We start from the raw sequence: 115,343 nt of genomic DNA on the forward strand, positions 1-115,343 counted from the left end.
ATTGATGGTCAGGTGCAGCAATGTATTCGAAGTAAAGGCAGCTGCAGGAATTACCTGTGCAGCGGCCCCGTTTAATTCTATGGTACCGGCAGTAGCCGTGAAGGTGCCGCTGTTAGCGATAACGCCTCCTATCTGGAGTGTGGCGCCGCTTACGGTTACCGAGGCGCCGGTTTGTATCGTTACGTTATTGGCTACGGCTACACCGGAGTTGATAAGCGGGTAGTTCACCAGGCCGGTTGGGATAGTAACATTGGTAGTGCTCACCGGTATGGCGGCGGAGGACCAGTTGCCGGTAATATACCAGTTGGTGCTCACTGCGCCGGTCCATATAGCGCCGGTGGCCAACTCCCCTACTACCAGATCACCCAGTGCGGTTAACCCGGTTGCCTGTATGGAAGCAGGTTGCGGGGAACTCACGGCGGCCAGCGACCAGGTAGTTCCGTTATATCTTGCTACTTTAAAATTGGTGGTAACAGCACCCGCGTCTACATCGGCGGCTACCCAGTTAAGTGTTACGGAAACGGTGGTAAAGGTGGCGCCGCTGTTGGTAAAAGCCCAATACCTGTTTACTTTCCGGCTTACATTTAAGCCGGAGGTCAGCAGGTTTGGATGGCTGGCAGCGAATACACCCGCCAGCACATCGCCGGCGGCGCTTACATTGGCGTATAGTGTTGTCGCCGGTGTATAGTTAAGGCTGTCGCCCAGTTCATAAGTGCGGGTAACATTGGTACCGGCAGCAACATTTTTTTGCAGGCGGCCGTATACCCATCCTGTATTTTGTGCGGCGCCGCTGACCGTTCCGGTAGCAGTAATAATTACGGTGTTGGTGGCGCCGGTACGGATCTTTCCTGCCATAAATGTAAGCGTACCATTTATGGTAGCATTTGTGGACAGGGTCACCAGCCCGGTGGCTTTATTTACTTTAACATGATTAAAAGCGCCGGTAGAAGAAATGTTCTGGTTGGCGGCGCCGTTAAAATAAATGGTAGAACCGGTGTTGGTAAATGTTCCGCCGGTCATGCTCCAGTTTCCCCTGAGTGTATCCGTAAAACTTCCCGGCACAAATGTGCCATTGCTGAGTGTAAAATTATTCAGGATGGTTAATGGTGCGGTGGCGGTTTTAGTACCTGTGGCCGAGATGGTGAGGTTACCATATGGCGTAACCGCAGCAACAGTTTGCGTGCTGCCTGCATATTCCACGGTGCTGAGTGTATCCAGCTGGTAAATATCAAAAGCAGGGAGGCTGTAAATGCCTCTTACGATGAGGCGTGCGCTGTCATCGATCGACATTTTGCCGCCGTTGGTGGCATCCTGGGTAATGGTGGAGTCGCCGGTATCGAGGGTGCCGCCGGTGATGTCGAGCGTGGTCATATTCCTGAGACTTCTGGCAAGTGTGGTGGTGGCGGCAGCATCTTTATGTACCTGCAGCTGTGCGAGGTCAAAGGGGCTGCCGGTACCGCCGATAACAGACGGTCCGGTGCCGGTCATGGCGGGCATACCTGTAGCTGCATCCAGCGATCCGTTGATGGTAAAGTTGTGTTCTATATTAAAATCGGCGTCCGAGGTAATGGCGCCATTGATCACGAGGTTATAAAAGGTAGTTCCTTCGCTGCCGGTTAACACGCCGGCGGGGGAAGTCATGGTAAAAGTGGAAGTGCCCCCATTCAAAGTACCATTACTTTCGAGATCGCCTGCAACGGTGAAGTTGTTACTGCCCGCATTAAAAATGGCGTTGCCATTAATGTGAAGATCCCCGCTGATATTCCAGCTGGTAGCAGGCGTAACACCGGCTGTATTGGCGATGGTCACATCTGTAAGTGTGGTGGGCGAGCCGGAAACGGTAAGCGCTGCACTGCCACCGAATATTACGGAGCCGGTACTGGAAAATGCGGTACCTCTGAGGGTAATGTTCTGCGCTGCAAAAGGATTAAAATAAAGCGTACCGGTGCTGGTTACGGTACCGTTGTTGGTAAAGCTGCCACGGATCGTATGCGTGGAAAGTCCGCCGTTGAAAGTGGCGCCATTGCTGATATTAAAGGCCACCAGTACGGTCCATCCCACGCTTGGATTGATGCCGGCGGTGTTGTTCACATTCAGGGTGGCGAAGGTAGGGGCACTGGTAGAATTTAATACCGGTGAAACGTTACCATTGAAGTTGATGACGCCGCTTGAATTGGAAACAATGGCATTTAAGAAACGGATGGTTTGCAGGGAGGTACCTGTAAACGTGGTCACGCCGTTGCTGATCAGTGATCCGCTGTTGGTGAGGTCGCCGTTTATGGTGGCAGAGCCGCTACCACCGTCGTACGAGCCGCCGGCAATTATCTGCAATAAATCATTATAAGTAATATCGCTGCCGGCTACTGCATAGCTGCCATAAACAGTGAGCCTGCTGAACGTAGTATTTCCGGTAATTGTTTTGCCGCTGCCGTTAAGGGTTACGGTACCTGTACCGCCATTAAAAGTGCCGCTGTTGGTCCAGTTGCCATAGAGGTTGACAGTAAATGTGCCGGCGCTGAAGGTGGCGCCGCTGCCGATCAGCAAATCGCCGTTTACGGTAGTATTGGCGGCGAGGGTTTTAGTGCCGCTGCCGCTGAGGGTAAGATGTCCGTAGGCAATATTTCCTGACACGGTTTGCGCTCCTGCCCTGTAATAGTTAACAGTGCTGGTGCTGCCGGGCAGGTACTGGGAATAGTTTGCCGGGAAATTACCTGCGCCGCCGACATTCACGGTGGCGCCGTTTGCAATGGTAAGTGATCCTCCCGGAGAACTACGGTTAGCCGTGAACGTTGCCAGGTCCAGTGTACCGCCGGTCACCGACAGGTTACCGTTGGTAGTTACATTACCGGTGAGCGTGGCAGTTCCTCCTGATTTATTAATTACAAAATTATTAAAGGCCGTAGCAGAAATATTTTGTGCGTTGCCACCGGTGAAATTAACGGTGCCGGTTCCGGGGGTAAACGTGCCGCTGTTACTCCAGTTGCCGTTTAAGGTGACGGTGGCGGCTCCTCCGTTCATAGTAGCGCCGGCACTGATGGCCACATTTCCTGTGATGGTGGTGGCGGCATTGATGCTCAGATCGCCGCTGGTGACAGTGAGGTTGCCGTTTACCGTGGCGGCGCTGTTGATTTGCGCACTACCGGCCGTTTTGGCTATGCTAAGGTGATTGTAGGTTAGTCCGGCTACCGACTGAATGGAGGAGCCATTATAAACTACAGTACCGCTGCCGGCAGTAAACGTGCCGCTGCTGTAGTTAAAGCTGTTGCCTATATTCAATACGCCAGTACCGGAGAAGGCAATGCCTGCGCCACCGGATTGGGTAACAGATCCGGTAGTGGTGACGTTACCATTCCCGATGTTTAACTGTATGTTATGACCGGCAGTGCCATCGCTCAGGATAATGTTCCCATTTACCGTGAGATTTTGATCATTCACATTAATAGTGTGGGTAGCATTGGCCGACCATAAGCCAGTGATATTACCCTGTGTTACCAGCGATCCACCGGCGGCCAATGTAAGTGTGGCTGCCTGTGCGCTGCCGAAGGAAATACTTTTCACGCTGGCGCTGTTGCTGATCACAGGTTGATTAGTGAAAGCGATGGTGCCTATTTCAGCGATATCATTCACGCCGGGTGGCCGGGAAGGGCTCCCCTGTGCAATGGTCCAGTTGGCGGCAGTGTTCCAGTCGCTGCTTACCGACCCATTCCATCTCACCACATTAGACGCCGCCGCCAACGTGTAGCGGCCCGTAAATGCAGCCAGCAGGCCTGTTTGCTCCACATAATTGCTGGTGGTATTGCTGCCTGAATTTCCATATAGAGACCAGCCCGAGCCAGTGTTGCGCCAGATGCTGAGACTCGCTTCCGCGTTACCGTTCAGTTCTGCATCTTCATAATGAAAACGCAGGAGCGTAGCTGCCAGCGTGATACCGCTGGCAGCTACGTTATACTCCCGGTTTATGGCCGCGCCGGAAGGGAAGTCGGCTACTCCCTGCGGGGTGACGGTCATCGTAATAGACGCGGATGTAGTAAGACCTGTAAGTGTGAATGTATTATTAGGGCTTTCAAAAGCATAAGCGGTACCCAATACAAAAAGGTGGGAATGCTGGATGCTGCCCAGTATGATACCGTTGCCTGTTCTGTTACCTGTAATAGTAACTGTATTGGCGCCGGTGATCATTGTTCCGCTGGTCATGTTCAGCGTGGTTACTGAAATATTATTTAACAGGGTTACCTGGTTAACAGCGTTGGTTTTATTGAGGGTAAGGATATTAAAAGTAGTGGCGCCGCTCACGGAAGTATTGGCAGCGCCGCTCAGCGTTACGGTACTGGTGGCAGGCGTGAAAGTACCGTTGTTGATCCAGTTTCCCAGGACAGTAATAGATTGACTGGAAGCGTTGAAGGTAGTAGCCGATGCGATGGTAAAATCGCTGTTGACCACCACAGCACCACCCAGCGTTTTGGTGTTGCCATTGCTTACGATGAGCTTATTATAAGTACCGGCAGCCAGTGTTTGGGCGCCGGTTCCATTAAAGTTTACCGTATTGGGAACAGTGGAGGTTACGTTGAGCGTTCCTGCCGTAATGGTGTATACGTTGGCTATTCCCAGCACTGCGTTGGCCGATAGCTGCAACGATGTTCCATTGAGGGTAACGTTGAAGAGGTTGGCGGTACCATTCAGGGAACTGCTACCTGTAAAAGTAGCGGTGCCGGCGCTGGCGGTGAAAGTGCCGGATACATCCAGGACGTTGCCAATGGAAAAACTGGTAGTGGAGGTGATACTTCCTGTTATTGCCAATGTTCCCAAAGTGATGGTACCTGCGCCTGACAATGTTTTTCCCGCACCACTCATGGTTACGCTGCCCGCGGTATTATTCAGGCTGCCGCCCACAGACAGGTTACCGGTGATAGTGATCGCATCTGCTGAGCTTACGGAACCGGAGATGGTGAGGTTTTCAAACGTAAGGCCGGTACCGCTGATTGTTTTGGTGGCGCCGGTCATTGTAACGGTACCACCTGCAAGATGCGTGAAGGTGCCCGGGGCCGTGCTGCTAAAATTTCCGGAGACTGTAATGGCAGTACCGGCAGCTGCGGTAATATTGGTGGCAGCGACGGTGAGGTTATTAAAATTATGTGTGCCTGTTCCGCTGATGGAAGCACCTCCTCCCGCCAATATCACCGTTCCTGCACTGCCGCTGAAAACGCCATTATTTACCCAATTGGAAGAGGTAGTGATGGTGAAGCTTCCGCCGTTGAAGGTAGTAGCTGCGCCAATATTTACATTACCGCTCACCGTAATGTTAGCAGCGGCGGTGTAGCTGACGGAGGTACCGCTGCCGATGGATGAGGTAAGGTTTCCTGATATCGCAAGCGCAGTAGCAGGCATGGTTTTAATGGCGGCGCCACTGCTGGAAGACAAGGTAAGATTCCCATAAGGCTGTACGGCTACCGCCTGGTTGGTGCCATTATACTCCACAGTGCTGGTAAGGCCAAGTGAAACGGTAGCGTAGTTTACCGGGAAGGTGTTCACACCGCCGATCTTCAGGGTAGCATTGTTGGCTACAGTTAAACCGCCACCGGCCACGGTAGTGCCTCTGTTGGCGGTAAAGGTGGACAGGTCCAGTGTGCCGGCGAGCACTTCTATTTTCCCGGCTGTTGCCGTAGTCGCATTCAGTGGGTTCAGGTTTCCTCCCAGTGTTTTTATGCCGGTGCCGCTGATGCGGAGGGTGGAATAGGTAAGGTTGTTTCTGACGGTTTGATTTACCAGCGTACCGCTATAATCTACAATACTGCCGGCGGCAAGGGTTACTGTACCTGTGAGGCCATAGTTACCTCCGAAAGCTGACGCTTTTACGTGTAAGATGCCACCGGCGGCTACAGAGGTGGTGGCGGCCCCGGAGATAAGCACAGGAGTGGCTATATCTGCCGGAACAAATGTGCCGTTCACCCCAAAGGTACCGGAAACGGTCATGTTCACATTTTGCGTAGTGGTACTACCCACACCGATGGTGAGTTTCCTGAAAGTGGTAACCGAGGCGCCGCCTATAGACTGGGTGGTTCCTGCAAAGGTTACTTTGGCATTGGTACTCGAAGTGGTGTAAGTGCCTGAGTTGGTCCAGTTACCTTTTAAAGTAAGGGTAACGCCGCGTTGGGAAATAGTGCTGCCGGAACTAATCAACAGGTCGCCCGACACGGTGAGGCTTTGGGAAATGGTTAATACCGCATTAGTGCCGGCACCTACCGTAAGTGATTTACAACTGGCGCTGTAGCTGATCACCGGGTAAAATATCCCGGTAAAAGCGGCATCGCCAATGATAGCGTCCACATTGGCATTGGGTACACCGGCGGTCCAGTTGGCGCTGTTAGACCAGGAACTGCTGAATGTTCCTTTCCATCTTGTTTGCGCCGATAGCATAACCGGGAGGAGCAGTAACAGCATCAGTAAACTTTTGCCGCAGGCGGACATGGGTATACGGGGGATACCGGAAAGGAAAGCCCTGATTATCCTGATGTAAAACTGATGAACGAACCAATGTACAATCACTTCCATAGGAGCGTTATTTGATGGAGACTTCCTCCCGGCTACCGTAACTGCAACTCGGCCTGGGCCAGTTGTTCTGTTGAAGCTTTTGATTTGGTGATATATGCTACCCGTAATTTGCCGGTATGGTAATTAATACCGGGTTTGTTTTCAAGTGGAAGATGAATATAACGCTGTGTGTTTGGTGTGTATACAGCCAGTCCCCTGGCGATTCCTACCTGTGTTGTTTTTCCCTGTGGCGACACATAATCCACTGTGAGATCACCGTACACGGAAGAGTTACCCAGCCGGTTGAATAATACATTCAGGCCCGGGTCTTTTGCGAGGTCAACAGAGAGGTCTGACAGCTGCACGCTGGCGGCGGTTTCCCCTACCCGTATAATTACCGGGATGGTGATACCAAAAACAGGTGTAAGCTTTACATTGATGCCGGCGCTGTCTTTAGGTGTATCCTCTTCCCCGATGGGTTTTTCATCCGGCACTGCGCGGAAATAAAGATGCGAACGGTATTCGCCGGGTTCCAGCTGACTGGCCCCGGTTAACTGCAGTTTTATTACCTGTGCTTCGTTAGGGCCCAGTACCACACTCCGGGGAAAGAAGCGCAGGTATTTACTGGCGAACTGTTGTCCTGAATCAGGCTCATTGATCTGTTGAAAGGTGCCATTCTTATTCATCCTGATCTCAACAAATGAAACAAGATACCTGGCGGTATCTTTTCCTGAGTTCGCAAGATTCAGTTCTTCCGCCCGTTTCGTGCCTTCAAAAACGACACGTACAGGAGTTACTAGCAGGTTGCCCTGCGCGCATGTTTCCTGTATTGCCATGCAAAAACATATCATACATGTGATTACAAAACAGAATGGATATCTAACGGCGGAATTATTCGGTGGTACCGATGCATTCATGGGTTCATGCTTTGGAATAAGCGTGTAGCTGCGCGCTTCGCAGCTACACAGGATATGATTAAGGTTGTTGTAAATCGTGGGGGTTATGTGTTATAACCGGTTGATCAGTTGTAATTAACAGTTACATCAAAGGGGGTAGCTGAAACATATGTTCCGGCAGCCTGTGCAGCGCTTACATTCAGGGTAGCGCCCACATTAAGTGTTTGTGTACCGGCAGTAAGTGTACCAACACCTGAAGGGTCGCTGGTGAAATTTGTAACCGTCATCGTATTGGATCCGCTGGTGATAGTAAGCGCGGTAGATGGCAATGTAATGCTGTAGGAATAACTGCCGGTACCTGTTACGGTGAAGGAAGCGGCTGTAATAGTTCCTGTAGCAGTGGTAGGCAATGTAACACCGCCCGTAGCGCTGCGAACGCCTGCGGGAGTAAGCACAACCGTTCCTCCGGTGGTGGACTGTACTGCCACGTTACCAAAATTCATATCCACATCTTTCACAATGCTGATGGGGGTTACAATAGTAGCGGTAGCAGTAGCGGAAGCGGTTTCCTGCGCAAATACATTGTTTGTAAAGGCTGTAAATACCAGCATAACGGCGGAAATAAGACTAATTCTTTTCATTCTCGGCAGTTTTAATGATGAGGGAATGTATTTGAAGATTGTTTCAGGATACAGAATAATTAATAAAATGGCCAACGTTACCGATCACAAGCTACAGATATCAAACAGGGCTAAGGATTTCATAATCCAGTCATTATAATCACGACAATTTCTTCTATGAAGATAATACAAAATATTAAGAACTGCCTATTCTAAGTTGATTCTTTATCCGGCATTTACGTATTAATTTTTCATGTTGTTTGCTCAGTCCGTCAATCAGCAACTTCCTTATTACGATTTTCATACAACGCCGATCTGTATCTCTTCGCCAGCAAACCTGTAGCCAGCGCCGGATCGATGGTTGCTACTATTACACCCGGTTTACCATATTCCCCGTGTGCTATGCAGGTACCATCGGGACCAATAATGGAGCTGGCTGAATCGGGATAGGTAAATGCATAATTAGCGCTGGCGAAGTAAATGGTATTTTCCAATGCGCGCATCATCATGGCTTTCTCGTAATAGGGGTTATTGATGTGGCCCCATTCGGTGAGTAGTTCACCGGTAGTATTGCTGCCGGTGCAATGCGGGTGAAATACTATTTTAGCATCGTGTCGCGCAGCCCACCGGACGGATTCGGGATAACGGAATCCTTCATGACAGATCGTGATACCAAACTTTACACCATTCACTTCAAAGATACTGCGTGCGGTACCGGGTATCCAGATATTATCTTCTGTGGGATCTAACTGGTTTTTACTCTGGTATCCCAACACTTCACCGGTGGCTGCAATCACAAAGGCCACATTCAGCAATGCCTCTCCCTGATGCCAGTCCATGGGCATAATAACGGTGATGGAATTTTCAGCGGCGAGTTTGCCCACTTTTTCCAGCGCCTCCTGCAGGTTCCGGGGAGAACGTTCTTCTTCCGGAAAACCCATACCCGGATAACCGGGAATATAGGACTCCGGGAAACAGATAATTTCCGCCTGTTGTTTTGCTGCCTCTCCTATCAGTTTTTCAGCCCATAACAAACCGTCGCTGATAGATGTTGGAGGTGGTGGAGCAGCCAGTGCTATTTTCATAAGATGCAGATTATGAAAACAAAGTTATTCAGAATTATTAAAGAACAGGCTGACTTTAGATGACCGGTACCCGATAAAATTCCGGATTTGTAAAAAGTAATTCCGGATTCCGTAAACGAGAATTAAGGGAAGCGCTCAACTTTGGGGTTGAATTATACCTGTTAAGTAATGAATATAAGAACCGCAAAGCGTTGGTTTCTGTGGCATAAATGGACCAGCCTCATTTGCACTGTTTTTTTACTGATGCTGTGTTTAACCGGTCTCCCGCTGATTTTTCATGAGGAGCTGGATGGACTGCTGGAGAAACAGGTCGCCGCTGAAATACCGGAGGGCACGCGTAAACTCAGCCTGGACTCCCTCGCCGTACTTGCCGGCCAGCAATACCCCGCAGAAAAAATACGGTATATTTTCTGGGACGAGAAAGATGAAAACAAGATCTTATTTGACCTCGCTGCCAAACCCGATGCTCCTCCTGAAGGAAGCAGGTATGTAGCGCTCAACATGTATACCGGCGCCGTGCTGGGCAAGCCAACTACCGATGGACTAATGGACGTTATATTGAAGATCCACATCAATATGTTTCTTGGTATTGGTGGGAAATTATTTCTGGGCCTGATGGGCATCTTATTCATTATTGCCATTGTTTCCGGCGTAGTACTTTATGGGCGTATCATGAAAAAATACGATTTCGGGATGGTGCGGAAATATAAATCGAACCGCCTGAAATGGCTGGATACCCATAACCTGATTGGAATTGTTACGCTCACCTGGGCCAGCGTGGTAGGACTCACTGGTGTCATCAACACGTTGTCGGATGTAATCCTTGGTCTGTGGCAACAGGGGCAGTTAAAAGAGATGGTGGCGCCCTACGCCCAACAGCAACCGCTTACCGGCAAGCTGAGTTCACTGGACGGTGCAATGACGGTAGCGCGAAAAGCAGCGCCGCATATGGAGCCGCGCATAGTCACTTATCCCGGTACCTTGTTTTCCAGCAAACATCACTACGCTGTATTTATGCGGGGCAACACCGCCCTCACCTCGAGGTTACTGATGCCTGCACTGATAGATGCCAAAACCGGCGCGCTTACCGATGCCCGGCGCATGCCCTGGTTTGTAAACACGCTGTTTTTATCGGAACCCCTGCATTTCGGCGATTATGGCGGGATGCCTCTAAAAGTCATCTGGGCATTATTTGACCTGGCTACCATCATTGTATTAATTACGGGCCTTTACCTGTGGTTTGCACGCAGAAAGGCTGCCAACCTGCAATGGAGTAGGTTAACCGAAAAAACTGTATACCAGGATGAAGAATAATGCTTTTTTGAGATTATGGGGAAAACCGCTGCTGATGGCATTGCTGTCGATAGCCGGATTAATTACAGCACTGATGGGCGATGGTTACTGGGATGTATTTTCCTGGATAGCGCTGGCCGTTCCTGTTATTATGATTGTGCGAAACTATTATTTTACAGGGAAGCAGGGATAAGCAATTATGAAAAAACGGCGGACCAGATTGGCTGGTCCGCCGTTTTTTTCAATGCTATTTTTGATAATTATTTCAATGTGATAGTGCTTACGGTAGATACTTCCCCTGTTTTTACTGCTATGGCAGCAACGGTAGTATCTTTTAAGATACCATTACCGGCAATAGCCACATTATAGGTACCTGCGCTTAAACCTGAAATTACATAGGCGCCGGTTAATGCGTCTGGTAATGCGGAAGCCACGGTATCAGTGTTCTGAATAGCATATACGCCTTTCACCTGCAGTAATGGTAACGCAATTCCTTTGATAGTACCGCTGGTTGCTGCTGTATAGGTACGGATCACTGGCTTCAGGATGTACTTATTGCTTCCGGTGGTAACGATAGAGCGACCGGCATCAAAATCGATCCAGAGGCGGTATTCGATGTCGGCTACCAGATCAGCATGCACATTCAGCTTTAAACCTGATTGTTGCGCAGAAGGCGTTTCCAGCGGGTGGGAAACCCCATTCAATACTACGCTGTTGTTGGTGCCCAATACCAACCGGATCTGTGAAATTTTACCGGCGGGTAATTCTTTTGACGCCAGTAATGTGTCTAATCCATTTCTGAAATCGAGCAGGTTATACACACCGGGACGTGCCAGGGGAACAGATACCCAACCTGCACCCGTTTCTGCTGCATCAGCTGATGCATTTACCTGGATATCCTGGATATCGATGTTCACTTCATCGTAAATAGCCGGATCATCTGTCAGGTACACGGTGAGCTTCGACTTTCCGCTGTTGGAAGTAGATTCGTCTTTACTGCACGCACTAAAGAATAGCATGGATGCGGAAACCACCATTAACGTGGCGAAGAATTGGTTTTTCATGATTCAAGAATTGAATAACAGTTTTCGGTTAAAATTTGAATTTGAGTTGATAAAGTTGACAACAGATAGTGACAGATTTCGCGTTTGAGTTGTAAGTATAATCCCAGGAAGACAAAAACTATACCGGAAAACGGCCACAGCGGCGGATGAGCGTTTTCCTATCAAGAGGGCGGCCAGGCAAATTGCCTGGCCGCCCTCTTGATATATGACTAAACGATATCTCTTATCCTTTCTTTCTCACCAGCTTTGCTTCTTTGGTATCCATTCCATAGAGATCATTGAACAACAATTTGAAGGTGCCTAACGACTGGGCGCGGAAAGTAATTTCAGGGCCAAAGGCATAAAACATGCCGGCGCCTACGGGCGCAGAAAATGCGGCTACGCCGTCTTTCAGGTATGCTTGTCCCCATGCCCAGCCGCTATGCAGCGGTTTATCTGTAGAAAACCAGGCAATGGGTTTAATTCCTTTATCAGCGGCATCTGTATCCAGGCGGAACACGGGGCTGTTATCGAAGTTCACATCTCCAACAGCGGAAAGGCCCCATGCGGCGGGATGCGTGCTATCGAAAGACACCTGCAGGATACTTCCGGGTACAAAATACTTTGTACCGGGTAATGGTTTTTCCTTGCCGGCGTTATCTGTTTCCACCAAGGCATTGTGCACCGGCAGGCCGAGGTGATAGGCCAGGTTAGTGCTGCTGCCGATTGTGATCACGGTGCCGCCTTCTTCCAGGAAAGTTTTTATCTGCGGGATAGATTTCTCTTTCGTGATCTTCCCTAACAAATGCCGGTATTGTTCCGGGATATCGGCGGGCGAAGGATCTTTGGGGGCATATCCATACCTGTTGGGTTCTGCTCCTGATACCGGCGGAATAGCGCGGGTAGCGAAGATGATGGCATCGTATTTACTGCGGAGATTACCGGTATCGATATCCTGCGGGTATATTACCTCAAAAGGGAAATGATACTGCTCCATGATCCACCGCATCCAGCCGGAGGGCATAGAGCCGCCGTAGGTATCCCATAATGCAATGCGCATGGGCGCCATACTCACCATTCCGGCCGGGCGTTTGCTGATACCGGTGGTTTTAAGTCCGAGCGTATTGGCGGATTGTTGCAGGATCTCTTTTGCTTTGCCATCTGCAGGCACATAAAAGCTACCTGGAACGGCGTTATCGTTGCCGGCCACTCCTTTAGTAAGACGGTATACTTTCACGCCTGCTTTCATAAGGTCATTTACCGCGATGAAGGCGTTGTTTTCCCGCGCACTCAGGAGGTACCCGCCGGCAGTGGTCAGCGCTGCTTTGGGAGGCGATTGCAAAGCGCCATAGGGCAACTTTGTAAAGGGCCCGTCGAAGCTATCCAGGATCCTGTCGAACTGCACGCCCATTTGAAACGCCAGTGTCCATCCGGCGGCATCATAAGGCCGGATGGGAGGACCACCGGGATACTGAAAATCGTTTGGATGATCCTGTGGTTCAAACATATCCAATACATGCGGGCGGAAGGCCTGGTTTGTTTTCACAATGTAGGAGCCGGCAGGGTATTGTTTACCAGCTACTGTGAACGGTGCATCTGCCTTCTGCACCTGTATGCCGGCTTTAATGAGGGCATTGATAAATTTCACGGCGGTGGGGAAATCGGCCTGGTTGGCGGGGAGGATATATCCGCGGGGATCTCTTCCGGCAGGATCTTTAAACACCGCATCATAATACTTCATCGGGATATTGCTTCCCCTGCGCATCCATCCATACGGATCGCTGCCATCGTTTTTGTCGGTGGAGTCTATATTATCCTTTTTAAAAGCAGCGGTAATGGCTTCGGAGCGTTTGGGTGATAATGTCCACGAATCCTGGTTGCCTTTATCGATGGCATTCTTCCCCATCTTATAAATATTGAAAAGCACTTCATCGCGTTGTCTTGCTGCATAGTCGAGCACCGCATAGTTGAGCGATACCGAGTAATCAATAGAGCGTTTGAAGCGCCAGTCGTTTTGCGGTGTTACGGGGTTGGGCGTTGCGCCGTTAGGGATCAGGCGTTGCGGCACTACCGGAATTTTTTCCGGTGTTGGGTTGCCGATAATTTCCGTGAGCAGCCCGATCATGTTATGATACTGCGTGGTTGTGCGTAAGCCGCCGTTGTACCAGGTAGAAAAGCTGGAGCCATTGAGGCGGGTGTAGCCGGGTTTATCTTCCGCATTGAGGCGGTTATACATCGCTGCGCCGAGTGCATCGATGCCGGTGATCATCAGCGGATCGAAGAAATAATTGAAAGGGTCGCGATAAGGAGGGCCTGCGAGTACAGATCCTTCCGGCCCGCGCTGGTGGTGATTGTACATGATTTGCGGCATCCATTCCAGGAACAGCTGGCGTCCCATGTTCACGCTTTCCTTCATATTCATGATGTAAAAGTCGCGGTTATTATCGTGCCCGATGTATTTCTGGTATAGTACAGGCAGTTGATCAACCGTGCGTTTCAGTGTATCGGGATTCCGCATGTACCAGTTGGACACCAGCTCCTGCCCGTCGGGGTTGGCATGTGTCATGAGGATGATCACATTGTCGAGAATGCGCATGGTTTCCGGGTCTTTCCGGCTACTCAGTTCCCAGGCGGTTTCAATGAGCTGGTGAGTACCTACAACTTCCGTGGCGTGCAAACCGCCATCTATCCATACCACTGCTTTTCCTTCTGCGGCCAGTTCCCGTGCCTGTTCAGTGGAGATGCCTTCTGCACGTGCCAGCTGTTGTGATATCTTTTTATATTTTTCCAGCAGTTTAAGGTTTGCGGGAGAAGAGATGATCAGCATGTACTGATCGCGGCCTTCTTCTGTTTTACCGATATCCACCAGCTGCACGCGGTTCGACGTGGCAGCCAGTTTCTTAAAGTACGCTGCTGTTTGCGTGTAGTTGGCCAGTTGATAATCGTCTCCGATGTTAAAACCAAAATGATCTTTCGGGGAAGGAATATTTTGCGCCATCGCAGTTGTACAGTATAATCCAACAGCGGTGAGCGTGACAAGCAGTTTATTTCTCATAGCGTTTACTGATTGAGTTATTTACGATAATCCAGTGCGGGTTTTCTGTCGCCCAGCATTGCTTCATATTTGAACCCGGTTCCCTGTCTTTTATCCAGTTCTTCTTTTGCCACTTTCAGGGTTTCCGGGCTTTTGAATAAATCGTATGCGGTGAGCGCCATTGTTTTAGCGGCCACCATCATGCCTTTTATGCCGATGCTGCTGCCGGCGGCGGCTACGTTCTGCCAGCTGTGACCCGAAGATCCGGGTACAAAGGTGGCCGTTACGATGCCGGCTGTAGGAGCCACCCAGCTTACATCCGCCACATCGGAAGAGGCGCTGCCGCCTTCGCGGATCATCGCAAAAGGACTCACGCGGGAAGTGACTGTATCAGGATCGGGAGTATTATCTTTTTCCACGAAGCTGGCCTGGATCTTTTTTGCGAATTCCTTTTCTTCCGGGGTGTAGCTGAAACCGCCTACCTGGTGAAGATTCTTATCCATTATTTGCGACAGGGTAATATTAGGCAACATGTTATACACCCCTCCTATTACCTCGTAATCCATGCGGGTACCGGTTCCCAGCGCAGCGCCTTCCGCGCACTTTACCAGCCGTTCCCATACGCTTTTCACCACTTTCATTTCCGGGTGCCTTACATAGTAATATACTTCTGCAAATGCAGGTACTACGTTGGGCGCGTCGCCACCTTTGGTGATCACGTAGTGAATGCGGGTGGTAGAAGGGATATGCTCCCGCATCATGTTCACCATATAATCCATGGCCTCTACGCCATCGAGGGCGGAACGGCCTTTTTCAGGGGAGGCCGCCGCATGTGCTGCGGTGCCATAAAACCTGAACTTCGCATTCTTATTGGCCAGCCAGGGCGACACTGCCGCAGAATTCTGGTTGCCGGGATGCCAGTGCAGCACTGCATTTACATCTTTAAATAACCCTTCCCTTACCATGTATACTTTACCGGAGCCGCCTTCTTCCGCAGGACAACCATATAACCGGATAGTTCCTTTTGCGCCGCTGGATTGCAGCCAGTTTTTTACACTAATAGCAGCCGCCACGGAGGCGGTTCCAAAAAGATTATGACCGCAGCCATGTCCGGGGCTGCCGTCTTTCACCGGGTGTTTTTCAGGAACGGCTTCCTGTGACAGACCGGGTAACGCGTCGTATTCCGCCAGTATGGCGATTATTGGTTCGCCGCTACCATAGCTGGCTTCAAAAGCGGTGGGAATACCGGCGATACCGGCTTTTACGGTGAAGCCCTGTTGCTGTAAAGTTGTTTGCAGCAGCGCCGCACTTTTTTCTTCCAGGTAGCCCGGCTCCGCATAGCTCCAGATCTTTTTTGCAATGGAATCGTAACTGGCGGTATGCTGATCAAGATATGTGATCATGGCTGCTTTATCTTTCTGTTGTTGCGCTGCCGCGGACAAAGCGAAACCGCACATTATACTGCTCAAAATGATTTGCTGCCTCATAAATTATTTATACAATTGGTTAAACAGTAATTTGAAGGTACTGTGAGATTGGCCCCGGAACGTGATTTCCGGACCAAAGGCGTACAGTTTGCCTTTGCCTACCGGCGCTACAAATGCCGCAATGCCATTTTTGAGGTACTGCTGGCCCCAGGCCCATCCGCTGTGTAATGGTTTATCGTCGGAGAACCACATCAGTTTTTTAATGCTGGCGGTATCACCGGTGGCATCCAGTTTAAAAACGGGGCTGCGCTCAAAATACACATCATTTCTTGCCGCCATGCCGAAGGTTTCCGCAACGGTAGTATCAATATCCGCCACCAGGAGGCTACCCGGAATATAGTATTTGGTACCGCTGAGTGGTTTCCATTCATTTTTGCTGTTCTTTTCCACCAGTGCATTCTGTACCGGCAGTTGCAGGTGATAGGCCAGGTTGGTGCTGCTTCCAATGGTAACAATACGGCCGCCGTCTTCCAGGAATTTCTTCAGTTGGGGAATGGAGGTATCCGCCGTAATTTTTCCAAGCCAGCCGCGGTATTGTGCCGGCAGTTCGACAGGTTTGGGTGGTTTGGTTTCAAATCCGTTGCGTGCCTTTTTGGGTTTGCCGGTATCGGGTATGGCGCCGGTGGCAAAAATGATCATGTCGTATTTGCTGCGGAGCTTTCCACTGTCGATAGCCGAGGTGTAAACGAATTCATAAGAGAAGTGATACTGTTCCATCAGCCAGCTGATCCAGCCGGCGGGGATAGATCCGCCGTAGTTGTTCCAGATGCCGATACGCATGGGTGCTACTGCTTTCAAGCCGGCAGGTTTGCTTTCACTAACGGTAACGGGTATACCGAATGATGCGGCATCTTTTGTGAGCAGTTCATGCGCTTTGGCGGAGGAAGGGATGTAGAAGCTACCTGCCTCTTTAACGCCAACGGGCACACGAAATACTTTCACGCCTGCTTTCAGCAGATCGTTCACTACGATGAAAGCATTGTTGATGCGGGCATCAATGAGGTAACCTTTGCCCGTGGCCACTTCCTGCTTTGGCGGGGATTGCAGGCTGCCGTATGGCAGTTTTTCAAACGGACCACTGAAGGCTTCGGGAATACGATCGAACTGTACACCCATCTGGAAGGCCAGCGTCCATCCGGCGGCATCGTAGGGCCGGATAGGCGGACCTCCTTCATATTGAAAATCATTGGGATGGTCCTGTGGTTCGAACATGTCTATTACATGCGGGCGAAAAGCCTGGCTGGTTTTTACAATGTATGAGCCGGCAGGATATTGTTTGCCTGCCACTGTAAAAGCAGCTGTGGCTTTCTGCACCGCTATGCCTGATTGAATGAGGGCGTTGATAAACTTCACGGCGGTGGGGAAATCCGGCTGATCTGCCGGGATGATGTAGCCGCGGGCATCCCGGCGTCCGGGGTCTTTCAGCACAGCATCGTAGTATTTCACCGCCACAGTATCCTCCCGGCCGAAGGAGAATTCGCCACCACCTTCTCCTTCTGTACCGGGTTCGGATTTTTTATTGTTCTTATTGGCAATTTTTATGCTGTCGATATAGCTCGGGTAGAACGTCCAGTTGTCGCGGTTTCCTCTCGCAATAGCGTTGGCGCCCATACGGTAGATATTGAACAGCAGTTCGCTGCGATAGCGGGAGGCGTAGTCGAGTACGGCGTAATTGAGCGATACGGAATAATCGATCGATTGCCGGAAGTGCCACCGCTGCGGCGTTACCGGGTTGGGGGTAGCGCCGTTGGGGATGAGCCGTTCCGGTACTAAAGGTACATTTTCCGGTGTGGGACTACCGATTATTTCCGTCAGGATTCCTACCATATTATGAAAATAGGGCGTAGTGCGCAAGCCGCCGTTCCACCAGGTGGAGAATTGTGAACCGGCGCGCTGGGTATAGCCGGGTTTTCCTTCCACGTTGAGCCGGTTGTTCATAGCAGCGCCTACGGCGTCTATACTGGTAACTATCAGCGGATCAAACACGTGATTGAAGGGATCGCGGTATGGCGGGCCGGCCAGCACGGAGCCTGCGGGGCCTCGCTGGTGGTGGTTGTACATGATTTGCGGGAGCCATTCCACAAACAGCTGGCGGCTGATGTTCTGGCTCTCTTTCATGTTCATCATGTAGAAGTCGCGGTTATTATCGTGTCCTACGTACTTTTCGTATAGCCGTGGTATGTTAGTAGCCCTTTTGCTGGTATCGGGTTCGCGCATGTACCAGTTAGACACCAGTTCCTGCCCGTCGGGGTTGGCATGTGTTAAGAGGATGATATCGTTGTCCAGGATATTCATCGTTTCCGGATCTGTGCGGCTTACCAGCTGCCACATGGTTTCTATGAGCTGGTGGGTGCCTACTACTTCGGTGGCATGCAATCCGCCGTCGATCCAGATAATGGACTTCCCTTCTGCAGCCAGTTCGCGGGCCTGCTGGTCGGTAAGACCTTCCGCGTGTGCCAGTTGCTGTGAGATGGTTTTATACCGTTCCAGCCGTTTTATATTTTCCGGGGAAGAAACGATGAGCATATACTGATGACGACCTTCTTCTGTAAGCCCTATATCCACCAGTTTTGTACGGGGAGAAGCCGACAGCTTTTTAAAGTAGGCGGCCGTTTGTGTATAGTTAGCCAGTTTATAATCATCTCCTATATTAAAACCAAAATGTTCTTTGGGAGATGGCACCTGCTGTGCCCATGCGCCGGCTGCGGCAGTCAGCAACAGGAGTAGCAGGCCGTTAAATTTCCTATTCATACGGGTTATCAGTTTCAGTTGATCAAAACGGGTTTTCTATTGTTTTTTAAACCTCACACCTACGCGGCAGTCGCCGGGCTCGCCTCTTGCTTCATCGCAGATATTGTTGAAGAAGGTGACGATCCTGCGGCCATCGGCCAGGTTGAGGATAAATTTGAACAAAAAGTAATCGTTTACGCCCACATTTGAAAGACTTACATGATTCAGTGTTGCCAATTGCGCTGCTGTAAAGGAATACGTTTTCGGGAAGGTGGTCACGGTTTCATATAAATGATCGTTGGTGCCTACTATGCTGGGCAGCGGAAACTGTGCGATGTTCGTATATTGGTTACCGGGAGAAGATATCACTAACGGGTAAGCGGGTACGCTGGTTTCTGCTTTATTATAGCTGGTATACACTTCGATAGAAGTAACCGTTTCTTTCCCGAATCCTTCCCAGCTGAGGGCAAAGGCAAACTGCTGACTCGCCACCTCCGGATCTTTCAGGTTAAAGAAAGCTACTTTGCCTGCCTGCCGCGTAGGCAGGGCTGTTTTGGTAGTATCTATTGTAACTACCGGCACGGCGGTATAGGTATATCCCTCCCATTCGTACTTCACCTTTTTACAGGAAAATGCAACCGATGAAATAAGCAGTATGGCAACTATAAAATGTTTCATAATTATAATTTTAGTCCCGTAAATTTTTTACTTATTTATCCCAGAAAACCGGTGTTGTTTGTTGTGCTACCTGCAAGCGGCCGGCGTCATCCCCTAAACTGGTATTGGCGGTAAGCTCTGTTTCGGAGTAATACAGGCGCAGCGGGAAGGTGTTGAGCGGCGACAGCGGTGTGCGCAGCGCTGGCAAACCGGTACGGCGATAATCGTTATACGCTTCCATGCCATTGCCGTATTCCGCGATGTATTTCTGTGTCATCACCAGTTCCAGTTTACCGGCATTGCTGGCGGCGTCATATTTCACCAGCTGGCCCGCGGCAAAGTCGGCGATAGTGGCGGCGGTTAATGCAACGCCACCGTTGGCGGCGGCGTAGGTGCTCACGCTGTTGAGATGTGCAGTGATACCGTCTTTAAACGCCTGCCGGGCATCGTCGCCGGTGTTAAGCGTAAGCGCTGCTTCTGCACGGATGAACTTCACCATGGCGTTGGTGATCATGGGCATGATGCCTGCGCCGGTACCATCTGTAGGGCCTACTACTTTGAGGGCACCGGTGGCATTGGTATTGGTGAGGAATTGATTGGTGACGGGCATATTATTTACCGGTGCATTGTCGTACAAACCGCCGGCGGGATAGATGCCGAAGGTAGAGCGCCGGTTCAGATCGGCCGGCGCGGCGGTACCATCGCCGGGATTGCGGCCGTAGTAGCCGTTGCTGTTGGCCGAATTATTTAATCCTGCCGTAGCGTTCTGGCGGATAATGTAATAGCGCAACCGGGGATCATCGTTGTTAAACAGCAGGTCGATCAGCGACTGGCTCATATAAAACGTTTTGCTGCCCTGGTATTCCGACCGGTGCCAGGGATGCCGGTTGTTGGGATTTTGCCCGGGCCCGAAGCGGAAGGTAAAGTCCGATGCGTTGGTATTGGTGGCGCCGCCAATCAGCGTGGCCGGATCGGCGATCAGCGCCTGTATGGCGGTAGCGGATCTTGCAGGATTCACCAGGCGGATCTGGTTATACAGTTTTAGCTTCAGCGAGTTGGCCATCATGAGCCAGGAGCTTTTAAGCCCGCTGTACAGGAGATCGGATGTAGCGGGAACCAGCGTGGTGGCGGAAATTTTCCCGGCATCAACAGCTGCTTCGTCGATCATCTTCAAAAGATCTTCATAAATATCCGCACCTTTTTCAAACGGCGGGCTCACCGTTTCCTGGCCTTTCTGTGATTGCGAATAAGGGATATCTCCCCACATGTCCACCATCAGGCTTACGAGGTATGCTTTCTCCAGTTTGGCGATGGCCACGTAGCCCCATTGTTCCTGGGCGGTTCCCGTTTTTATAATAGCCTCCAGGTCGTTCAGTGTTTGCGTATAAAACCCGTCCCATGAATCGTTGAAGCTGGTACCCTGCTGCTGCAGCCTGCTCAGGCCGGAGGAGAAAACGGTGTACTGCATAAAAGTGGCGGTGCCGCTGTTCAGCTGGTACATGTTGGCTGCCATTGATACTTCTGTAGCCGGCAGCAATAACGATAACTGGGCAGTGGTGGGATTGTTTGGATCTGTATTGATATCTACAAATTTTTTACAACCGGTAACTGTGAAAACACCTGCCAGTGCTATTGTATATGCAATATATTTAAGTGCCATCATCATATCAGGTTTTATGATCAGAAAGAACATTTCAGGTTTACACCAAAGCGGCGCGTGGTGGGTACTGCCAGGTTATCGTATCCCTGCGAGTTACCAACGCCGAGCGAACTGACTTCCGGGTCGAAGTTGGTATACTTCGGGAAGTTGGGAGCGCTGTACCAGAGGTTTCTGCCGGTAACCGAAATGAAGGCAGACCCGAAAGGTGTTTTACCTAAAAAGCTTTTGGGAAGTTCATATCCCAGTGCCACTTCCCGCAGGCGGAATACGGTAGCATCGAATACTGATCCTTCATTAATACCGCCGTTGCCGGGGCCCATACTGCTGCTGAAGAAATGATCTTCAAAAGACAGCGCCACGTTATTCGGGATCTTATTGCCTTTGTCGTCCAGCAGCGGCGTTTGTGTATTGATATCGCCCAGCACGCCCGGCGATACAATGGTAAACTCGCGGTTTTCCATATCACGGGTAACGCCGCGCGACAGCATCTCCGCTACAGTGCGGGAGTACAGTTGTCCGCCTTGTTTCCAATCGAACAGGATATTCAGTGAGAAGCTGCGGAAGCGGAAAGTATTGGTAATGCCTACCATGAAATCGGGATTGGGATTACCGATTGCTTTGAGTGCGCCGGAGATCAGTGGTTTACCTGTATTGGGATCTATGAGCACATTGCCTTCCTCGTCGCGTGCATAGGCTGTTCCCTGGATAAGGCCGTATGGTTGGCCTACAACGTGTACACTGCTGGTGCCGTTGGTGCCGCCATAGCTGAAGCGTTCATATCCTCCGAGGTCGCGGATGATGTTCCTGTTGCGGGTGAAGTTGGCCGAGATATCCCAGTTGAGGCCATTATTGGATTGCAAGGGCACTACCGTTAAACCTAGCTCCACGCCTTTGTTGGTGGCTTCACCCAGGTTAAGGATCTGGGTAGTATAGCCGGAAGAGGGTGCAGCAGTAACCTCGAAGATCTGCGAGGTACTTTTCTTATTGTACCAGGTAAAGTCAATGCCTATACGATTATGAAAGAACTGCAGTTCTGTTCCCAGTTCCAGTTCCGTGATAAATTCCGGTTTCAGGTTAGCGTTGGTGAGCAGGTTGGCCTGAGTAACCACGTTATATACGCTGCCACCTGCCGGCGTAAAGGGCAGTCCTACGTTTGCGGGCGTAGTGCTGGCACCCAGGATGGGGTTGATCTGGTAAAAGTTTTGTGTTTGATAAGGAGAGGCTTCGTTACCTACTTTGGTGTAGCCTGCTCTTATTTTACCAAAGTTCAGCACTCCTTTGGGCAGGTGCAGCGCTTCTGTGAATACCAGTGATCCGTTTACACCGCCATAGAAATAGCTTTTGTTATTGGCGGGCAGTGTAGAGGAAATATCGTTGCGTCCTACAAAGTTGAGGGAGGCAAAGTTCTTATAATCAAAGGTGATGTCTGTAAAGAAGGCGTAGTAGCGTTGTTTCAGGATGTTCCTGTTATTGATCAGCTGTATCGGTGTTACCGAGCTGGTGTTGTTCATGTCTATCAGGTCGGCCACGATAATATTATCCCCGTAAAATGCTTTCCTGTCTGTTAACCGCTGGTTCACGTTGTTACCAACGATTGCCCGCAGTGATATATCTGATGTAAGAGGTTTGGTGGCGGTTACCAGCAGGGTGTTATCCAGTTCCTGGCGGTAAATATTATCTGATGTGATGCTTCCGTTGGGATAGGAAGAGCTGCCTTTACCGCGTACGCTCATTCGCCTGTCGGTGTACGCGTTGAAGCCGATGGTGTTCTGCACGTTCAGCCAGGGCAGCGGATCGAAGCCCAGTACGAGGTTACCGTAGTACCTGTCCACGTCGCTGGTAGAAGGACTGTGCTTTACTGACCAGTAGGGATTATCCACTCCCGTATAGTCATATACGTTACTACCATCCAGCGGGTTCTCGTAAGGATAGTTAGTGAGATCATAGCTGGTTGGTACGTACATGAGGGTAGACATGATAGAGCCGGTGAGGCCGCCTACCGGTGGTGTTTTTTGCCGGGTGGTGACGTAGTTGATAGCGCCGCTGGCATAGAATTTATTTTCCAGCCGGATGTTTCCGCCGATGTTGACAGAGGTGCGGGTTATTTCATTGCCGGGTACTACGCCTTTATTTTTCGTGTTGGAGAAGCCTGCGTTGAAGTTTCCTTTTTCGTTGCCGGAAGAGATGGTGATGGCATTTTCGTAAACACTACCCTGCCGGAAGAAATTCTTTGCATTGTCTTTTGCATACGATTTGTAAGGCACCTGGATGGGCGTTACGCCATCTGCTTCATAGAACTGCGGGAACACGGCGGAAGAGAACTGCCGCGTGAGCTGATGTGGGACGGTGGCGCGTGTAGGCAGGATGCTTTCCACTCCTTCAAAGGGCTGCCCCCAGGAAGCGTATACCCCTTGCCGGTAGTCGTTGTTGGTACCTTGTCCGTATTTGGTTTGATAATCGGGCAGGCCGGACACCTGTTCCACGGAATAGCCGGTGTTGTAAGTAATTTCCGTGCCTTTTCTGCTTTTCTTTTTACCTGCCTTTGTGGTGATGATGATAGCGCCGTTAGCGGCTCTTGATCCATACAATGCAGCGGCAGCGGCGCCTTTCAGCACCGTCATGGTCTGGATGTTATTCGGATCGAGGTCGAATGCGCGGTTGGTAACGCCTGCGCCGCCTACGGTGGTTGCGCCTACGTTGGCGAAGCTGGAGTTATCGAAGGGAACACCGTCTACCACAAACAGCGGCTGGTTGTTGCCATTGAGTGAGGAGTTACCGCGGATGGTGATATTGGTACCACCTCCGGCCACGCCGCCGGCAGATTGTACATTCACGCCGGCTACTTTCCCGGTGAGGGCCCTTACGGGGTCTGGTTCTGATTTCTGTGCCAGTTTATCCGAGGTGATGGTGCTTACGGAGTAGCCTAGACTGTTTTTCTGGCGGGCAATTCCGGCGGCTGTAACCACGAAGTCCTGCAATTGTTTTACGGCGGCTTTCAGTCGTACGATACCGGCGTCAGCGGCTTTTACTTCGGTGATGCTGTATCCGATGGCGGTAACTACGAGGGTGGCGCCTTCTTTGACTTTCAGGGTGAAGGTGCCGTCGCCCGCCGAGGTAACGCCGTTGCCGGTACCTTTTTCCATAACGGTAGCACCGGGGAAGGGATCGCCTGTTTCATTCAGTATTTTTCCTTTCACTACAATATCCGCCAGTGCGATGGAAGTCATCATATCCGGGCTGGCGGTGCGTTTGGCGGTGGCGTCATTATCTGTAAGAATGATATAATCATCGTTCACTACAAAACCTATTTCGAGGCGGCCGAGGAGGCGATTGAGCACCTTACCGAGTGCTTCCTGGTCGGCCCTTGCGGATACTTTCCTGTCGAGCGCGATATGGCTGGAGCTGTATACAAATTTCACTTCTGCTTTGCTGTGGATCTGGTTCAGCACACCTTTCAGGCTCATATCATCTGCCTGCAGCGATATTTTCCTGTCGAGGACTCCCTGGGCGTGTGCCGCAGCGGGGTGCGTAATACCATAGAGTAATACGCCAGCAACCAGGTTGGTCGCCGTTACTTTCTTGCATTTGGACAGGAAGGCATTTCTTTTTAGATTTATGAGCATAGACCTTGTACTTTGTTAGATTTCGGAAAGAATTTGACAAAGGAATTCCCTTACCGCGCTGTCACGCGGTGATAAACAGGGCTATTTATCATAAGCTGGCGGGGCTGTCACCCCTCCGGCTTTTTTAGTTGGAAATGATGTTAGCCATGATGTTAGATTTTTGTGTGTGACTCGGTTTGATTGTGGTTGATAACAGGTTCATTTTTCACTTTTTTTGTTTGAGTAAAATAGTTTTGCCATTGATCCCGAAGTCCAGGTTGAGTGCCTGGCTGATCATCTCCATTGTGTGTTGTAAAGACTGGTCAGTAAAATCTGCCGTGATTAGATTTGTGTTGATCACTGCGTCCTGCAGTTGTATGTTTATCTCAAATTTATTTTCTATCCGTTGTAAAACCTGTTGCATGGTGGCATCGTTGAATGCCATGTTATATTCTGTGCCTTTTGTGATATCGCTGATGGGCGGCGTTCCTTCTTCCTCTTTCCGTATAGCCGTTCCTGTTGTGGCGTATATTGCCTGTTGTTCCGGGTACAACACTACGGGGGCCGATTGCGGCGCGCTGAGTGCAATTTTTCCCGTGAGCAGGGTTACCTGTGTTTCCTTGCCTGTTTCCCGGATATTGAAGCTGGTACCCAGCACCGTGGTGGTGAGTGTGCCGCACTTTACCAGGAACGGATGCCGCGGGTCTTTTGCTATTTCAAAGAGGGCCTCGCCCTGCAGTGTTACTTCGCGGTTACCGGCGCCAAAACCTGCCGGGTAAATTAATTTACTGTTGCCTTTGAGCCAAACGATAGAGCCATCGGACAGGATATGTTTTTTAGTTTTGCCGGGGGTGCTTTGCAGCGACACCAGGCGATGCGGCGCTACTATGTTTAACATTTCCTTTCTGAATATAGCGCCGGCGATTATGATACAGGCCACGCATGCAGCGGCTTTCCAGTAGCGGAAGAGCGGTGTTATTATACCACGTTGCCGGTGTTGATTGATGCGTTTTACCAGGTGATGGTATCCTGCTATTCTGGCTGCTTCTTTTTCTGCTTCGGGCATCGCTTCAAATGCGTGTTCGTCGCCTGTTGCATCCAGCCACTGCTCCAGTTGTTGCGCTTCCGCAGCTTCCAGCGTGCCATTTAGATATTTCTCGATTAAATTTTTAAGATCCTGGTTGTTCATCAGTTTTTCACACTTGTATTTAATCAGGCAGTTAATAGTGTCACCTATAGATAAGTACACTGTGAAAAGCGTAACACCTACGTCTTTTAAAAAAAATTAAAAAATAAAAAGACCGGGTAGGCCATATTACTGTTGCAGGGCTGTATTCAGTACCAGGATAATGAGGCACAGGTGATGCCCCAGCACCATTCTAAGTTGCCGGAGGGCTTTGGTGAGATGGTTTTCCACTGTTTTATGGGAGATGTTCAATGTGTTGGCGATGTCGGTAACAGAAAGATGTTGATGGCGGCTCATCCTGAATACCTGCTGGCATTTTTCCGGAAGCCGTGATACTTCTTTCTCCATGGTATTTTTCAGATCGGTAGCCGCGATATTTTCCTCGTTGGAATTATCGGATCGCTGTTCAGGTAATTGTGCAAACTGGTGAATATAGGTTTTGCGGATACGGTCTGATTTGAGATAGTTGAGTAGCTGGTACTTTACCGCAGTAAATAAATACGCGGAGAGCGAGTGTGTAAGTTGCAGTTCTTCATGTTTTTTCCAGAGGGAGAAAAATACTTCCTGGATAATTTCTTCTGCTACTTCTTTACTTTTCAGCCTGTTGTAAACGTATCCGTATAAACGGGGCCAGTATTCGTTGTAGATGGCCTCATATGCACCCATATCGCCTTCTTTCAGTAAGGCTAATATGTGAGATTCATCTGATTGATTATATTTTTTAATAATATTCAATATTTTCTTTTATTCAGATGTTATAAACATAAACAAACGAAAAAAATACCAATTATCATAATAATAGGATGATAATTTATGTTGGAACACTTAAATAAATTGATTTTTTATAGGTAACGTGTTAAGTAACATGATAAAATGGCCTGGAATAAAAAAGAAAAGGCCGCCTTGTTACGGGACGACCTTTCCTGCCTGTGAGTGGTTGGTTAAATATTATCTTCTCTTCCTGTAAAGCAGTAGTGTGGTAGCAAAAATCAGGAGTGATACGGGTATTACGCCAAAGAAAAATATCCGCATGGTCAGGATCCCCTGATCATCGCTGTCGATCACATCTTTTGATCTGATGGCGCCGGTATTTACGGGAAAATCGCCGTAGGTAAACCAGCGGAATAATTCTGTGATCAGCGACTGGTTCCATACGGAAGGTTTGCGCCGCGCCAGCTCGCCGGTGCTCATAAAATCGGCATCGCCGGTAACAATGATGCGCTGGGTTTTGCCCGCCACTTCTCTTTCAGCGGCAATGGCCAGTGCGTGGTTATTTTTTGCCAGCAGCAATGGTACCGTGCGGAAACCCTGCTGTTGTGCATATTGAAGATTCACAGCGCCCGGCATGGATACTACCGCACTATCACCTTTGAATGCAGCGAGCTTTGGTGAGATTTTCCCGGCATCGTCTGAAAAACGGGCGAGGATAAAGTCGGGTGCATAGTCCCTGCTTTCTTCCTGTACCGGTACTTCACCGGGTTGTATGCCCAGTTGTTGCAGTAAGGGTTGCAGTATTTCCTGTGATCCTGGTTCTGTGATCACGAACAGGTTTCTGCCGCTGGCAATATATTGGTCCAGTTTTGCCTGTGCTGCCGCCGGGAGGGCTGTTTTCGGATCAGCAATTACCAGCACCGAAGTGGCGGCAGGAATTTCTTCACTGGTAAGATTTACGGTATCTACATTAAATCCCTGGTTAATCAACGCCCCCCTGAAGGTGAGTTCATTTACAAACATCCTGAATGCGGCATCACCCGCTTTTGTAATGCTTCTTTCGCCGTTGCCCGCAACAAACGTAACCACGGGTATTTCAGCAGGCGTTACGATACGTTTCAGCGCGGCGGTGAATTCCTGTTCACCGGGATATATCATGATATCGTTGTAATACCGGAGAAAAGTTTTCTTATCGCCATATTGCAGGAGCCTTACCAGCCGGTTTTCTTCGGGCCCCAGATCTACCATTTTCCGGATCTGTGCAGGTGGAATTACTTTTTTGTAATCCAGGTCCTGGATATCTGCTACTTTTTTTGCGATGGCCGCATCGCTTTCTCCGGGGTAATTTTTATAGAGATTTTTGTTGTTGGCGAAGTCGTAGTAATACACATATTCCATTTGCAGGTTGGGCATAAACCGGCGGTAGGGCGTGAGTATCCTTTCGTCCGCGCTTTTCTTCTCCGGTGCGCCGAGGTAGTAATTATCGTCGAGGATATTCACATAGGTGGTAATTTTCAGCGGCTTGTCCATCGCCTTTACCAGTTCGCGGCTTTGCAGGCCGAGTGTATGGGTTTTGGTAGCGGTCATATCCACATACCCTGTAAAGGACGGACGAGAGCTGATATACCCGGTAAGGAAGCAAAGCGCTATCAGTCCGAGGTACCTTGCGGTACGTATCCACGGCGACTTTGCCTCGCGCTGGTCTTGCAACCGCATGCCTGTAATGGCCAGGAAAAAGCCGATTACAAGGAAGAAGTAAAAGGCGTCTTCTGTGCTGATCAGTCCATAAATAAATTGTTCTGTTCTGCCTGCAATAGACATAAAATAGGTGATATGCCGCACCGCATCATTACCCTGGAACAGGCCGCCGATAAAGTTGAGGCCGGCCAGCACTGCCAATGTGCTGATAGCTGCTACCACCTGGTAGGTAGTAAGCGACGACATGAACAGCCCGATAGCTGCATAGGCGCAGATCAGCAGGTACAATCCCAGTGCGCCGGAGGCCAGCAGTTTCCAGTCGATATGCTCAATAAAAAACGAACCGGAAATTCCATAGAGGCAAATGATGACCAGCAATAGTGCGCCGTATCCCATCATGGCTACATACTTTCCCAGTACGATGTCCCTTACTTTAATGGGAGACGACAATAATAATTTAATGGAACCGCTGTGTGTTTCCCGGCTGATGAGGCCCATCGTTAACAGTGGAATATAGAAGTACAGGGTACTTTTCACACCGGGGTAAAATCCTTCCTGCTGGCCGGTGAAGATCATGGAAGTAACATCGGTGAAGTGATGTCCCATACGTTGTGCGCGTCCTATCATCTGGATATAGTGAAGGAAGTCGATGCCTATTTGTACCGGGAATACAATTAAGATAAGCCAGGCTACCGGCGAATGGAACAGGAGGCTCAGCTCCTGGCGGGCTATTCTGATAATTATTTTCATTACTGTATGGCAGGTTTAGATTTTTTATTGGATAACTGTGCGAAAATGGCGTCCAGGGAGCTTTTCTCCAGTGTTATTTCTTTGAGGCGCCATTTTTTCTGCACGCTCATTTCCACGATATTTTCAGCGATATCGGTGGCGGGCTCAAATCTTACGCGGATCGTTTTTTCTGTCAGGAACTCCACGTTTTTAATGCCTTTGATGGCTCTCAGTTCCTTTTCTTCCGGTGGATTTTCGAGGGTGGTGATGAGGCTGTCCGGTTCTATATAATTGTTGAAAGATTCCATGGTGTCTTTAAACACCATTCTGCCGCCTTCTATCATAATAATATCCTGGCAGGTAGCCTGTATTTCGGAGAGAATATGTGAAGAGAAGATCACTGCGCGATCTGTGGCAATTTCTTTGATCAGCTGGCGTACTTCCAGGATCTGGTTGGGATCCAGGCCATTGGTGGGTTCATCCAGCACTACCAGCAGGGGCGTGTGAATGAGGGCCTGTGCGATACCTACCCGCTGGCGGTAGCCACCGGAGAGGTTGCCGATAAGCCTTTTACTGAAATGCGCCACACCGCATCTTTCCTTCACGGTATCTACCGCTGCTTTTATACGGCGCTTATCTATCAGGCGGAGGTGGGCGCAAAAGGTAAGGTATTCATCCACTGTTTGTTCGAGGTAGAGCGGTGCATTTTGCGGCAGGAAGCCAATCCTTTTCTTTGCTTCTTCCGGGTCAGCCCTCATATCGATGCCTTCAATGAGTACCTGGCCGCGGGTTTGACTTAACACTCCGCAAAGAATGTTCATAGTAGTGGATTTGCCGGCGCCATTGGAGCCAAGCAAACCTACAATGCCTTTCTTGTTGATTTCGAAACTGACATCTTTCACTGCCCAGTCTTTACTGTAACGGTGTGATAGTCCTTCAATTTTAACGATGTTGTCTTGCATGTGTGATTTAATTAGTCAATAGGAGGTTAATGACGCCGGCAGGTTACCGGCGTCACAAATGGAACAGGGAGGACAGGAATAATTTATGGATTCAGCGGCCAGTCCGGGTTGAATACCGTAGCATTGGGCCACAGCTGGCGCAGGTAATTATTGCTGCCGGGCAGCAACTCATACGTTTTGCCTTCTGCGGTATGCTTTATTATTTTCTGAAAACGGGTTTCTTTGTTCAGGCGTTTCAGGTCGATGACCCGCATCCCGGTGAATGCCATTTCCCTTCTTCTTTCTTCCAACACAAACCGTAATACTTTCTCACCATCATTACTGAAGTCCGCCGGCGTAAAGGCTTTATAGGCAGCGGGTGTAATCCGGTTGAGTCTTAATTTATTGATATCTGCGAGGGCAGCTGTTAAATTGTTTTCACGGGCAAAGCATTCTGCGCGGGTCAGGTACATTTCCGGTACATTGAGATAGTTGCTATAGAAATCTCCGCGGAGGAAGATCTTTACCTGGTACCTGGACATATAATTAAATGGTGGCGCGGGTGGCCAGCCATCGGCATAATATAATGTCCAGCGTTTATCGTCGTTGGTAAAGAGTGCGCTTAATTCCGGGGAGGCGCAAACATCCATGCCCAATCCGAATGGCCGCAGGAAGTGCCGTGCCACGATGGTTTCCGGGTTAAGCTGCGCGTCGGGGATGTTGGTCCAGCCGAGCGGCGCACCGGGAACATTTGGAAACGGCCCGGGGATCGTGATCTTATAATCATTCATGTTGGCCAGCTCACTTTGCAGCGACAACGCCAGGTCTGCATTTTTACGGGCATTGGCGTAATCGCCCATAAAGAGATAGGTTCTGGCCAGTAAGGCGTATCCGCCTGCTTTACCTGCCCTGAACTTTGTGAGCTTATGATTTAGCGGCAGGTCTGCGATGGCGGCGTTGGCATCACTGAGTACCTGGTCGTATACTTCTTTTACCGTGTTCCTTTTAAATTTTGCGTTGATGTCTGCAATCAGTGCAATGGGAATACCGTTCTGCGTGGCGGCGGTGGCTGCATCATAATGCTGTGCGTATACATTTACCAGTTGCAGGTGCTCCATTGCGCGGCCCAGCAAAGCTTCCGCGCGAACGCTTTTTTTGTTGGCGTCTGTACCTTCCGTTGCATCGATGATATTGTTGATGATGCTGTTGTAGTAGAAGATCCTTTTATAGCCTTCACTCCACATGAAATCGTTGGCGCCTTGTTCAAATGGAGCTGGGTTGAATGTATAAATTTTCCGGCCATGTAGCTGTTGCTTCGTGAACAGGTTGCCAGGTTCTCCTTCCGGCAGGAAGGCATCGTCTGAGAGCAGGTCCCAGAAGTAATCACCGAAGTTCACTACGGTGCCGGAGTTCAGCATATTTTCGTAATCGGCTACTGTTACCGGGATAAATTTATCCTTTGGTTTTATATCCAGGAACTTTGTGCAACCGGATAAGATCAGTATGCCGGAGATGATATAAAGATGTAATTTTTTCATGTTTCCTGGTTTTAAAAGGTGATATCTATTCCTGCCATGTAAGTGGACATTACCGGTAATGTTCTGTTTGCGTACTGGCTGGCGATTTCATAAGCTTCAGGATCAATTCCAACGGAGTTGTTGTACCAGTGGAAAGGATTTTGTACCTGCAGTGTTAATTTGGCGGAAGATAATTTTTTGACACGGGACAACGCGGACGCAAAATTATAAGAGAGGGCGATATCCCTTACTTTGATATAATCTGCCTTGAGCACATTTTGATCAGAGGCATACCAGATGAGCGTATAATAGTTGCCGCCATTACCTTTGAGATCGGGCGCCGGTAACATGCCGGGTTTATTTTCATCGCCGGGTTTGCGCCAGAAGTTCATCACCCTGCTGTCTACGTTGCTGCGGGGGAAACCATAGTCGATAACAGGCACCACATCTCTCATCACATTTCCTCCGTTGGCAATGATCATGATACTTAGTGTGAGTTGCTGATATGTGAAGGTGTTGGTAAAACCAGTCGTGTATTTCGGTCTTAATGTGCCGCTGTATACAAGGCCGTTTACATCCGTCATGTTGGCCACAATGGTGCCGGACTGGTCATAATTCTTTACCACTTTTCCGGCGGCATCGTATACCATCATGGAACCGTTGGCGGGATCAAGACCTGCCGATCTGAAACTGAAAACGGCATCCATCGGGTAGCCAATGCGATTTACACCGTAGCCACCGGTAAGGCCGTATACATTTTCATCCCTGGTATTTATTTCTGTCATCTTGTTTTTGTTGAAACTCAGTGCCAGGGTGCTGCTCCAGGTGAAATGTTTCTTGTTTATATTGAGGGTGTTGAGTGCCAGCTCAATACCTTTATTATTTAAGCTGCCGTAGTTAATCAATGCGCTGGGAAATGCGTTGGTGGGATCGATGGCCTTTTCTCCCAGCAGGTCGGTGGTTTTACGGATGTAGTAATCTATTGATCCTGACACCCGGTTATTTAATACGGCGAAGTCGACACCGATATTGGTAGTAGCTGTTTTTTCCCATCTTAATGATTTATTTGGCGGATAGATGATATCCGTTGCGGTGGCATTGGCTTCAGAAAAGAAGGTAGATCTTGCCTGGAGGTAGGGTCCTACCGTTCTGGCCACGTTTCCGCCGAGGCCGTAAGTAGAGCGGATGCTCAGGCTGTTTAACCAGCTGATATCTTTCATGAAATCTTCTTCAGACATTCTCCAGCTGGCGCCGACAGACCAGAGCGGCAGGTAGCGGTAGCGGGGGTCGGTACCAAAGAGGTTGGAGTTATCTACCCGTACGCTTCCGGTAACGTTATACTTCCCGTTATACGTATAGCCGGCATTACCATAGGCCGAGATGTACCTGTCTTCTCCATAATAAAAGTTATTATTTTCGTTATACTTCATGGAGAAGGTGCTGCCCAGGGATTCTGTTCCTTTCAGGTTACCGAGGGCAATTTCATTTACCGGCAGGTATTGCAGGTTATTATCGTTATAGCCCATTTTAAACACGGAGGTCGACGTTTGTGATACTGCCCTGCGTTCCACACCGGCTAAAGCCGACACGTGATGTTTTGTGCTGATATTTTTGTCGAAGTTCAGTTGCGCGCGGGCGGTATAGGATTTTGAATTGCCACGTGTTTCGTATAGTTGTCCGCCGTCAGGTACATTCTTCACCAACTCCCCGTCGATGACCTGCGCTGCGTCGTTGATCATATTTTTGGTGTAGTAGGAGTTGGGAGAATAATATGATTTATTGTAGCTGCTGCCGCGTTCTGTCTGGTATTTCAGATCCAGTGTAAGGCCGCTGATAATTTTAACGGTGAATCCGCCCTGCAGCCTGAAGTAATTTGACCAATAGGAAAGATCTGATTTATACAGTTCATCCAGCGGATTAAATGTTTCATCATACAGCCCGAGGTTTTTCAGGCGGTCTATTTCATAGGGTGACTTTAATTTAGTGAACGGGGCGGAGCTGCCATCGGGATTTTTCAGTACTTCATAAGGCATATTCCGGTAAAAGGATTCGGGGTTTTCGCGGAGATACTTCCCGTTGCGGATATTGGTATTGGCGCCTACTTCTGCGTCCAGCCATTTAAACACTTTCACTTTATCTTTCATGCCCACGTTAATATCTTCATTGCCGGTACGGAAACCGTAGTCCCTGTTACCTGTATAATTCATCATGATATTATACTGGTGGATTTCGTTTCCGCCGCTGGCGGAGAAGCTGTGGCGTTGTTTGACACGGTTACGCATGAACAGGTTTTCCAGCTGACTTTGCCCGTTAGCGTTCCTTAAATTATTGAGGGTATTGTCGAGATCAGTTTTGCTGATGAGATTTTGCTCATAATTATAAAGTGCTTCCATTGCTTTTGGCTGGCCTGCACGTTTGATGACATCGTTATAACCTGGATGCCAGCTATTGAACAGTTCCTGTTGCAGATCCACCATCTGGGAGGAATTGAGCAGGTGCATGTAACCTGCGTTGGGGATGCCTGTTATAAACGCGGTGCTGTTGAAGTTGACCGTGAGTTTCCTGTTGCTGCCATACCTGGTGGTAATGGAGATCACACCGTTGGCTGCCCGGGTTCCGTAGATGGAAGCGGCGGCGGCATCTTTCATTACTGTTACGTTCACTACATCAGCGGGGTTGATATAGTTAAGGTCTCCTTCGAAGGGAAAACCGTCCACCACATATAGCGGGTTCTGGTTGCCGTATAAGGTTGAAAGTCCGCGGATATTAACGGCGCCATTCTGCATAAAGAGGCCGGGCACGGTGCCTTCCAGGCGGTCCATAATATTGGTTTCCATCCTGGCGCCGAGCGTTTTTTCTGTAATCACGCTGAATGATCCGGTGGCGCGTTCTTTTGGAATTGATTGATAGCCGGTGTTGGCCGTAACATTTAATGCTGATAAGGTAGCCGAGATGACAGACAAAACAATGTTACCGATATTCCCGGTTCGCAGCATACCGGGAGTTACTGTCACCTCTTTGGTTTTATATCCTATAAAGCTGATGCGAAGTACATCCCCGGCAGATACCGGCAAGGTGAAGTTGCCTTCTGAGTTGGTAATAGCGGGTTGACTGGCGCCAGGTACCTGCACCGTAGCCCCGATGAGGGGAATGCCGGTGCTGTCGGTAACATGCCCTGTTACCGGTGATTCTTTCTCCGGTGTGGCGTTATTCGCGGCAGCAGGAGGCTTGCTGTACAGCATGATGGTGTTGCCTGCTATTTTATAGTTGAATGGCTGGTCCTTCATCACCAGTTCCAGGAAGCTGATCAGGGGCATATTCTGCACTGATACTGATACGGCGCCGGCCTGTTTCAGCAGTTCAGATTTACCCCACACCACGAAACCCGTTTGCTTTTTAATGGCGGCAAAAAGTTTTTCCATTGGGACGGCCCGTCCGGAAAAAGTGACAGATTGCGAAAATGTGTTGGCTGATACATGTAAGCAAATGGTAAGAAGGAGAACACTGGTAAATCTCATAATCCGGAGCATTTTGGTTGGGAGCCGGCACGGCAAGTCCCAACGGCTCCAATAAGCAGTTTTTTGCATAGATTTGCAACGTTTGGTTGTTAAAAATGGAGGTCTCGAAACCTGATTTAAGTCAGCCAGCAACTTTCCGGAAGTGTTGGTCGCACTTCCGGTTTTTTTTGCCGGTCAAATTGTACTAGTTGATATTCATTACTGGCATAGTGTTTCAGTTTTACGGTATCCGGGATAAATAATATACGTTAAGGCATTACGATCAGCCGGCGGCCCTCTTCCAGCCGGAAATGCACATCCGACCGTTCCAGCCCCGTGAGCACATCAGAGAGTTGCAGGCTTCTGCTCATCTCACCGAAAAAGTGAACATCGGGCACATTTCCTTCATACACTACTTCCAGGTTGTACCAGCGTTCCAGCTGGCGCATCATTTCCCGCAGGCCTACTCCTTCAAGATTAAACAGGCCGTTTTTCCATGCGATGGCCTTTTCCACATTTGCGTTCCGCGTTACTTTTATGCCGGCATCGCCTGCCTGTAGCTGATCTCCTGGTTTCAATACCACACTGTTGCCGGTTTGATTGGCAAGGGATATACTGACCGCTCCTTCTATCAATGTAGTATAGCTATTCTTTTCATTCGTATATGCATTTACGTTAAAACCGGTACCGAGTACCAGGATGTCCATTTTCCGGAGCACGTTCACCCTGAAGGGTTGTGCTGCGTTGCCGGCGACTTCAAAATAGGCTTCCCCGGAGAGTTCCACTCTCCTTTCCTTTCCATTGAAGGTTACAGGAAACTGCAGGGAGCTGGCGGCATTGAGCCATACTTTGGTGCCATCCGGCAGTACCACCTGGAATTGCCGTCCTTTGGGTGTGGTGATGGTATTGTATTCCATTTTGCCTGCACCTGCAGCTTCCTGCGTGTATTGGAGACCGTTATTTTTTAGGACTACGGTAGTTCCGTTCTGATGGGTGATGATACCGTTTCCCATACTGTCGAGCACCATCTGTGAGCCATCCGCCAGCGTAAGGATGGCACCATTTTTCCCGGGAGCTATGTCCGGCAGTGTGTTTCCGGCGATAACGGCAACCGGTTGCCGGCGATGATAGTGGCTGATAAACCAGGCAGCGGCCCCAAACAGTAACACTACAGCGGCCGCCCATCCCCATTTGTGGAGGAAATGTACACGGTGAAGCGGTTTGGTAACCGGGTCGTTTGATAGTTTATCCGATGATAGGATCTGGTCAGCCACCTGCATCCAGTGTTGCCGGTTGTAGGCCGGCAAGGCGGTTGAATGATGTTCCTGCAGCCAGCCTTCCACGTCGTCGATGGAAGCGCCGGCTTCGTCCCGGTCAACCCAACCGGTTAGTTCGTCCAATTCTTCCTCTGTGGCAGTGTGTGTTGCCAGACGATCGAGTAAATATGCCAGTCGGTGGTGGTGTTCCATTTATGAAGGTGATACAGGTAAATGAAAGTGATGTATGTCCCCTTATCTATACCAGACAATTGAGCGGGGAATTGGTACCGAAAAAAAGTGAAGTTTTTTTCAGAGGGACTGTTTATTCAGATGAGTATATCTATCAATATGGCCAGGAGCAGCGGGTAGCCGGCCTTTTGCAGGGAGGAGCGGATATTTTTCAATGCCATTACCAGCAGGTTTTTCACCGTGCTGATGGCAAGATCCATATGTTGTGCGATTTCACTGCTGGAGAGTCCCTGCTCACGGCTAAGGCGGTAGATTTGTTGCTGCTTCTCCGGTAATTGCTGCACGGCCTTGTTCACCAGGCCCAGCAACTGCCGGAATTCAATCAGGTCTGCCACCGGCAAGTCCTTACCTGCGCTGTCTTTTTCATAACCAACGGTATGCATCACTTTATCGCGGATGGTTTGGCGACGGACATAGTTCACGGCCAGGAAAAAACAGATTTTTTTAATCCAGGCGCCTGGTTGTGCCACTTCCGCGAGTTGGTCGCGGGCTACCCATATTTTAAGAAAAGTATCCTGTACCAGGTCGTCTGCCACTGTCACTGATCCGGTAATACGTGCTGCCATCGCCTGCAGGCGTGGTGCATAAATTTCAAAAAGACTCCTGAACGCAGATTCGTCGCCGGCCGCTATCCGCTTATAAAGGTCAGGAGCATCAATAGAATGGCCCTCGCTCATTGACAACCTTGCTTGCGTGAAATAAGAAATGTGACGGCAAGGTAGAATAATAATATAAAATTCCATAGCACTCGGGGAAATGTGCTGATGGAGGCATTTTATTAACGGGAAAGCATGTAAGCTACCAGCGCCATGGCAGTGATACCTGCTACGTCATTCCAACGGAAAGGGGCTGTCTGGCGATTGTTGTTTAAATGATGGTGAGATGGATACGCCTCGTATATAAAGCTCCTGCAGTTGCTGCTATCCTTTACAGCGGGCAGGTACTGCTGCCATTGCCACTGTTTATTGTTAATAGTATGGCCAAAGGAATTGGTTTTCGGGGCCGGCAGCAGCAATATTTCTTTTTTGCCGCTGATAGCGCTGCTGTCCTGCGCAGGTGCAGTGAAAGTAACGCCTACGGCCAAACCGGCGGTGAGCATGATTGCCTGGAAATAACTTTTCAATTGATCTGGTAGTAGCATGGTAATAGTCCTCCTATATTCAGGACGCATGGAATTCACCGTTCCCCTATGCGCGGGGTATTTTTTTCTTTTATAATAAAAAGCCTTTGTACTGCAGGTAGTACAAAGGCTTTGTTTTTTTTATAGAGATGAATTACGCCTGGCTGTTTTGCACCGGGAAAAGCGTGCGCAGCGCGGGAATACGTAAAAAGAGGCTTACCCATACCAGGATACCGAACACCACCGGGAAATAATAGGGTTCGTTGATCCTGGACATGATGGCTACAGCGCCGCCGAGGTAAGCGGTGACCAGTATCGCGCCCAGTATAGCCGTACGGGGAATGGCATACAAAATAGTAGCAATGAGCAATATAATGCCGATACCCTGTACCTGTTCTGCCGGCCAGCCCAGCTTTACGCTGCCTTCCATGGAAGTGATGTTCTTAATTACTTTCATGATGGCGTCTACCAGGAGAAAGAGTACACAAAGAACGGTGATTACCCAACCGGTAACATTAGCCGCTTTAGAAGGAGCTTTCTTATTCAGATAAATTGTTTGCGCTTCCATATAAGTTGTTTTTTTGTTTTTGTTTGATTTGATTGACAATACAAACTTACCCGCATTTGTGCGCATTCCTGCTGGGGAAATACGACATTCTTACAGGTTGATTGCGACAATTCAGGAACATCTTACCTTTGCGTCATGGATTATTTCAAAAAGCAGCTTGATTTATTAAAAACAGAGCGGGAAGAAGACAGGAAATCATACAAACAAATGACGGAATCCACGTCTGTAGCAGATCGCAGGGCAAACGGACTTACCTGGTACCCCATTGCTATCAGGGGATCGGAGATGAGCCGGGGAGATTATCTGACCGTGGAAGTGGAGCGTACCACTCACCAGGACCTGCCGCATCAGCTGCGTTTTGGCGCTTCTGCCGTATTATTTTCCAATCATGATCCAAAGCAGGATCATCTTGAAGGCACGATCACTTACCAGGGCGGGAACCGGCTGAAGATCACCCTGCGCACCGACGAACTGCCGGAATGGGCCAGTGATGGCAAACTGGGCATCGACGTACTTTTTGATGATAACAGTTATGACGAAATGCAAAACGCACTGAAACAGGCGGACGCATTGCAGGATAAAGTACCCGAAGGACGGCTGATAAAAATACTGACCGGGGAAAAGCAACCCGTATTTCACCCGGATATTACTCCTTATGTAAACCCCGCGCTGAATGCCTCCCAGCAATCGGCCGTTAATAAAATACTTTCCGCCGGCGACCTGGCCATTGTACATGGTCCGCCGGGCACCGGCAAAACCACTACCCTGGTACAGGCCATTAAAGCACTGATCAAACAGGAGCAGCAACAGATACTTGTAGTGGCGCCTAGTAACACCGCCGTGGATCTGCTCAGCGAAAAGCTATCGGATGAAGGACTGAATGTGTTGCGGGTAGGCAATCCGGCGCGCGTATCAGAACGACTGATGTCGCTCACGCTCGACAGCAAAATATCTGAGCATGCCAGTATCAAGGAAATCAAGCGCCTGAAAAAGCAGGCGAATGAGTTCCGCGACATGGCCCACAAATACAAGCGCAATTTTGGCAAAGCAGAAAGGGATCAGCGGAAAGCCTTGTTTGACGAGGCCCGCAAGATCATGAAAGAAGTAGGCAATACAGAGCAATATATTATTGACGACCTGATCTCAAAAGCGCAGGTGATTACGGCCACCCTGGTGGGCGCCAATCATTATACCGTGAAAAATTTAAAGTACCATACGGTTGTAATAGATGAAGCCGGGCAGGCACTGGAGCCCGCCTGCTGGATTCCTATCCTGAAAGCGCAGAAGGTGATCCTTGCCGGAGACCATTGCCAGCTGTCGCCCACCGTAAAATCGGAGGAAGCCGCCCGCAAAGGTCTTAGTACTACCCTGCTGGAAAAATGCACCGCCCTGCACCCCGAAAGCGTAACGCTGCTGGAAGAACAGTACCGTATGCACGCCACTATCATGGGATATTCTTCCAGTATCTTTTATGAAGATAAATTAAGGGCCCATGCCTCTGTTGCCGGGCACCTGCTGTTTTCCGAAGATAATCCGCTCAGCTTTGTAGACACTGCCGGTTGCGGTTTTGATGAAAAACTGGATGGCACCAGTACCACCAACCCGGAAGAAGCTGTTTTTTTATTTAAACATCTTACCCGGCTGGTAACTGCGCTGGGGGAACATTACCAGCCGAAAGACTTTCCCACGGTGGCGGTTATATCTCCCTATAAACAACAAATACAATTATTAAAAGAGCAGCTGCATCACTCCCCGCTGTTGCAGCCCTATGCGGACAAAATATCGGTGAACACCATTGATAGTTTCCAGGGACAGGAGCGCGATATTGTGTATATCAGCATGACGCGCAGCAACACCGAAAATAAAATAGGCTTCTTATCAGACATCCGGCGGATGAATGTAGCGATGACCAGGGCCCGCAAGAAGCTGGTGGTGATAGGCGACAGCGGCACCCTTTCCCAGCTTGGGTTTTATGCAGACTTCATTACTTATGCAGAGCATAAAAACGCCTACCAGAGCGCCTGGGAGTTTATGGATGTGTAACGCTGGTTGTCATTACCTTTTCCAATACCTCGAAAAAAGCGGGTTGCTGTTCAAACATCGGGAAGTGCCCCGAAGCCTGGATCCAATGCAGTACTATATCCGGGCGGATGATCTTCAGTTCGTAGGTATAGAAAGCCAGGGGATCCTGGCGGCTGCCGATCACGGTTACCGGCCCTTTATATTGCGGCAGGTTTTTACTGAGATCAAAATGGGTCCGTTGCAGGTCTGATACCATTAATCCCTGCATACGGACATTGGGTTTTGCCACATAAATCTTCGCCATGAGGCTATCGATGTCCGCTTTGTTGTAAATGTATGCCAACCGTATGGTGCGGTTATACAGCGCACTGTCTGCGCCAGTTGCCCTTCCTCCTTCTATCTTTTTGCCCAGGGAATCCATCAGCGCCAGGTCGGACACACCGAGGCGTGCCCGCAGGTTGTTCATATGCGTGGTCATAAAATCGGTGGAGAACTTATAGTAGCCTGGATTTGCCAGCACCAGGGCGCGTACCTTTTCCGGGTGGGCAGCTGCGTAACTCATGGCCAGCATAGCGCCCCAGGAGTGGCCGTAAATAACGGTTTTGCTGATCCCTTCTTTCTGCAGCAGCCGCTGAATGTCTTCCACGGCGGCTTTGAGGTTAATAGTAGTGGAATCGAACGGTATGGGGATGGATAAGCCGGTGCCCCGCTGTTCCAGTAAGATGGCTCTGTAATGCTTCCCCAGCTCAATCGCCACTTCTTCCTGCTGCAAACAGGAGTTGCCTGGGCCGCCAGACAGCACTATCACCGGGTTACCTTTCCCATATATGTGATAATAAAGCCAGCCGTTGGGGTATTTCAGTGAGTCCAGTTGCTGTGCATGGATGGGCAGGCAATACAGCAACGTGGTTAACAATAACAACAGTTTCATAAGACGGTTTTTCCCTATTAAAATAGGTGATTTCGGGCATATAAAGCGCCTGTTCCCCTGAAAGCCGCTGCTGTAAAGGGCAAATAAATCCTTGCCGGGAGCCTGAAAAAGCGTAACTTTGCCCGTTTTTCGGGATAAGATAAATGGTAGCCTGCTCATAATGATCAGCCTGTTTATTTTTTGAATAAATACATTATGAGTAAAATAGTTGATTACAGGAAGTTACTGGGTGTTACCAAAACTACTGAAGTAAAAGAATTGAAAACGATCTACAGGAATTTAATGAAGGAGTGGCATCCCGATAAATTTGAAGGCCTGGCAGAAGAACAGAAACTGGAAGCAGAAGCAAAGAGTAAAGAATTGATTGAGGCTTATCACTTTTTAGTAAGTATAGCTCCTGAAACAATTGCGGCTGCTTTACCACAGTATACCGCCACCATTTCTGCTTCTACCCTGGTGGATTTCTCCTACCAGAAACAAACGCTTCAGCTTCACTTTGAAGATGGCAGCAGTTATGAATACCTCGACGTTCCGAAAACATTATATATAAAGCTGATTAACTCTGATACGCCGGGCAGGTTCTGCCGCAGGCATATTTACCACGAATTTGTATATCGTAAAGTGAGCAAGGCGGTTGAAGCATAGCATACCTGTTAGTATGCTTTGTTTTAAAGAATAAACTATATTTGCGCCATGCGTTCATGGATCACAAAGATATCGTTGATGCTGGCAGTAATGGTTATTACTGCGCACAACGTTATGTTTCATGACCATCAGCACATCATTTCATCGTCCGGACATGCCGTCCACGATGATGATGACTACGATCATGATATGCAGCATTCGCTGGCGCTGAACCTGATTGATCACAGCTTCACCTCTCCATCTTCCAGCCACCTGGAACACGAAGTGCCCGTTTTAACGCTGGCGCCTGCACCTGACCTGGTTTCTCTTCCGGAGGTTATCTGCTTTCTGATATCGAAAACAAGCTATCAGCAAAAGCAGGAGTTTCCACCTCCGCTGCAAAGCCTTTCATTTTCGGCATTAAGAGCGCCCCCCACCATCCTTGCATAACCTCACCGGAATTTTTGTTTATAAAGACGGCTGTATGAATGCTATTGCGTTTGATACCTGCATTCAGTTCTGATAAATCTGTCTCATAGGAATACCAGCACCGGTGGCTGCTTTCCAACCTTCCCTGCATTTTATTCTTAGTACTTATGCCCGCTCAACGGGGCGGAATGAGTATGCCAATTATTCGATATGCTGAATAAGATCATTGAATTTTCAATCCGGAACAAATTGATTGTAGGCTTATTTATACTCGGTCTTATCGGCTATGGTATTTATGAAGTCACCCGGTTACCGATAGATGCGGTACCTGATATTACAGACAACCAGGTACAGGTAATAACCGTTACGCCTTCATTAGGTGCGCCGGACGTTGAACGGCTGATATCGTTTCCTATAGAACAGGCAAACCGCAGTATACCCGGACTGGCAAAGATCAGGAGTTTTTCCAGGTTTGGGTTATCTGTAGTGACCCTTGTTTTTAATGAGGGCGTGGATGTTTACTGGGCAAGACAACAGGTTACCGAGCGGCTCCAGGAAGTGCAAAGCCAGATACCCGGCGGAATAGGTATTCCCAAGCTGGCACCGGTTACAACTGGTTTAGGGGAGATCTACCAGTATACGGTGCGGCCTAAAAAGGGCTATGAAGACCGGTACACGGCGATGGAGCTTCGCACTATCCAGGACTGGATCGTTCGCCGGCAACTGTTAGGCGTTACCGGCGTTGCGGATGTGAGCAGTTTTGGCGGTTACCTGAAACAATACGAAATAGCGGTAGAACCGGCCAAGTTGAAGTCTTACGGGCTTTCCATCAATGATGTATTCAAAGCACTCGAAACAAATAACCAGAACACTGGTGGTGCCTACATTGAAAAAGAGCCAACGGTACTTTTTATTCGCAGTGAAGGCCTGGTAGGCTCTGAAGAAGATATCAGGAAAATTGTCGTTAAAAATACCGGTAACGGCACGCCGTTGCTGGTAAGGGATATCGGTGAGGTGCGGTTGGGTTATGCCACCCGGTACGGCGCTTTGACCTATAACGGTGAACGTGAGGTATCAGGTGCGGTGGTGATGATGCTGAAAGGAGCCAACAGTAATGAGGTGATCAAAAAGATTAAAGCCCGCGTAGCGCAGATCCAGCAAACACTTCCCGAAGGAGTGATGATCGACCCCTTCCTGGATAGAACAAAGATGGTCAATAATGCCATTGGCACGGTTGAGAAAAATCTCCTGGAAGGTGCATTGATCGTAGTATTTGTGCTGGTGTTGTTCCTGGGTAACTTCAGGGCCGGCTTACTTGTAGCTTCTGTTATCCCGCTGGCGATGCTGATAGCGGTAATTATGATGAACACCTTTGGCGTAAGCGGTAACCTGATGAGCCTCGGTGCGCTGGATTTCGGGTTGATTGTAGATGGCACCCTGATTATAGTAGAAGCCTGTATGTTCAGGCTGCACCACTACAACAAACCCTTTGTCACCCAAACGGAAATGGATGACCTGGTGCTGGAAACATCAGGCAGGATGCGAAATGCAGCGGTTTTCGGAGAGCTGATCATCCTGATCGTATATCTTCCCATATTTGCCCTCGCCGGTGTGGAGGGTAAGATGTTTAAGCCAATGGCCCAGACAGTAGCCTTCGCGTTGTTTGGCGCGTTCCTGCTTTCCCTGACCTATGTACCCATGATGAGCGCACTGGTTTTAAGTAAAAAAATCCCTGCTAAACTCTCCTGGTCCGACAGGATGATGGAAAAACTGGAAGTCCGCTACCAGCGCCTGTTAAACAAGGTACTGAACATACCCAAAACCGTAATTGGAACCGCGGCAGGTTTGTTGATCATTGCTTTATTTGTTCTTTCGCAGCTGGGAGGCGAATTTATACCCCGGTTGGAAGAAGGGGATTTTGCGGTAGAAACCCGCGTGCTTACCGGCAGTAGCCTGAAAACCTCTACTACTGCGGTATCGCAGGGTGCGAAAATCCTGCTGGAGAAATTTCCCGAAGTGGAGAAGGTGGTGGGGAAAACCGGTAGCAGCGAGATTCCTACTGACCCTATGCCGATTGATGCCAGCGACCTGATGGTAATTTTGAAAGATAAAAAGGAATGGACTTCTGCAAAAACCTTCGATGAATTAACAGAGAAAATGTCAAAGGAACTGGAAGCCATACCTGGCGTTACTTTCGGATTCCAATACCCTGTACAAATGCGCTTTAATGAATTAATGACAGGCGCCCGTCAGGATGTTGTCTGTAAAATTTATGGGGAAGACCTGGACAGCCTGGCTCAATATGCCACCCGCCTCGGGGCAGTGGTCCATACCGTGAAAGGTGCTACCGATCTATATGTGGAAGCCATCACCGGGATGCCGCAGATTGTTATTAAATATAACAGGGATGCCATTGCGCAATATGGCCTCAACATCAATGATATAAACAGAATAGTAAATACCGCCTTCGCGGGGCAAAGCAGTGGTCTTGTGTATGAAGGCGAAAAGCGTTTCGACCTGGTAGTCAGGCTGAGTGGTCAGCAGCGGCAAGATCTTACTGATGTCCAGCATTTACTAATTCCCACCCAGCAGGGCTCACAGATACCTTTATACCTGGTGGCAAAAGTAGATATAGCCGAAGGGCCCAATCAGATACAGCGGGAAGATGCCCAGCGCCGGATCATTGTAGGATTCAATGTGCGTGGCCGTGATGTGCAGACTGTAGTAGAAGAACTGCAGCAAAAGGTATCCGGTAAAATAAAATTACCACCGGGTTACTACGTTACCTATGGTGGCGCATTTGAAAACCTGGAAGCTGCGAAAAAGCGTTTAGGCATTGCCGTACCCGTTTCCCTGCTGCTTATCCTGCTGATGTTATATTTTGCTTTCAACAGTATCAGGCAAGGGTTGCTGATTTATTCGGCTATTCCTTTATCTGCCATAGGAGGCATTTTTGCCCTTGCATTGCGGGGAATGCCGTTCAGTATTTCTGCAGGCATTGGTTTCATTGCATTATTTGGTGTGGCCGTATTAAATGGTATTGTGCTCATTGCAGAATTTAACCGGTTACATAAAGAAGGACTGAACGATGTCCGGGAAGTTGTGTTAAAAGGAACGAGGGTACGTTTACGCCCGGTGTTGATGACTGCATCCGTGGCTTCCTTAGGCTTCCTGCCGATGGCACTGAGCAATGGCGCCGGCGCCGAGGTGCAGCGGCCATTGGCTACCGTGGTTATCGGGGGACTGATCCTGGCAACACTCCTGACCCTGTTTGTACTTCCAATTCTTTACATCATTTTTGAGAAGAAGCATCTGATGAAGCAACCCAAGCATTTACCGGGCGCTGCACTTTTATTATTACCATTCCTCTTGCTGGCAGCACCTAACGCACAGGCACAACAACCGATCTCTCTTAACGCAGCGCTGGATACGGCTATGAAGAATAACCTGTCTGTCCGGAACCAACAGCTCAATGCGGACTATCTGAAAAAATTAAAGGGAGCCGGATGGGATGCCAATCAGACGGTTATTACCGGCGAATATGGTAAGATCAACAGCGCTTACAATGATAACCGGTTTACCATTTCACAGACCATTAAATTCCCCACCATATACAGCAGGCAGAAACTGCTGCTGAATGAAGAATGGAAAGAAGGACTGCTGAATGTTTCCGTCAAACAATCTGAATTAAAAAAGCAGGTCACTTCGGTGTACTACCAGCTGCTGTTCCTCCGCAATAAGAAAGAACTGCTTCAGTATACCGACAGCATTTATGCGCTTTTCCTGGAAAAGGCGGCAATACGTTTTAAAACGGGGGAAAGTAATATTCTGGAAAAAACGACGGCCGAAACCCAACGTGGACAAATCGCTCTGCAGGCAGGCCAGTTACAGCAGGATTACGCCATCCTGCAAGCCCGGCTGAAAGTGCTGCTCAACACGACTACTGATGTAGAACCTGATGATACGCCGCTTAAAATGCCGCTTCCCGGTGGTATTGATAGCACGGAGCTTAAAAAGCATCCCTACCTCCAACTGCTGGAGCAACAGGAGCAAACAAGTCTTTCCAGGTACAAACTGGAAAAATCCAGGCTGTTACCCGACTTACTGCTGGGATACAATAATATGACGATGCGTGGTATGGGAGCGGATGATAAAGAATATTCGGGAGACACGCGGTTCCAGTCTGCCCAGATAGGCGTTGGTATTCCGCTATTCTTTGGTGCGCAGAAAGCAAAGATCGGCGCTCAGAAAATAAACCAGGAACTGGCAAAAAGCACTTACCAGGCAGGATTACAGGAATTACAATTAAGATATACCGAAGCTGAAAAGCAATATAGTAAAATGATGCAGGCGGTTTCCTACTATGAACAAAGTGGGTTAAAGAATGCGGATACCATTATTGCTACCGCCAATCTGCAATTCGTAAACGGGGAAATCAATTACCTGGAATGGGTGATGCTGAACAACCAGGCTTTCAGTCTCCGGAATGAGTACCTCGATGCTGTAAATAACCTTAACCAGTCTATCATTGAATCCAATTCTCTATTGAACAGGTAAATATAAAATTCATGAAACAATACATCATCATATTAGCTACATCCTGTTTACTGGCAGCATGTAACAGCAAACCGAAAGAGGAAGAAAAAGCACCGGCCGGCGATAAAGGAAATCTCATTGAACTGACGGATGCCCAGCAAAAGAATGCGGGCATTGAAACCGGGCACCTGGAGAAAAGGCGTATTGCTGCTGCAATCCGGGTAAACGGGCAGATTGACGTACCTCCGCAGAATATGGTCAGCATCAGTTTCCCGTTAGGAGGCTTTTTAAAATCCACCACCTTGCTTCCCGGTATGCATGTTACCAAAGGAGAAGTAATCGGCGTTATGGAGGATCAACAATTTATTCAACTGCAGCAGGATTATCTCACTTCAAAAGCGAAATTGGCATACCTGGAAAAAGAGTATGCCCGTCAGCGTGAACTGAACCAGAGCAAAGCTACCAGCGATAAATTATTTGAACAAACCGAAGCGGAGTATAAAAGCCAGCGTGTATTGAACAGGTCTGTTGCAGAAAAATTGCAACTGATTGGGATCAATGCTTCCAGGCTTGATGAGAACGGCATTTCCAGAAGTGTTAATATTCATTCTCCCATCAATGGTTTTGTGTCGAAGGTAAATGTGAACATAGGCAAGTATGTAAATCCCTCTGATGTTTTGTTTGAAATAGTGAATCCGGCGGATATCCACCTTGCGTTAACCGTTTTTGAGAAGGACATCAATAAACTGGCTATTGGTCAAACGGTGGTGGCTTTTACCAACAGCAATCCCGAAAAAAAGTATGATTGTAAGATCATATTAATAGGCCAGGATCTTACGGCAGACAGGAGTGTACAGGTACATTGCCATTTTGAGCAATACGACAAATCATTGATCCCGGGAACTTTTATGAATGCTGATATTGAGTCCGCCAACGATAGCAGCTGGTCGCTGCCGGCGGATGCGGTGGTGCGTTTTGAAAACAAAGAATATGTTTTTTGCCGGAAGGATAAAAATATATTTGAGATGATACCTGTGAAAACGGGCAACAGCGAGAACGGATATGTGGAAATAATATCGGACAGTAATACACGCACAGCCAACAGTGAATATGTAGTAAAAGGCGCTTATTCTCTTTTAATGAAAATGAAGAATACGGCAGATGAGTAAGTTGCTGAAGATTAATGATGTTTACTTTTTCAACAAGCTTTTTTTATAGACAGAAGGACTTTTCCCGGTATGTACTTTAAAAACCCGCGTGAAATGGCTCTGGTCCGAAAACCCGGTTAGATATGCTATTTCCGTAAGTGAATGCGACGTGGTGGAAAGCAGCTGTATCGCTTTATCTATCCGGAGCTTTCTGATGTAATCACCAAAAGAAAGGTCATCAAAGTATTTTGAAAATTCCCGTGATAAATAGGCGGGATGTACCTGTAAAGTTTCTGAAATTCCCTTCAGACTCAGGTTAAGGTTGGTATCTATCTGGTCCTGGATGATTTCTTTCAGCTCCTTTGCCCAGTGAGGTACTTTTTTACTGTCTTTTTCATGTTGCAGGAAATTTTTAAAGATTTCCAGCAGCTGACTTTCAAATGGTTGCTGCGTGTGCTTTACATGTTGCAGGTATTTTGCCCAGCTGTACAGCGAATCGTATAACAGCATTCCTTTTGCCAGCAGCCGATAGTCATCCGGTTCATCATGCGCCATACCTGCAGAGATAGCCCATAAACCGGCAGCTTGCGGAGCCAGGTTGTGACGGTCGGTATCAGCACCGCGAACAATTGGCGCCAGGGCGTGAATGGCCGGATCGTCAAGGTGGTGTTTTTTTATAATGTAGTCAAATGTACATAAGTCGTCATAGTGCGTGTATTCCACACCGGCTATATCAAAAGGAATGGCGTTCAGCTCAGCGGCCTTTGACAATACTTCATTGAACGGCACGTATATAAATTCAGCCGTCTGGTCCACAAATCTTTTTATAAGCCAGGGACAAGCCAGTCTGTCAATTTTAGGTCGCTCGCGGGTGATCCATTTCATACCTGATAATTAATTATGATAGTTACGTGCAGAACAATTTAGCTCCCTGTTGGCCGGAAGCTGGGGGTGCTTACATTACTTTCTATAAATGCCTTACGGTATTCCCTGGGGGATTTTCCCTGGTAAATTTTAAACTGCCTGTTAAAGTAAGAGATATTATCAAAACCGCAGGCATAGCATATTTCAGATATGCCATTTCCGGTGCCTATCAGCAGCTTTGTAGCATGACTGATCCTTATTTCGTTTACAAACTGTGAGAATGTTTTCGTGGTTCTTTTTTTAAAGTAGCGGCAAAATGCGGCCTCATTCATACAGGCAAGAGAGGCGGCAGATTTGCTATCTACATGATCCGCATAATTTTCCAGCACATATTTAAATATCGGTTCCAGCTTTTTTGAATCTGCATCCTTATAGCGTGTCTTTCCCGGATCATCTGTTAATAATTGAACACTTTCCCTGCCCTGTAATGATAATTCGTCCAGGATCTGTAAAAGGATGATCAGGTTTTTCATCTGCTGATTTGCCTGAAACTGGAAAAACAGGGTATTCACAACAGGCGATATCTTATTAAATTTTATGCCGTATTCAGATAACTGCATCAGTTCTTTTATCTTTCTTAATTCCAGTTTTTCAAAAAAATCCTTTCCTATAAAATCTTCTGTGAACTGCACTATAATAGCATGCGCTATTTCGTCGGCACCAACAGGCGAGCTATTATTGCAAAAGCAATGGACCAAACCCGGACCAAACATATAAATTTCTCCTTCATTGTAATTCATCACCTTGTTTCCCGCATACATTCTGCCCGCGCTTTTTACAATCAGGATCAGCTCATGCCCATGATGAAAATGAAATGTATTGGTGAACCGGGGCTGACAGAATTCTTTTATTACAAAACTGGCATCTTCCGGAGTAGATATGTGTCGGTAAGAAACTTTCATAATGTCTTTATCTTTAGTACACTATTTATTTTCTAAAGCAAAAAAATCAGAAATATGGTAAATATAGTATTGATATCTTGCAAATGAAGTACTTTTATTTCAATGGAAGTCTGAATAAGTTTGTGAAACAATGATTTTTAAAAAACGTTCCGGTTATGAAACCAACAGGCTTATGCCTTACAGATGCCACATGATTCGACGTAGCTATTATCTGCAGCATACATTAATCCACTTTTATATATCAATACGTTATGGAACTAGGGATACACAACTGGATGCGGTCTGAAACGATAGAAACTACCATCAGGAGAGTTTCTGCACTGGGATATACCAGGCTTGAAATTGCCGGCACCCCCGAACAATATGATACGAAAAGTTTAAGAGAACTGATGAAGGCGCATGGTTTGTCTTGCTGGGGAGCTGTAACGTTGATGCTGGGTGACCGCAACCTGCTTGCCAGGGATGAGTCGCAACGTGCAAAATCAGTACAGTATGTAAAGGATATAATCACCATGGTAAAGGAATTGGATGGCCATATAGTGGCCGTAGTACCTTGCACCGTTGGAAAAATTGTACCTGACGGAAGGCCCGATGAAGAGTGGAATTGGGCTGTTGGTGCGTTGAAGGAAATTTATGCCTATAGCGAGGCGTCAGGCATCCGGATAGGCATTGAGCCTATCAACAGGTTTGAAACCTATTTCATTAACAGGGCCGATCAGGCATTGGCTTTAGCGGAGGCGGTAGGACCCAATTGCGGTGTTTGCCTGGATACCTTTCACATGAATATCGAGGAAGCGGATATGTTTGAGGCCATCAGAAGGGCTAAAGGAAAACTGGTTGGTTTTCATGTGGCAGACAACAACAGGATGGCGCCGGGAATGGGGCATCTCAATTGGCAGAAGATTATAGATACGTTGAGGGAAATAAATTATGATGACGTGCTTTCCGTGGAATTTTGCGCTTCGCTGGATCGCACGCCAGCCAATCCTTACCCGGATTCGATTGATGAAAACCCTGAAAACTTATCTGCTGAGCAGGCGAAGTTCCTGGTGGACCACGGCAGTGCTTCTGTTACAGAAGCGTTTTATACCATGCTGACTACCCAATCATTTAATACTTTATCAAAACTTATTTAAAGAGTCAACTGCTAACAGATGAAAATAGCTAATGTAGAGGCATTTTGGTTGCGCTGTCCTGTTCCTAAAGAAAAACAACATACTTCAGACTATGGATTACTGGCCAATTTTGACATGACGCTTGTTGTGATAACTACAGAGGACGGTCTTCAGGGATTTGGAGAAGCCAAAGCAGCGGTTGGATCTTCAGGCGTGTGTGCTTCCATCGTGAATTGTATTGAAAATGAGCTGAAGCCTGCTTTGCTGGGCAGGGATGTTAAAGACATTTCCAGATTATGGGAGGAGATGTATAATGGCACACGGGATCATTATGCATTGCTGAGAGGCCGGAAATTCCCTATCCTTGGGAGAAGGGGCCTTACTATATCTGCCATGAGCGGCATTGATACCGCCTTGTGGGATTTGAAAGGCAAAATGCTCAATGTTCCGGTGATGGATTTGCTCGGTGGCGCCTGCAGGGATCAGATGCCGGCATATGCAAGTGGCGGTTGGGCAGATGCAGACAATATTGGCACACAACTGAAAGGATATATAGATAAAGGCTTTAAGAGTGTTAAGATGCGTGTTGGCGTGATGGATCAGACAGTACAAAACAGTATTGAAAGGGTAAAGGCTGCAAGAGCCGCTATTGGCCCTGATATTAAACTGATGGCCGACGCACACGGCACCTTCAGCGTTCCGGAGGCGAAACAATTTTGCCGGGGCGTAGCAGATTGTAACTTGTACTGGTTTGAAGAACCTATCAGTCCTGATAACAAAAAAGGGACTGCAGAAGTAAGGGCTTCCACGCATATTCCTATCGCAGCAGGTGAAAGTGAATATACCAGTTTTGACATACAGGCACTTTTGGAAATAAGAGCCATTGATGTAATACAGCCGGATGCGGCCATCATTGGCGGCATTTCGGAAGCGGTGCGGGTTTCACACCTCGCCAGTGTGCATCAACTGGAACTGGCGCCGCATTGCTGGGGTTCTGCCTTTTCTTTTATGGCAGGACTGAATGTAGCATTTGCATCGCCTTCCGCAACCATCATTGAGTTCTCCGTTGGAGGAAACCCGATGATGTATGACCTGGTGAAAGAACAAATTACCGTTACAAATGGCTCCATCCAGGCGCCTACCGCACCTGGATTAGGGGTAACGCCGGACTGGGATTTTGTACAGCAGTATAAACAAAAAGTTTAGAAGTGGTATTTGTAAATATTTATTTATGGCCAAAGCACTTAAAATTAATCACGTAACACTGATTGTAGACAACCTGGAAAAAGCAGGTCAGTTCTATCAGCATGAATTGGGCCTGGAGCCGCTTGCCGCCTTCCGGTTTGATTACCCTGTTATGTTTTTCAAATTCAATGATGAGCAGCAATTGCATATCTCCGAGTGGGAAGACAAAACCTCTTTCCGTGGACATGTATGTGTACAGGTAGATGATTTCAGCAGTCTTTTTTTCCGCATGAAAGCACTGAATATAATTGATGTTCATCCCTGGGGAAAGGTAAGAAAGCTGCCTGATGGCGCTATGCAGATGTTTGTGCGCGATCCTGCCGGCAACCTGGTGGAAATATCTTCCATACCAGGAGCCGAAGTGGACGCCCGGATATTCACTGATGAACTTTATGAAGAAGGGTTGTATGTTTCAAACAGAAATGACTTCAGGGGATACCGGTCTGATGATGCCACCTTATATCACAACAAATGAGAAAAAACGTACTGTTGCTTGAAACCATTGCAGAGGAAGCGTTAGCCGTTCTTCAGAAAAATGTGAATGTATTCACAGGATACGACGAGGCCAGCTTACAAGAGGTTTTGAAAGAGGACATTCATGCCATCATTACAAGAGGGAAAGGCCTGATCACTCAGCCACTCATGGATGCCTTCCCGCATTTACAGGTAGTGGCCAGGTGTGGCGTTGGGTTGGATAATGTAGATGTAGCTGCAGCAACAGAAAAAAAGATCAGGGTAATTAATGCACCGGGCAGTAATGCCGCCACTATTGCGGAACATACCCTGAGCCTGATGCTGATGCTGATGCGTAATATGTATGAATCGGCTTCCCAGGTTAAACAAAACAACTGGAGCTGGCGCAATTCATATGCGGGAGATGAGTTGAACGGCAAAACCCTGGGTGTGCTGGGAATGGGGAACATAGGAAAACGGGTTGCCCGGCTTGGAGAAGCTTTCGGGATGGAGGTCGTGTACTGGAGTAAATCTGTTCAGGACCTGCCTTATAAATACCTGGCTATGGAAGGTGTATTACGGCAGTCAGATGTCGTTAGCCTTCATCTTCCGCTCAATAACGAAACTGGTAAGATCATAGGAGAAAAGCAACTGCGTGTAATGAAACGGGGTTCTTTACTGATCAATACAGCAAGAGGTGCGCTTATCGATCATCCGGCATTATTGCAGGCATTAAATTCCGGGGTGATTTCGGGGTTTGCTGCGGATGTATTACCGGATGAGCCACCAGTTGAGAGCGCTGATATAGTGCGTCACCCGCGGGCCATTATCACGCCGCATACCGGTAGTCTTACATCGGCCACCTACCGGCAGATATGCCTGCTTACCATCAATAATGTAGTAGCCGTGCTTACCGGTGGAGAGCCGGAACCAGGCAGTATATATAACCGCAAGGCGTTGTTTTGAAATATATCGTATACAAACGGTCATCATAATCTCTGTTCAAATGAAAAAATTTTGCGTTTGTTTATTGTTCATAGTAAGCACCGGTATAACATCTGCCGGCTTGCTCTTTGCACAATCTTCCAAAGAGATAAAAAAGCCGCTGGTTGTTTTCGTAACCGGTGATCACGAGTACAGCAGCGAAGAAACCATGCCTTTAATCGCCGCCGCGCTGGAGAAAGATTACGGCATGAAAACGATCGTTCTCAAAGCATCTCCTGATTATAACAGTGAAGAAAATATTCCTGGCCTCGAGGCATTGAAACACGCGGACCTGGCCGTTTTCTTTTTACGCTGGCGCAGGCTTCCGCCTGAGCAACTTGCCTATATCGACGCTTACCTGAAATCCGGCAAACCTGTTATGGGTTTCCGTACCACCACGCATGCATTCCATTTTCCGGAGGGACATGCCAGTGAGAAATGGAACGCCTTTGGAGAATTTGCATTGAATGCACCTCCCGGATGGGGCGGCGCCGCCAAACATACCCATTATGGACATGAGAGCAGCACCGATGTACGCATCATTCCTAAGCAGACCGGCAATCCTATCCTGACAGGCGTTGCAAAGAATTTCCATGTACGCTCATGGCTGTACCATGTTTTACCGGATTACCCGGTGAAAGGTTCCACCTGGTTACTGATGGGAAAGGCCGTAAATCCTGATAAGGAAGCGATTGAAAACCCGGTTGCCTGGACTGGCACCAACGCTTTTGGCGGGCGTGTTTTTATGACAACCCTGGGCCATCCTGAAGATTTCAGCCAGGAGCCCTTTCAGCGCCTGGTGATCAACGCCATTCACTATGAGCTGGGTCTTAAAATTCCACGAAAATGGAAAGGTAAAATGAATATCCAGGTGCCCTACCGCGTGGCGAAATAGTATTTCACGTTTACTGATGCTGCTAAACTTCTTTAAGATGTCCAAATTATTAAAAATTGGCATTTACGCGCCTTTTATTCCCATAGTATTGGCGATAATGATACTGCATGCCTGCAAATCCCAGGGGCCTGCTCCGCTCACTATTTCCGATAGCTCCCATATATCCCTGATCGGTAACAACCTGGGATCCAGGATGATCAACTATGATAATTTTGAAACGGAACTGTATCTCCGTTACCCTGAATATAAACTGCACATCCGCAACATGTGCGACGGTGGGGAAACACCCGGATTCCGGCCACATGCCGGCAGAAATTCTCCCTGGGCATTTCCCGGTGCAGAGAAATTCCATCCTGAACTGGCCAACCAGGTCGAAACGATAGAAGGCCCGAGCGAAGGACGCTTTGAAACGCCCGATCAATGGCTCACCAGGCACAAAACAGATGTGATCATTGCCTTCTTCGGTTACAATGAATCATTTGATGGGCAAGAAGGGCTGGACAGTAATAAAGCAGAGCTGGATGCATTTATAAAATGGACGTTGAAGCAGAAATACAATGGCGCCTCAGCGCCGCAACTGGCCATTGTTTCACCCATTGCTTTCGAAAACCTTTCCGGCAAATATGACCTCCCTGATGGCCGGAAGGAAAATGAAAACCTTGCCTTGTATACCCAGGCCATGAAGGAAGTGGCTGCCCGTAATAACGTATTATTTGTTGATGCATTCACCCCTTCTCAAAAATGGTACAAGGATACGAAAGAGCCTTTGACCATCGACGGTTCACAACTGAATGAAGAAGGTTATAAAAAGCTGGGGCTTTTGCTGGCAGACCGGATTTTTGGAAAGGTATCCCCGGCTGCAACAGCTAACAGGCAGCTGGTGCACGATGTCGTGATGGAAAAAAACTGGATGTGGCTAAATGATTACAAAATTCCCAACGGCGTACATGTATATGGTCGCCGGTATGATCCTTACGGGCCGGATAATTATCCTGCAGAAATAGAAAAGATCCGCGAGATGACAGCTATCAGGGACACCGCGGTTTGGTTGGCTGCTGCTAAAGGAATAAAAATGGATATTGCAGCTGCCGATAAAAATACCAAAGTGCTGCCCGCCGTTAAAACCAACTATAACCCCGCTAAAAATGGCAGTCTCCGGTATCTCAGCGGAGAGGAAGCGGTAGCAAAGCTGAAAGTGCCACCAGGATATAAGATTGAGCTATTTGCCTCAGAAGAGCAGTTTAAAGACCTTGCCAAGCCAATGCAGATGTCTTTTGATAATAAAGGCAGGCTGTGGGTAGCCGTGATGCCAAGCTATCCTCACTATAAGCCGGGCGATGCCAAACCCAATGATAAAATTATTATCCTTGAAGATACCAACAACGACGGCAAAGCCGATAAAGAAACGGTATTTGCGGACAGCCTGCACCTGCCCATCGGTTTTGAGATTGCGGCAGAAGGCGTATATGTTGCCCAGGGAACTAATCTTAAACTGCTGACAGATACAGATGGCGATGATAAAGCGGATAAAACAGAAATCCTGCTCAGCGGTTTTGATGATCACGACACCCATCACAGCAGCCATGCATTTACTGCAGATCCTTCAGGAGCGATCTATTCGGGAGAAGGCGTGTTTCTTCATACGCATATAGAAACTTCCTACGGAACTATCCGTGCGTCTAACGGCGGCTTTTACAGGTATGACCCGCGTCGCCGGAAACTGGAACGTACTGCACAACTTTCCATTCCAAACCCCTGGGGTATTGCATTCGACGACTGGGGACAGCCCTTCTTTGCAGAAACCTCCAGTCCGGATGTACGCTGGATGCTTCCAGGCACCGTGCTGCCCAGGTATGGCCAGGCTACGCATAAATCGATCCAGCTGATAGAAGATAAACATAAAGTACGGCCCACATCAGGACTTGAATTTGTGTCCAGCCGCCACTTTCCCGATGAAGTGCAGGGCGACTTCCTGATCAATAATACCATAGGATTTCTCGGAACAAAAGAACATACGCTGCAGGATGATGGAACAGGTTACAAAAGCCGTCATCGCACCGATCTGCTGGTGAGCGGGGATCCCAATTTCCGGCCGGTAGACCTGGAGTTTGCCCCCGATGGATCACTGTACGTGATCGACTGGCATAACATCCTGATCGGGCACATGCAGCATAATGCACGGGATCCTTTAAGGGATCATTCCCATGGGAGAGTGTACCGCATTACTTATCCGTCGAGGCCACTGGTGAAACCGGCAAATATAGCGGGAGCCTCCATAGAAGAATTGCTGGACAACCTTAAACTACCGGAATATAGGACCCGCTACAGAACCCGTCGCGAACTGAGAGGACGGGATGTTTCCACCGTACTGTCAAAACTGCAAACCTGGGTTTCCCAGCTGGACAAAAACGACCCGCGATATGAGCATCATTTGCTCGAAGGACTTTGGGTGAGCTGGGGTATGGATAAAGTGGACCAACAACTTTTAAAACAGGTATTAAAAGCCCGCGATTATCATGCAAGAGCCGCAGCTGTGCAGGTACTGCGTTATACAGGACACCAGGTTCCCGACCAGGCAGATTTGCTGATGCAGGCAGCCAGCGACGGAAATAGCCGCGTACGCCTGATGGCGATTGTGGCGGCTTCATGGATCGGTAAAGAAAAGGGGCTTCCCATTTTAGCAGCAGCCAAGAAAATGCCACTGGATGAATGGATGATCCATGCGTATGAAACCGCCGTAGCCCACTTAAATGGGGAGAATGTGAAAAAGGGAAAAGAGAAAGATGACAATACCAACCTGAAAGGCGCTGAGCTGGCCCTGTTTAACCAGGGAAAGAAAATTTATTCCATAGAAGGATATTGTAAAACATGTCACCAGGCGGACGGCAAAGGCCTTCCTGATTCCGGCTTCCCTCCTCTTGCCGGTTCCAGGTGGGTAACGGGAAGTGATGAACGGCTCATCAAGCTGGTGATGAAAGGACTCTTAGGTCCGATAGAAGTAAATAATAAAACGTATTCCGGCCAGGTTCCTATGACGCCTTTCGGCGGGTTACTGAAAGATGATGAGGTTGCTGCCGTGCTAACCTACGTCAGGAATTCGTTCGGTAACAAAGGATCAGCTGTTTCTCCCGAAAAAGTAAAACAGGTAAGGAAGCGCATAGAAAGTAAAAAGGATTTTTATTCTTCAGAACAACTGCTCAAAGAACATCCCATGGAAAAGAGATAATAAAACACCCGTCCGTTTACCCTGTTTCAGCGTTTAGGCACTGTTGTTAATTTACTACGTCACTTAGTGAAAATATCACAAGGAAGTATCATTTCGTATACTTAATATTGTTAGGACTACTATCAATCTAATTTGTCAACCGATTAAAAAAACCAGTTACTCTATTTTCTTTTTAACAGTGAAAGATACCTGATATGAGCTATAGCTCCCACTGGTATTAACTGTTAGCTTTTTCACGGATATGAAAAACCATTCAGCATAGAACGATCATCGACAAGCCATACTCATTTGCCTGAAAAAAACTTATAAGATCATTCAACCAAAACACAACGCATTTTCTGCGAAAGCTTTACGCTGCCCTTAAATTCTGCTACTAAAAAAAATGTATCCGGAACAACGGATACGATCAAATTAACCTGATAACTTTTTAATTATGAAACAGTTTTCCACGGTGACTTTCAACATGCCGGCGTTACGCCAAAAAATCATTTATGCCGCCTTTGCTTTATTCATGGGAGTAGTCACGCAGCTCCATGCGAAAGATCCGGTAACCCGTAATTATTCACCTGCATTCATCATGGATGTGCGTGGTAAGGTTTTGGAAGAGAATGGCGTTGGCGTGCCGGGAGTAAGTATTAAAGTAAAGAATGTTAATAAGGCTACGACTACGGACGGCGATGGGAACTTCAGCATTAAAGGCGTTAATGAAGATGCAGTGCTGATTGTTTCTTATATCGGCTATATTACCCAGGAGGTGAAGGTTACTGCGGATATGGTGATTAAGCTCGTTCCGCAGGTTAAAAAGATAGATGAGGTAGTGGTGGTAGGTTATGGAACGACCAAAAAATCCGATCTGACCGGGGCAGTTGGTACGGTGAAAGCTGAAACGTTACAGGAACGTCCGGCCTCCTCGTTAAACCAAAGCCTATCCGGCCGTGTATCCGGGGTGAACGTGTCTTCTAACTCCGGGCGACCTGGTGGCAGAACCAACGTTCGCATCCGCGGATCGAGCTCTTTGAGCGTTTCCAATAACCCATTGTATGTAATAGATGGTGTGATACTGAACCCGGTGGGTTTGAGGAATGGCAGTACGCCGATTGACTATATCAATCCTAACGATATTGCTTCCATTGAAGTACTGAAGGATGCTTCTTCCACTGCGATCTATGGAGCCAGGGGAGCCAATGGCGTTATCCTTGTTACCACGAAAAGAGGTACTTCCGCCGGTGGAAGGATCACGTATGATCCGGATTTCAGTATAGGCGTGCTGCCTAAAAAGCTGGAACTGCTCAATGCAAAAGAGTTCCTGGCGGTGGAGGATCTCGCTTATGCCAACGCGCAAAAATATGATCCCGTTGGATGGGCAACGGGAACAAAATACACCGATCCCAAAACCAAACGCACCAATCCCAAATTATTTGATTCACAGGGCAACCCGCTGTATGACACCGACTGGCAGGACGAAGCATTCCAAAAAGCTTTCACGCAGAACCATCAACTTGGATTTACCGATGGTGATGAAAAAAGAAGCATAGGTGCTTTCTTAAATTATCGCAGCCAGGATGGATTGGCACGGGGTTCCTGGCAGGACCGGTATGCCGGCCGCGTGGTATACGACAGCCAGATAAAAGACTGGTTAAAGATTGGTGGTACCATGAGCTATACGGATCAGCGGGAAAAACAGGTAGATCAACTCGATGGAGGCGGTATTACCATGATGCGCCAGGTATTGGAAGCGCTGCCTATTATCCCCGTAAAATATGCAGACGGATCGTGGGCGAGCAACAGGGACTATCCGGGCATGGAGGGCGGCGATAATCCTTTAAGGGTATCCGCCGACCGGATCTCCATATTGCATACCCAAACGCTCCTTGGCAATATGTATACGAACATTCACCTGGCGGAAGGACTGGAATTGAAATCGACCATTGGTGTTAATATCATTAATCAACGGGAAGATTATTTCGCTGCCAAGGGAATGCAATACATTTCAGACAACGGAAATGCTTTTATTAATAACAACAGGTACAATTCCTGGCAGTTTGAGAACTACCTTACCTACAACAGGCAGTTTGCAAAAGTACATGCTTTAAATGCGATGGCAGGGGTGTCCTGGCAGCATATCGACCGTTTCGAAAATCAGGCAAGTACAGAAGGCTTCACCGATTCGTACTACCGGTATTACAATCTTGGTGCAGGATCCAGCCCCCAGCCTCCTTCTTCCGTAGGAACTGCTAATGGGTTGAATTCCTATTTTGGCCGTGTAAATTATGGTTTCCGCAATAAGTATTTAGTCACTTTCACCGGCCGGTTGGACGGATCTTCCAAATTCGGAAGTGATAACCAGTTTGCATTCTTTCCGTCTGCCGCTCTTGCCTGGAGAGTAACAGAAGAAGATTTCATGAAGAGTGCTGCTGCCATATCCAATTTAAAAGTACGTGCCAGTTACGGAGCTACCGGCAACTCTGAAATCCCTGCCTACAGGGCGCTCGCGGGCATGGGAAATTATAGCGTAATTTTCAACGGGGCACGCAATTCCGGCGTTGGTATTGACCGTATCGCCAATCCTGGTTTACAGTGGGAAAAAACAAAGCAGGTCGACTTCGGTCTTGAACTCGGCTTATTTTCCAACAGGCTGAATCTCGAACTGGATTTATACCGCAGAAAAGTAGATGGTATGCTGCTGGATGCACCACTACCTTACACCAGCGGGCGTGATAAGATTTTCTCCAATGTTGGTAGTATGGAAAACAAAGGTGTTGAGTTTGCCATCAATTCTGCCAACATACAAACCGATAATTTTTCCTGGAATACCACCTTCAATATTTCCATCAATAAAAACAGGGTACTTGCGCTGGCCAATGGTGATATATCTTCCGGCAACGGGATCATCAGGGTGGGTGAACCGGTTGGCTCTTTCTTCGGAAGAATGCATCTCGGCACCTGGGGCAGCAAGGAAGCTGACGAGGCAAAGAAATACAATATGCTGCCCGGCGACGTAAAATATAAGGATATCAATAATGACGGTATCATAAATGATTTAGACAGGACCATCATCGGGAAAGGTATACCCGACGGGTATGGTACTTTCCTGAACACCTTTCAGTATAAATCATGGTCGCTGACCGTAGACCTGCAGTTTATGTATGGCAACGATGTATTAGACAGGAGCATACATTCCGCTGAAGACCGGCAAGGCATTGCCAATAGTTATAAAACCGTGCTCAATGCATGGACGGAAACTAACCAAAACACGCCTATTGCACAAATACGCCCTATTAACGCGTATTACACTACCAATAACGACAGCCATAAGGTAACCGACGGATCGTTTATCCGTGGCCGTAATTTACTATTGGCTTATGTATTCCCGGCAAACACCGTTTCTGCTTTAAAACTCAGTCGGCTGAGAGTATATGCATCCGTGCAGAACTTTTTCCTGGTCACAAAATATAAAGGATACGATCCTGAAGTTTCCAACTCCAGCTCTCCTTTTGATCAGGGTCTGAACTTGTATGATTATCCGAAGCCACGGGTATTTATGCTGGGTCTTAATGTGGGATTATAATACAGAAAAACTTAAATGAAAAATTATGAAAGCAACAATAATAAGATACGGATTGCTGGTATTAACAACCGGCGCACTATGGATAAGCGGTTGCCGGAAATTTTTAGATGAAACGGACCCCAGCAACTATACAGAAAATACTTATTTCACGAAGCCCGAACATGCAAGAAGTTCTGTAAACGCCATTTACGCCAGTTTACGGGAACCGATGTCCGGTGAGTTTGGCGGTGGCCCGTGGACAATGACAGAATTTGCCACCGGGCAGGCGGGTACTGATCTTGGGCAGGCTGTTAACAGCTACTTTGTAAAAGACCTCCACAATACGGCCGATAATGCTTATGGAGAGAATTACTGGAGAAACTATTACAAAGGCATCAGCAATGCCAATCTATCTATCGCCAAAATACCAGGTATTTCTATGGATGCCGCAGAAGCCAAAAGCCTGCTGGGCGAGGCTCACTTTTTACGGGCCTGGTATTATTTCAACCTGGTGCAAATGTTTGGCAATATTCCGTTAATTACGGAGCCCGTTGATTTGAAGTCGGATCAGTTAAGACCCATGCAGGCCGCACCGGAAGATGTTTACAAATTAATTGTAGATGATTTAACAACAGCGGAAAATGCCGGGTTACCCTGGAAGGACGCCAGCGGAAAAGTATCGCTGGGAGCTGTAAAATCATTGCTGGCAAAGGTATATCTGACAATGGCCGGCTACCCTCTACAAAAAGGAGCTACCTACTTTGACCTGGCAGCAAAAAAAGCAGCAGAGGTATTGGATTCAAAACAATTTAAACTATTTGACACTTATGGTGATTTGCATAATCCGGCAAAGAAAAATATAGAGGAAAATATTTTTATGATCCAGTATAAAACACAAGTCATTCCCGGATCCTGGCAACCGCTCATTATTCCTTACAACAAGAATATTTCCGCCTATTCTGCTGAAACAGGCGGTATTTATGCAACAGCCGACTTTGTAAGATCATACAATGCTGCAGACCTGCGTGCCAAAGAAGGTCAGTTCTTTTTTACCGAGTTCACCAACCAGGATAACAGGAACCTGAAGGTAGACCTGGGCGGATATTTTATCTACAAGCTTTTCGATGTAACGGCGCAAACAACCACTGCCAACAGTGATCTTAACTGGGCGTTGATCCGCTACGCCGATATCCTGCTCGCATATGCTGAAGCTGCCAACGAAGTAAGCGGTCCCGGTGCAAAAGTGTATGATGCGGTTAACCAGGTAAGGGCGAGGGCTACATTACCGGCGTTGGTGGGATTGTCTAAAGATCAATTACGGGAAGCCATCTGGCGGGAACGCTGGTACGAGTTGTGCTTTGAAAACATTACCTGGTTCGATATGGTGCGCCTCCGCAAAGCATTCAACCTCACTACTAAAGGCTTTGATAATTATGTGGGGCATAAATTCTCTTATGGACCGGTTTTAACGGAAAGAGAATTGTTATTCCCGATACCAAGTACGGAGTTAAGAAATAACCCCAACCTGGTACCTACCAAAGGATATTAATATCGGATAGTTGATTACACCGGTAAGGCACTGGAGAGGCATGTCCTCTTTAGTGCCTTATCGATTTTAGTATCAATCCTCTTTGTTATCTTTATTAAAAATTCATGAGACATGATACTGCAATATTTAACACAGGAATTCGAACATGAAGTAAATAACACACGTAAATTATTACAGGCAGTTCCAGAAGAAGACCTCGGTTATAAACCCTCTGAAACTTCCTGGACGATGGGTGAGCTGGCACAACACATTGCCACCATTTACCACTGGTACTCCGGCACATTCACGCAGGACGTGTATGATTTGGCCAAGGATCGCCCGGAACGGGGCGACACGAACGATATCAAAGCTACCCTGGCGTTTTTTGAAAGTAATGTGGAGAAAGCCAGGACTGCAATAAAATCGCTTACCGAAGAAAAATTGCAGGACAACTGGACCATGAAAGCAGGAGAACGGGTCGTTCTTGGTCCGGTGCCGAGGGGAATCGTCGCAAGGGGATTTCTTTTTAATCATATCTATCATCATCGTGGTGAAATGATTGTTTACCTGCGTGCCACCGGAAACAAGGTGCCGGGTTTATACGGCCCTACTTATGAAGAAAGCAAAAGAAGCTGAAATCATGGATATTCAAGCCTCTTGCCAATAGACTTTTCACTGCCATTAAAAAAATATGTACGACATACTCCGGAAATATATTGACCGTGTAACATCCGCTACCATTCCCGATGAAGAATTTGTGTATATAGAACGGGCATTCAACCTTAAAAAGGTTAAAAAAAAGCAATTCCTGCTCCATGAAGGAAGCGTTTGCCTGTATATGACGTTCATCATATCAGGGGCGATGCGGCAGTATAGCATTGACAATAATGGCATTGAACGCATTACCGCCCTTGCGCTGGAAGGTTGGTGGATAGGCGACAGGGACAGCTTTAACAATTTGACGCCTTCCCGCTACAATATTGATGCAGTAGAAGATTGCACACTGCTGGTTAGTACCCTCGACCAAATAAACCTGCTGAAAGAGCAGTCGCTTACTTTTCTGAAGATGGCTCATATCCTCGACCAGCATCACGCCATTGCTGTCCAAAAAAGAATTGAAGCAGGTATTAATTACACTGCGGTGGAAAAATACCAATACCTGATGGAGGCAAATCCGGCGTTTTTCAACCGTTTTCCACAAAACATGCTGGCATCATACCTTGGTCTGACGCCGGAAACCATGAGCAGGGTCCGGAAACAAATACATTCCCGGTAACGAAATAAACAATTGTATGGGCGGCCTGATGTGAATCGGGCCGCTTTTTTGATTTTAAGACAGGCCCCTGCAGTTAAAACCCATTGATCTGGATCAACGCCATTTCTTAATCCAGATCAAAAATTCCCTCTTCCCACTACCCCACCTTTGCATTACCGACAGCGGCTGTTAAAACGATTCACCAGCATGCTACGGTGTCGTACCATATTTTCTTATTTTTTTAAAGTCTTAACAATGCAAGTCCAGAACCAATCCAACGCAAAAGCGGGCCTCGGCGCCCTTCTTACCCCTGACAACTGTGCTTTGATCCTGATCGATCATCAGCCCTTTCAATTTGCGGGGCTAAGAAGCCATGATACGCAAACCATCATCAACAACGTAGTGGGTCTTGCCAAATCAGCAAAGATATTCAATGTACCCACCCTTCTCACAACGGTCGTTGAGCAGCGTGGAGGCTTTCTCATTAAACAATTGCAGGATATTTTCCCTGATCAAAAACCGGTTGACCGGACTTTCATCAATACCTGGGAAGATGCCAGGATTACAGAGTGGGTAAAAGCTACCGGTAAAAAGAAAATTGTGATGGCTGCGCTGTGGACCGAAATATGCCTGGCCATGCCGACAATCCAGGCCCTGGGAGAAGGCTATGAAGTGTACATTGTTACCGACGCCTCTGGTGGTGTAAGCCTGGAAGCACACGAAATGGCGGTAATGCGCATGGTGCAGGCAGGTGCTGTTCCGATTACCTGGACTGTATTCGCCTCCGAACTGCAAAGGGACTGGGCCCGTACAGCAACCGTACCTGCACTGGCAGAAATGCTGGTAGACCACATGGGCAACGTAGGTACAAGTCTTACCTGGGAGTTGCAACTCCTGGCAACGCCGGTTCAGTAACACCAGAAAATCATTATTCATGAAAAAGACATTTGGCATTATTGGCGCCGGCAACATCGGGCAAACGGTAGCCCGTCACTTGCTTAAAGCCGGACACCCGGTTATCCTAGCTAACAGCAGCGGCGGAAACGCCCTGAATGAAATAGTACGGTCATTGGGACCGGGAGCAACCGCCGGTACCATTCAGGAAACCGCGCAAGCTGATATCGTTTTACTTTCGCTTCCCTGGTCGGAGGTTCCTACACTTACGAAAATCACCGACTGGAACGGGCGGGTAGTTATTGATGCTACCAATCACTTTATCACCTATGCTCCCGAGTTTAAAGTGCAGGACCTGGGCGATAAAGCATCGAGTGAGGTGGTAGCGTCCCTGCTTCCGGGCGCCAGGATTGTAAAAGCCTTTAATACGATTTTCTACAAAACGCTGGCAGAAGATCCCAACATTGCAGGGGGCCACCGGGTACTGTTTGTTTCCGGCAATGACCTGGAAGCGAAAAGCGAAGTGAAAAGTGTGATAGCATCTTTGGGATTTGCGCCTATAGATCTGGGGAATCTCCATGAAGGAAGTAAACTGCAACAAGCGAAGGGTGCGCTGGCAACCTTGAATCTTGTCAGGTTCTGAAAATGACTTTAGAAAGGTCCGGGGCTCCGGACCTTTCTAAAGTTTCCCTACAAATGCAACAGCTTTAATTTGTTTACCTCTTTGCCATCGCTGATCTCCAGCATATAAACGCCTTTAGCAAGGTGGCTGTTACTTAACTGCAACACCTTCCGGCTTTGATAAAATACACGGTCGGTCAATATGTTCCTGCCTTGTGCATCGTATAGTCGTAAGAGATAAGCCTTGCCTGCATCCAAACCGCTGATGGTAAACTGCTGATCAAAGGGATTAGGCCAAACACCGGGAGCTTCTTCGCTTCTATCGTGTCTTACGGCATCGCTTATCATCAATGACGATACGCCACCGGTAATGGTAAACATGCGCGTAATGCTGATACTATCCCTTGGATGTTGAAAGGATACTTTTAGTTGATGGCTTCCTGTGGTGTAGAGGGAGGGGTCGAGTATAAAGTTCTTGTTAGTATCCACCGGCAGGATGCGGTTGTTATCCACCACTACCTTTGTATCTGTATGCCAGGTGGGGCGCGGATAGTTGACGATCAGGATGGTATCCGGCGCGGCTGTTTTGCTATAGCTGTTTTCCAGCGTCCTTAAAATTGGCGGCGTATTTAAAACCGGGTAGACGCGCATAATGGCTGCGGTATCGTTAAACGACCAGGATTCATTATTATAGGCCATCCATTGTAGGGTATCAACACCGGTGATATTTGGATGAGCGGTGTAATACATGCTGTCTATTTCAGCCAGTGTTACCTCATTACTCCGTTCATAATAAATGCGCTTGCCGCCAATGGTAAGATTTCCGTACTTAGGCAAAGTATTTATACGTATCGCGCATAAACCAGCGCTATAGTGTTGTTTAAAATTACTTGCCCAGAAGCGGATAGGTGTACCTGCAAGTGTAGTGCGCTCAAAAGGCGTGACCATACCGGGGTTGAGTTTTACATTTATATACATGACGGTGTCCTGCGTCCACTTAATGCCATCGAAGGCGCGCCAGCGGAGCGAGTCTAGTCCAGGAATGCGTGTGGCACTGTATTTAATGGAATCGAGGTCGGCGCGTTCGATCACTGCATTGTTACCCGGAATAGCCTGGTTATTTTTATCAGCCAGTACTCCCTGCCGGGGCAATGCGGTGATCTGTATCCGCTGAAGACGTCCCAAGCCGGTATCGGGTCCGCTGTAGGGCGTATTAAAATCGCTGAGCGAAAAGAGCGTTCTGGTGTTGGTGTAAGCTACCTTTTCCGAGGCGTTTACATAATAATTGTACACGGTATCGATGTTGGTGACATACAGGTGTTGGGAGTCTGTTACATACCAGAGCTTATTTTCGTAGTACATGCCGGTGGCATTATCCACCATCTTTTTCTTCAGTCGTCCATCATAGCTGAAAAGATAGGCGGCCGGCGCCTGTCCTTCTGCTGCGGCCCTTACACCGATATCTGTCCGTTGATATGAAATATCGGTTACATTAGCATATGCAAAAGGAGTTCCGGGCTGCAGATCCTGCAGGTACCGGGTACCGTTCAGGTAATCCCGTATATAGATCTTCCCTTCCAGGCGGTTGGTATCGGTATTCGTTTTCATTACACCGGCTACCACTGCAATTTTATAATCAGCAATCGTCAGTTGCAGCCCCGTGAAAACCTCCGGGAAATAGAGCGCGCTGCCTTTATCGCTCATGCTCATGAAGCGGTCTTCCCGCCCGGCACTTACCGACACGTCTGTGTTTTCATTGTCGATATGTCTTAAATAGGCGACTGTACTATAAAATACATCGATGCCATAAAAAAATGCCTTGGGCCTGCCTGCGCTTGTGGGCCAGGTATGATCCCATTCCATTCCCGCCCAATAGAGGGCTTTTCCCGCAGAATACGACCACCCGGGGATGAGGGGATTGTCCGGGAACACCGCAATATCAGCATCTGCAACAGCGCTATCTGTTAATGTAAACTGGTCAGCTGACGACATATACCTGAAAGTAATATTGCGGTAAGCGGGTTGAAGGGCGCCTTTATTCGAAGTATCCAGGTCGGACCAGATGGCGTAGTCTCCCGCTGTATGTACATTGCCTATGTTTTCCGCCAGTTTTTTAAACCGGCTCTGGTAGAGTTCATACAGTGCCCATACGGAATCGTTAGTAGGCGATTGTGCCACAATCAATGCCCCGTTTGGCGTTATCCATGCGTTGTGATGTTCCGCAATATGCTTAAAAACAGTTGGCTGATATTTTTTAGTAAGCGGCACCGTGATGCCGGCGCCTGTTTTTATATCGATAATCGTATAAATAAATGCACCGGCATTTTGTTGAACCGTCAACACTTTACCATACCTGTAATCCAAAATCAAACTGCCGGGGATGGCGGTAAAAGCCGTTTGCATCAGCGGCCGCTGCGCAATGGAATATGTGTTCCATAGCAGGAAGAAAAAGACGGGGTAGATTTTTTTCATAAAGATATTTTTAAGAAGTTATCAAAACGGTTACGATAACAGGCGCCAAGCATATAGCCACAGGTCGTTGATAAAGATAGAAACCGGTTATTCAGCTGGTGTAAAGGCAACAGGGCTTAGCTACAAGGTACTGTAAAGTTAAGGTGCTGCTTCGCTTCGCGGTGATGAGCGCTCAAAACCTACTACTAAAAGGGATCGGCTCAGCAGAACGGGGAAGAACACCAGTTGCATTGTAATGAAACATCAAAACCAGTGCTACTTAAACCAGTAGCAGTCATTTTAAAGCATAAGGGGAATTGCTGTAAAATATGCATTTAATATATGCCTTGATTTAACAATAAAATCTTACAAAATCCAGCAATAAATTTCTAACTTAAATACTCATTTGAAAACCTAATATTAAATTTTAACCCATGAGAAAAGCAATCTTTCTAAGCTTTCTGTCCGTACCCTTTTTATTACAGAGCAATGCAACTCCCACTTCCGGCAGAAATGATGACATCAGCAGCGCCCATTGTATTGTTCCCGGAAAATCCAACAAAATTCTGACGGAATTCAACGTTCGTATAACACTGGTAGACATTTACGGCGCGCCGGTTACAGGCGGCACCGGGTTACGCGGTTACTGGGCAAAAAATGTAGCCACTGGTGTGTATTATTATCCCGGCGGCCAGGAAGACGAGGATAAATTTGAAAACCTGCCGGCCGGCACGTATACCTTTGGCGCGTATCCCGGTAACTGGGAAGGGGCTGTTTCCTCCACTGTTACACTCAGCAGCGAGGCTGTTGGACCCGATGGTTATATTGTTGTACCGTTAACCTACTGGGTGGAATAATTCAACCAGTTCATTATAAAAAAGGGTTGTATGTCTTTCGATCTACAACCCTTTTTTGATGAGCGCCTGTTTCAGGCTACCGTATATTTCCATAACCTGACAATTTAATCAGTTGCTTCACATCTTTAATACAAATATTTTTCCCCTGCGTAGTTAAAATACCGGTGGCTTTAAATTCGGATAAAAACCTGGTGATGTTTTCGTTGCCGGTACCTGCCATGTTGGCCAGATCACTACGGGAAAGATTGATCAGGATATCGTTTCCGGAAGGAGTTTCTTCTTTGAATTTCTCCCGTAAAATGATTAATACTATAGCCAGTCGTTCTTTAACAGACCGTTGTGCAAATACGGAAATGCTGTTTGCCAGTACAGTAAATTCATGACTGAGTGTTTTCAGTAACCTGCGTGGCAATACATCCGACCGGTTTAAGGTAGCCATAAAATCTTCTTTGGGAATAAAAGAAAGGAGGCATTCTTCCAGGGCAGCCGCAGCATCGGGGTAGCGTTCTCCGGCTAAAATTCCATGGTATCCGATTAATTCTCCTTTATTGGCGACGTATATTATCTGTTCTTTTCCTTTATGGTCTACGTGGTACTTTTTAATCTTTCCCTTTTTTATAAAGAAAATACCTGACGCCACTGTTCCTTCCCTGAATATTACATCCCCTTTACGGTATCGTTGTTCCTCCATGTGGGAACAGAGTTCCGCGTACTCATCTTCCGGCAGATCAGTTAAAATGGATTGAGATTTGAAATTCCATTTATCAATAGGAAACAGGCCAGCTAAACTCATAAAAACGACCTTTGATTTATCCGTGAAAGCAAATATCATCAAAGGTACCCTTACGGTATGAAAATGTCAACTAATTCCCGTCCGCGGAGGCGGCATTGTTCTTATGCGGCGTACCCACTTAAATAAGCGGACGCGGAAAACGTCGTAAAATATAGCAATGGCGAGGATGGCAGCAGGTAAATAAAAGGTGAAGTACTGGTATCTGAGGAACACATATCCCCCTGCGATTCCACCAGCCAGGAAAAAGGCGATGATGACAAGCCGCAGTGTGATCTTCTTTTTTACATGATCCACGCTTTTACCACCGGCAGCTGCCAGCGTATACAGGTCGATTCCCAGGTCGGTGAACATGCCTGTAAGATGAGTAGTTCTGACAACATAACCGGAGATGCTGGATACCAAAGCATTCTGCATTCCCATTGCGAAAAGCAAACTGCCGGCGAAGAGTTCTGTTTTAATAATAGACTGATCAAATGAACTTCCAAAGCTTCCCACCTGTATGAGGATGATGATCTCCATCACGATACACGCCACGTTACCCCATCGTTTGTTTTTACCGGCTTTCCCGGTTAAGAAGCTTGAGAAAAAAGCACCGGCAAGAAAAAGGATCAACCATAAGCCTACCATCCTTGCGGCGCGCAGATCGCCGGTTGCCAGTTTATGGGCCAGCAACGCGGCGTGCCCGGTAACGTTGGTGGTTAGCACTGCGAAGGCAAAAAAACCGGCCGCATTTACGATACCTGCTGTAAAACAAAGCAACACTGCCAATTGCAGGTTGTGTTTATAATTTCTCTTTCTTCCAATATGGCGTAGCATTTATTATCTCCGGTAATTTTTCAGGAAGACACCATAGTTCTTCCCCTGCAACCAACAAAGTTACTGGCAGGTAGATTCCGTTTAACTGATATTTTTCAAGATAATGATTGCAAAAAGTCACTTTTACCCGGAACATTACTCCCACCCCACTTGTTAATCCGGGTACTGAATTACTCATCTTCAATCATTCGCCCATGCAAAATGCCAATTCCAAACAGGATCAGTGGCCTGTGCTGACCTATAACGACTGGAAAGATACCTTAGCGACCGTACACCTGTGGACGCAGATCGTGGGAAAGATCCGCCTCCGGAAAATGCCGTGGTTAAACCACTCGTGGCATGTAACACTGTATGTAAGTCCGGATGGACTCAGCACCGGGAGCGTGCCGTACCAACACGGCATATTCCAGATCGACTTTAACTTCATGCAGCACCGGCTGATCATCATCACCAGTACCGGCAAAAAAGAAATGGTGGAACTGCGCCCCAGAACGGTGGCCGACTTTTACAACGCATTATTTGAAAAACTAAAGGAACTGGATATTGATGTAACTATTTACACAGTGCCCAGTGAAATAGCAGAGGCGATTCCGTTCGAAAAAGATGAGGTTCACCAATCATACGACCGTCAAAAAATGGAGGACTTCTGGCAGGCGCTTGTGAAGATCCACAACATCTTCACCCGTTTCAGGACACGCTTCACCGGCAAATGCAGCCCGGTCCATTTCTTCTGGGGCGCCTTTGACCTGGCGGTAACCCGGTTCTCCGGGAGGGATGCGCCACCTCACCAGGGGGAGGCCCCCAATATGCCGGCAGCGGTAATGCGGGAGGCTTACTCCAAAGAAGTGAGTTCCTGTGGATTCTGGCCTGGCAGTGAACAGTATCCACATGCTGTTTTTTACGCTTACTGCTACCCGGTTCCCCCTGCTTTCAGCGAACAACCTGTTCAACCTGCCGGCGCTTTTTACAGCCAGGAGATGGGGGAATTTATGTTGCCTTATGAAGTAGTACAACAGGCAACAGATCCGGAGGAAACGTTGCTCGCGTTCATGCAGTCGACCTATGAGGCAGCGGCCAACACAGGGCACTGGGATCGCACAGCACTGGAATGTGATCTTTCCCGTTTGGAGGTTGCCTATGGATGTTTCAAATAGATGGCAGTATTTTTTTGCAAAATTATTTGGTAAAAAGTTTTAGCTGCTTATCTTTGCAACCCCTGACACAATATCAGTTGCCCAGATGGCGAAATTGGTAGACGCACTGTGTTCAGGTCGCAGCGCCTGCAAGGGTGTGCTGGTTCGAATCCAGTTCTGGGCACTAAAGTGGACAAATCGAGATTTATCTTGGTTTGTCCATTTTTATTTTCGGGAAGACCCGTGTCCAGCGCGTATGTTAGCTTTACTGCTTCGTTCAGTCGGGCGGTTCGATAATGGCTTCCGTCAAAAATGAGTTTTTAGAGGGAGATCGAGCCACACTTCCTTTTACAATTGAATTATTCTCCTGTCGCATTAACTTCCGATTAACGCTTATCATTCTTTCGTTATCTAATTTTCAGGTTATTCATCTAACGTGAGAATCTGGCATTCCTCAATACTGGATTGCTAATAAATTAAGCACAATGGCAAAAGGAAGAAGCGTAACATCAATCGAAGAATCCTTATTCAACGAGCTTTCGCAGCTTATTGAGCAAAGTCAACGGCAAGTATTTTCACATGTTAACAGCACTCTTACAATACTTTTCTGGCAGATTGGCCAGCGCATCAACGATGAAATCCTTAAAAATAAACGGGCGGCGTATGCCAAACAGATTGTGTCGACGCTGTCGACACAATTGAGGAGTCAATACGGGAGAAACTTTGAGATGAGGAATTTAAGAAGAATGATCCAATTTGCTGAGCAATTCACGGACCTGAAGACTCTCTTGCCGCTGTCACAGCAATTGAGTTGGTCGCATTTCGTGGAATTATTATCGCTAAATAACCAGGATACAAGGCTATTCTATGCACAGATGGCTGCTGATCAGGCATTGAGTATAAGGGAACTGCGGAAACAAATTGCAACTAAAACATTTGAGCGAACTGGTATTGCGAATATACAAAACACCAGTAACCATCCGGCTATTAATGACAATTTCAAAGACCCTTATTTTTTGGACTTCCTTGGGCTACAAAACACCTACCTGGAAAAGGATCTTGAGGAAGCCGTACTCCGGGAACTGGAAGCTTTTATACTGGAGCTGGGTAAAGGATTTGCATTTATAGAGCGTCAGAAAAGGATGATTATTGATGGAGAAGACTTCCATTTAGACCTGCTTTTCTACCACCGCAATTTAAAACGCCTGATAGCCGTTGAGTTGAAACTGGGGAAATTTGAAGCCCAACATAAAGGCCAAATGGAATTATACCTAAAATGGCTGGATAAATACGAAAAGAAAGAAGGGGAACACTCCCCGATAGGCTTAATATTATGTGCCGAAAGTAGACGAGAACAAGTAGAGTTACTAGAAATGCATAAGGATGGCATTGTGGTAGCAGAATACTGGACAGAACTACCTCCCAAAAAAGAGCTGGAGAAAAAGATACATTATCTCTTCATTGAAGCTAAGGAAAGAATTGAAAAAAAGAAGGTGCTGGGTTTTACCAAAACATAGTTGGCTACTTGTGATAGGTGATCTTTCTTTTCACTGGCAAAAGACACAGTCGCGGAAAGATGATGCGGATGAAAAGAAAAAGCCAGTTATGTGACATGGTTCGAGAAAAGTACACTCCTGTGCACACAATAGGGTTGTAAGCAAATGACTTACAACCCTATTTTATTTGTATCAACTGTCGATTTTCCTGAAACGAAAAAATAAGAAGGGAAATAAAATTATCCTACTGCTTTATTGAGTGCAATGATCGCTGCTTTGAAATGTTCCCGGGTAATCACGAACTGGAAATTAACCTTTCTCAATGCCACTCCAACGCTTAATATATTGATATCTGCGTTGGCCAGTGCAGCAGTAGCTTTGGCTAACAATCCCGGCTGATCCATATTAGAGCCCAGCAAACATACCATTGCAATAGGTTCCAAAGTCACATGTTCATATTTTTCCTTCAGTTCCTTCAGCAGCTGCTGTTTCAAGTCACTTTCCCAAATAACGATACTAATGCTGTTGGCGCTGGTAGCCTTAAAAGTATAGCTGACACCGTAACGGGCAAATACCTGCATGATATCGAGATCGCTTCCTACGGCGCCTACCATTAGCGGATCATAGATATCAATGAGCAATTGTTGGTCCGAGCCGGTGATTACCTCTACCCGCTTATGTTCAGAAATATAATTTTTAGTGATCAGCGTGCCCGGATGTTCAGGTTCAAAGGTGTTTTTGATGCGCAGGTTAATACGCGATATCTCCAGTGGCTTTGCAGCTTTAGGATGAATAGCCTCCATCCCGACATCGGCCAGTTGATCTGCAATATCGTAATTGGTATAGCCAACCGGTTTTACGTTTTCTATGCCTACCAATCCGGGATCTGCAGTTGACAGGTGGTACTCTTTGTGGATAATAGCTTCCTCAGGCCGGAGTAGTTCTGCTATTCTGCTGAAAGTTACCTCAGAATAACCGCGGTCAAATTCTCTCATGATCCCTTCTGTTCCTTTCACGTACCCTGTTGCAATACACAGGCAGCTTTTAAGATCGAGACGCTCAAATTCTTCCCTGATACGTTCATCGATGGTTAGTGAACGTCCATCCCCCAGGCCGCTCAGGTCCGCCAGCGCTACATTAAGCCCTTTGTTCCGCAGGATATTTGTCAGCACAAAAGCCGAGTGACTTTCTCCTACGGAAGCCAGGATCTCACGAACAGCCAGCAGGATGCCCTCATTAAGATATCCGGAGGCCAACATGGTGTTTGCGCTGTCGAGGTATGTCAGCACCCGGTTAATAATGCCGTCCGTCACTTCGTTGGCTTCTGCTATATTCAGCCCAAGCGGTTGGTAATAGGCATTCAGCTCTTTAAGGTGAAGCCTTACAGATTCAAGTGCTCGATGATAATCATTTCCAGTGGCGAATTGATGATAGGCGCCAGGGGCTTTTGTTTTTTTATTCTCCAGCAGCAGGTTTGTAACGCCGGAAAAAGCAGAAACAATAAAGACACGATTATATAACCTATCGCCGGTACGGCCATAATAAATGATATTGTCGATTACATCTTTCAGGGCACTCATTGACGTGCCACCGATTTTTTCCACAGTTAACATGCTGCGAAGCTATATAATTTATTAATGGAATAAAAGCTATCAAAAACTTCATAAGGGTAAGCTACCCGGAGGAAATGGGTATTATTCGGCAAAGGTGTATTTGAAAATTCATTGTTGAAATGTTTAGGCATTCCCTACGTTCCTCACAACCAGAAATTTAGTACCTTAACAGATGTCAACGGTAATGCCACTGTAAACCGGCACGTTATGAAGCGATTGTCTCTGATCTGTTCCCTGCTGATCTGTATATTCACCTGTGCACCAGCTGTTTTCGCGGGTGACACAGCGTCTTACTATACCCAACAACTTGATAACCGCAACGGTCTTTCCAACAGCGCAGTTAATTCCCTGTTCCTGGATTCCGATAAGCTGCTGTGGGCCGCCACCTGGGACGGGCTGAATATGTACGATGGCACCGCCTTTCATGTATTTAATTACAGCAAAGACAACCCCCTGCACAGCATCGGCAATAACGTAGTACTGCAGGTAACGGAAGACGGCCAGCGGCGCATCTGGTTCAGCACCATCGAAGGGGTATCTCGATACGATAAACAAACCGGGAAATTTTATAATTACTTTTACGGCCGGCAACAACGCAGTCGCATCAGCGAGCAGGAATACCGGCTGATCGCCGATACCGCCGGACAGCTTTACTGCCTGAGCCGGCAGGAAGGACTTACCCGTTACAACGCCGCCACCGATTCTTTTGTGGTATGCCCGCTTCCGGCTGGTAATAACCGTATCAGCAAAGCGGTATTTGACAGCGCTAATCACCTGTGGGTACTCCGCGGCGATGGCAGCCTGGAAATATATGCCGACTGGCAGGCACAATGGCCCCTATTACAACGTTACACCAATGTGCAGGCCCTCTTCTCTGTTAACGGCAGGATCTTTTTTACCACGGCCGCACACGAGCTGATGGCAGTATCGGGCGGTACCCACCAGGCACAACTGCAGGCGCTGCTTCCGCATGCCGTAAACGCCATGACTATCTACAACCAGCATTACCTGCTGGCTTGGGTAACACAAGGCTTTGGAGAGTATGATGCACAGTTCCGGCCCACGCACCTGTTGCCTGAAGCCACGCGGCAGCTGCAGGACATGAAAATTATATCCTGGGCCAGCGGCAACAACGAACAGGTGTTATGGTGCGGAACAGATGGCAATGGCATCATCAAAATATACCCGCAAACAAAATACTTCGGCACTGTAAACAAAACTACTGGCGGCGCCGCTTTTAATAAACCGATACGCGCCTTCTGTGCCAATGGCAACGATCTTTGGGTGGGCACTAAAGGCAGCGGCATTATCTGTTTGTCCAACTTCACCCGGCAACCCGCCGCTACGCATCAACAGCTATTTTCGGCAGAACTGGAAGATAATTCCGTTTTTGCGCTTTGCCGCGGCATGGATAGTATCCTCTTTATTGGTACCGATGGCAAAGGTCTTGCTATTTATGACCAGCTGCATAAACGCTTCATCAACTGGCAACAGGTACGCGGCAGCAATAAATTGCCGGTGTTTGGCTCTGTATATGCCATACTGCCGGATGCCGATAGCTCCCTATGGCTGGGCACCAGCGGGTACGGGCTGGTACATCTGCGTATTCAGCGGCAGGGTGGCGATATCGCCGTAACGGCATTCCAGCAATATACTTTTAATGGCAGCAACAGTGGCCCCGCCAACGATATCATTTATTCACTGGCTCCCGGTCCCGCTAACTCGCTATGGATAGGCTGCCGCTACGGCGGACTTAACCTGTTCAATAAAAAGCTTCAACAATTCCAGGTGTTTAAGGCCTTTAGTTACGAAGGCAGCCTATCACATAACGATGTGCTGGCACTTTACCGCGATACCAAACAGCGGTTATGGATAGGTACCAGCTATGGGTTGAACTGTATTGCAGAAGCAGATATCAGTAAACCGCGACCGGCATTTACCCGCTATAATACCGGCAACGGCCTGCCCAATAATACCATTCATGCTATTACACAGGACAACGACGGCCTGATTTGGGTAAGTACCAATAAAGGGCTGGCGCGCATCAATCCCGCTACTGCGGAAATATCTCATTTCCAGGAGGCCGATGGATTGCAAAGCAACGAGTTTAGTGATGGGGCCGTTTGGAAAGATCCTGCGGGACGGCTGTACTTTGGTGGCGTATATGGCTTCAATTATTTCATACCGGCCAATATACAGGAACGCCGTGTGTATCCTAACCTGCTGGTATCAGGACTGCAACTGGCCGGTAAAACAAATGAAACCGGCCTGGAGGTATTACAACCCGGGGAATATAATACTGCTGCCTATACACTGGCAAGGCGGGATAACTTTTTTGAATTGCAGGGAAAAGCCGTCAGTTTTCTTCATGCAGAAAAATGTGAATACGCCTGGCTGCTGGAAGGCTACGATAAAACCTGGCAGTACACCGGTGGCAATGGCAGGATCGCTTACAGCAATGTACCTCCCGGCCGGTATGTGCTGAAAGTAAAATGGAGCAACGGGGAAGGCGTATGGACGCCGCCTAGCGTGCTGTTCACCCTTACCATTCAGCAATATTTCTGGCTTACGTGGCCTGCGTTCCTACTGTACCTGGTACTGCTGAGCAGCGCGGGCACTGCTTTCTGGCTGTACCGGAAAAATAAACTGGCCATGAAGCATCAGCTGGAAATGGAACACCTGCTGCGTAAAAAAGAAGAAGAAGTACACGAAGAACAACTCCGCTTTTTTACCAACATTGCCCACGAACTGCAAACACCGCTCACGCTGATTGTTGGTGCGGCAGAACGTAGCCGGGAGCAACCCGGCGATACCTATCATCAGGCGCTTGTACATCAGCATGCTTCCAGGCTTACCTACCTGGTGCAACAGTTGCTCGAATTCCGCAGGGCCGAAGCCGGTTTTCTGAAAAACTATTATTCCGCGCTTAATATTTCCGCGCTGCTGGAAAATATTGCGGCCTTGTTTAAACCTATGTGCCAGCAAAAAGCACTGCGTTTTGACACCCATATTGCGCCGGCTATGATTGCTGCGATGGATAAAGACAAACTGGAAAAAATCCTGTTTAACCTGCTGAGCAATGCCTGTAAATATACCAACCGGGAAGAATCCATCCTGCTTCGCGCCCAACAAACGAACGACTGTCTGCACCTCTATGTGTATAATTCCGGTAGTCACATACCCGGCGAACAACTGGATAACTTGTTTACCCGTTTTTTCAGTACCGCTACTGCCACACACGGCACATTCGGAACGGGCATCGGGCTGGCTTTTACCCAGCAAATGGTACACCTGCTCAATGGCAGCATCCGTGCGGCAAATGAAAACAACGGCGTAGCCTTTTATGTACAGCTCCCGCTTTCAGAAACGGGTAACACTTACCTGCAGCAACAGGAGGCCCCCGCCAATCCTGTTCCCTCCTACCTGTTGCAATCCATTACTGCCGACCTGTTACCCCAGGCAGCGCCGGTGATTAATCCCAACAAGCTATCCCGGATCCAAAGTGTACAGGAGGCGGGTAAAAAAAGTATTTTGTTAGTGGAAGATGAATACGCTATCCGGCAGCTGTTAAAAGACCTGCTTGCCGGTCAGTATATTATATATGAAGCCGGTAATGGTAATGAAGCACTGGAGCTGATCCGGCAAACCCTGCCCGACCTGATCATCAGCGATATCATGATGCCTGATATGAACGGCCTGGAACTCTGCGACAAAATAAAGAATGCCGCCAGTACCTGTCATATTCCTTTTATTATCCTGTCGGCCCGGGGCGCCATCGACCAGCAAACAGAAGGCTATGAAGCAGGCGCAGATGCCTATCTTCCAAAGCCCTTCTATGCCGATCACTTACAGGTGAGGGTACGTAAGCTGCTGGAGTACCGCCAACGCCTGCACGAAATCTTCCGGAGGGATCATCCGTTCGGCCAACTGGAAGAAACCGAGATGCCGGATACCGACAAACAGTTCCTGCAGGAACTGGTACAGGTAATAGAAAACCGGATGGATGAAGAAGGATTAAATGCCGAAGCATTAGAAAAGCATTTGCTCCTCAGCAAAATGCAATTGTACCGGAAGCTGAAAACACTTACCAATATGACACCGGCAGAATTTATCCGTTACATCCGTTTAAAACAAGCTGCCCAGCTGCTGGTAAAAACCCGTTTTACTGTGGCCGAAATATTCTATAAAACAGGTTTTAATAACCAGTCTTATTTCTTCCGTGAGTTTAAAAAGATGTACCACTGTTCCCCTAATGAATACCGCGAACAACAAACCATGGTATAGTTTGGCGCACAAGACAAGTAAGCAACCAACCACTTGATTATCAATATATACCAACTATAAATTTTCGCAATTGTACAGTTATTTGTAACTATAGTACAGTTGTTTCCCGCTCCTTACGCCTATCTTTAGCTCATCCAAATCAATCAAAAAAATATTCCGGCGTATGAAAAAACAGGAGATGCACGGCCTGTAAATTCCATTCAAATCCAACGTTAAATACATTTCACAAACCGGTTCTTCCAGGAGGACGGAACCATTAAATTCTTACGAATGAAAAACTGGACACAATTAATGTCAGCTATGATACTGCTGCTGCTTGGCGGGGCAACTTATGCCCAGGTGAAAGTAAGCGGCCGTGTTAGCGACGAGCAGGGTGGCGCTCTCCCCGGCGTCACCGTAGTACAGCCCAATACCAAAAACGGCGCTGTTTCAGGGGTGGATGGCAGCTATACCATTACCATCAGCGGCGGCGGTCCTGCTACGCTGCAATTTTCCTTTATGGGATTTCTTACCAAAACAATCCCGTACTCCGGCAGCGGCGCCCTCGATGTAACCCTGCAAAAAGACGAAGTGGCTTTGAAAGATGTGGTGGTAATCGGTTATGGTACGCAACGGCGAAGCCAGGTGACCGGCGCCATCTCCTCCATAGATGGAAAAAGCCTCGCTAAAACGCAGGCGGTTGACCTCAGTACCGCCCTGCAGGGACAAGCCTCCGGGGTTTCCGTTACCTCGCCTACCGGCGCACCCGGCACAGAAGCGGTCGTACGTATCAGGGGCATCGGCTCCCTCAGCCAGAGCAGCAACCCGCTTTATATCATTGACGGAGTGCCTATGAACAGCGGGCTGAACACCATTTCGCCCAACGACATTGCCTCCATTGAAGTGCTGAAAGATGCAGCAGCGGCAGCCATTTATGGTTCGCGCGCAGCCAATGGCGTGATACTCGTAACCACTAAAACAGGACAAGCCGGCAAAAACGAAATCAATATCGACATCGCCTATGGCATTGCCAATGCCAGCGGGTTACCCGATATGCTGAGTACCAGCCAGTTTATAGAATTGCAAAACGAGGCTTTTGCCAACGACGGCTCTTCCACCCGCAACCAGGATGATGCCGCCAAATTGCCCAATACCAACTGGCTGAACGCCATTTTCCGGCAGGCGCTCACCCAGCGTTATAACCTGGCTTTCTCCGGTGGCTCGGATAAAACCCGTTATTACCTGGCCGGCAACGTAGTAAACCAGGATGGTACTATCGTAAACTCCAATTTCAAACGGTACGGGCTCCGCTCCAATGTAAGCAGCGAAGTAAAAAGCTGGCTGCGGGTAGGGGAAAACCTGAACCTTACCTACGACCGTACCCAGGAAATAGGCGCTTCCGGCGATGGCGCACGGCCAGGCAGCTTACCAGGCGTGGTACGCTATGCGCTTATCAGGCCCAATGCGCTTCCACTCTATGATGATAAGACCGGTTTTTATACCGACCTGCCGCCGGCGGATCTCTATAAAAATCCTTTGCTTTATGGTGATGGAAAAAACCCACTGGCCATTGCTGACTACCGTACCCGCACCATGAGCAAATACCGCCTGTTGGGTAACGTGTTTGCAGAAGCCCGCTTTCTGAATGATTTTAAACTCCGCAGTGATCTGGGTACCGATTTTTATGTGGCGGAACAACAGCAGTACAGCGGGCAAATACCCGGCGACCGCACGCTGATGCAGGATAAAGACAAAGGACTCGATAAATTCCGCAACCGCTATACGACGTATAACTGGACCAATGTACTCAGCTACAATCACCTGTTCAATGAAAAACACAATGTGGGCGTAACACTGGGTTCCGAATATATTTCTTCCAAGGTAGACTACCTCGCCGCATCCCGTAATGGCTACGATAACCGCGCCGATGCCTCCGCCAGTTTGCGTTACCTCGACTACGGCTCCGGTCAGCAATTTAACAGCGGCAACCTGGAAGAATGGGCGCTGATGTCTTACTTCGGCAGGGTTACCTACGCCTATGATAACAAATACATGCTGAATGTGAACATGCGGACGGATGCTTCCTCCCGGTTTGGCGCCGACAACCGCTGGGGCTACTTCCCCTCTTTCTCTGCCGGCTGGAACATTGCCCATGAAAATTTCATGAAAGATGTGACCTGGCTGAATGACCTTAAAATCCGCGGAGGATGGGGACAGCTGGGCAACCAGGATATCGGCCTTTATCCATTTGCCACCATTTACTCCACCAGCAATAATATTTTACAGGTAATCAGCCGTGGCAACCCCGATGTGAAATGGGAAACCACTACCCAATCCAACATCGGTGTGGACGCAGGTTTTCTGAAAGGCGCACTGACCCTCAGCGTGGATTATTTCAACAAACAATCTTCCGATATTCTCATACAACTGCCCTCTTCCTACACCAACGGCGATGCTACGCCACCCTATGTAAACGGCGCTAAAATGAGTAACAAAGGACTGGAAATTACCGCCGTCTATAAACAGTCGTTGCAGAAAGATCTCTCTCTTAATATAGCCGCCAACGTTACCACCCTGCGCAACAAGGTAGTGTCGTTGTACAAAGGCCGTGAACAGATCTTTTCCGCCGGCTCCGGTCGCGTAATCCTGCGGGAAGGCCAGCCTATCAGCTCTTTCTACGGTTACAAAACAAATGGTTTATTCCAGAACGACCAGGACGTAGCGCAGTATACAAACAGCAAAGGCGAACTGTATCAGCCCAATGCCAAACCCGGCGATATCCGTTTTGTGGATTACAATAACGACGGAAAAATTGATGATGCCGACCGTACTATTATCGGCAATCCTAATCCTAAGCTGCTGTATAGCCTGAATGCCGGCATCAATTACAAACAGTTTGACCTCACCCTGTTCTTTAACGGGGTACAGGGCAACCAGATCTATAATGAAGTAGATAACATCATCAACAGTTTCGACGGACGGGGATTTAATAACAAGGAAGATTTCTACAATGATCGCTGGCATGGAGAAGGCACCAGCAACAAAACACCCAGGGCCACCTTCCTTGACCCCAACAACAACCGCCGCACCTCCGACCGTTATGTGGAAAATGGCAGCTACCTGCGGCTTAAAAACGCGATGCTGGGTTATACCTTGTCGCCGTCCTTGTTGCAACGCATCGGTTTTACCAATGCGCGCATCTATGTAAGCGCCCAAAACCTGTTTACCATTACCAAGTATGGCGGCATGGATCCGGAGTTGTATACCAACGAGAACCTCGCCAACTATGCTGATATGGCGGTGGGTATTGACATGGGTACGTATCCGCCTTCCCGCACCTACACTTTTGGTTTGCAATTCGGTTTCTAGGAATGCTATTTTATTAAAATCAACACACCATGAAAAAATTAGTTGTTATTATATCAATTGCCGTTAGCATAGTGAGTTGCACCAAGCAGCTGGAAAAGTTCCCGCAGGGAAAGCTCACAGGCGGCAATGTTTTTACAGAGGCCAATGATTTTGTGATGGCTACTGATGCTGCTTATCTGCCCATTACCAACCGTTTCCGCGGCGACTGGGGCTGGGATGATGGTAGTAGCATACCGCGCGATTGGGTAATAGGCGATCTGATGAGTGATGATGCAGTGAAAGGCGGCGGTAGTTTGGGCGACCAGGAAGACATGCGGCGGATGCAGACCTTTGGCATCTTCCCGGAAAATAACAATGTGCTGGGCATCTGGCGTTTTAACTATAAAGGGGTGGACGCCTGTAACACGCTGCTGGCGCAGGACGGCGCCGGCGTTCCCGGCCTGGATCCGGCGTTGCTGAAGCGGATGAAAGGCGAAGCCTATTTTCTGCGTGCTTTTTATTACTTCCGGCTGGTGGTGAACTTTGGCGATATCCCCTTGCTGGTGCCTGAAAAAAATATGACCGATAATACCGTGCGCACACCCGTGGCACAGGTGTATGAACAGATAGAAAGTGATCTGGCACAAGCCTTCAGTATGTTACCCGCCACCTATGATGCCGATAACTACCAACGGGCTACTACCGGCGCCGCGCACGCCCTGCTGGCCAAAACTTACCTGTACCGGCAGCGCTGGCAGGATTGTTTAAACCAGATTGCGGAAGTGGAAAAAGGTAATTACCAGTTGCTGGATCATTATGAAGATAATTTTAACGGTGTTGGAGAAAAGGCAGGTGAGATCATCTTTGCGGCCCGTCATGATGCCGGCAAAACACCTTCCCAGGGATCGGTACTCAATGCTGTATTCGCACCACAGGGCAAAGGCTGGGGCTTTGAAATTCCTACCAAAGACCTTGTAAATGCTTTTGAAACCGGTGATCCCCGCAGGGCGGCCACCCTTTTCCAGGCAGGCGATAAATACCTCGATGGCAGCAACTACGATCCGGCCTGGTCGCCGGTAACCGGCTTCAATGTACGCAAGTTTATGAGCAATGTAAACCCCATCGATGACGGTGGTGTAGACTTTGCGTATATCCGTTTGGGTGATGTAATACTGTGGAAAGCCGAATGTCATGCTAACCTCGGTGCATTCCCCGATGCACGCGCCGACCTGGAAAGAATAAGGGCGCGGGCACGCAAATATGCAGCCAACCCGGCTACTGCCCTGCCGCCTGTTACCACCAATGATAAAACAGCGCTCCTTACCGCCATCCAACATGAAAGACGCGTGGAACTTGCCATGGAAGGCCATCGCTATTATGACCTGGTAAGATGGAACCTGGCGCAGACCATACTGGCCAAAGCCCCGGATGCCGATCCCCTGAAAGGATACAAGGACTATGGCAATGGCTGGCAATCTTTTAATAAGCTGCTGCCCATCCCGCAAAGAGAAGCAGACCTGCTGAAACTTAATCAAAACACCGGCTACTAATATGAACCAGGTTACCGCTAACCGCTTTATCGAAAATCCATTGCTGAAACCGTCGGATGTACGGCCCAGCAGGCCAGGCCTGGAAGTAGCCTGTTTGCTGAACCCGGGCGTTTTTGAGTACGACAATAAAATATGGCTGATCATCCGCGTAGCAGAAAGGCCACAGCAACAACATGATATCATTTCATTCCCCGTACTGCTCAATGGCGGAATAGAAATCAGGGAGATCTTTAAAAATGATCCACATCTCGATGCTACCGACCCGCGGATACTGCGTTATAAAGGCGACGACTACCTCACCACGTTGTCGCATTTACGGCTGTTTTGCAGCGAAGACGGCATTCACTTCCACGAGCCTGAAGGCTATCCGCAGCTGCATGGAGAAGGACCGCTGGAAGCATTTGGTGTGGAAGATTGCAGAGTAACAAAAATAGAAGATACTTATTATCTCACCTTCACCGCGGTATCATCAAATGGTGTGGGAGTAGGCATGCGCACCACCCGTGACTGGAAAACATTTTCAGATCAATGCATGATCATACCTCCGCATAATAAGGACTGCGCATTATTTGATGAAAAAATAAACGGCAGGTACTATGCCTTGCACCGACCCAGCAGCGTGGATCTTGGCGGCAACTACATCTGGCTGGCACAATCGCCGGATGGGGTGCATTGGGGAAAGCACCAATGCTTAATCAGGACCCGTCCGGGCTACTGGGACAACACAAGGGTGGGCGCCGGCGCATCTCCCATTAAAACAGCAGACGGATGGCTGGAAATTTACCACGGCGCCAATGAAAAGCACCAGTACGGGCTGGGCGCTCTTTTGCTGGACCTTAACGATCCATCCAAAGTGCTGGCACGCAGCGATGATCCCATCATGATACCCGAAGCCCCCTACGAGCTTACCGGCTTTTTCGGGCAGGTGGTTTTTACAAACGGGCATATTGTGAAAGGCAATGAAGTTACCATCTATTACGGCGCTGCCGACGAAGTAGTATGCGCTGCGAGGTTTTCTATCGGGGAAATACTTTCATCCTTAAAAAGATAACAACTTATGCTCAGGAACCTTTCTGCAGAAATAAAACATTTCAACCAGCAGCCGCAAAACTTCCGTATACTCGTGCTTACCAATATGATTTATGCACTCGTGTTGCCGGTGATCGACATATTTGTGGCAGCTTATGTGATGCGTAACTCTAACGACCCTACGAAAGTGGTGATCTATCAGCTCACTATTTACACCGGTATCCCACTTACTTTCTTATTAAATGGTTTTTTGCTGAGCCGTTTCAACATTAAAACATTGTATTCGGCCGGTATGCTGCTGAGCGGCGTATCCATGATCGTGATGATGTCGCTCAAAACACTGGACCTCACCGGTATTGGAATTGCGGGTATTATTATGGGCATGTCGTTTGGCTTCTATTGGGCCAACCGCGACTACCTGGCGTTATCCATCACCAATGATCAAAACCGCAATTATTACTATGGTCTTGAAACGTTCTTTTATACTATCATCGCCGTAGTAGTGCCTATCTGTATCGGCTGGTTTATAGAGTCCGGCGGTGAAATCAATGTCAACAATGCCTACCGCATTATTACCGGGCTGGTATTTATCATCACCATCCTTGCTTCGGTGGTATGTTTCAGGGGGCAGTTCCACAACCCGGACGAAAAAACGTTCCTGTACCTGCGCTTCCACCCTTACTGGCGCAAACTGCTGATGCTGGCATCTTTGAAGGGGTTAGCACAGGGTTACCTGGTAACGGCGCCCGCTATGCTGATCATGTTGCTGCTGGGAAAAGAAGGCGCATTAGGTACCGCCCAATCGGTGGGCGCCATCATTGCCGCGGTGCTGATGTATATTATTGGCAGGGCGGCGAAACCGGAACACCGGATCACCATTTTTGCAGGAGGACTCATATGTTTTGCGCTGGCGGCTATTTTCAACGGCGCCTTTTACAACGCCACAGGTGTGGTAATTTTTATGCTGTTCCTTTTGCTGGCAAAACCGCTGCTCGACATGGCCTATTTTCCTATTCAATTCAACGTGATTGATATTCTTTCCAAAAAAGAAAAACGTAACGTATACGCCTATATTCTTAATCATGAAGTGGGCCTGTATGCCGGGCGCTTTCTGGGCGCCGGTACCTTTATTTTCCTGGCTTACTACTTCTCCACCGAAGTGGCGCTGCGGTATGCCATCATTATCATTGCCATACTGCAGCTACTTTCCATTGCAGTAGGCAAAAGTATTGTCAAAGAAGGAAAAGCGCTGATCAAAGAAACTACTGAAAAAACCACTGTAGTGGTATAAATTTTATAAGCATGGTAAAATTAACAACAACGGGGTTCGTACTCTGCCTGCTATGGATGGCCTGTAAAACAACTACGCCGTCGCCGGTGGTGCAGCAACACCTTCCCCGGCTGGACTCCATGGCCGATGTGCCGCAGCCGCTACAGATCATAGACTGGTATGCCCTGGCCCGGCAGTTCGACAGCACCGCTTACAACTTTAACACCACGGGGCCGCATTGGCCACTGGTGTGGTGGGATAGCAGCCGGCACAATTTTGATCAGCCGGTAGTAGGGCTTTATACTGCGATGGACGATCAGCGCCAGGGTCCCCTGCATCACCAGGGAATCTTCCATGAAGCGCTTGCTACCATGGGCGCCACGCTGGGCGCTACGTTGGTGGGTGTTGACAAAAGCCGGCAACAGGGTATTAACTATGTGGCCATGCTAAAAAATTATTTCAACCGGGAAACAGGCTGGGATATTATGATGAATAATACCTGCCCGGAAGTAGCCCTGCTCGGCGGCGGTTACGGGCGCGATTGGTGGTATGATGTATATCCGAACGTTCTTTTTTATGGCATCTATGATCATTATCCCAACATGCCGGGATTTGATACGCTGGCGCATCGCATTGCGGAAAAATTCTGCGCAGCAGATTCGGTGCTGAACGGCAACTATGATCATTCCTTTTTCGACTATGCACAAATGCAGCCAAAAGATAACCAGATCTGTAAACAACAGGACGCCGCTGCCGGTCATGCTTACGTATTATATGCCGCCTACAAAAAATTTGGCGATCCGCGCTACCTGCGGCATGCCATAAAGGCCCTGCAAACGCTGGAACAGCAGCCACACAATACCAACTATGAAGTGCTGATGCCTTTTGGCGCTTATATGGCAGCAAGACTAAATGCAGAACAGGGCCAACACTTTAATGTACAGAAATTTATGGAATGGACATTTAACGGCGACCCTCAATGCCGCCAGGGATGGGGGGTGCTGACAGGCAACTGGAATGGCATTGACATATCAGGTATTGTAGGCAGCACAACAGACAGGGGCGGTTACGGCTTTCTCATGAATACTTTTGATGCCGCGTGGCCACTCGTAGCCATGGTACGCTACGATCCTTCCTATGCCGCTGCCGTAGGCAAATGGATGCTGAATGCCAGTAACGCCGCCCGCTTTTTCTACACCCAGTACATGCCCGATGACCATGAAACCATCCCGGAAAAAGCTGCTATCACAAAAGGTGTGATTGGCTATGAAGGCATTATCCATACTTCCTCTTATCCTGAATATGCACACCTTAAAGCGCCGGTAGCACAGGGCGATGGCCCGCAATGGGCCAAAGGAAATCCCGATGTATCGCAATTCAGCGTATATGGCAGCGGGCATGCAGGGATCTTCGGCAGTATTATCCGTACCACCACGGTACCAGGTATATTACAACTGAATTTGCTGGCCACAGATTTTTTCAGAGAGAAAGCTTACCCGTCCTATCTCTACTATAATCCCTACGCGGAAGAAAAAACAGTCACCATAAATGTGGGTGATCAGCCGGTGGATATTTATAATACGATTACCCGGCAGTTTATCGCCCGCAAAGTGAAACAGGCTTACAACCTGGTGTTACCGGGACGCAACCCGGCAGTGCTGGTATTTACACCGCCCGGCGGAAAAGTAAGTAACGTGGGAAACCGGCTGCTGGTAAACGAAGTAACGGTCAGCTTTTGATTAAAATACACTGGCCAAACAGTTTAAACACTGTCTGGCCGGTTTTCTTCCAATAACCTGCTATTTTTCACTATAGCTTTGCGCCCAGCTGTTCATATAATCTTCGAGCACATTCAACGGCATATCTCCATATCCGAGCAGGGCATCATGGAAATCCTTCAGGCTAAATTTACTGCCCAGCTTTGCGGCAAATTTATCTCTCAGTGCTTTGATCTTTAGTTCCCCGGTCTTGTAAGACAGTGCCTGTCCCGGCATAGCCATATAGCGTTCCACTTCGGCGGTAGCAACCGGTTCACTAATGGATTCATGCTGCATCATATAGGCGATAGCTTCCTCGCGGGTCATTTTACCGGTATGAATAGCCACATCTGTTACCAGTCTCACCGCCCGGTGAATTTCCATATTCAATGCGCCCATCTTCTGGTAAGGATCTGTGTAGCAACCCAATTGTTCTCCGAGTGATTCACAGTATAATGCCCATCCCTCAAAGTAGGCATAGAAAGCCGGTTGCCTGCGGAATGCCGGTATATCATTATTTTCCTGCTGGGATGATATCTGAAAATGATGACCGGGTACTGCCTCATGGATAAAGGTGGCTTCCATGCCCTGGAAGGTAACGTTGATTTTTGTTGCATCCGGAACCGGCACATAAAAGACAGCTGGCATATTTTCCTGCAGGTTGCCCTTGATATAAAAGGGGCCGCCCTGCGAGGCTTCGCGGTAAGCTTCCACCCTTTTGATCACAAAAGGAGTTTTAGGCTGATGACCAAATAATGCAGTCAACCCTGGCTGCACTTTTTCATTGATATGACGGTATGCATCCAGCACCTGTTCCAGTGTTTTGAAAGGCATGAAGCGCGCATCCGTTCTCAGGTAATGAAAAAAATCAGCTAAAGAACCTTTGAATCCCACCTTTGTTTTTATGACTTCCATTTCCCCGGTAATACGCGCTACTTCTGTTAATCCGGTCTGGTACACCTTTTCCGGGGTAAGACCGGGAGAGGTGGTATACAACCGCAGATAATACTGGTATATCCTGTTTCCGCCTGGAAGGGAAGACAAGCCTGCATGATCCTGTGCGGCGGGTAGGTAGGTGTCTTTCAGGTAGGTGGCCAGTTTCCGGTAAGCGGGGATCATGCTGGTGGTAATCACCTGGTGATATAATGTAGTGATCCGTTGTTGTTCCGCCGCTGTAAATGAGGCCGGAAACTGCGACAGGGGTTTATAAAAGATACTCTTAGCGATGTCACTTTCCGCCAGTTCTTCCATCTGCGGGATCATTTTTACTACCAGCGCTTTAGGGAGTACAATACCTGCGCGGATGCCTTTATTAAAGTTTGCGATGGCGGTGTCTGTCCAGGCCATGAACGCCGTCATGCGTTTTGACCAGTTCTCATAATCCTTTACCGTGTTAAAAGGTTGTGCGCCGCCACCCGATCCGAATTCGGCCAGTTCCAGTGGCGTAGATACAAACTGGTTCATCGGCATATATTCCAGGTGCAGTTGCAATGATTCCTGGCCGGTGTTGAGGATATATTTCAGGATGTCATAGGAGATCCTATCCGGCGTACTTAATGCGGTACGGTTAACCTGTTTCAATGCCTCGAGGTATTTCCGGTAGAACTTACCGGCAACAGCCACCTGTGGACCGGCGCCATATTCCGGCAGGAGGTCGTCGTAACGGTGATCACCTGCTGATGTGGCTTCTGTGGGGAACAGTTGCTGGCGTTCATTGTAGTAGTTATCAAATAGCTGGTGCAGCTTTTCATTGCGCTGTTGGGCTCCGGCGACGGTAACATTTAATATGCTCACCATTACCAGGAGGAACCACCTAACTTTTCTTTTTTCAGACATGACTGCTTTGTTTACCGGACAAAGCTAGTAAAGGCAGGAAGTAAAAAATTGTACAAAATTAGCCTGTTGTCAGATGCTCCTGTATTGCTTTGGAAGCAAACCCGTTACATGCCGGAACGTTTTGGTAAAATGCGCCTGGTCTGTAAAACCACACTCATAGGCAATTTCCGTAAGCGAATAATTGCCTTGTTTTATTAAAGGAAATGCCCGTTCTATTTTAATGCGCCGCAGGTATTCACCTGCTGAGCAGCCGAAATACCTGGGGAAATATTTTGAAATGGTAACGGGATGAAGTTCCAGGTGGGTTGCCAGCAGGGAAAGCGACAGTGGCTGATTCCAATGATCATTCATGACCGATTTTATCTTCTTCGTCCATTCGGGAAAATATGCCTCCCCTACTTTACCGGGATGCACCAGGTTAATGCATAGCTGGTCTATTGCTATCCGCGAGTCCGCATCATCCAGGTAATGTTCTTTCATAATCCTGACAAGCCCGCTGGTATTAAGCTGGTTGCTATCTTCAAACATCAGTGATGCCGGTGGAAGTGATAACCCGAAGGTGTTGAAAAATGCGGTATCCAGTTCAAGATTAAATATGCGTGTGCCAGGGCGGTAGTCAACATTCTGGTGTACGATGCCGGGATAATAATACAGTCCCTTACCGGCGTACTGTATATCGGAATGGCCGTTCCGGATCTCTTTACTTCCACCTGCCAGTATATGAGAAAAATGCGGATTAGCGTGATAGTGATAGGCGGAAGATGTATCAGGCACAAAAGCGGTTTCACTGGTAATAACAGCACCGAATGTCCGTTCCTTTATTTTTGCGCCAACGTACATCCCTTTTTCATATTGAACCGGCTTATTCATTATTACATTGTTTTAAATTTATTCAACACTGGCCTGGAACCTCAGCTGATATGCTTACCATCAGTTCCGAATGTAAATAAAACTATTAACTGATCTCTTCCTTTTTCAGCGGCCTCAATATTAACCGGAGCGACTGGTCCTTTGTAAAGTAAGCGATCACCCAGTTATAAAGTGTTTTCACCCGGTTGCCGTAACTGATCAGAAAGGTGAGGTGGATGAAAAGCCAGATAAACCACGCGATAAAACCTTTGAAGTGGAGTTTGGGTTTCGGGATGTCTGCCACGGCTTTATTCCGCCCAATGATGGCCATATTACCTTTATCATAATAACGGAATGGCTTACGGTTTTCCTGCTTTGCGAGCGCCAGTAAATTCTCTGCGAGGTGGCTACCCTGCTGTATGGCCACCTGTGCCAGCTGCGGATGCCCGTTGGGGAAGGCAGGATCGGTGGTTTGTATACACATGTCACCTATTGCAAAAATATCCTTCATGCCTTTTACCTCGTTGAACTCATCTACAATCAGTCGTTTTCCGCGACCATAACATTCTGCCGGGATGCCTTCCGTTACCGTTGCCGTTACTCCTGCCGCCCATACTACTGTTTTGGTGGCTATGGTTTCTCCATTGGAAAAGATCACGGTATCATCCACATAATCTTTTACCTGCATGCCCAGTTTTATTTCCACACCCATTTTAACGAGCGCGTCGTAGGCGTCCCGCTGCGACTGGTCACTCATGGCGGCCAGTACTTTAGAGATGCCGTCTACCAGGTAAATATGCGATTCAAATCCTTTCCCCGCTATTTCGGGATAGTCTTTCGGCACCACTTCCTTTTTCAATTCTGCCAGCAGGCCGGATACTTCCACGCCGGTAGGACCACCCCCAACTACAACGATGGTGAGCAGCCTTGTTCTTTCTTCCGGATCGGTGGTAAGCGCTGCCTTTTCCATTACCTGCAGAAAATGATTGCGCAGTTCCAGGGCATCGTTCACTGTTTTCACCGGCTTCGCATGCCGCTGTACGCTTTCCATACCAAAATAATTGGTAGAGGTGCCAAAAGCCAATACCAGGTAATCGTATTTCAATTCAGTGGTGGAGAGTATTACCTTTTTTTCTTCCGGTATTACTTTCTGAAATTCACCGATCACAAAACGTGCGTTTTTGTTTTTACGCAACAGTTTCCTGAACGGATAACTAATATCAGTAGGATCTAAAAACCCCATTGACACCTGGTAAACCAGCGGGGGAAAATAGTTATAGTTGTTACGGTCTACCAGTGTAACGGTATATTCCTCTTTGCGGGCCAGTTTCCTGACCAGGTTAACGCCTGCAAATCCACCACCAATGATAACGATATGTTTCATAATATGACCTTTTATCTGTGTTGTTAAAACAGCCAAAAGGCCATTTTGTTGCTGTATGGTCCGCAACAACAACCAGGCCACCGGAAAAGCGTGAGGCTGCTTTTGCACTTACTGTTTCAAAATAACTGCCTTTATTATTCTTCTTACATTCGCTATGTTATGAAGCAGAATAAATACGATGATCCGTCTTTTTTTGAGAAGTATAGCCAGATGCCCCGCTCTGTTGGCGGGCTGAATGCGGCTGGTGAGTGGTATGTGCTGCGCAGTATGATTCCCGGTTTAAAAGATAAGAAAGTGCTGGACCTCGGTTGTGGTTTTGGCTGGCATTGCCGCTATGCGCGTGAGCAGGGGGCGCAGTTTGTGGTAGGAGTAGATATTTCTGCCAGGATGTTGGAGCGGGCGCGGGATACCACGCATGATGCGGCTATTGAGTACCGGCAGCAGGCCATTGAAGATATTGATTTTCCGGACGGCTCATTTGATGTGGTGATCAGTTCCCTGGCGCTCCATTATGTAGCGGCGTATGATCTGGTTTGCCGGAAGGTATTCCGTTGCCTGGCTGCAGGCGGCACTTTCGCGTTGTCTGTAGAGCATCCTGTATTTACGGCCCTTGCGGCGCAGGACTGGCACTACGATGAGCAGGGTCGCCGGCTTCATTGGCCGGTAGATAACTACCAGCAGGAAACCCTGCGGCAAACCCGCTTCCTGGATACTGATGTGGTGAAGTATCACCGTACTGTGGCCACGCTGCTGAATACACTGATGGATGCCGGCTTCCGTATTACCAGGGTCGCGGAGCCGCAACCCACTGCCGAAGTAATAGCCGCCTATCCAGAAATGAAGGATGAAACCCGCAGGCCCATCTTTCTTTTAATAGCAGCAACAAAACCCGTTTAGGCTAGTCCCTGTAAATCAACGGGTTCCCTTCTCCCACAAAATATATTTTTCATTTTATACCAAATGGTATATTTTTGCTTTGTCAAAAGAAAGAGGGATATGAACAAGGCAGAGAAAACAAAACAGTTTATTGTGGAGATGACAGCTCCTGTTTTTAATGAGAAGGGCTACACCGGCACTTCTTTGAATGATATGACGAATGCAACAGGGCTGACAAAAGGAAGTATTTACGGCAATTTCGCTAACAAAGATGAAGTGGCCCTGGCATGCTTCGACTACAACCTGAAGAAAGTAAACACCATTATCCGGCAGGAAATGGACAAGAAAACAACCTGCAGGGATAAACTGATGGTGTATGTACATATATATGAGAACTTCCTGAAACACCCGTTCCCTGCCGGCGGATGTCCTATCCTGAATACAGCAGTGGAAGCAGACGACACGCATCCTTTATTAAAACAAAAAGCCGCAGATGCCATCCTTTCCTGGAAGGGCGTTATTACGGGGCTGATCGAAAAAGGAAAAGCCGAAGGGGAATTCAGTGAAGACGTAAATGCCGAACAAACTGCACTCACCATGATCGCCACCATTGAAGGTTGTATTATGATTGCCAAATTAACCGGTAAGATAAACTACCGCAATACTATTATGCAGTCGGTTGGAAAAATGATAGACGCATTATAACGCTTTTTTTTCTTTATAAATATACCGATTGGTATAAAAAACAAACACATGAAAACAACAGGAAATACTGTACTTATTACCGGCGGCAGCGCAGGTATCGGACTGGAAATAGCCAGGCAATTATCACAACAGGGTAACCAGGTAATCATCACCGGCAGGGACGCCGCCCGCCTGGAAAAGGCCACGCAACAACTGCCGGGCGTGAAAGGCATCGTGAGTGATGTAACCAGCGATGAAGCAGTGACACAACTGGCAGCTACCCTGCACAAGGAATATCCGTCTTTAAATATCCTGGTCAATAATGCAGGCCGCGCATTTGCCTACGAATTGTCGGACAATGCGGATGCCGCCGGGAAAGCAGTGGAAGAAATGGACACTAATTTCTTTTCGGTGATCCGCCTTACCGAAAAATTGCTGCCATTACTCAGTCAGCAGCCGGAAGCCGCCATTGTAAATGTAACCTCCATTGTTGCCTTTGCACCGGGCGTACGGGTACCCACTTATTCAGCTACCAAAGCTGCGCTCCGGTCCTACACCCAATCCATGCGGGTCACCTTCCCTAAGCTGCACATCTTTGAACTGATGCCTCCCCTGGTAAATACCGATTTTTCGCAGGAAATAGGCGGCATTAACGGAATTCATCCTTCACAGGTGGCTGCTGATCTTGTAACTGCACTCGGGAAAAATGAATATGAAATCCGTGTGGGCAATACCGAATTGATCTACCAGTTATCACTCAGCAATCCTGCAGCCGCACTTGCCGCTGTAAATGGTGGTGGCGAATAAAAAAATTTATATAATAATATACCAACCGGTATATTAAATAACAGCAATGAAACGGACAGTACTGATCCTGGTGGTGATTACAGCGGCCATCATGGAGTTGATAGACACCTCTATCGTAAACGTAGCCTTATCGCATATGAGTGGCAACCTCGGCGCCACGCTGGAAGACACTTCCTGGGTCATTACTGCCTACGCCATTGCCAACGTGATCATCATACCCATCACGGGCTTCCTCGCCGCGAAACTGGGCCGGCGTAATTATTATATCGGCTCCATCATCGCCTTCACCTTCTTTTCACTGATGTGCGGACAGGCCACCAACATCTGGATGCTGGTGGTATTCCGCTTCCTGCAGGGCATCGGCGGCGGCGCGTTGCTATCCGTATCGCAGGTGATCATCTTTGAACTGTTTCCCAAAGAAAAACAAAATGTGGCCAGCGCACTCTTTGGCGTAGGCGTGTTTATTGGTCCCACGATAGGCCCTACCCTCGGCGGTTATATCACCGAATTTTATTCCTGGCCCTGGATCTTTTATATCAACGTACCCATAGGTATCACCGTGGCAACACTCTGTTATATACTCCTCAAAGAACCCGCTAATGTGCCTGCGGCCAAACGGATCGACTGGACCGGTATCCTCCTGCTAGCCGTTGGCGTGAGCGCATTGCAAACTGTACTGGAAAGAGGGGAAACCGACGACTGGTTTGAAGCGCCCTATATCACCTGGCTTTCCGTGATCGCCACTTTCGCCATCCTGGTATTTGTGTGGTGGGAACTGCGGATCAAAGACCCGGTTGTAAACCTGCGGGTGCTGAAAAGCAGGAACCTGAGCATTGCCGCGATATTGACATTTGTTTCCGGCATGGGCATTTTCAGTTCTGTTTTTCTCACGCCGGTATTTGCACAGCGACTGCTTAATTTCACGCCACTGCAAACAGGTATGCTCCTGCTGCCCGGCGCCTGCCTAGCCATAGGTGGGCTCATTATTTCTGCAAGGCTATTACAGCGCGGCGTTTCACCGGTGTTTCTTATTGTAGCGGGAATGGGATTATTTATCCTTTTCAGCTGGCAGATGTCGGCACTGAACCAGGACGCCGCCGCCGCCACTATTACTACCTCTCTCATCTGGCGGGGTGTGGGACTGGCACTGGTAACGGTTCCGCTTACCACCCTGGCCGTATCCTCACTGACGCCGGCAGATATTCCGCAGGGCGCCGCTTTAAATAATATGATGCGGCAACTGGGCGGCTCCTTCGGCATCGCCATGGTGAACACTTATCTCGCCAACCGGAACGCCCAGCACCGGTCGGATCTCGTCAGCAACCTCACTACTGATAACCCCGCGGTGGCCAACCGGTTAAGCAGTTACGCGCACTTCTTTCTCAGCAAGGGCGCAACCGCAACAGATGCCCACCATAAAGCCCTGAAGCTCCTGGATAGTTCCGTAGTAAAACAAAGCACCCTGCTGAGTTTCAGCGACGCCTTTTTACTGGTAGGCATTATATTCCTGGCAGCGCTTCCTTTGCTGTTAATGGCTTCCACTAAAAAGAAAACAGCCCATGTAATTGTGATGGATCACTAACACAGGCCAGCTGTTTTGATAAACTGACCGAAAAATCCAAAAATAAAAATCAAAGTAATCAGTATAATCAGCGTAATCAGCGGGAAAGACAATTTCCGCGCCGAAGGCGCGCCCGGCAGGGTACCACGATTTTTTTGTACTTTGCGATATCGGTCACACCACTTGATTCGTCTGTTTAACGGCGATAGGGTGATATTTACTTTTAAGGGGAACTGGATCTAACGGATGAATAATGACACTGTACATGAAACTGCACTTTTCCACCAAATTGCCGGGGGGGATGAATCTGCGTTTGAAGCATTATTCCACCTCTATGTGCCGAAGATCAGGCCGGTAATTGCCCGTATTATACAAGTAGAAGGACCGGAGAAAGACATCATACAGGAAATATTCCTGGGCATATGGCTGAGCCGGGAGAAGCTGACAGCCGTAATGGTTCCCCATAACTGGATCTTCAAAATGGTGTATCACCGCTGCTACAGCTGGTTGCAGAAGCAGGGCGTGCGGAATAAGGCCAGCCAGATCATTACCCGCGAAAGTACCGATCACTCCAATCTTACTGAAGAAAATATTGCTTTTTCTGAAACCGCGCTGCTGGTAAAGCAGGCTATCCTTCAATTGCCGCCGCAGGCGCAAAAGATCTACCTGCTCAGCCGGGAGAAGGATCTTAAAGTTGCCGAAATTGCCAGCGAATTGCAGCTCTCCCCCCAAACCATTAAAAATTCCCTGGTCCGTTCCCTCAAATCTATCCGGGAATACCTGACCAGCCAGGGTATCACCCTCCCGCTATTCCTGCTTGGGTGGGGTGTTTTATATTTTTCTTAACTTTTTTTTGAAAGACATAGGTACTCTTTGGCTGCTGACGGTACGTATATGCAGGGGGCTTTCTGTAATTGGTCAGTCCCCGTATATGTCAACTGAATTCCGAATGCTTTAAAACGAGGCCGTTGTCCACATCAGAAAGACTAACATACTTATTGGAACAGGTACGGCTGCGTCGTGCCACCACCGGGGAGTACAGGGAACTGTTACAACTGATCAGTGAAGATGAGTCGGGGGAAATAATCCGCCAGCTGGATGCGTTTCATGCGAACTGGCCAATGGAAGCTGCTGCCCATGCGGATCACGACCGTGACTATTGGCAGCAGGCCGTAAAAGAAATACTGGCCGCCGATAAGCTTGTACAGCAGCCGGAAATGCTGCCCTCAACCAGGAACCGGGTCTATTTCCTGCAACGCTACTGGTGGGCTGCCGCCTGTATCGTTGTGCTGGCAACCGGCGCTTATTATCTTTCAAAGCAAGCCCCTCCCACGGCTGTAGTAGCTACTTCCACCGTAAAGGATATTGCACCAGGCGGCAACAGGGCGGTACTTACGCTTTCAGATGGTACCCAGATTCCCCTCGACAGTGCGGGCAATGGCGTATTGGCACAACAGGGCAATACGCGGATCACCAAGCTGAATAATGGGCAACTGGCCTACAATGGTTCCGGCAGTTCGGAGGATAAAGTATTATATAATACCATGAGTACACCGTTGGGTGGACAATACCAGCTTATTTTGCCCGATGGCACCGGCGTATGGCTGAATGCCGCCTCTTCTATCAGCTATCCCACTGCCTTTACCGGCAATGAAAGAAGTGTAACCGTTACCGGTGAGGTATACTTTGAAGTGGTGAAAAATGAAAAGATGCCTTTCCGTGTAAAGGCCGGCAACACGACCGTCGATGTACTGGGTACGAATTTTAATATTAACGCATATAAAGACGAAGCCAGCATCAATACCACATTGGTGCAGGGAGCTGTGCGGGTAAGTGTACAACAGCAACAGCAAATGCTGAAGCCCGGGCAGCAGGCCAGGGTGGCGGCAAAGGGGGAGTCTATCCAGGTGCTGGACCATGCGGACCTATCCGAGGTGCTGGCCTGGAAAGCAGGGTTCTTCTCCTTTAATGATGCGGATCTTCCGGCTGTAATGCGGCAGCTGTCGCGCTGGTACAATGTAGAAGTAACGTATGAAGGCAAGATTCCTCAGCGTGTATTCACCGGGGAAATAGGCCGGAACCTCACCTTATCGCAGGTGTTAAAAGGACTCACAAAAACAAGAATTAAATATAGAATTGAGAATGGTAACCGGATTATTATCCAACCATAGTTATGAACAATGAAAATTGGGAACAATGAAAAACACCAGGCTATCGCCATTGGCATTCCATGCGCATTGAATAAAAACCGGGGCTGAGATTGGCGTCCTACCCCGGCCGTCGTTCAATTTAATCAACAAACAAGTCGGTAAACATTATTTATTAATTCAACCAAACATTGCAAAAGTATGCAACTTAAGGCTATTTGTAATTCCGGTACCCGCAGATATTGGAAATTTGCGGGGCTCTCAACCAAAACACTGTTAGTTATGAAGCTAACTTCTTTTATGCTGCTCCTTGCTGCCTTGCAGGTAAGCGCTAAGGGCAGCGCCCAAACGGTGACTTATTCCGCCAAAGCGGTGAGTCTCCAGAAAGTGCTGAACGTCATTAAAGCACAAACGGGGTATGTTTTCTTTTACGATAAAGAAGATCTGAAAAACAGTAATCCTGTTTCGGTAGACATAAAAAACGCATCGCCGCAAGCAGCGATGGAAGCAGTATTGCGCCAACAGCCATTGAGCTTCGAGATCCAGGGCAATACCATCTTCATTACAAAAAATGAAAAACCGGCAGCAACACCGGTAACGGCCCCACCTGCCGCCAACATCACAGGAAAGATAATAGATGATACCGGGGCGCCACTTCCAGGTGTTTCCATTGTTATAAAGGGAACCCAGAAAGGCGTTGTATCCGGACCGGATGGTACCTTCCAGCTGGCCAACGTACCGGACAATGCGGTACTGGTGGTAACCAGTATCGGGTACATCACCCAGGAAATCAAGGTAGCCGGAAAAACACAGATCAATATTTCAATGGCGCCGGATGTAAGTGCGCTGAAACAATTTGTGGTAGTAGGTTATGGCACGCAGAAAAAGGCGAACCTCACCGGGGCCGTTACTTCTATCACCACAGAGCAACTGACTAACAGGCCGGTAACAAGCCTGGGCAACGCATTGCAGGGTACGATGCCAGGTATCACCGTCACAGCCGCCAAAAGCGGACAACCAGGCAGTGATGCAGGACAAATCCGTATCCGGGGTATTGGTACGCTAAACAATGCCGACCCGGTAATTGTGATAGATGGAGTAGTTACCAACCTGAGTAGTCTTAATAATATTAACCCCGACGATATTGCCACCTTATCGGTACTGAAAGATGCGGCATCTTCCGCTATCTATGGTTCCCGTGCAGCCAACGGCGTTATTCTCATTACCACCAAACAAGGCAGGAAAGGCCCCCCACAGGTTACCTATACCGGGTATGTGGGTAAACAACAGGCCACCGGCTTACCAGATTTTTTACCTTCCTGGCAGGCAGCTACGTTATACAACCAGGCGCTGAGCAATGAAGGGAAAGCAGCACGCTGGACAGATGCAGAAATCCAAAAGTTCAAAGATGGCTCTGATCCTTTTAACTATCCTAACACCGACTGGCTCGACCTGTTTTACCAGGGCAGCGGTTTACAACAGAACCACTATGTAGGTGTTTCCGGCGGTAGCGACAATACACAATATGCTTTCTCTTTGGGTGTATTTGATCAGAACGGCCTGATGGAAAAAACAAACGCCAAACGTTACACCAGCAGACTGAACATCACTTCTGAAATCAAAGACAACATAAAAGTAATCGGTAATATCGCCTTTACTTCTTCCGGCAGAAATGAACCCAGCAATCCTTACACCGGCGATTTCACGCAGCTGGTAAGACAGATCAACCGCATCTCTCCTACCATTCCTTACAAATATGAAAATGGCCACTATGGCTATATTTCAGATGGTAGCCCGATGGCGTGGCTGGAAGGAAACAGCCTGAATAAATACAATAATTATGACCTGATAGGTAATGTAGGCGTAGACTGGGAAATTGTGAAAGGACTGCATTTTAAACCCTCCCTTGCTTATGTGATGAAGATCGCCCATAACAAGAAGTTTATTGCTGACCAGCAATATTATGATGCTGCCGGTAATGAAACTTTTTACCAGGGCCCCAGCTATGTAACCGACGAAAACACCTTCGGCAACACGGTTACACAACAGGCATTGCTGGACTACACCAAATCTTTCAGTAAACATAACTTTAAAATACTGGGTGGCTATTCCCAGGAGCTCACCAAGTTCAGCTTTGATGATGGCTACCGCAAAGGCTTCCTGAATAACCAGTTAACCGATATTAATCTTGGTTCTACCGACGGACAGAAAGCCACCGGTTACTCATACGAACTGGCACTTCAATCTTACTTTGGCCGGTTAAACTACGACTACGACGGCAAATACCTGTTTGAAGCGAACCTGCGGTATGATGGTTCTTCCCGCTTTGCTCCCGCCAACAGGTGGGGCTTATTTCCCTCGTTTTCCGCTGGTTGGAACTTAGACAGGGAAGACTTCTTCACACCACTGAAGAAATATGTTTCCAATCTTAAAATAAGAGGTTCGTGGGGACAGCTGGGTAACCAGTACATTACCGGTAAAGATGATGTCAATTACCCCAGCTATCCGTACTACCCATATATAGCCACTATCAACGGAAGCCAGAACTATACCTTTGGTGGTACAGCAGCTGCTATTGCCGCCGGTGTGTCGCCGGTGAATGGTGCTAACGAGAACATCAAATGGGAAAGCACTACCGCCACGGGCGTGGGTATTGATGCGGGATTCCTGGACGGAAAACTGAATTTCACTGCCGACTATTTTCATAAACGCACTTCCGACATCCTCTTGTCAGTACCGGTTGGCGCCGTATACGGCCTGAATGCACCGGTTCAAAACGCTGGTTCTGTCATCAACAAAGGTTGGGAGTTTGCACTGAGCTATGCCAGCAACGCAGGCGATTTCAAGTACAATGCTGCTCTGAATGCGGCCTTTATCAACAACGAAGTAACCGATCTTCACGGAACAGGGCCGATTATCGACGGCTATACCTTTAAACAGGTGGGTTATCCGATCAACTCCCTGTATGGATATGAAGCAGATGGCATTTTCCAATCGGCCGATGAGGTGACCAAATCGCCTTATCAATCCAACAGAACAGCGCCAGGCGATCTGAGATACAAAGACAAGGACGGCAACGATACTATTAACAGCGCCGACAAAGTATACCTCGGCAACTACTTCCCGAAAGTAACGTTTGGCCTGAACCTGGGTGGTTCGTGGAAAAATATTGACCTCAATATCTTCCTGCAGGGTGCTGCCGGTGTAAAAACATATATCGACGCCGGTAAACTGGGCAGTGTAAGTTCTTCTGCTGGTAAACCTACTTCCGCTTTACTGGACACCTGGACACTGGAAAACACTTCAGCCGCGCTACCACGCATCTGGAACGGCTACACGCAGAATGATCCCGGCGGCACGCCTTCTTCCTTCTGGGTGAAAGACGGATCTTACCTGCGTCTTAAAAACCTGCAGGTAGGTTATACACTGCCGGAAAGAATAGTAAAACGGATAGGCGTCAACAAAGTACGTTTCTACTATAGCGGGCAAAACATTCTCACCTTCGACGGCCTGTATAACTGGATAGATCCGGAAGCATCTATAACGAGCAGTATCTATTACTACCCGCAGGTGAAAGTGCACACGTTTGGCGTAAATGTTAGTTTTTAACGAAAAGCAATCAACATCATGAAAAGGAACATTCTCTATATAATATTTTTCTCTGCTGCGCTGCTATCTGCGTGCAATAAAGATTTCCTCGACAGGCAGCCACTGGATGCCTATAACAACGATATCCTCTGGAAAACGCAGAATGATGCAACTGCTGCGCTCAATGGCTGTTATAAAGGCTGGGAAACCGACTATACCCTGCTCTACATGGACGCCGTGAGCGATAATATGTACAGCCAGTATTATTGGGAAGGCTATACGGACTATGGTAATGGCAACATTACACCTGCCAATACCAGTGCCTCCAAACGCTGGACCTATACCACTATTCAAAATTGCAACTGGTTCCTTCAAAACATCGACAAAACGCCGATGGATGAAACGCTGAAAACGCAGTATAAAAGCGAAGCCCGTTTCCTGAGAGCTTACCAGTATTTTACCCTGACACAACTTTACGGAGATGTGCCGCTGGTTAAAGACACCGTAAGCACAGAAGAAGCCAATACCATTTCCAGAACAGCCGCTACGGAAGTACGCAAATTTGTATTGGATGAACTGGAAGCCATTGCGCCTACCCTTCCGGCAAGCTACAGTGGCAGTGAAGTTGGCCGCATCACACAGGGCGCTGCGCTTTCCCTGAAAGCCAGGCTGGAATTGTATGATAAAAACTACGCCGCCTGTATCGTTGATTGCAAAAAGATCATGGCCCTGGGTTATGAACTCTTTCCAAACTATCAGAACCTGTTCCGTATACAGAACGAAAACAATAAAGAAGTGATCCTCGATGTGCAGTACAAAGAGAATGACTATTCCAATGCCGACATCGGCGTAATGCCTTCTTCCTCCTTTGGTGGCTGGGGCTCGCTGGATCCTACTCAGGCGCTCGTGGACGCCTATGAAATGAAAAATGGCAAACTTATTACTGATCCAACATCCGGCTATTCCGAAAATGATCCGTACAATAACAGGGACCCACGCTTAACAGCTACCATCGTATGTCCGGGTCAGCTGTATGAAGGTAAATACTACAACTCTATTCAAAATACCTCCGGCGATTATTATAACGGGGATAACAATTCCAAAACGGCTTACATCCCGAAAAAGTTCACGTCTAACCTGTCCGACTATACGGATATGTGGAATACCGGGCTGAATATGATTGTTATCCGCTACGCAGAAATACTGCTCACTTATGCGGAAGCACAAATTGAATCAGGCGTTATTGACAATACCGTGTATGATGCAATAGACGCCATCAGAAAGCGCGCTGGCATGCCGGTGGTAGACAGAACCGTGTATAACACCGTTGATAAAATGCGTACGCTCGTAAGACGCGAACGCAGGGTGGAACTGGCGCTGGAAGGCTTACGCTGGTACGATATTCAACGCTGGAAGATAGGCACTGCCGTTAGATCCGGTACCGTATACGGCGCACGACTGGGTACCGTAGATCCTGCCAACGGCAAGCTCACCCTCAGCGGAGATCATGTCACCGTTGAACAGCGCACCTTTGTGGAAAACAGGGACTACCTCTGGCCGGTACCGCAAACAGAAAGAGATATCAACAAAAACCTGACACAAAACCCAGGTTACTAATACAACTGTAACAATCGAAAAAATCCCGCGAGTTGAAAGATGAGCGGGATTTTTTTATGCTTAAAAATAATTACGGAAATTTCGTTACTGTTATTTTTTGCATATCTTTATGGATGCGTCTGCTCAACATGAACATACTATCAGGGCAAACACTATATTTTAAAGTACTATAGCGCGAGCATGTAATCTGGATAATCAGGTACCCCGGAATAATAATTTAGTAGCTGTATCAGATTGGCATATTCCTATAAATATGGATGACAATAGTTATCAACCCAAAATACCAATGCGGGATTAAGTCCCTAAGTAATCGATTATTAATTCCCAAACCTATATTATGTTTAAATTCCTATTTCTATTTCTCACTTGTGCAGGTATTGCCTTAACTGCCAGTTCACAATCCGTATTGATTAATTTTAAAGCAGCTAAAGATACGATCAGGCGGGGAGATGAAGTGATATATCCCGTTACCATACAGGTTGATTCTATTAAAATTAATGCAGACTCACTACCTCTTTATACAATTACCTTTAAGGAGAATGAAGAAAAATCCACGTTGCCAAAATCAGCTTATTCAATGGATTTTACTTCAACAACTTTAGACAAACTGGGAAAAGAATATACTTTTTATTTACGGGTCAAAAAAGATAAGGAATCGGACCGGGACAGATTGCTGTTCCTGAATTTTGAGATCACAAAAAATGGTAAAAAGGTTAACATCAACAATGCTAAAAACGATACAGAACTGGCGCTGACAATACAGGGATTAAAGACCTTGCAAGCCTTTAATTACCTCGCTTACATTGGTACCAATTTCGACCTGGTAGATGGTATTAAGGCCCAAAACCTGTTTTTCGCCACCAATATTTTTGTGGCTCCCCGCCCAACCGGAAAAGACTGGGGATTTACTTTAACACTGTATGGCAACAGGACCATGACGACTACCGATACCACGCAGCCAAGATACACCGCCAGGGCAGTTCCCATTGGAGGGGATAGCGCAAGGTTCTTTACAGAGGAAGCCACGCTTACCACCAACAGGGTTTCTGATAATCTTGGTGCATCCTTTAGTCCGCTGATCCGGTTATGGGGACTAAGCTCTCCTGAAAAAACCGCGCAAATCTATTATGCCCCGCAATTTGAATTCATCTGGCGCAGAACCCGGATAACATCTACCTATTCCGGCGCAAAAGTGATAGACTCCATAGACAGGGCAAACAGACCTTTTACCACCACGCTTATACTCACACCACCTAACTCGGTGACCCCCATCAATGTTTATGACGTTTACCTGGGGTTTTTGGGGATCCTGCTTAATCACGAAAATAAACATATCAGTATACGGGTACAAGCATCCCTGGGACTTAACATTAGTTATACTGCCGGAAACAGTGGCGTATCAAGGGCTACAAAAGTACTTTATTCCAAAGACAGTAATGCATTCTTCTTCACAAGGGCATGGATCACAGAACCATTATCAGGATTGACTTTTGGAGCGGAGGTTGCAAATACTTTTGGGAGAAAAGACAATGCTCAGCCATACTATAATGTTACACTTTCAAAAGCAATCAACCTTAACGCATTGGCAGTAATTTTTCAGCCGGTTGCCACGAGGTGATGCTTGCGCTCATCCGCCTTCGGCCACCCGTTTGCGTCTTGCCAGCTCCGCTTCGCTTGGGTTATCCCCTACAAACGAGCCTGGTTTGATTTCTCCTCCCGGTTCATAGCTGGCTATGATCACTCCTTTCGGGGAGGTTTGTACATCCACTAATTTCCAGTCCACCGGTTGGGTCCCTTCCCGGAATAACCGTTTGCCTTCGCCGATGGTTAACGGGAGGGTCCATACGGTGAGCGTGTCCACCAAACCATTCGCCAGTAAGGTTTGTACCAGTCTGCTGCTGCCATGCACCAGCAGGTCGGGGCCTTCCTGTTGTTTGAGCTGCCGGAGCCCGGCCACTACATCGCCGGTAATCAGCGTAGAGTTTTCCCAGCTCAGATCCATTGGTTTGCCGGACACTGCATACTTGTGGATGCTGTTAAACTTATCTGCGATACTATGGTCTTGTATAAAAGGCCAGTAAGCCGCAAATATCTCATATGTTCGCCTTCCTAACAACAGATCAAAAGAGTGAGACATGAGCGCGTTCATGATCCCATTCGTGAAGTCGTCGGAATAGGGCGCCATCCAGCCGCCCCATCTGAAGCCATTACTGCGGTCCTCTTCCGGGGCTCCCGGCGCCTGCATAACGCCGTCCATAGACATAAAAGTGATGACAATAATCTTTCTCATAGCAATCTTTGTTATTTGATCCAAAGATACTTTCAGCAGGAATAGGCGGGGCTGTGTAAATACGACTTTATGAAGGGTGAATTGCGACAATCTGCCGGAATCATCACTATTTACAACATCAATAAATGTTTAAGATAGAGCCTCAGGTGTTGCAGCGCGTGGGTGATCTGGTTTTCCACGCTTCTTTTGGAGATATTTAACCGTTCTGCGATTTCCTGGTTGCTGAGTTGTTCTTCCCTGCTTAACAGGAATATTTCTTTACTGCGTTTCGGTAAATTGCTGAGGGAAGCGTGCAGTTGCTGGCGAAAAGACTGTTCCTGGATTTTTTCTTCTGCGGCATTACCGATAGCTGCCATATGTTCTTCTGCTTCCACTACCTGGAATGCTTTCCGTGTTTTCAACACCCGGTATACATGATAGCGGGTAGCGGAAATAATATAGTTACGGAAATGGACGATCTGCAGTTCTTCTCTTTTAAGCCATAAGGTGAGGAATATATCATGCACAATTGTTTCGCTCGCTTCCGGATCGTTTAACAGGTTATTGGCAGTTTGATACATCTTTCCCCAATAGCGGTTAAATAACAGGTTATAGGCTGTTTTTTCACCGTCTCTGACTGCAAGCCATAAATCAGCATCTGCTGTGTTAGCATCCCACCTAATCATGTCACAAAAATTGACAAAATAAAATTACCTGCATGTTAAATTAAGATGAACTATATAGGAATTGATCCTGGTTGATTGTCTTTGTAACACCTGTTGGCGCTTCCTTCCCCGACAAAATACTCTTTTTTTTAAAAAGTAAGTGTGTCAGGGAAAATAATTGTCTCTATAGAATAAATGAATCGCCTGTGCTGACAAAAGAAGAATACCTTGATCTGTACGAAAGGTCCCTGAACGGGGATTGCAGCCCTGAAGAGCTGATCCGGCTGCAGCAGTATGAGGATGACTTTTGTTTTTCCGATGATGCTGATTCCGACGAAGTATTAAAAGAAAAGATATACAACCGGCTCTCTGCAAGTATTTCGCGGGAAGAGAACGTAAAGCGGCTATTCCCCTGGAAAGCAGTAGCAGCGGCTGCAGCAGTATTGCTGGTGGTGGCATCGGGTTTCCTTTATTTTAACGGCCACCAGCAGCAGCGGAATAAGCCATTGGCGACGGCTGAAAAAACACCTGTAATAAAACAAGATATTACGCCTGCCACCAATAAGGCCGTGCTTATCCTCGCTGACGGCACGGAGGTAGAGCTGAACAAGGCTACAGAAGGGCAAATAGCAGCGCAGGGTAACACCACGGTGAATAAATCCGGCAACGGGCAACTGGTTTACCAGCTGACCGATAAACCGCCAACAACTGCCCTGGCAGTATTTAATACCCTGGCCATCCCACGTGGCGGGCAATACAACCTCGCATTGCCGGATGGCAGCAAAATCTGGCTGAATGCCGCCAGCAAACTGCGCTTCCCTACCCAGTTTACAGGTAAGGAAAGAATGGTGGAGCTGGAAGGGGAAGCCTATTTTGAAGTAGCGCACAACCAGCAGCAACCTTTTGTGGTGAAAGTTAAAGACATGCAGGTAGAAGTGCTGGGTACTCATTTTAACGTAATGGCATATGCAGATGAAGCCAGTATAAACACCACGTTACTGGAAGGAAAAGTGAGGTTACGCAACGACGGCGCAGCAGCGGTGATACTGAACCCCGGGCAGGAAGGGGTATTTACCGGGAACAAAGGTTTTAAGGTGAACAAAGCAGATATAGAACAGGTAATGTCGTGGAAGAATGGCTATTTTATTTTTAATGATGAAGACCTGACATCCATCATGCGTAAAATTTCACGTTGGTACAACGTGGATATTGAATATAGCAGTGGCACAAAAAAATTATCTTTTGCGGGTAGTATCTCGCGCTTTAAAAATGTTACAGAAGTATTAAATATGCTGGCATTAACAGGAACAGTACAATTTAAAATAGAAGCAGGCAAAATCACTGTCATTAATTAACCTATCGTCCACAACATATCGGCCAGGTCAATAATTCGTAAACTAAACTTTATTTATGAAGCGTAATGCTCATGCCTTGAAAAAGGCAGGTCTACTGTCATGGGAGACACTCAGGTTAGTCAAGCTCTCCTTCTCTCTTGTTATTTTCCTTTCGCTGCAGGTAAGCGCAGTTACCTATGCGCAAAGGGTGAATCTTTCTGAGAAACAAACCCCGTTAAGGGAAGTGTTTAAAGAAATAAAAAAACAAACCGGTTATAATTTCCTGCTCAATACGGAAATGCTGGCAGACGCCCGGCCGGTAACTCTTACCCTGGTGAATGCCACGCTGGAAGAAGCATTGAACAAATGCTTTGAAGGGCAGCCTTTCACTTACACCATCAACAACAACACCATTGTGGTAAAAAGAAAGGCCATGCCGGTTGTGGCGGCCCAGGAAATAACCGGTACTGTCACCGATGAAAAAGGTGTTCCGGTTCCCGGCGCCAGGATCCTGAATCAATCCACCAATAAAGGCGCTATCACCAACGACAAGGGGGAGTTCAGGATAGCGGTGAACCCTGGTGAGAAGCTATCTATAAAAATGCTGGGGTATGAAGAAATTATTATTACGGCAGATAGTAAACAGGACTACAACATCCGCCTGAAGCCATCTACAGTAGGCCTGGATGCGGTAGTAGTGGTAGGCTATGGCACGCAGAAAAAAGCAAACCTTACCGGCGCGGTGAGCATGGTGAGCAGCGACGACTTCAAAGGCCGGCCGGCTACCTCCGCTGTTTCAGCGCTGCAGGGTCAAATGACAGGTGTTACCGTAGTCAATGCCACCGCCATTCCCGGCGGCTCCGATCAAAATACCATCCGTATCCGTGGTATAGGTACGCTCAATGATGCCGGTCCGCTGGTGGTGGTAGACGGTATTCCCGGTGGCAACCTTAATATCCTGAACCCCGATGATATTGAAACAGTTTCTGTGCTTAAAGATGCAGCCTCCTCCTCTATTTACGGGGTACGTGGCGCCAACGGCGTTATTCTTGTGACCACCAAAAAAGGTAAAAGCGGCAAGCCGTCTTTAACGTATGCCAATTACTTTGGCGTACAAACGCCTACTGCGTTACCTACTTTCCTGGGTTCTGCGGATTATATGACACTGCTGAATGAGGCTAAAGTAAACGCCGGCAACAATCCTACTTATACGCAGGAACAGATTGACATCGCTAAAAACGGCAGCGACCTGAATTATTACGCCAATACCAATTGGCTGGACGAAATGTACAAGTCCGGCGCACCACAGCAAAACCATATGCTGAACCTTTCCGGTGGCGCCAATAATATTAACTATTACCTGTCTTACGGCTTCCTGAAACAGGGCGGCCTGATCACCGGCGATAACTACAATGCCAAAAGACACAATGTGCGTTTAAGACTTAATACCACGTTGTTCGATATTCTTCAACTGGATGCCAACATCGGGTATATAGACCGGAACCAGACCGGTTCCAGTTTAGATGTAAGCGGTACAGGCGGACCTATTCAATCTGCCCACCAGATCTCTCCGCTGGTACCGGTAAGATTTACGACCGGCGGCTGGGGATATCTTGGCGGTTCACAAAACCCCGTTGCCGTGGTAACAGATGGCGGTACCAATGATTTCTCTTCCCAGGAAATTACCGGTAACATCCAGGCGACGCTGAATATTACAAAGGACTTCCGTTTAAGGGGACAGTATGGCCTGGTGAAAAGTAATTCTTTCAGACAGATCTTTACAAAAACCATTAACTACTACAGCCCGGAAGATAATTCGCTGATCTACCAGACCAATAATCCTAACAAGATTGACAACCGCGATTATACTTCTTTGTACCAGACCGTGATCGGGATGGCGGAATATGAAAAGACCTTTGCAGGAAAGCATTACGTGAAAGCGCTTGCTGCGGCTTCTTCTGAAGAAACCGTGAGCCGTAATTTCACCGCCAGCAGAACCAACCTGCCTACGCAGGATTTGGGCAGCATCAACCTTGGCACACTTAATCCGCTTAACGGTTCAGATGGCAGCCAGAATGCATTGCAATCTATCTTTGGCCGGGTGAACTATGCTTACAGCGATAAATACCTGCTGGAGGGTAACTTCCGTTACGACGGGTCTACCCGCTTTGCCGCAGACCTCCGCTGGAACTGGTTCTTCTCCGGATCTGCAGGATGGGTGTTTTCAAAAGAGCCCTTCTTCAAATCACTGGAAGGCATTATTAATTTTGGTAAGATCAGGGCGTCCTATGGTACACAGGGTAATGATAAAGTGCAGGATGATTTCGGATATCTTTCTTCCATCAGCTCTGTTGCGACTATGCCGATTGGGAATGTGCTGACCCTTGGTTACCGGCAAACCGGTATCCCCAACCCGTTGCTTACCTGGGAGTCGATGACGAAGCAGGATATCGGCCTGGATCTCACCTTCCTGAGCAACCGGTTAAGCCTCACAGCAGACTACTACATCAACAACACCAATGATATTTTGCTGAGAGTACCATTGCCGGATGTACTTGGCATTGGCACTACCAATTACCCCTACCAGAATGCCGGTAAGGTACGCAACAAAGGATGGGAGCTGATGGTAGGCTGGCAGGACAGGATCGGTGATATCAGCTATGGTGTGAGCGGAAATTTATCTGATGTAAAGAATGAAGTGATAAGCTTAGGCAATGCACCGGCCACACTGGACGACAGGATCAGAACAGTGGGACAACCGATTGATGCGTTTTACGGGTTTGTGGCAGACCGTATTTCGCAGATCTCTGATTACTCTTACGATGCCGCTACCAACAAATACACGCCACTTTTTCCTTATGATGCCAGTTATCCTATGATGCCGGGTGATATCATTTATAAAGATTTAAACAATGATAAAAAGATCACCGCGGCAGACGACCGCCAGGTGATAGGCAGTGCGATTCCCAGGTATACTTATGGTTTTAAGGGAAACATTGAATACAAGGGTGTTGACTTCAGCTTTTTTTTGCAGGGAGTAGGTAAAGCAGATGGATGGATTACCAGTGCTGCCCGTCACGCTTTTATTAACGATGGTTCCAATCCGCAGCCGATCCACCTGGACCGGTGGACGCCTCAGAATCCTGGCGCCAGCTACCCACGGCTTGCCTATGGTTACTCGTATAACCAGCGCTTGTCCACCTTCTGGCTCGAAGATGCTTCCTATCTCCGGTTAAAAAATATCCAGGTAGGATATACGCTTCCGGCAAGGCTTACCGAAAAGCTGCGGATAGACCGTTTCCGGCTTTATTTCTCTGCCGACAACCTGTTCACCGCTTCCGACTTCTTTTATGGATATGATCCCGAAACACCGGTGAGCAGTGGTGGTTTCTATCCACAGGTAAAAACATTTGTATTTGGTTTAAACATCAATTTTAAATAATTATGAAAAAGATATTGCTATATACCTGTGTGTTATTAGCTGTAACATCCTCTACTGGCTGCCGGAAAGGTTTTCTCGACCGTGGTCCATTGGATGCCATATCTGATGAAACCTACTGGACAACAGAAGAGCAGCTGACCCTGGCGCTGAACGGACTTTACGCCAATGTGAAGAACAATAATACCGTGGCAATGGACCAGATGGGAGACAATAGTATCAACTCTTCCACCACGGATACCTACCGGATTTTTGGTAGTGGCAACTTCGGTCCTGACCTCGCAGCGGTGAATGCAGAATGGGTTAGTCAGTACGCCGGTATCCGCCAGTGCAATGTGTTCCTTGCCAATTATGAGCGTGCTGCCAGCGTATCGCAGGAAATCAAAAACCAGATGGCCGGCGAAGCCAAAACTATCCGGGCATACATGTACATGAACCTGGTATCTTACTTTGGCGATCTTCCGCTCGTCACCAAACCGCTGGATATTGACGAACTGTATGGTCCGCGTAATAAACGTAAAGAGATCATCGACTTTATCCTGTCGGAACTCGAAGAAGCCGCCGGCATGATGAAAAAAGAGCGGCAGGTTGGCCCCACATTGGGACGCTTCAGCAAAGGCACCGCGCTGGCGTTCAAAGCCCGCATGGCCTTGTACGACAGTCGCTGGGATGTAGCAGAAAAAGCTGCCAAAGATGTAATAGATCTCAACGTATATTCTCTTTACAGCACGGGGAAACCTGCACAGGACTACTACGACCTGTTCACTTACAAAGGCAAGCTCAGTGCCGGCGTGAATAAAGAAACCATTGCCGCCCGCCTCAATCTCACCGATGTAAGCATGCATAACATCAGCCGCGAATCGCAGGTGCCCGATCAGGCTTCCCGTTACAATCCCACCAAAGCATTGGTGGATGCGTATCTCTGCAGCGATGGACTCACCATCGATAAATCGCCGCTGTACAAGGAAGATACCTATGCTAACATTTTTGAGAACCGCGATCCGCGCATGAAGCAAACCATTCTTGCACCGGGTGCTACCTGGGGTGGCAGAAAAGATGGCAACCCGGCCAATACCAATCCCACTATTTTTACGGCGCCAAAATTTGTGTCTGATAAACTGGGATGCGTTACCATCACTGGTTATTATTATACCAAATACGTGGAAGTAAGCACCGTATCGCAGGTAAGCAAAGACCAGAACGATATACACGTGATGCGCCTGGCGGAGGTGCTCTTAACCTATGCAGAAGCGAAGATGGAACAGGGTACCCTTACACAGGGCGATATAGACCTGACCATTAATAAACTCCGCGACCGGGTGGGCATGAAAAGGATGCTACTCACAGAGCTGGCTGCCAACGGGCAGGACCTGCGCACGGAGATCCGGAGGGAACGCAGGATTGAACTGGCACGCGAAGGACAACGCTGGTATGATATTATCCGCTGGAAACAGGGTAGCCTGCTGGGTGCTGATGTGAAGGGTATGAAGAAATCACTGGCAACAGTGCCATCGCAGGTTAGCAATATCGCTGCAGATGCCAACGGTTATATTATTGTAATGACCGGCAGGCAGTTTGTAGATCCGAAGCACTACCTCTTCCCTGTTCCGCTGACACAGATACAACGTAACCCTGCTCTCGGTCCACAAAATCCCGGTTGGGAATAATGCTAAATAAGATAACATAATGAAAATATCTCTGAAAATATTATCTGCGCTCCTGCTGTGCGCCTGTTTCCATAAAGCATCAGCAAGCGATACCCTGCGTGTGATGACTTACAATATTCATCACTGCAATCCTCCAACAAAAAGTAAAACAGGGGAAATTGAAGTAGATGCCATTGCCAATGTTATCAACAGCCGGCACCCCGACCTGGTAGCGTTACAGGAAGTGGATGTAAACACAAAACGTTCCGGCGGTATTGACCAGGCTGCACAACTGGCCGCGAAAACCGGTATGCAGGTATATTTTGCCAAAGCCATTGATCATGATGGCGGCGAATATGGCGTAGCTATTTTATCTAAATTGCCTTTAACCGGTACGCAAACCATACATTTGCCGGAAACCGCGAATCCTGCCAGTGAAGACCGTGTAGTAGCATTGGCCGGTATTACTTTACGCAGCGGCAAAAAATTTATTTTCGCCTGCACGCATATGGATGTCAGCAATGCAGCGGTAAGAGATGAACAGGCGGGTGAGATCAATAAGATTACTACTGCCAAAGACATTCCTTTCCTGCTTGCCGGCGATCTTAACTGTGTACCGGAAAGTGCTTCTTACCAGCTACTGCTGAAAAAATTTACTCCTTCCTGTGCCGGTTGCGGGTTCACCATCCCGGTGAACAACCCCAACAGGGTGATTGACCACATTATGTGGACAAACGCCCCGGGCTTTACGGTAAAAAGCAGTAGTGTAGTAAATGAGCCGTATCCCTCGGATCATTTACCGGTGATAGCGGAGATTGTTATCAAATAGTATAATAGCGCCGTGCAAATCGCAGGATTTGTGCGGCCTTATTATTCGCGGTTAACATGCAGCATCCCGTTTAACGTCACCAGGTTTTTAATGGCGTCCCCGATAGTGTTATTAAAGTAAACATACACCTCCTTCCCTTCTTTGATCCACGCGCGGATCTCCTTTGCCCGTTGCGCCAGGTAATCATCCGTATACCCACCCTTATAATCGCCGGCGGGTCCATGAAACCGCAGGTATACAAAATCAGCCTTTGCATTAAGCCGTTCATTCCTTGATTTTGGAATGTCATGCAGTACGATGCTGCATCCATATTCATCTGCCAGTTCATACACTTCCCCGATGTACCAGGAGCTGTGCCTGAACTCCAGCGCTACTTTCCAGCCATCCGGGGGATTAATGCCTTGTACTATATCCAGCAGTTGTTCTACCTGGCCATATTGCTCCACCGTTACACCGGGTGGAAACTGTATTAACAGGCATCCTTTCTTCGCTCCGGCCTCATTGATCACTTCCATAAAACGAATCACATCCGCTTCCTGGAATGCCAGCTGCTTCACATGGGTGATGTCGCGCCATAACTTGAAGGTGAAAACAAAATCATCCGGTACTGAGTCCGCCCACTTTTTTACCGTTGCGGCCTGGGGTACTTTGTAGAAGGAGCTGTTGATTTCAATGCTGTTAAAGAGGGAGCCATAGTAAGTGAGCCGGCTTTTATCCCGGAAAGCGGGAGGATAGGCCAGCTTGTTAGGTACTGGTAGTACGAGTCCGCTTGTGCCTGATTTATAGATGCCTTTGGTGCTTTTTGCCATGCAGGGTGTAAAGCAAAAATCTAACCAGTGGTGGATTTTATGTTGTTTTTAAGATTTCTTATTTACTGTGGCTCCTATGATACAATCAATCACCTTCCTTGCGTTACAATTATTAAGACCTGCACCCCAACAGGCATTAAACTCCAGAACAAACCAGCCTATAGACTCATTAAAAGCCACATCAACAACCACCACATCTGGTAACTGCGTTCTATAACTATTCAAAAAATCTGTCAAAAAAGTTTTTCCTGTTGTTAGATCGGCAGCGCCTTCATATAAGGCAATGTCTTTAATCACGCCATCCATAATGAAGGCGCGTGCCTCTGCCAGAATTTCATCTACAACAGAAGACGCTAAAATCTCTTCATTGTCTGGCAAACCGATTGTCACTTGCTCAAAATCTGATAGGGTCTGAAATATACCTGCCGCAAATATCTTCGGAACAACGGGTTTAATAAAAACGGGGAAATCATTTTCCATAACCTGTTTTACTTGCTTTAACTCAATACGCCGTCCGGTCCATTTGCTTTCCAACCGGGCTATTAATGTATCATCCGGAGAAAGAAGATCTACATTATAAATCTGGGCCAGTACCAACGCAAATGTTTGGTTTCCATAAATTGCGATAGGTTGTTTTGCCAAAACTTCATCCTTCACCCAATATCTCCCCAATCGTTTTATTGATCCCCCACTATCTGTCCAGGTTGCAAAAATCTGTTCAAATTCACTGTCCGTTTTTTCTGGTATCAGCAGTACAGGGGAATTCTTCATGTAGAACATTTTAGTAAAAGCTACTAAAATAAGATAAAATTGATATCCATACATAACATAATAGCGCTGCGCAAATTACATCATGATAACATCAGGCCAATGTCTATTTGGGGCCAGGAACAATTTTTGTAGAAAAAAGCATATCGGAAACTGTAGCTCTCCCAATAAACTATCCGTTATGACATCATTCACCGACTTCTTCACCACTTATGGCCGGGCCTCCTTAGGCAACGATACAAGTATCATCGCCAGTTGTTATGCAGAAAACTTTATGGCTGCCGCGCCATCAGGAAGCATGACTTTTAAAAATGATGAAAAGTTCACGCAATGGCTGGAAGAGATGTTTAAATTTAACCACAAGGTCGGCATGCAGGAAATGAAAGTCATTAAAGTAGAAACGTCGCCGATGGGGAAACACTATACCAGGGCGCTGGTCAGATGGGGCGCTGTTTTCTCAAAAAATCCGG

Annotated in this window: 77 protein-coding genes and 1 tRNA gene (2 of these 78 running past the window's edge); 43 read left to right on the plus strand and 35 right to left on the minus strand. The window is 47.9% G+C overall.

What is annotated here, in order from left to right; all coding sequences use genetic code 11:
• The 4 genes from AB6805_RS28005 to AB6805_RS28020 all read right to left on the minus strand — a co-directional run.
• A protein-coding gene (locus AB6805_RS28005) for a T9SS type A sorting domain-containing protein (RefSeq protein WP_370912734.1) crosses the window boundary here: on the minus strand, positions 1-6,549 show its 5' portion. Its footprint begins 1,482 nt before the window's first position; 6,549 of the gene's 8,031 nt are visible here — the first part of the coding sequence; it begins with the start codon at positions 6,547-6,549; its stop codon lies off the left edge, out of view.
• A gap of 32 nt (positions 6,550-6,581) precedes the next feature.
• Positions 6,582-7,364 carry a hypothetical protein gene (locus tag AB6805_RS28010; RefSeq protein ID WP_370912735.1) on the minus strand — a complete coding sequence of 261 codons (783 nt, stop codon included), beginning with the start codon at positions 7,362-7,364 and terminating at the stop codon, positions 6,582-6,584.
• 185 nt (positions 7,365-7,549) lie between these two features.
• Positions 7,550-8,065 (minus strand): DUF4402 domain-containing protein, encoded by a 516-nt coding sequence (locus AB6805_RS28015; protein ID WP_370912736.1) that lies wholly within the window; start codon positions 8,063-8,065, stop codon positions 7,550-7,552.
• A gap of 251 nt (positions 8,066-8,316) precedes the next feature.
• Positions 8,317-9,129, minus strand: coding sequence for a carbon-nitrogen hydrolase family protein (locus AB6805_RS28020; protein ID WP_370912737.1), 813 nt, complete (start codon positions 9,127-9,129; stop codon positions 8,317-8,319).
• Positions 9,130-9,297: 168 nt separating this feature from the next.
• Between AB6805_RS28020 and AB6805_RS28025 the strand changes: the two genes are divergently transcribed.
• Complete coding sequence (locus AB6805_RS28025) at positions 9,298-10,443, plus strand: PepSY-associated TM helix domain-containing protein (RefSeq protein ID WP_370912738.1); 1,146 nt, start codon at positions 9,298-9,300, stop codon at positions 10,441-10,443.
• Entirely contained in the window at positions 10,433-10,615 is a 183-nt protein-coding gene (locus AB6805_RS28030; RefSeq protein ID WP_370912739.1) for a hypothetical protein, read from the plus strand. Before AB6805_RS28025 ends, AB6805_RS28030 begins: the two co-directional genes overlap by 11 nt.
• Positions 10,616-10,682: 67 nt before the next feature.
• Here the strand turns inward: AB6805_RS28030 and AB6805_RS28035 are convergent, their stop codons facing one another.
• The 17 genes from AB6805_RS28035 to AB6805_RS28115 form a co-directional block, all read right to left on the minus strand.
• Positions 10,683-11,486: a DUF4382 domain-containing protein gene (locus AB6805_RS28035; RefSeq protein WP_370912740.1), complete on the minus strand. Its 804-nt coding sequence runs from the start codon at positions 11,484-11,486 to the stop codon at positions 10,683-10,685.
• 223 nt (positions 11,487-11,709) lie between these two features.
• Positions 11,710-14,520 carry a M14 metallopeptidase family protein gene (locus AB6805_RS28040; RefSeq protein ID WP_370912741.1) on the minus strand — a complete coding sequence of 937 codons (2,811 nt, stop codon included), beginning with the start codon at positions 14,518-14,520 and terminating at the stop codon, positions 11,710-11,712.
• A 17-nt stretch (positions 14,521-14,537) separates the two neighbouring features.
• Positions 14,538-15,902: an amidohydrolase gene (locus tag AB6805_RS28045; protein ID WP_370912742.1), complete on the minus strand. Its 1,365-nt coding sequence runs from the start codon at positions 15,900-15,902 to the stop codon at positions 14,538-14,540.
• Between the two features lie 87 nt (positions 15,903-15,989).
• Positions 15,990-18,737, minus strand: coding sequence for a M14 metallopeptidase family protein (locus AB6805_RS28050; RefSeq protein WP_370912743.1), 2,748 nt, complete (start codon positions 18,735-18,737; stop codon positions 15,990-15,992).
• 36 nt (positions 18,738-18,773) lie between these two features.
• Entirely contained in the window at positions 18,774-19,394 is a 621-nt protein-coding gene (locus AB6805_RS28055) for a hypothetical protein (protein ID WP_370912744.1), read from the minus strand.
• Between the two features lie 31 nt (positions 19,395-19,425).
• Positions 19,426-21,036, minus strand: coding sequence for a SusD/RagB family nutrient-binding outer membrane lipoprotein (locus tag AB6805_RS28060; protein ID WP_370912745.1), 1,611 nt, complete (start codon positions 21,034-21,036; stop codon positions 19,426-19,428).
• A gap of 17 nt (positions 21,037-21,053) precedes the next feature.
• On the minus strand, positions 21,054-24,656 hold the full coding sequence (locus AB6805_RS28065) for a SusC/RagA family TonB-linked outer membrane protein (protein ID WP_370912746.1): 3,603 nt from the start codon (positions 24,654-24,656) through the stop codon (positions 21,054-21,056).
• A 205-nt stretch (positions 24,657-24,861) separates the two neighbouring features.
• Entirely contained in the window at positions 24,862-25,824 is a 963-nt protein-coding gene (locus AB6805_RS28070) for a FecR family protein (protein ID WP_370912747.1), read from the minus strand.
• Between the two features lie 126 nt (positions 25,825-25,950).
• Positions 25,951-26,556, minus strand: a complete 606-nt coding sequence (locus AB6805_RS28075) for an RNA polymerase sigma-70 factor (RefSeq protein ID WP_370912748.1) — start codon at positions 26,554-26,556, stop codon at positions 25,951-25,953.
• Positions 26,557-26,769: 213 nt separating this feature from the next.
• Positions 26,770-28,980 (minus strand): Gldg family protein, encoded by a 2,211-nt coding sequence (locus AB6805_RS28080; protein ID WP_370912749.1) that lies wholly within the window; start codon positions 28,978-28,980, stop codon positions 26,770-26,772.
• Positions 28,980-29,921, minus strand: a complete 942-nt coding sequence (locus AB6805_RS28085) for an ABC transporter ATP-binding protein (RefSeq protein WP_370912750.1) — start codon at positions 29,919-29,921, stop codon at positions 28,980-28,982. Before AB6805_RS28085 ends, AB6805_RS28080 begins: the two co-directional genes overlap by 1 nt.
• An 83-nt stretch (positions 29,922-30,004) precedes the next feature.
• Positions 30,005-31,438, minus strand: coding sequence for a RagB/SusD family nutrient uptake outer membrane protein (locus tag AB6805_RS28090; RefSeq protein ID WP_370912751.1), 1,434 nt, complete (start codon positions 31,436-31,438; stop codon positions 30,005-30,007).
• 11 nt (positions 31,439-31,449) lie between these two features.
• On the minus strand, positions 31,450-34,839 hold the full coding sequence (locus AB6805_RS28095) for a SusC/RagA family TonB-linked outer membrane protein (RefSeq protein ID WP_370912752.1): 3,390 nt from the start codon (positions 34,837-34,839) through the stop codon (positions 31,450-31,452).
• Between the two features lie 344 nt (positions 34,840-35,183).
• Positions 35,184-36,383, minus strand: coding sequence for a FecR family protein (locus AB6805_RS28100; protein WP_370912753.1), 1,200 nt, complete (start codon positions 36,381-36,383; stop codon positions 35,184-35,186).
• 116 nt (positions 36,384-36,499) lie between these two features.
• Entirely contained in the window at positions 36,500-37,099 is a 600-nt protein-coding gene (locus tag AB6805_RS28105) for an RNA polymerase sigma factor (protein ID WP_370912754.1), read from the minus strand.
• A gap of 101 nt (positions 37,100-37,200) precedes the next feature.
• Positions 37,201-37,563 carry a hypothetical protein gene (locus AB6805_RS28110; RefSeq protein WP_370912755.1) on the minus strand — a complete coding sequence of 121 codons (363 nt, stop codon included), beginning with the start codon at positions 37,561-37,563 and terminating at the stop codon, positions 37,201-37,203.
• A gap of 133 nt (positions 37,564-37,696) precedes the next feature.
• Positions 37,697-38,110 (minus strand): DoxX family protein, encoded by a 414-nt coding sequence (locus tag AB6805_RS28115; RefSeq protein WP_370912756.1) that lies wholly within the window; start codon positions 38,108-38,110, stop codon positions 37,697-37,699.
• Positions 38,111-38,245: 135 nt separating this feature from the next.
• Here AB6805_RS28115 and AB6805_RS28120 point away from each other — a divergent pair, with 135 nt between their 5' ends.
• Positions 38,246-40,153, plus strand: a complete 1,908-nt coding sequence (locus AB6805_RS28120; RefSeq protein WP_370912757.1) for an AAA domain-containing protein — start codon at positions 38,246-38,248, stop codon at positions 40,151-40,153.
• Here the strand turns inward: AB6805_RS28120 and AB6805_RS28125 are convergent.
• A complete protein-coding gene (locus tag AB6805_RS28125; protein WP_370912758.1) occupies positions 40,140-41,063 on the minus strand; it encodes an alpha/beta fold hydrolase in 924 nt (307 codons plus the stop codon). The genes AB6805_RS28120 and AB6805_RS28125 overlap by 14 nt on opposite strands.
• Before the next feature lie 195 nt (positions 41,064-41,258).
• On the opposite strand from AB6805_RS28125, the gene AB6805_RS28130 reads away from it, so the two are divergent.
• The 4 genes from AB6805_RS28130 to AB6805_RS28145 all read left to right on the plus strand — a co-directional run bounded on the left by AB6805_RS28130 (position 41,259) and on the right by AB6805_RS28145 (position 47,821).
• Complete coding sequence (locus tag AB6805_RS28130) at positions 41,259-41,708, plus strand: KTSC domain-containing protein (protein WP_370912759.1); 450 nt, start codon at positions 41,259-41,261, stop codon at positions 41,706-41,708.
• A gap of 48 nt (positions 41,709-41,756) precedes the next feature.
• Positions 41,757-42,137: a hypothetical protein gene (locus AB6805_RS28135; RefSeq protein WP_370912760.1), complete on the plus strand. Its 381-nt coding sequence runs from the start codon at positions 41,757-41,759 to the stop codon at positions 42,135-42,137.
• A 189-nt stretch (positions 42,138-42,326) separates the two neighbouring features.
• A complete protein-coding gene (locus AB6805_RS28140) occupies positions 42,327-46,673 on the plus strand; it encodes a CusA/CzcA family heavy metal efflux RND transporter (RefSeq protein ID WP_370912761.1) in 4,347 nt (1,448 codons plus the stop codon).
• A gap of 11 nt (positions 46,674-46,684) precedes the next feature.
• On the plus strand, positions 46,685-47,821 hold the full coding sequence (locus AB6805_RS28145; RefSeq protein ID WP_370912762.1) for an efflux RND transporter periplasmic adaptor subunit: 1,137 nt from the start codon (positions 46,685-46,687) through the stop codon (positions 47,819-47,821).
• Positions 47,822-47,842: 21 nt separating this feature from the next.
• On the opposite strand, the gene AB6805_RS28150 is transcribed toward AB6805_RS28145, so the two are convergent.
• Entirely contained in the window at positions 47,843-48,685 is an 843-nt protein-coding gene (locus tag AB6805_RS28150; RefSeq protein WP_370912763.1) for a chromate resistance protein ChrB domain-containing protein, read from the minus strand.
• Between the two features lie 38 nt (positions 48,686-48,723).
• On the minus strand, positions 48,724-49,626 hold the full coding sequence (locus AB6805_RS28155; protein ID WP_370912764.1) for an AraC family transcriptional regulator: 903 nt from the start codon (positions 49,624-49,626) through the stop codon (positions 48,724-48,726).
• A 251-nt stretch (positions 49,627-49,877) separates the two neighbouring features.
• Here AB6805_RS28155 and AB6805_RS28160 point away from each other — a divergent pair, with 251 nt between their 5' ends.
• From AB6805_RS28160 to AB6805_RS28215, 12 genes are all read left to right on the plus strand, one after another.
• Positions 49,878-50,762 (plus strand): sugar phosphate isomerase/epimerase family protein, encoded by an 885-nt coding sequence (locus AB6805_RS28160; RefSeq protein ID WP_370912765.1) that lies wholly within the window; start codon positions 49,878-49,880, stop codon positions 50,760-50,762.
• Between the two features lie 18 nt (positions 50,763-50,780).
• Complete coding sequence (locus tag AB6805_RS28165) at positions 50,781-51,947, plus strand: mandelate racemase/muconate lactonizing enzyme family protein (RefSeq protein ID WP_370912766.1); 1,167 nt, start codon at positions 50,781-50,783, stop codon at positions 51,945-51,947.
• Positions 51,948-51,972: 25 nt separating this feature from the next.
• Positions 51,973-52,461 carry a VOC family protein gene (locus tag AB6805_RS28170; RefSeq protein WP_370912767.1) on the plus strand — a complete coding sequence of 163 codons (489 nt, stop codon included), beginning with the start codon at positions 51,973-51,975 and terminating at the stop codon, positions 52,459-52,461.
• A complete protein-coding gene (locus AB6805_RS28175) occupies positions 52,458-53,405 on the plus strand; it encodes a 2-hydroxyacid dehydrogenase (RefSeq protein WP_370912768.1) in 948 nt (315 codons plus the stop codon). The genes AB6805_RS28170 and AB6805_RS28175 overlap by 4 nt, the downstream gene beginning before the upstream one ends.
• A gap of 40 nt (positions 53,406-53,445) precedes the next feature.
• A complete protein-coding gene (locus AB6805_RS28180; protein WP_370912769.1) occupies positions 53,446-54,318 on the plus strand; it encodes a ThuA domain-containing protein in 873 nt (290 codons plus the stop codon).
• Between the two features lie 37 nt (positions 54,319-54,355).
• On the plus strand, positions 54,356-57,544 hold the full coding sequence (locus AB6805_RS28185; protein ID WP_370912770.1) for a PVC-type heme-binding CxxCH protein: 3,189 nt from the start codon (positions 54,356-54,358) through the stop codon (positions 57,542-57,544).
• 433 nt (positions 57,545-57,977) lie between these two features.
• Entirely contained in the window at positions 57,978-61,112 is a 3,135-nt protein-coding gene (locus AB6805_RS28190) for a SusC/RagA family TonB-linked outer membrane protein (RefSeq protein ID WP_370912771.1), read from the plus strand.
• A gap of 25 nt (positions 61,113-61,137) precedes the next feature.
• Positions 61,138-62,640, plus strand: coding sequence for a RagB/SusD family nutrient uptake outer membrane protein (locus AB6805_RS28195; RefSeq protein ID WP_370912772.1), 1,503 nt, complete (start codon positions 61,138-61,140; stop codon positions 62,638-62,640).
• Between the two features lie 111 nt (positions 62,641-62,751).
• Positions 62,752-63,255, plus strand: coding sequence for a DinB family protein (locus AB6805_RS28200; RefSeq protein WP_370912773.1), 504 nt, complete (start codon positions 62,752-62,754; stop codon positions 63,253-63,255).
• A gap of 55 nt (positions 63,256-63,310) precedes the next feature.
• The gene (locus AB6805_RS28205) at positions 63,311-63,895 is read left to right on the plus strand and encodes a Crp/Fnr family transcriptional regulator (protein WP_370912774.1); all 585 of its coding nucleotides are present in this window, start codon (positions 63,311-63,313) and stop codon (positions 63,893-63,895) included.
• 234 nt (positions 63,896-64,129) lie between these two features.
• Positions 64,130-64,789, plus strand: a complete 660-nt coding sequence (locus tag AB6805_RS28210) for a hydrolase (protein WP_370912775.1) — start codon at positions 64,130-64,132, stop codon at positions 64,787-64,789.
• A gap of 19 nt (positions 64,790-64,808) precedes the next feature.
• Positions 64,809-65,411, plus strand: coding sequence for an NADPH-dependent F420 reductase (locus tag AB6805_RS28215; RefSeq protein WP_370912776.1), 603 nt, complete (start codon positions 64,809-64,811; stop codon positions 65,409-65,411).
• A 47-nt stretch (positions 65,412-65,458) separates the two neighbouring features.
• On the opposite strand, the gene AB6805_RS28220 is transcribed toward AB6805_RS28215, so the two are convergent.
• Entirely contained in the window at positions 65,459-67,861 is a 2,403-nt protein-coding gene (locus AB6805_RS28220; protein WP_370912777.1) for a T9SS type A sorting domain-containing protein, read from the minus strand.
• Between the two features lie 413 nt (positions 67,862-68,274).
• Here AB6805_RS28220 and AB6805_RS28225 point away from each other — a divergent pair, with 413 nt between their 5' ends.
• On the plus strand, positions 68,275-68,697 hold the full coding sequence (locus AB6805_RS28225) for a hypothetical protein (RefSeq protein WP_370912778.1): 423 nt from the start codon (positions 68,275-68,277) through the stop codon (positions 68,695-68,697).
• 76 nt (positions 68,698-68,773) lie between these two features.
• Here the strand turns inward: AB6805_RS28225 and AB6805_RS28230 are convergent, their stop codons facing one another.
• Together AB6805_RS28230 and AB6805_RS28235 are read right to left on the minus strand one after the other, a co-directional pair.
• A complete protein-coding gene (locus tag AB6805_RS28230) occupies positions 68,774-69,490 on the minus strand; it encodes a Crp/Fnr family transcriptional regulator (protein ID WP_370912779.1) in 717 nt (238 codons plus the stop codon).
• A 66-nt stretch (positions 69,491-69,556) separates the two neighbouring features.
• Positions 69,557-70,306: a YoaK family protein gene (locus AB6805_RS28235; RefSeq protein ID WP_370912780.1), complete on the minus strand. Its 750-nt coding sequence runs from the start codon at positions 70,304-70,306 to the stop codon at positions 69,557-69,559.
• A gap of 194 nt (positions 70,307-70,500) precedes the next feature.
• Between AB6805_RS28235 and AB6805_RS28240 the strand changes: the two genes are divergently transcribed.
• The 3 genes from AB6805_RS28240 to AB6805_RS28250 all read left to right on the plus strand — a co-directional run bounded on the left by AB6805_RS28240 (position 70,501) and on the right by AB6805_RS28250 (position 72,956).
• Positions 70,501-71,460, plus strand: a complete 960-nt coding sequence (locus AB6805_RS28240) for a DUF5996 family protein (RefSeq protein ID WP_370912781.1) — start codon at positions 70,501-70,503, stop codon at positions 71,458-71,460.
• Between the two features lie 79 nt (positions 71,461-71,539).
• A tRNA-Leu gene (locus AB6805_RS28245) sits at positions 71,540-71,623 on the plus strand.
• Positions 71,624-71,924: 301 nt separating this feature from the next.
• Complete coding sequence (locus AB6805_RS28250) at positions 71,925-72,956, plus strand: YhcG family protein (protein WP_370912782.1); 1,032 nt, start codon at positions 71,925-71,927, stop codon at positions 72,954-72,956.
• Positions 72,957-73,174: 218 nt separating this feature from the next.
• Here AB6805_RS28250 and AB6805_RS28255 read toward each other — a convergent pair whose 3' ends face one another.
• Positions 73,175-74,548, minus strand: a complete 1,374-nt coding sequence (locus AB6805_RS28255) for an aspartate kinase (protein ID WP_370912783.1) — start codon at positions 74,546-74,548, stop codon at positions 73,175-73,177.
• 207 nt (positions 74,549-74,755) lie between these two features.
• On the opposite strand from AB6805_RS28255, the gene AB6805_RS28260 reads away from it, so the two are divergent.
• The 6 genes from AB6805_RS28260 to AB6805_RS28285 all read left to right on the plus strand — a co-directional run bounded on the left by AB6805_RS28260 (position 74,756) and on the right by AB6805_RS28285 (position 87,747).
• The gene (locus tag AB6805_RS28260; protein WP_370912784.1) at positions 74,756-78,832 is read left to right on the plus strand and encodes a two-component regulator propeller domain-containing protein; all 4,077 of its coding nucleotides are present in this window, start codon (positions 74,756-74,758) and stop codon (positions 78,830-78,832) included.
• 270 nt (positions 78,833-79,102) lie between these two features.
• On the plus strand, positions 79,103-82,180 hold the full coding sequence (locus AB6805_RS28265) for a SusC/RagA family TonB-linked outer membrane protein (protein ID WP_370912785.1): 3,078 nt from the start codon (positions 79,103-79,105) through the stop codon (positions 82,178-82,180).
• A gap of 29 nt (positions 82,181-82,209) precedes the next feature.
• On the plus strand, positions 82,210-83,709 hold the full coding sequence (locus AB6805_RS28270; RefSeq protein WP_370912786.1) for a RagB/SusD family nutrient uptake outer membrane protein: 1,500 nt from the start codon (positions 82,210-82,212) through the stop codon (positions 83,707-83,709).
• A 1-nt stretch (position 83,710) separates the two neighbouring features.
• Positions 83,711-84,760, plus strand: coding sequence for a glycoside hydrolase family 130 protein (locus AB6805_RS28275; protein WP_370912787.1), 1,050 nt, complete (start codon positions 83,711-83,713; stop codon positions 84,758-84,760).
• A gap of 6 nt (positions 84,761-84,766) precedes the next feature.
• Positions 84,767-86,029 carry an MFS transporter gene (locus tag AB6805_RS28280; protein ID WP_370912788.1) on the plus strand — a complete coding sequence of 421 codons (1,263 nt, stop codon included), beginning with the start codon at positions 84,767-84,769 and terminating at the stop codon, positions 86,027-86,029.
• A gap of 11 nt (positions 86,030-86,040) precedes the next feature.
• A complete protein-coding gene (locus tag AB6805_RS28285; protein ID WP_370912789.1) occupies positions 86,041-87,747 on the plus strand; it encodes a hypothetical protein in 1,707 nt (568 codons plus the stop codon).
• A 60-nt stretch (positions 87,748-87,807) separates the two neighbouring features.
• Here AB6805_RS28285 and AB6805_RS28290 read toward each other — a convergent pair whose 3' ends face one another.
• From AB6805_RS28290 to AB6805_RS28300, 3 genes are all read right to left on the minus strand, one after another.
• Positions 87,808-89,601, minus strand: coding sequence for a DUF885 family protein (locus AB6805_RS28290; RefSeq protein WP_370912790.1), 1,794 nt, complete (start codon positions 89,599-89,601; stop codon positions 87,808-87,810).
• A 69-nt stretch (positions 89,602-89,670) separates the two neighbouring features.
• The gene (locus tag AB6805_RS28295) at positions 89,671-90,471 is read right to left on the minus strand and encodes a helix-turn-helix domain-containing protein (protein ID WP_370912791.1); all 801 of its coding nucleotides are present in this window, start codon (positions 90,469-90,471) and stop codon (positions 89,671-89,673) included.
• A gap of 85 nt (positions 90,472-90,556) precedes the next feature.
• On the minus strand, positions 90,557-91,834 hold the full coding sequence (locus AB6805_RS28300; RefSeq protein ID WP_370912792.1) for an NAD(P)/FAD-dependent oxidoreductase: 1,278 nt from the start codon (positions 91,832-91,834) through the stop codon (positions 90,557-90,559).
• 159 nt (positions 91,835-91,993) lie between these two features.
• Between AB6805_RS28300 and AB6805_RS28305 the strand changes: the two genes are divergently transcribed.
• The 9 genes from AB6805_RS28305 (at position 91,994) to AB6805_RS28345 (ending at position 104,732) form a co-directional block, all read left to right on the plus strand.
• The gene (locus AB6805_RS28305) at positions 91,994-92,731 is read left to right on the plus strand and encodes a class I SAM-dependent methyltransferase (RefSeq protein ID WP_370912793.1); all 738 of its coding nucleotides are present in this window, start codon (positions 91,994-91,996) and stop codon (positions 92,729-92,731) included.
• A 99-nt stretch (positions 92,732-92,830) separates the two neighbouring features.
• Positions 92,831-93,415, plus strand: coding sequence for a TetR/AcrR family transcriptional regulator (locus AB6805_RS28310; protein ID WP_370912794.1), 585 nt, complete (start codon positions 92,831-92,833; stop codon positions 93,413-93,415).
• Between the two features lie 48 nt (positions 93,416-93,463).
• Positions 93,464-94,201, plus strand: coding sequence for an SDR family oxidoreductase (locus tag AB6805_RS28315; protein ID WP_370912795.1), 738 nt, complete (start codon positions 93,464-93,466; stop codon positions 94,199-94,201).
• A 46-nt stretch (positions 94,202-94,247) separates the two neighbouring features.
• A complete protein-coding gene (locus tag AB6805_RS28320) occupies positions 94,248-95,783 on the plus strand; it encodes a DHA2 family efflux MFS transporter permease subunit (protein ID WP_370912796.1) in 1,536 nt (511 codons plus the stop codon).
• Between the two features lie 225 nt (positions 95,784-96,008).
• Positions 96,009-96,608 carry a sigma-70 family RNA polymerase sigma factor gene (locus tag AB6805_RS28325; protein WP_370912797.1) on the plus strand — a complete coding sequence of 200 codons (600 nt, stop codon included), beginning with the start codon at positions 96,009-96,011 and terminating at the stop codon, positions 96,606-96,608.
• A 122-nt stretch (positions 96,609-96,730) separates the two neighbouring features.
• Positions 96,731-97,933, plus strand: a complete 1,203-nt coding sequence (locus AB6805_RS28330; protein WP_370912798.1) for a FecR family protein — start codon at positions 96,731-96,733, stop codon at positions 97,931-97,933.
• A gap of 258 nt (positions 97,934-98,191) precedes the next feature.
• The gene (locus tag AB6805_RS28335; protein WP_370912799.1) at positions 98,192-101,518 is read left to right on the plus strand and encodes a TonB-dependent receptor; all 3,327 of its coding nucleotides are present in this window, start codon (positions 98,192-98,194) and stop codon (positions 101,516-101,518) included.
• 18 nt (positions 101,519-101,536) lie between these two features.
• Positions 101,537-103,114, plus strand: coding sequence for a RagB/SusD family nutrient uptake outer membrane protein (locus AB6805_RS28340; RefSeq protein ID WP_370912800.1), 1,578 nt, complete (start codon positions 101,537-101,539; stop codon positions 103,112-103,114).
• Between the two features lie 337 nt (positions 103,115-103,451).
• Complete coding sequence (locus AB6805_RS28345) at positions 103,452-104,732, plus strand: hypothetical protein (protein ID WP_370912801.1); 1,281 nt, start codon at positions 103,452-103,454, stop codon at positions 104,730-104,732.
• 9 nt (positions 104,733-104,741) lie between these two features.
• On the opposite strand, the gene AB6805_RS28350 is transcribed toward AB6805_RS28345, so the two are convergent.
• Together AB6805_RS28350 and AB6805_RS28355 are read right to left on the minus strand one after the other, a co-directional pair.
• Positions 104,742-105,404, minus strand: a complete 663-nt coding sequence (locus AB6805_RS28350; RefSeq protein WP_370912802.1) for a dihydrofolate reductase family protein — start codon at positions 105,402-105,404, stop codon at positions 104,742-104,744.
• Between the two features lie 110 nt (positions 105,405-105,514).
• Positions 105,515-106,069 (minus strand): RNA polymerase sigma factor, encoded by a 555-nt coding sequence (locus AB6805_RS28355; protein WP_370912803.1) that lies wholly within the window; start codon positions 106,067-106,069, stop codon positions 105,515-105,517.
• A gap of 185 nt (positions 106,070-106,254) precedes the next feature.
• Here AB6805_RS28355 and AB6805_RS28360 point away from each other — a divergent pair, with 185 nt between their 5' ends.
• Genes AB6805_RS28360 through AB6805_RS28375 form a run of 4 tightly spaced genes read left to right on the plus strand, consistent with a single transcriptional unit; the run spans position 106,255 to position 113,296 of the window.
• The gene (locus AB6805_RS28360; RefSeq protein WP_370912804.1) at positions 106,255-107,403 is read left to right on the plus strand and encodes a FecR family protein; all 1,149 of its coding nucleotides are present in this window, start codon (positions 106,255-106,257) and stop codon (positions 107,401-107,403) included.
• 55 nt (positions 107,404-107,458) lie between these two features.
• Entirely contained in the window at positions 107,459-110,824 is a 3,366-nt protein-coding gene (locus tag AB6805_RS28365; protein WP_370912805.1) for a TonB-dependent receptor, read from the plus strand.
• Positions 110,825-110,826: 2 nt separating this feature from the next.
• Positions 110,827-112,488 (plus strand): RagB/SusD family nutrient uptake outer membrane protein, encoded by a 1,662-nt coding sequence (locus AB6805_RS28370; protein ID WP_370912806.1) that lies wholly within the window; start codon positions 110,827-110,829, stop codon positions 112,486-112,488.
• Between the two features lie 19 nt (positions 112,489-112,507).
• Complete coding sequence (locus AB6805_RS28375) at positions 112,508-113,296, plus strand: endonuclease/exonuclease/phosphatase family protein (RefSeq protein WP_370912807.1); 789 nt, start codon at positions 112,508-112,510, stop codon at positions 113,294-113,296.
• Between the two features lie 41 nt (positions 113,297-113,337).
• On the opposite strand, the gene AB6805_RS28380 is transcribed toward AB6805_RS28375, so the two are convergent.
• The gene (locus AB6805_RS28380) at positions 113,338-114,105 is read right to left on the minus strand and encodes a DUF72 domain-containing protein (RefSeq protein ID WP_370912808.1); all 768 of its coding nucleotides are present in this window, start codon (positions 114,103-114,105) and stop codon (positions 113,338-113,340) included.
• 48 nt (positions 114,106-114,153) lie between these two features.
• Complete coding sequence (locus AB6805_RS28385) at positions 114,154-114,876, minus strand: ATP-grasp domain-containing protein (protein ID WP_370912809.1); 723 nt, start codon at positions 114,874-114,876, stop codon at positions 114,154-114,156.
• A 178-nt stretch (positions 114,877-115,054) separates the two neighbouring features.
• Here AB6805_RS28385 and AB6805_RS28390 point away from each other — a divergent pair, with 178 nt between their 5' ends.
• Positions 115,055-115,343, plus strand: partial view of a hypothetical protein gene (locus AB6805_RS28390; protein WP_370912810.1) — the 5' portion only. It continues 125 nt past the right edge of the window; only the first 289 of its 414 coding nucleotides appear in the window; its start codon is at positions 115,055-115,057; its stop codon lies beyond the right edge, outside the window.

The sequence above is a fragment of the Chitinophaga sp. RCC_12 genome (assembly GCF_041360695.1).
In the GTDB taxonomy this organism is placed as follows: domain Bacteria; phylum Bacteroidota; class Bacteroidia; order Chitinophagales; family Chitinophagaceae; genus Chitinophaga.

Bases quoted from the DNA above. Each gene is read 5' to 3' on its own strand.
- AB6805_RS28010 (WP_370912735.1), bottom strand. From the start codon at position 7,364: ATGGCAATACAGGAAACATGCGCGCAGGGCAACCTGCTAGTAACTCCT.
- AB6805_RS28015 (WP_370912736.1), bottom strand. From the start codon at position 8,065: ATGAAAAGAATTAGTCTTATTTCCGCCGTTATGCTGGTATTTACAGCC.
- AB6805_RS28020 (WP_370912737.1), bottom strand. From the start codon at position 9,129: ATGAAAATAGCACTGGCTGCTCCACCACCTCCAACATCTATCAGCGAC.
- AB6805_RS28025 (WP_370912738.1), top strand. From the start codon at position 9,298: ATGAATATAAGAACCGCAAAGCGTTGGTTTCTGTGGCATAAATGGACC.
- AB6805_RS28030 (WP_370912739.1), top strand. From the start codon at position 10,433: ATGAAGAATAATGCTTTTTTGAGATTATGGGGAAAACCGCTGCTGATG.
- AB6805_RS28035 (WP_370912740.1), bottom strand. From the start codon at position 11,486: ATGAAAAACCAATTCTTCGCCACGTTAATGGTGGTTTCCGCATCCATG.
- AB6805_RS28040 (WP_370912741.1), bottom strand. From the start codon at position 14,520: ATGAGAAATAAACTGCTTGTCACGCTCACCGCTGTTGGATTATACTGT.
- AB6805_RS28045 (WP_370912742.1), bottom strand. From the start codon at position 15,902: ATGATCACATATCTTGATCAGCATACCGCCAGTTACGATTCCATTGCA.
- AB6805_RS28050 (WP_370912743.1), bottom strand. From the start codon at position 18,737: ATGAATAGGAAATTTAACGGCCTGCTACTCCTGTTGCTGACTGCCGCA.
- AB6805_RS28055 (WP_370912744.1), bottom strand. From the start codon at position 19,394: ATGAAACATTTTATAGTTGCCATACTGCTTATTTCATCGGTTGCATTT.
- AB6805_RS28060 (WP_370912745.1), bottom strand. From the start codon at position 21,036: ATGATGGCACTTAAATATATTGCATATACAATAGCACTGGCAGGTGTT.
- AB6805_RS28065 (WP_370912746.1), bottom strand. From the start codon at position 24,656: ATGCTCATAAATCTAAAAAGAAATGCCTTCCTGTCCAAATGCAAGAAA.
- AB6805_RS28070 (WP_370912747.1), bottom strand. From the start codon at position 25,824: ATGAACAACCAGGATCTTAAAAATTTAATCGAGAAATATCTAAATGGC.
- AB6805_RS28080 (WP_370912749.1), bottom strand. From the start codon at position 28,980: ATGAAAATAATTATCAGAATAGCCCGCCAGGAGCTGAGCCTCCTGTTC.
- AB6805_RS28085 (WP_370912750.1), bottom strand. From the start codon at position 29,921: ATGCAAGACAACATCGTTAAAATTGAAGGACTATCACACCGTTACAGT.
- AB6805_RS28090 (WP_370912751.1), bottom strand. From the start codon at position 31,438: ATGAAAAAATTACATCTTTATATCATCTCCGGCATACTGATCTTATCC.
- AB6805_RS28095 (WP_370912752.1), bottom strand. From the start codon at position 34,839: ATGGAAAAACTTTTTGCCGCCATTAAAAAGCAAACGGGTTTCGTGGTG.
- AB6805_RS28100 (WP_370912753.1), bottom strand. From the start codon at position 36,383: ATGGAACACCACCACCGACTGGCATATTTACTCGATCGTCTGGCAACA.
- AB6805_RS28105 (WP_370912754.1), bottom strand. From the start codon at position 37,099: ATGAGCGAGGGCCATTCTATTGATGCTCCTGACCTTTATAAGCGGATA.
- AB6805_RS28110 (WP_370912755.1), bottom strand. From the start codon at position 37,563: ATGCTACTACCAGATCAATTGAAAAGTTATTTCCAGGCAATCATGCTC.
- AB6805_RS28115 (WP_370912756.1), bottom strand. From the start codon at position 38,110: ATGGAAGCGCAAACAATTTATCTGAATAAGAAAGCTCCTTCTAAAGCG.
- AB6805_RS28120 (WP_370912757.1), top strand. From the start codon at position 38,246: ATGGATTATTTCAAAAAGCAGCTTGATTTATTAAAAACAGAGCGGGAA.
- AB6805_RS28125 (WP_370912758.1), bottom strand. From the start codon at position 41,063: ATGAAACTGTTGTTATTGTTAACCACGTTGCTGTATTGCCTGCCCATC.
- AB6805_RS28130 (WP_370912759.1), top strand. From the start codon at position 41,259: ATGAGTAAAATAGTTGATTACAGGAAGTTACTGGGTGTTACCAAAACT.
- AB6805_RS28135 (WP_370912760.1), top strand. From the start codon at position 41,757: ATGCGTTCATGGATCACAAAGATATCGTTGATGCTGGCAGTAATGGTT.
- AB6805_RS28140 (WP_370912761.1), top strand. From the start codon at position 42,327: ATGCTGAATAAGATCATTGAATTTTCAATCCGGAACAAATTGATTGTA.
- AB6805_RS28145 (WP_370912762.1), top strand. From the start codon at position 46,685: ATGAAACAATACATCATCATATTAGCTACATCCTGTTTACTGGCAGCA.
- AB6805_RS28150 (WP_370912763.1), bottom strand. From the start codon at position 48,685: ATGAAATGGATCACCCGCGAGCGACCTAAAATTGACAGACTGGCTTGT.
- AB6805_RS28155 (WP_370912764.1), bottom strand. From the start codon at position 49,626: ATGAAAGTTTCTTACCGACACATATCTACTCCGGAAGATGCCAGTTTT.
- AB6805_RS28160 (WP_370912765.1), top strand. From the start codon at position 49,878: ATGGAACTAGGGATACACAACTGGATGCGGTCTGAAACGATAGAAACT.
- AB6805_RS28165 (WP_370912766.1), top strand. From the start codon at position 50,781: ATGAAAATAGCTAATGTAGAGGCATTTTGGTTGCGCTGTCCTGTTCCT.
- AB6805_RS28170 (WP_370912767.1), top strand. From the start codon at position 51,973: ATGGCCAAAGCACTTAAAATTAATCACGTAACACTGATTGTAGACAAC.
- AB6805_RS28175 (WP_370912768.1), top strand. From the start codon at position 52,458: ATGAGAAAAAACGTACTGTTGCTTGAAACCATTGCAGAGGAAGCGTTA.
- AB6805_RS28180 (WP_370912769.1), top strand. From the start codon at position 53,446: ATGAAAAAATTTTGCGTTTGTTTATTGTTCATAGTAAGCACCGGTATA.
- AB6805_RS28185 (WP_370912770.1), top strand. From the start codon at position 54,356: ATGTCCAAATTATTAAAAATTGGCATTTACGCGCCTTTTATTCCCATA.
- AB6805_RS28190 (WP_370912771.1), top strand. From the start codon at position 57,978: ATGAAACAGTTTTCCACGGTGACTTTCAACATGCCGGCGTTACGCCAA.
- AB6805_RS28195 (WP_370912772.1), top strand. From the start codon at position 61,138: ATGAAAGCAACAATAATAAGATACGGATTGCTGGTATTAACAACCGGC.
- AB6805_RS28200 (WP_370912773.1), top strand. From the start codon at position 62,752: ATGATACTGCAATATTTAACACAGGAATTCGAACATGAAGTAAATAAC.
- AB6805_RS28205 (WP_370912774.1), top strand. From the start codon at position 63,311: ATGTACGACATACTCCGGAAATATATTGACCGTGTAACATCCGCTACC.
- AB6805_RS28210 (WP_370912775.1), top strand. From the start codon at position 64,130: ATGCAAGTCCAGAACCAATCCAACGCAAAAGCGGGCCTCGGCGCCCTT.
- AB6805_RS28215 (WP_370912776.1), top strand. From the start codon at position 64,809: ATGAAAAAGACATTTGGCATTATTGGCGCCGGCAACATCGGGCAAACG.
- AB6805_RS28220 (WP_370912777.1), bottom strand. From the start codon at position 67,861: ATGAAAAAAATCTACCCCGTCTTTTTCTTCCTGCTATGGAACACATAT.
- AB6805_RS28225 (WP_370912778.1), top strand. From the start codon at position 68,275: ATGAGAAAAGCAATCTTTCTAAGCTTTCTGTCCGTACCCTTTTTATTA.
- AB6805_RS28230 (WP_370912779.1), bottom strand. From the start codon at position 69,490: ATGAGTTTAGCTGGCCTGTTTCCTATTGATAAATGGAATTTCAAATCT.
- AB6805_RS28235 (WP_370912780.1), bottom strand. From the start codon at position 70,306: ATGCTACGCCATATTGGAAGAAAGAGAAATTATAAACACAACCTGCAA.
- AB6805_RS28240 (WP_370912781.1), top strand. From the start codon at position 70,501: ATGCAAAATGCCAATTCCAAACAGGATCAGTGGCCTGTGCTGACCTAT.
- AB6805_RS28250 (WP_370912782.1), top strand. From the start codon at position 71,925: ATGGCAAAAGGAAGAAGCGTAACATCAATCGAAGAATCCTTATTCAAC.
- AB6805_RS28255 (WP_370912783.1), bottom strand. From the start codon at position 74,548: ATGTTAACTGTGGAAAAAATCGGTGGCACGTCAATGAGTGCCCTGAAA.
- AB6805_RS28260 (WP_370912784.1), top strand. From the start codon at position 74,756: ATGAAGCGATTGTCTCTGATCTGTTCCCTGCTGATCTGTATATTCACC.
- AB6805_RS28265 (WP_370912785.1), top strand. From the start codon at position 79,103: ATGAAAAACTGGACACAATTAATGTCAGCTATGATACTGCTGCTGCTT.
- AB6805_RS28270 (WP_370912786.1), top strand. From the start codon at position 82,210: ATGAAAAAATTAGTTGTTATTATATCAATTGCCGTTAGCATAGTGAGT.
- AB6805_RS28275 (WP_370912787.1), top strand. From the start codon at position 83,711: ATGAACCAGGTTACCGCTAACCGCTTTATCGAAAATCCATTGCTGAAA.
- AB6805_RS28280 (WP_370912788.1), top strand. From the start codon at position 84,767: ATGCTCAGGAACCTTTCTGCAGAAATAAAACATTTCAACCAGCAGCCG.
- AB6805_RS28285 (WP_370912789.1), top strand. From the start codon at position 86,041: ATGGTAAAATTAACAACAACGGGGTTCGTACTCTGCCTGCTATGGATG.
- AB6805_RS28290 (WP_370912790.1), bottom strand. From the start codon at position 89,601: ATGTCTGAAAAAAGAAAAGTTAGGTGGTTCCTCCTGGTAATGGTGAGC.
- AB6805_RS28295 (WP_370912791.1), bottom strand. From the start codon at position 90,471: ATGAATAAGCCGGTTCAATATGAAAAAGGGATGTACGTTGGCGCAAAA.
- AB6805_RS28300 (WP_370912792.1), bottom strand. From the start codon at position 91,834: ATGAAACATATCGTTATCATTGGTGGTGGATTTGCAGGCGTTAACCTG.
- AB6805_RS28305 (WP_370912793.1), top strand. From the start codon at position 91,994: ATGAAGCAGAATAAATACGATGATCCGTCTTTTTTTGAGAAGTATAGC.
- AB6805_RS28310 (WP_370912794.1), top strand. From the start codon at position 92,831: ATGAACAAGGCAGAGAAAACAAAACAGTTTATTGTGGAGATGACAGCT.
- AB6805_RS28315 (WP_370912795.1), top strand. From the start codon at position 93,464: ATGAAAACAACAGGAAATACTGTACTTATTACCGGCGGCAGCGCAGGT.
- AB6805_RS28320 (WP_370912796.1), top strand. From the start codon at position 94,248: ATGAAACGGACAGTACTGATCCTGGTGGTGATTACAGCGGCCATCATG.
- AB6805_RS28325 (WP_370912797.1), top strand. From the start codon at position 96,009: ATGAATAATGACACTGTACATGAAACTGCACTTTTCCACCAAATTGCC.
- AB6805_RS28335 (WP_370912799.1), top strand. From the start codon at position 98,192: ATGAAGCTAACTTCTTTTATGCTGCTCCTTGCTGCCTTGCAGGTAAGC.
- AB6805_RS28340 (WP_370912800.1), top strand. From the start codon at position 101,537: ATGAAAAGGAACATTCTCTATATAATATTTTTCTCTGCTGCGCTGCTA.
- AB6805_RS28345 (WP_370912801.1), top strand. From the start codon at position 103,452: ATGTTTAAATTCCTATTTCTATTTCTCACTTGTGCAGGTATTGCCTTA.
- AB6805_RS28350 (WP_370912802.1), bottom strand. From the start codon at position 105,404: ATGAGAAAGATTATTGTCATCACTTTTATGTCTATGGACGGCGTTATG.
- AB6805_RS28355 (WP_370912803.1), bottom strand. From the start codon at position 106,069: ATGATTAGGTGGGATGCTAACACAGCAGATGCTGATTTATGGCTTGCA.
- AB6805_RS28365 (WP_370912805.1), top strand. From the start codon at position 107,459: ATGAAGCGTAATGCTCATGCCTTGAAAAAGGCAGGTCTACTGTCATGG.
- AB6805_RS28370 (WP_370912806.1), top strand. From the start codon at position 110,827: ATGAAAAAGATATTGCTATATACCTGTGTGTTATTAGCTGTAACATCC.
- AB6805_RS28375 (WP_370912807.1), top strand. From the start codon at position 112,508: ATGAAAATATCTCTGAAAATATTATCTGCGCTCCTGCTGTGCGCCTGT.
- AB6805_RS28380 (WP_370912808.1), bottom strand. From the start codon at position 114,105: ATGGCAAAAAGCACCAAAGGCATCTATAAATCAGGCACAAGCGGACTC.
- AB6805_RS28385 (WP_370912809.1), bottom strand. From the start codon at position 114,876: ATGAAGAATTCCCCTGTACTGCTGATACCAGAAAAAACGGACAGTGAA.